Origin of the sequence: Nonomuraea muscovyensis, from assembly GCF_014207745.1 — a bacterium.
GTDB classification, from domain to species: Bacteria; Actinomycetota; Actinomycetes; order Streptosporangiales; family Streptosporangiaceae; genus Nonomuraea; species Nonomuraea muscovyensis.
The window spans coordinates 3,001,892-3,114,651 of the sequence record NZ_JACHJB010000002.1 but is presented as its reverse complement, the minus strand read 5'-3'; the positions used below and the strand labels follow the sequence as shown (position 1 = coordinate 3,114,651).

The window sequence follows — 112,760 nt, the reverse complement described above, 5'->3', positions numbered from 1 at the left end:
CCCGTGGCCGGGCTGATCGCGACCGCCCCCGCCATCGGCGTCCTGTTCGCCCTCGTGCCCTGGGGCGCGCTGGCCGACCAGCGCGGTGAGCGGCTCGTGCTGGGCGTGGGCGTGGGGCTGGCGGCGGTGTTCTTCGCGGGGGTGGCGCTGGTCAGCGAGATCTGGGCGGTGATGGCGTTGCTGGCACTCGCCGGGGCTGCCGGCTCCGCGGCGATAGTGGGTGGCGGGCGGATCGTGCTGCGCTGGTTCGAGCCGCCCGAACGCGGCGTCGCCATGGGCGTGCGGCAGGTCTCCTACACGCTCGGCATGGCCGTGGCCGCTTTCGTGCTGCCGCCGGTCTCGCGCGCGTACGGGCTGCGGGGCGTGCTCGCCGTGTGCGCCGTGGTGAGCCTGCTCGCCGCGCTGCTGGCGGCCCTGTTCCTGGCGGGGCCGCCGCGCCGGGTCGCCCATGGCGGTGCGGTGGCCGCCACCGCCTCGCCGTACCGGCAGCCGGCGCTGTGGCGGGTGCACGCCACCAGCGCGCTGCAGCAGGTCCCGCAGGCCGTGGTCGGCACGTACGGCGTGATGTGCCTGGTCGAGGTGTACGGGTGGGACGGCGTGCGGGCGGGACAGTTGTTCGGCGTGGCCGCGGTCGGCGGCGCGGCGGTGCGCGTCGCGGTGGGCCGCTGGTCCGACCGGAGCGGGCTGCGCATGGCTCCGCTGCGCCGCCTGACCTACTGCGCCCTGGTGGTGCTCGCTCTGCTGGTGGCCGGTGCCGTCACCGGGTCGTGGCTCGGCCCCGCCATGCTGGCGTCGGCGGCGGTCATCACCGTGGCGGGCAACGGCCTGGCCTACCTGGCGGCGGGGGAGCTGGCCGGGCCGGGATGGGCGGGGCGGGTGCTCGGCACGCACAACACGGTGCAGAACGTCGTCGCGCTGGGCGTGGTGCCCCTGGCGGGCCTGTTGATCGCCGAGGTGGGGTACTGGGCCGGGTTCGCCGCCGGGCTGCTGGTCGCGCTGCTGTCGCTGCCGGTCATCCCGGTGCGGGGCGAACGCAGCGCGCACCGGTCCTGAGTGCGGCCGCGGCGCAGGCGGCCACCCTCAGCCAGACGGAGCGAGGCGCCGGGCGCGTGGTGCCGGGGCGCGTGGAGGCGGGGTGCCGGGCTCGCGTGGGGTGCGGGCCCGGCAGGCGAGTGTCAGGCGTGCAGCCAGGCCGCCGTGTCCGGAGGCAGGAGGCGGTCCTCCGGAAGGTGGCCGCTCGCCAGCAGGACCCGGTCGTGCGGCGGCAGCGGCACCGGCTCGGTGCCGCAGTTGAGCACGCACACCACCGGCCCGCGGGCGAAGAACAGCGCGTCGCCGGGCGAGTCCAGCCACGCGATGGTGTGCGGGATCTCCCCCACCAACTCCCGCCGCAAGGCCAGCGCCCGGCGGTAGAACTCCAGCGTCGAACCCGGATCCCCCTCCTGCGCCGCCACGCTCAGCGCCTCGAAGGAGTCCGGCTGCGGCAGCCACGGCAGCACCCCGTCGGGCGAGAAGCCGTACGACGCCCCGCCGGTCGTCCACGGCAGCGGCACCCGGCACCCGTCGCGGCCCGGCATCTCGCCCCCGGTCTGGAAGAAGACGGGGTCCTGGCGCGCCTCCGGGGGAAGATCCTTCACCTCGGGGAGTCCTAGTTCCTCCCCCTGGTAGAGATATGCACTACCGGGCAGGGCCAGCATGGTGAGCATCGCGGCCTTCGCCCGCGCGAGCCCGGTGCCGGGATCGGCCGTCTCGTACCGGGATCGGTGCCGTACGACGTCGTGGTTGGACAGCACCCACGTGGCGAACGGCACGGTCGCCAGCGTGTCGTCGATGACCTTGCGGAACGCCGTGGCCGACCACGGCGCCTGCAGCCAGGCGAAGTTGAAGCTCTGGTGCAGCTCGTCCGGCCGGACGTAGAGCGCGAGGTCCGCCGGGTCGTCGGTCCAGACCTCGCCGACGGCCATCCGCTCGCCCGGATAGGTGTCGAGCAGCGCGCGCCACTCGCGGTAGACCTCGTGCACCTCCGGCTGCCCCCACACCGGAGACCTCGACTGGAACGACTGGTCCTCGACGTCCGGCAGCCCCTCGGCCTTGTACAGGCCCATGGCGACGTCGATGCGGAAGCCGTCGACGCCCCGGTCGAGCCAGAACCGCAGGACGTCGAGGAACTCGGCGTGCACCTCGGGATTGCGCCAGTTGAAGTCGGGCTGGTCGGGGGCGAACAGGTGGAGGTACCACTGCCCGTCGGCCACCCGCGTCCAGGCGGGGCCGCCGAAGGTGGACTGCCAGTTGTTGGGCCGTTCGGGGGAGGAGCGGAAGACGTAGCGGTCACGGTGCTCGCCGCGCAGCGCCTCCTGGAACCACGGATGCTCGGCGGAGCTGTGGTTGGGCACGATGTCGACGACCACCTTCAGCCCGTGCTCGTGGGCGTCGGCGACGAGTGCCTCGAAGTCGCCCAGCGAGCCGAACAGCGGGTCCACCCCGCGGTAGTCGGCCACGTCGTAGCCGCCGTCGGCCATGGGGGAGGAGTAGAAGGGCGTCAGCCAGATGGCGTCGACGCCCAGCCGCCGGAGATACGGCAGGCGTTGCCGGATCCCGGCGAGATCGCCGACGCCGTCCCCGGAGGCGTCGGCGAAGCTGCGTACATAGATCTCGTAGACGACGGCGTCGCGCCACCAAGGGATAGCCATGAGGCGGTCATGCCCGCTACGACGGTGAGTTCACCAGACTGTGGGCGGCGTAGACGAGATAGTCCCACAGCCGCTTCTCCTGGTCCTCGGGCAGGCCGAGCGACTCCACGCCGTCACGCATGTGCTTGAGCCAGGCGTCGCGCTCGGCCTCGCCGATGACGAACGGCACGTGCCGCATGCGCAGCCTGGGGTGGCCACGCTCCTGGCTGTAGGTGTTGGGCCCGCCCCAGTACTGGACGAGGAAGCCCCGCAGCCGGTCCTCCGCGCCCGTGAGGTCCTCCTCGGGGTAGAGGGGACGCAGCAGCGGGTCCTGGGAGACCCCCTCGTAGAAGCGGTGCACGAGGCGCCGGAAGGTCTCCTCGCCCCCGACGGCTTCGTAAAAGGACGTTTCAGTCACCGTCCAAGCCTATGCGGTGGGCACCATGGCGATGCCCGCGGCGTCGAGAGCGGCCTTGACCCGCAGGCGGAGCTCCCGGGAGACGTCCGCCTGCTTGGTGGGCAGCGTCTTGGCGGAGACGCGGAAGACCAGGCTGCTGTCGGAGAGCTGTTCGACGCCGAACACCGTGGGCCGCTCCACGATCGACGTCTCGCGGAACTCGGGGTCGTCCCAGACCTCCTTGGCCACCCGCTCCAGCACGTCGCGTACGGCGGTGACGTCGCTGGCGTAGCCGACGGGGACGTCGACGTAGGAGCGGGACCAGCCCTGCGACTCGTTGCCGACGCGGGTGATGGTGCCGTTGCGCACGTACCAGACCCGGCCGTCCGCGTCGCGCAGCCGGGTGATCCGCAAAGTGACCGCCTCGACCGTGCCCACGGCGGCGCCCGCGTCGATCACGTCGCCCACGCCGTACTGGTCTTCGAGCAGCATGAACATGCCGGCGATGAAGTCCTTGACGAGCTCCTGCGCGCCGAAGCCGATCGCGACGCCGAGGATGCCGACGCTGGTCAGCACGGGGGCGATGGGGATGGTCAGCCGGTCGAGCACGGTCAGGATCGTGGTGCCGAGGATGACGATGGAGGCGATGTGCTTGAGCACCGATCCCATGGTCTCGGCCCGCTGCTTGCGCCGCTCGTGCAGCAGGGCGTCGATGCCCTCAGGAGCGGAGCCGCGCCGGAACCGGGTGGTGATCGCGCCGCCGACGGCCGCTCGGCCGACCACCCGGGTGATCAGGCGGTGCGCGATGTTGCGGATGACGAAGCCCAGGAGCAGGATCAGCGCGATGGTGATGGCGCTGGCGACGAGCGGCGCCCACAGGGCCCCGTCGAAGAAGCCCGCGACCGTGGCGCAGATGAACCCGTCGTCCGCACAGGCGTTGGCGATGTCCGAGCCGACCTTGTCGAGGCTGGGCAGCACCGACTCGGTCGAAGTGGGAGTCGGGGAGGGCGACGGTGCTGGTGCGGCCAGCGTGGACACTGGGCGGATCCCCCTTCGGGAAGCGGTTCGGTCGGCGGTTCCTGGACCGTTTCGATCCAAAAGATACCGCCGACCGAACCGGCCGCCGTCACATCACGCCGGGGAAGACGGGGTCGTCAGGGCCCGAGGCCGCGGAGGGCGGGACCTGACGCTCCGGTGACGTGCGGCTCGGCCGGGACGGGCACCCGGAAGCCGGTCCCGTGCCGTTTCCCGGGAGCTTCCTCCCGGACGCTCTCCGGTGTGACCCGGAGGGCGGCTCTGTGGCGCCGCGGCGCGGCGCTCGACTACGCTCCGTGACGGCGGGGAGCGCGTCGCCGGATGGTGCGGAACCAGCGGGATGGCCAGGGCTCCTGCGTGCAGGGTGACCCTCCGCACCGGCCATCCCGCCGGCTCCGTGAGGCCGCCGTGGGGACGGTGAGCCGCGGTGGCTGCGCTCCACCCGGTTCACCGCCTGTGTCACTTCCCCACGGCGGCGAGCACTCGGGCGACCTTGGTCGCCGCGCCGGCCGGATCGTCGGCGGCGTGCATCGGCTCCCCCCATGACCAGCAGTAATGCCAGTCGGGCAGGTCCGCGACCGTGGACGGCCGGCAGGTGACGTTCTCCGTGAGGCTCGTCGCCTCCGGGTTGATCACCCGGACGAACAGCCGCCCGGTCTGGGTGCGGACCACTCGTGCGAGCAAACCACGAGCGCCGAGCTCGGACACCAGACGCTCCAGGTGCTCGAAGTTGTCGTCCCCCACCTTCGGTCCCTCCCTCGCATCGTTGCTGGTGGGCCAAAGATGACTCAAGTCGGCCCGTTACGCAACGAGGCCCATGTGCTTACGGGGAGTCGCTTCTCCCTCGTGGGTATTAAGAAACAGTCCGCCGGAGGACGATCCTTAACCGTAAGCTTCAAGACGACGTTTTCTTGCTGTCCTCAATGGTCCATAGTGTTTGCTAGGCGGAGTGCGACCTGGAGGCTACGATCCGTAATCATCCGCGGATCGTACGGGACATGTGTGAGAGGGGCCGGGATGTCCGGCAGACAGCACAGGGAAACGGAGATGGCGCGACGGATCCGAGCCAAGGGGCTCGCCGTCGGCCAAACCGCTGCCCAGATCGCTGAAGAGATTCACGAAGCCTGCGCGCCACAGTTCGGCACGACGAAGATCAAGAGCCATCGCCTGTCGTACGGCATCGCGCTGGCCGACGTCATCGAACAGGTGCGCGCCCTGTTCGACCGGGACGCCAAGCCGGCGCCCGGCATCGGCGAGACCCTGCTGTCGGCCTACGAGAGCGGGCTCAAACGACCCGGACCCGAATACCTCCACTATCTGTGCACGGTCTACCGGGTCGAGCCGGTCTCGCTCGGCTACGACGGACCGTGCATCTGCGGCCACGGCCACCGGATGCCGGGCCCGCCCGGTGACGAGCCCGGGGAGCCGGCCGGGACGGCCCGGACGGCCGACCGCTCCCGCGAGGCCCAACCGCCGCCCCGCGAGGAGCCGCGGCCGGACGACCAGGAGGACGAGAACATCCTCCGTCGCACGCTGCTCCACCTCCTCAACGGCAACTCCGCCAAGAAGCTCGACGGGCCGGTGCTCGGTGCCATCGAAGGCATCAGGCGGCGCATGGACGAGACGCTGGTGTCGTCCACCGTCTCCTACGCGATGCTCGACCAGTGGGAAGAGGCCACCGTCGCCTTCGGCCGGCAGTACACGACCACGGCCCCCCTCCGCCTGCTCTGCGACGTCCTGCTGGAGCTCAGCGCCGTGCGCAGCGCCATGTCGCACCGCCAGCCCATCGACCTGCAGGACCGGTTGTGCCGGATGGCCGCCCAGCTCGCCGGGTTGAGCGGCATGATCCTGATCAACCTGGGCGACCACCGCCTGGCCCGCTCGTTCTTCCGCACCGGCCGGGTGGCGGCCGACGAGACCGGCGACCGCGCCCTGCGTGCGTGGGTGATCGCCCGCGAGTCGCTCGTCCCGCTCTACTACGGCGACGCCCGCGAGGCGCTCCACCTGGCCAAGAAGAGCCGCGACCTGGCCGGGCAGACGCCGTGCGCCGCCCAGGCGATGGCGCCGGTCGTCGAGGCCCGCGCGCTGGCCATGCTGTCGAGCGCCGAGAACAAGAAAGAAGTCGTCGACCAGGCCAAACGCGCACTGGCCCGGGCCCGCAACGCCTTCTCGCACATCAAGGGCGACGAGCGCGAGGACATGGCCTTCGGCTACACCGAGCGGCAGCTCTACTTCTACCAGGGCGACGTGCTCACCAAACTGGGCCAGACGGTGGAGGCCGAGGTCGTGCTGGACCAGGCGCTCGACAAGTACCAGGACCACATCCTCGACCAGACGCTGATCAGGCTCGACCTGGCCCAGTGCCGGCTCATCGAGGGCGAGCTGTCCGAGGCGCTCGACATCGCGACCGAGGCGCTGCGGCTGCTCGGCCCCGAATACCTGACCGACTTCATCCTGCGTCCCGCCTTCGCCCTGGAGCAGGCGATCGCCAAGCGAGAGGCCGGCCATCCGGGCCTGGCGGCCTTCCGGGCCCTGCTCAAGCAGCCGATCATGAGCGAAGGGAATGGCGGTGCATGAAGCTCCAGATCCGGCGTTACCGTTGGTCCGACCTCGACACGATCCTGGCCCTGCACCAGATCAGCCTCGCCGGGGTCGGGCTGTTCCCCGGTGACGGGGTCTACTACGACGACGACTTCCCGCGCATCCAGGAGATCTATCTGGCCTGCGGCGGCGACTTCCTCGTCGGCGAGCTCGACGGCCGGGTCGTCGCCATGGGCGGGCTCAAGCCCATCGACTCCGACACGGTCGAGGTGTGCCGGTTGCGGGTCCACCCCGACCACCAGCGTCGCGGCCACGGTGCCACGATGCTCGCCGCCCTGGAGGAGCGGGCGGTGCGGCTCGGGTTCCGCAGCCTGCGCGGCGACACCACTCTGCGGCAGGAGGCCGCCCTGGCGCTGTACGAGCGGCACAGGTGGCGGGAGGTCTCCCGCGTCCAGGTGGGCGATCTCACCGTGATCTACCTCGAGAAGCGGCTGGTGCCCGCCCGGACCGTCTGACGCCTCGCACCCCGCCATCGGTTACACTCCGTAGTGGCGGGGTGAGTGCTGTCATGCCCCGTCCCCGCCCGTCCACCGGTCTCCGTGACGCCCGCGCTCGGCGCGAAACCCCTTGCGGATAAGGAAGTACGGGCCTGCGGGTGAGGCTCTTCACTCCCGGTGGTAGAGGAACCTCACCGACTGCTGGCTGTACATCCACGGCTGCGTTATGTAGTGACATGCTGTTGGGCATGGCAGTCGTGGCCGCTCCCCGCCCCCTTCTGGGAGCCGTGCTTCTGTTGTTCGTCAGCGCCGCTTGGGGGTCGGCGTTCCCGCTGATGAAGGATCTCATCCTCCGGTTACCGGTCGAGGACCTGCTCGCCGAGCGCTACACGCTGGCGGCCCTGACCTTGCTCCTCCTGCGGCCGGGCTGCCTTCGGGGGCTGTCGCGCCGGACCTGGGGACAGGGGGCGCTGCTGGGGGCCATGTTCGGGGTCGGTCAGGCCGGTCAGGCCGTCGCGCTGGCCAGCCTCCCGTCGGCGGTGTCGGGGTTCGCGGTCGGGTGCAGCGTGGTGATCACGCCGATCCTCGCGCTGGTGCTCTTCCGGGCGCGGGTTCCGACGCGGGTGTGGGCGGGCGTCGCGCTCGCCATGGCCGGGATGACCGTCTTCACGCTGTTGCAGGGGGTCGGCGGCGGGCGGGTCTCCCTCCTCGCGCTGGCGGTGACGCTCCTCGCCGCCGCGCTCTACGCCGGGCACACACTGCTGCTGGCCCGGCTGTCGCGCAGCGGCGACGGCTTCCCGGCCTACGCGTTGACCGTCATCCAGCTCGCCACCATCGGCGGCCTGACCGGCGTGCTCGCCGTGAGCGACGGGATCACGCTGCCCGCCACGTTGCCCGACTGGGGGATTCTCGCGCATCTGTCGGTCGTGTCGTGCGCCCTGGGCTTCCTGGCCCGCTCGTACGGCCAGGCCCACGTCGCCGCGGTGCCGAGCGCGGTGCTGATGTCGTCACAGCCCCTCTGGGTCGCGGCCATCGCGGTGATCTGGTTCGCCGAGCCGGTGAGCTGGGGCATGATCGTGGGCGGCGGGCTCATGGCGGCGGCGATGCTGCTGGCCGTGCCCTCGCGCACGCCCCCGGCCAGGCCGCCGGTGGGGCTGGCGCGCACTCGTACGCTGCTGGAGGTCTCGCACCAGGCGTCGAGGCGGCTGGCCGACCTCAAGGTCAAACGCCCCGCCTCTTCCCGGCCCGCCGAAGCCGTGCCGGTCGTCTCCAAGGCCGCGTGCGAGAACCCGGCGACGTGCCGGCTGAACACGCACTCCGCCAAGGGCAGCGGGCAGCCCAGCCTCGACCGGTTGATCGAGCGGGCCACGCTCATCGTTCGCGCCCGCAACCTGCCGGGGCCGGGCTGCTGCCGGTCGGTCACCCTGATGGGGCGTTGTCTCTGCGCCCTGCTGGCCGAAGCGGAAGAGGACGGTGAGACGGCCCGGCCGTCATGGTTTCGGCCTGGTTAGGCCCGGCCGTCGCCGTGAATATCCGACGCTTTTTATGGCCCTCTGTCCCGCTTATTCGACCGAAAACTTGATAAACGTTCCACCGTCGAATAATGCTGTATTCACCGTGTTCGGAGGGGGACACCATGAAGCGCATCGTCGTTCGCAAGCCAGGCACCGCACAACTCACCGGGGCGGCCAGCGTCATCCACAAGGGGTGAGCCGGGGTCGTCGGACGCATCTCCGGGTGCGGGGCGCTCCGCTCGACCCGACGGGGCACGATCCGACGGGGGCCGTACGGCCGCTGATGCCGATGATCGACGGGCACCGGCGACCGCACGGTCCGTACACCGTGGCCTCGGCCGTCCTGCACCGACTCGTGCCGGAGGCTTTGGAACGTTCCCAGGAGCTGGTGGCCGCCCACGACATCGAGATCAGGGCGGCCGCGCCCGGCCTGGGCGACCTGGTGGTGGCCAGACGGCAGACCGTCGACGCCCGTCTGCCCGACGAGGAGCGCATCCTCGTGCCCGCGCTCCGCCGCACGTCGCGCCTGGCCAACGGGATCACGGAGTTCGTCCGGGAGGTGGTGCCGCCCGGCACGACGCTCATGGTGTGCAACGGCGCGCAGGCCGACCCCACCGACGTCGAGCTGCTCGACGTGATGATGCGCAGGATCCCGCCGGAGGCGCTGGCGATCGTCGTCTACTCGGGGGGTCCCGAGCCGCCCGAGGACCGGCGCGGCGCCGAGGAGCTGTGGCAGGCCGTCGACCGGTGCCTGCGGGAGGGGTTCCTGCACGCCGTGGCCGAGCTGGGGGCGCGCGGGCTGGCCCGTACCGAGCCGGGCGGCGAGCTGTGGTGGCGGTTCGCCCAGCGCACCGCGACGGCGCTCGGCGGGCTCGGGCGGGTGGCCGAGGCGCGCCGGGTGTGGCGGCAGGCGCGCAGGTCGAGCCAGGATCCGGCCGTGCACGCGGCCTGCGCGTACGGCATGGCGATGCTCGACGCCCGGCACCACGCCCCCGCCCGGCGTGACCTGGCCATGGCCAGGGAGTGGATCAACACGGCGATCGCCATCTCGACGCTGCTGCCCGACCCGTACGACAGGGCCTTCAAGCTCGGCTTCGACCGCAACGGGCTGGCGCTGGTCGAGCTGCGCGAAGGGCGGCCGAAGGCGGCGCTGGAGCTGGTCGACTCCGCCCTCGAACTGGCCGTCCAGCTGGGGGAGCGGCACCCCGTGCACCGGATGGTGCTGCGGGCCAACCGGGCGCGGCTGCTGGCGGCGCTCGGGCGGACGAAGGAGGCGCTGGACGACTACGGGGCGGCCATCGCGATAGACCCGGGCTTCCCCGACTACTACCTCGACCGGGGCAACCTGCTGGCCAGGCTGGGGAACCAGGAGGAGGCGCTGGCCGACTACGAGAGCGCGATGCGGGCCGGCCCGCCGCTGCCCGAGGCCCACTACAACCGCGCCGAACTGCGGATCGCCGGCGGCGACCTCGACGGCGCCCTGGCCGACCTCGGGCGGGTGATCGACCTCGACCCGTCCTGCCTCGACGCCTACATCAACCGGGCCGGGCTGCTGGCCGGGCTGGAGCGCGACGAGGAGGCATGGCGCGACGTGAGGGCCGGGCTCGCGCTGGCTCCGGGCAACCCCCACCTCCTGGCGGTGCTGGGCCAGCTCGAGACGGCGGCCGGGCGGCTGGCCGAGGCGCGCCGGGCGCTGGACCGTGCCATCGAGGCGGCGCCCGGGCTGGCGTCGGCCTGGGGCAACCGGGGGGTGCTCCGGTTCGAGGCGGGCGATCCGGAGGGGGCGGTCGAGGACCTGTCGCAGGCCATCGGCCTCGAACCCCAGCCCGACCTGTACGCCAACCGGGCCGTCGCGTTACGGACGCTCGGGCGGGACGCCGAGGCGGACGCGGACGAGGAACGGGCCCGCTGACCGGCGCCACGTCGTGACGGCGGGGCGCACCGTCACGACAGGCGGCTCCGGAGGAAGGACTCGAAGCGCAGCAGGGCAGGGTGCTCGGCGCGCAGGGCGTCCAGGTCGGCCCGGTAGCCGCTCTCCCGGAACCACTCGTACATCCGCTCCCCGCCCGTGGGCTGCGGCTCGAAGCGGGTGGGCGTGCCGGTGACCCGCTCGTACGCCGCGGCGATCTCGGCTCCGGTGAGCGCGTCGCCGGCGATCTCCACCTGCCTGCCGATCCACTCCCGCGGGTGGTCGAACGCCTCGGCCGCGAAGTGGCCGATGTCCTCGGCGGCGATGAGCTGCATGCGCTGCCCCGGGGCGAAGGGCAGCGCGATCACGCGTTCGCCGTCGGGCGTGCCCGCGTAGTGGAGGAGGTTGGTCATGAAGAAGACGGGCCGGAGGATCGTCGCGGGCAGGCGGAGGGCGGCGATGTGCCGTTCGACGGCGGCCTTGGACGCGAAGTGGCCGATGCCGGTGTCGCGTTCGGCGCCGCCCACCGAGGAGTAGACCAGGTGGGCCACGTTCAGCTCGCGCGCCAGGTCGGCCAGCGTGACACCCCGCCGCATCTCCGCCGCCAGCTCCTCCTCGGTCCAGGCGAACGGCTGGACGCTGAAGACGCCGTGCACGCCCGTCATGGCGGCGCGTACGGAGGCGGGGTCGTCCAGGTCGCCCCGGTGCGGGGTCGCGCCGAGCTCCGCCAGGGCGCGGGCGGCGGTGGAGCCGGGGTCGCGGACGAGGGCGCGGACGGTCCAGCCGCGGCCGAGCAGCGCGCGGGCGACCGCGCCGCCCTGGTTGCCGGTCGCGCCGGTCACCAGGATCGTCCTGGCGCGGGCGGGCAGCAGCAGCGTCTTGCCGGTGACCGTACGCGACTCGATGGCGGCGTGCGCCTCGGCGGCGGACTCCAGCGGGAACGTGCCGCCGATCGTCGGGCGCAGCCCGCCTGCGGCGGCCAGCGTCAGCGCCTCCCGGGCCAGCTCGCGAGGGTCCGCCTCCGGCCAGCCGACCTGGGTCACCCGCGGGTCCGCCGTGGTCATCGGGCCGCCCGCCATGCCGTACGCGCTGAACCGGCCGCCGTCGCGCAGCAGCGTCTGCGCGGCCGCGCCGATGGCGCCGCCCACCCCGTCGAAGACCACGTCCACCGGGCCGCCGACGGCCGCCCGTACCTCGTCGGGCCAGCGCGGGTCGGTGTAGTCGACGGTCACCTCGGCGCCCAGCAGCTCGGCGTGGCGGCGCTTGGCGGCGCTGCTCGCCGCGCCCACCACCCGCGCCCCGGCGGCGGAGGCGAGTTGCACGAGCAGCCCGCCCACGCCGCCGCCGGCCGCCTCGACCAGCACCCACTCGCCCGGCCGCGGCGCGGCGGCGCGCGCGAGGCCGACCGCGGTGCGCCCGTCGGCCAGCAGCGTCACCGCCTCTTCGAGGGACAACCCGTCGGGGACCGGGATGAGCTGGTCGGCCGCCGCCACCGCGAGCTCGGCGTAGCCGCCGGTTCCGTTGAGCGTGCTCACCACCCGCGTGCCGATCATCGCCTCGTCCACGCCCTCGCCGACGGCCAGCACGGTGCCGCCGACACCGTTGCCGAGCACGGCGGGCAGCTCCACGCGGCGCGGCCCGCGATCGGCCCGCACCTGCGTCTCGACGAACGTGATGCCGGCCACGGCCACCTCGACGAGCGCCTGGCCCGGCCCCGGGGCGGGGTCCGCGACCGTCTCGACGACCAGCGCCTCCGGCCCGCCGTGCTTCCTCAACACCACCGCACGCATGACTCACCTCCGCATATTCGGAGCGATTCGCTCCGATAGCGAGGTTATAGCGGAGCGCTCCGCTCCGCAATATGCTGACCCCATGAGTACGGCGGGCACGGGCAGGCGGGGCAGGCAGGCCGAGGCCGCACGCAACGACGTGAGGCTGCTGGAGGCGGCCCACGAGGTGTTCACCACGCAGGGGTTCGACGCGCCGGTCTCGGCCATCGCCAAGCGGGCCGGAGTCGGCATGGGCAGCCTGTATCGCCGCTACCGTACCAAGGAGGAGCTCCTGCAGCGCCTGTGCGTCGTCGCCATGGAGCGGGTGGTGGCGGCCGCGGAGCAGGCCCTGGTGTCCGCGGATCCGTGGGAGGGGCTGGCGCACTACGTGCGCACGTGCGTGGGCAACCGGTCGGGCGCGCTCGCCCCGGTGGCGGGCACGATCGAGGTCACCGACGAGATGTGGCGCACGTCGCGCCGGGCCACCGAGCTGGCCGGCAGGGTCGTCGCCCGGGCCCACGAGGCCGGGGTGCTGAGGCGCGACGTGACCACGCTCGACGTGTCGCTGCTCATGGAGCAGTTCAGCCGCCCCGCCCCCGGCCCGCCCAGCCCCTACGACCAGCAGGTCAGGCAGCGGCTGCTGGCCGTCGCCCTCGACGGGCTGCGCGCCCCCGGCGCCACCCCGCTGCCCGGCGACCCGCCCACCGCCGAATGGTACGAAGGTCGCTGGGATCCGAGCCCGTAGGGCTACGGTTGGACCCGTGGGTTTCGACGAGCTGTTGAGCGGCCTGCGACCGGGCGCCACCGCCCAGGCCGCCGGCATCGGGCGCGGCTACAGCGGGCCGGCCGCCCGCTCGGTGGCCGTCACCTCCGGCCTGGCCCGGCTGCGCTGCGCCTCGCTGCTCAAACCGCTGTACGCCTGGGCCGCCGCGGACCACGTCGCCGACGCCGGGCGCTGGCGGCGGCACGCCGAGCCGGCCGTCGTGGTCTCGTCCAACACCGACACGCTGGCCCTGTGGCTCGCCGTCGGACCCCGGCTCATCCTCGACGACCTGCACCGGCGCACCGGCGTGCGGTGGGCGCCGCCGAACGGCGACCCCTCGCGGTTCGGCTCCGTCGAGGTGGCGGCGGACGAGGTCGCCGCCGCCTACGCCGTGTTCGCCCAGGCGGCGCTCGCCGGTGACCCGGTGGCGGACGAGATCCTCGGCTGGATGCGCCAGGTGGGCCCGGAGCAGGCGTTCGGCGCGCGGGAGGCGCTGGCCGCCCCCGACGCCGGGGTCAAGTGCGGCTGGTACGGCGGGGCGGACGAGGCGTGCCTGCGCACGCACGCGGTGGCCGTGCTGCCGCGGGGCGGCCGGGTCAGCGTCGTGGTCGGCCTGACCGCCCAGCCGTACACCGACGAGCGTGACCGGGAGGTCTACCGGGTGAGGGTGGCCGAGGGGTTGCCGGTCGAGGACGAGCACGAGAAGGCGGGCGGCGAGCTGTTGCGCGGGCTGATGCGCACCACCCTGACGGAGCTGGGCGACTATCGGGCGCCCGGCCTGCCGGGCTGACCGGCGACGGCGTCGCGCGTCACCGCGTGTCGTCGCGGGGCTCCTCCAGGACCAGGGACAGCAGGCCGGGAAAGCGGCTGTCGAACTCGTCGCGGCGCAGCCGGTTGAGCCGGCGCGAGCCCTCGTCGCGCTGCTCCAGCAGGCCGGCGTCGCGCAGGACCGCGAAGTGATGGCTGAGGGTCGACTTGGCCACCGGCAGGTGGGCGAACGTGCCGCAGGGCCGTGTCCAGTCGGGCGCCTCGGCCAGCTCGCGGACGATGCGGCGGCGGACGGGGTCGCCGAGCGCGACGAGGGCGGCCTGGAGCGAGACCTCGGCCGGGAAGGTGTGGCGGAGGGTGCGGTTTCTGTTCGACTGTGGTCGAACATTCGGATAGTGTTCCATCTCGGTCGAACAGTCTAGTCGGAAGGCGTGGCCGTGGAAATCGGACATGTGGGCGTTTGGCATCCTCTGCTCAACACAGCTCCCGTCGGGGCGGCCCGGTCGGCCGCGGTGGAGATCGAGCGGCTGGGCTACGGGTCGGTCTGGGTGCACGAGGGGCCGGGCAGCGGGGAGCCGCTCGTCAGCGCCGGGCTGCTGCTGGCGGCCACCCACCGCCTCGCCGTGGGCACGGGCATCGCCAACCTGTGGGCCCGCGACGCCATGGCCATGGCGGCGGCGGCCGAGACGCTGGGCGACGCCTTTCCCGGCCGGTTCCTGCTGGGCGTGGGGGTGAGCCACGCGCCGCTGGTGGCCTCCCGCGGCCACGACTACGGCCGGCCGCTGGCCGCGATGCGCTCCTACCTCGACGCCATGGACGAGGCCGCGCCCCTGCTGTCCCGGACGGGGGTGCCCAGGCTCCTCGCCGCACTCCGGCCCCGGATGCTGGAGCTCGCCCGCGACCGGGCCGACGGGGCCCACAGCTATCTCGTGCCGCCCGAGCACACCGCCCGCGCCCGCGAGATCCTCGGGCCCGGCCGGCTGCTCATCCCCGAGCAGGCGGTGGTCGTCGCGACCGACCCGGCGCGCGCCAGGGCCGCGGCCCGCGCCCACATGGCCGTCTACCTGACGCTGCCCAACTACCTCAACAACCTGAGGGAGCTCGGCTTCACCGACGACGACTTCGCCGGCGGTGGCAGCGACCGGCTCACCGACGCGCTCGTGGCCTGGGGCGATCCCGAGACCGTCGCCCGGCGGGTTCGCGACCACCTCGACGCCGGGGCCGACCATGTGGCGATCCAGCCGCTCGGTGCCGGGGGCCCCGACCTCGCCGACGCCCTGACCCAGCTCCGCGCCCTCGCCCCTGCCTTCGACCTCCAGCCCGCCACCACCTGACTCGGGGCCCGGTCAGCGTTTCATGGCGCCGTCGGCGATGGCGTCCGCCGCGTCGCCGATGGCCACGCCGACGATCTCCAGGCGGCGCACCAGCTCACGTTCCTTCATCGCCTCGGCCGTCAGCTCGCCCGAGAAGATGCGCGAGATCTCGTACTGGTACATCCTCCTGATCGCCCCGCCCGTCTTCTTGGCCTCCAGCGCGTCGTGCACCACGGCCGAGGGACGGGAGGCCAGGTCGCGGACGGCGTTCTCCAGCGCGTCGATGCCGCTGATGACCTGGTCCAGCAGCGGCGAGAAGCGGATCTGGTCGGGCACCCGGTACAGATGCGACTCGCGGACGAAGTCGCGCAGCGAGTCGAGCACGTCGTCGATGGAGCGCGAGAGCCTGAAGAGGTCCTCGCGGTCGATCGGCGTGACGAGGGCGCTCCTGAGCTCCTCGACCAGTCGGCGGCGCTCCTCGTCGCCGAGATGCTCGATCGCGCGCATCTGCTCGTGCGCGCCCGTCCGGCCCACCTCGCCGCCGATCATGGCCATGGCCAGCCAGGCCCCCTCCTTGGTGGCCTCCAACTGGCCGAGCAGCGCCTCGGTCAGCGCGCTGTCCATGCGGCCGGTCATCAGGTCGCGGATGCGGCGCAGTCGCTTCATCCCACCCCCTTCGCTCTCATGTCCTCTTCAGGATGAACGCGACGACTCCGGCGAGCAGTGCGCTGGCGGGAAGCGTCAGCAGCCAGGCGACGACGATCTTGACGGCGGCGTACCAGCGGACCCGGCCACCGCCGCCCTGCGCGACGCCCGCGCCGATGAGACCTCCGGCGACGGCCTGCGTCATGCTCACCGGCATACCCACCACGGCGCAGGCGATCACCGCGGTGCCCGAGGCCAGCTCCGCCGCCACGCCGTGCAGCGGCCGGGAGGCGATGATCTCCTGGCCGAGCGTACGGCCCGCCTTCGGCAGGCCGTACAGCGAGCCGATCGCGAACAGCAGCGCCACCAGCGACGTGTACGCCAGGGGGGCGTCCTGGAAGCCGAGCGCGATCATGAAGACGGCGAGCATCTTCTGCCCGTCGTTGGCCGCGTAGGCCACGGTCTGCAGCCCGAACCCCACCCGGTGCCAGCGCCACAGCCCCCGGCTGGTGGTCGTCTGCACCAGCAGCCGCGTCACGCCCCACGCCACGAGCCCGCCGACGAAGGGGGCGGCGAGGCCGAAGGCCAGCACCAGCGCCACCGACCCGGCCGAGACCGGCAGACCCCACCCGAGGCCGGCCCCGGTGAGCCCGCCGACGATGGCCAGCGTGAGGCTCGTCGGGCGGCCTTTGGAGCTCAGTACGATGACCACGACGAGCGCGGACAGCACGGCGATCGTCATCGCGATCCGCGCGCCGGGCCCCTGGAAGGTGGCCAGCCGGTTCACGAACGTCAGCGCCACGGCGTGGGTGGCCAGCGGCACCAGCGCCACCATGACGACGAGCGTGAGGATGCCGGTCGCCGGCCGTACCGTGGGCAGCTTCAGTCCCGTCGCGAGGAGCGCGCCGCCGTCGTTCATGCCCGTCACGATCGCGAACACGCCTGCGACGGCGACCAGCACGACGGCTTCCAACAGCCACCCCTCCCACCCCGCACCTTGTGTTGTCCGGTAAGTACCCATGATCGGGTGGATAATGGAGGTCGGGCGGCTTTTGTGAGGAATGTCGGGTTGTAGTGGGGCGTACCTGGCACTCCTGGCGGCGACGTGCGGGCGAACCCACCCCTGCGGGCGGTAGCCTTCGCAGGTCACCTGCCCTTCCTGACACGTTGGCGAGAGTACGACGATGAGCCCTGCCGAGTACGTCCTGACCCTGTCCTGCCCTGACCGGCCGGGTGTGGTGGCCGCCGTCTCCGGCCTGCTCGCCGGGCACGGCTGCAACATCATCGAGAGCCAGCAGTTCGGCGACCGGGACGAGCAGCGCTTCTTCATGCGCGTCCAGTTCGCCGCGCCGCTCGGCGAGGACGAGCTGCGCGCGGCCTTCGCCGCGCTCGCGCCGGACTTCGGCATGGAGTTCGAGCTGCGCGACACGGCCCGCAAGCCCCGGGTGCTGATCATGGTGAGCAGGTTCGACCACTGCCTGAACGACCTGCTCTACCGGGTGCGCAAGAAGGCCCTGGACATCGAGATCGTCGCCGTGGTCTCCAACCACCCCGACCTGCGACCCCTCACGCAGTCCTACGGCATCGACTACCACCACCTGCCGGTCACCCCCGCGACCAAGGCCAAGCAGGAGGCCGAGGTGCTGACGCTGGTCGAGCACTACCAGGTGGACCTCGTGGTGCTGGCGCGCTACATGCAGGTGCTGTCCGAGGACCTGTGCGCCAAGCTCGCCGGCCGGGCGATCAACATCCACCACTCGTTCCTGCCGTCGTTCAAGGGGGCCAAGCCCTACCACCAGGCGCACAACCGCGGCGTCAAGCTCATCGGCGCGACCGCGCACTACGTGACGTCCGACCTGGACGAGGGGCCGATCATCGAGCAGGAGGTGGCGCGCGTCAACCACAGCCACTCGCCCGAGGACCTCGCCGCCATCGGCCGCGACGTGGAGTGCGTGACCCTGGCCAGGGCGGTCAGGTGGCACGCCGAGCAGCGGGTGCTGCTCGACGGGCACAAGACGGTCGTCTTCCCCCGCTGACCCCTGCGCACCCCGGGGGCGGCCGCCGGCGGCACCGCTCCCGGGGCGTCCACGGCCCCCGGCTACAGCCCGGTGTGCCGGGCCAGGAAGGTCAGCGTGTCGGCCGACAGGTCGACCGTGCGGCTGATCGAGCGGGCGCCGTGGCCCACCTCCGTCTCGTTGCGCAGCAGGATCGGCCGGTCGGCGGACGTCGCGTGCTGCAGCGCCGCGCACATCTTCCACGCGTGCAGTGGGTGCACGCGCGTGTCCGACTGGAAGACCGTGAACAGCGTCGCGGGGTAGGCCACGCCCTCGCGCACCTGGTGGTAGGGCGAGTAGGCCAGCAGCCAGCGGAACTGCTCGGGGTCCTCCGCCGAGCCGTACTCGACGTTCCAGGTGGCGCCCAGCCCGAACTGCTCGTAGCGGACCATGTCGAGCAGCGGCGCCGAGCAGGCCACGGCCGCGTACAGCTCGGGCCGCTGCGTCAGCGCGGCGCCCACGAGCAGTCCGCCGTTGGAGCCGCCGGAGATCGCGAGCCGCTCGGGCGTCGTGACGCCGGTGGCGATGAGGTGCTCGGCCGCGGCGTGGAAGTCGTCGAACACGTTCTGCTTGGCGCCGAGCATGCCCGCCCGGTGCCAGTCCTCGCCCTCCTCGCCGCCGCCGCGCAGGTTGGCGATGGCGTAGACGCCGCCTGCCTCCACCCAGGCGAGGATCGACGCCGAGTAGCCGGGGGTCATCGACAGGCCGAAACCGCCGTAGCCGTACAGGATGGTCGGGCGCGGCCCTTCGGCGTCGACGGGCGCGATGACCAGCATGCGCACCTCGGTGCCGTCCTTGGACCGGTAGATCTCCTGCGACGTGCGGACCGGCGGCACCTGGACCGCGCCCGGCGAGGCGGCCCAGAGCGACGTCTCGCCCGTCCGGGCGTCGTAGCGCTGGATGGTCGGTGGCGTGGTGTTGTCGGTGTAGCCGAACCATGCCTCGTGGCCGCCCTCCGGCCGCTCCGCGATGCCGCCGATCGTGCCCAGGCCGGGCGTCGGCACCTCGCCGACGCGCTCGCCGGTCTCCAGGTCGTGCACGGTGATCGCGCTGATCGCGTGGCGCGTCCACCCGACCAGCATGACCGGGCGCTCCAGGTCGTCGAGGATCGCGAAGTCGGACAGCACCGCCTCGGGGTCCTCGGGGATCAGGTCGCGCCAGCCCTCCACGCCCGGCGTCGCCGGGTCGGTCACGCACACCCGCGCGCGCGGCGCGTCACGGTCGGTGTGGACGTAGAGCCTGCCGTCACGGCCGAACACCAGCCCCGTCTGGGCGTCCACGCCCTCCTGCACGACCCGCAGCGCGGGCCGCTCGGGCGACGACTCGGTCAGGTCGGCCACCCACAGGTCGTTGCGCGGAGCCGTACCCTCGCTGGCCGAGATCTGCAGCCAGCGGCCGTCGCGCGACACCGAGACGCCGTAGTAGTTGGTCATCTTCAGGCCGTCACCGAAGATCATCACGTCGTCCTCGGTGGACGTGCCGACGCGGTGCAGGTAGACGCGGCGGTGGAACTGCCTCTCGTTCTCCGGCACCTCGGTGCTCGGCAGCCTGCGCACGTAGTAGAACGCCTCGCCGCCCGGCAGCCACGCGATGGGGGAGTAGCGGCAGCGGTCGATCGGCCCCTCGACGCGCGCGCCGGTCGCGACGTCCAGGATGTAGAGGACCGACTCCTCGTCGCCGCCCACCGAGATCTGGTAGGCCAGCAGCCGGCCTTCCTTGTCGGGCTGCACCGCGTCGAGCGTGGTCAGCCCCGACGGGTCGATCGCGATCGGGTCGATCAGGGCCCGCTCGGTGCCGTCGGGCTCGACGACGTAGTAGACCGCGTGCTCCTGCTCCGGCGTGCGCCGGCTGAAGAAGTGGCGTCCGCCCCGCCACGCCGGGGTGCCCACCGAACCCGACTTGAGCAGCTCGCCGATGCGCTCCTTGAACCGCTGCGGCTTGCTCTCCCGCTTGAACAGCTCGGCCTGCGCCAGCAGCCACCCTTGCGTCTCCGGGCTGTCGGGGTCCTCAAGCCAGCGGTACGGGTCGGGCACGGACGTCTGGTGCAGGTGATCGGCGGTGTCCTCGCGTCGCGCGGTGGGGTACGGCTCTGGGGTCATGCCCCGAACCCTACTGCCCAGCAGGGCGCGTAAAGTCCTGGTGATACGGGCATAAAACGTACCGTGCGTCCCTCTCGTCATTCCGGCTGCGAGTTATGGGGTGGCGGAGACCACGCTCGAAACGCCAGACTTGGTGACAGGACGGTACCGTGGTGACCATCCGCTGGGCCGTCCGGCGGAGGTCCACGTGACGGAAGCATCGATGCCCCAGGAGGGGCCGACAGCCGGGACATGCCGCGGCATGTCCCCTTTGATACGTGCGCAGCGGGGTGAAGCCCAGTGATGCGCCAGGTCCTGCTGCTCAATGCCACCTACGAGCCACTCACCACCCTCTCGCTGCACCGTGCCATCGTGCTGGTGCTGCGGGAGAAGGCCGACGTCGTGCACCGCGACGGCCGGGGCGCGGTCCTGCGCTCCGCCAGCCGCACGCTCGACGTGCCCTCGGTGATCAGACTCCGACGATACGTCCGCATCCCGTACCGGTCGCGCATCCCGCTGACCAGGGCGGCTCTCATGCGGCGCGACGACTACCGCTGCGCCTACTGCGGCCAGCGGGCCGAGACCATCGACCACGTCGTCCCCCGCTCCAGGGGCGGGGGACACACGTGGGAGAACTGCGTGGCCTCGTGCACCACCTGCAACCACCGCAAGGCCGACAAGTACCTGGAGGAGCTGGGGTGGACGCTGCGCGTCGCCCCGGCGGTGCCACGGGGCGCCCACTGGAGGCTGATCGGCGCATCGCTCGTCGGCGACCCCCAATGGGCGCCCTACCTCGAAGAGGCCGCCTGACCATCGGGCCCGGTCCCCCGCGGGGGCCGGGCCCGAAATCTCTTTGGTGGCGACGGCGTCCGGGCTGGAACCATTCCGCCCCCGCCGCGGCCGCTCGTCCTCGGCGTCATGCCGGTCGAGGCGGCCGCGCCGCTCGCCGGGGCCCTGCCCGGCCCGGTCCGTGATGTCGTGGGCCGGCGTGAGCGGGTCGAGGGTCGTGCAGGACCTGGGCACGCCCGGCACCGTGCGCCTCTACCGGGTGGCCGGGCTCGCCGTCCCCGTGGTGCCCGGCCGAGGGCGCCTCGTCACGGCCGCCGACCACGCCGTGCTGGTCGAGTGGCACGCGGCGTTCGCCGCCGAGGTGGCACTCGACGACGGAGACCCCCACGAGGTGATCAACCGGCACCTGGCCGGCCGGGAACTGTTCGTGGGGAGGCGGCCGGCGCCCCGGCGTCGTTCGCGGGCCTGTCGCCCGCGTCCGGCGGGGCGTGCCGCATCGGCCCCGTCTACACGCCGCCGGCCGCCCGCGGACGCGGCTGCGGGGCGGCGGTCACGGCGTACGCGAGCCAGGTGGCGCCGGCGGAGCGCCGCCGCGAGGTCGTCCTCTTCACCGACCCGGCCTACCCGACGAGCGACGCCGTCTACCGGACTATCGGGTTCCGGCCGGTGGGTGACCACGCGCTGGTGATGTTCGCCGGCTGACCTATCCTGGGGTCATGCCGCGTTACGACTTTCGCTGCCGCGCCTGCGGCTCCACGTTCGAGGTGTCTCGTCCCATGTCGGGCTCGAACGATCCGGCGCCCTGCCCGGAGGGCCACGACGACACGGTCAAGCTCCTGTCGACCGTCGCCATGACGGGCTCCGCCGCCACACCCCGCCAGTCCGGCGGCGGTGGCGGTGGCTGCTGCGGCGGTGGCTGCTGCGCCACCTGACCCCGGTCCGCCACCCCGCGCAGTCTCGCGGTCACGTCCGGCGGGTCGGGCCGTGACGTGTCGGTCCCACCTCGGCACTCCGGCGACCCCGGCCACCGGTGCCCCGGCCATCGGCGGGCACTGTCACGTGCGGCGCCGAGGCCGCCACGCGCCAGTCCGACGGCCCTGCGGGGTGGACCCCGCAGGGCCACTCGCAGGGGCGACCTCATCGTCGCCACGCGAAGGCAGCGGCTGCTCCCGACGGTGGCCGGCCTCGGGCGGTGCTGCTCCCCACGGTGGATGGCTCGCAGCGGCGGCCGGCCCTCGTCGGTGGCCGGTCCTGGGCGTCGGGCAGCCCCGGTGGGCGCAGGACCTCGTCGGTGGCCGGTCTGCCGTGGAATCCGCCCCCGGAACGTCTCGGCTGTCGGGGTCAGGCGGCCTTGGCGCGCTTGCGGCGCTGGAAGGGCAGGAAGCGGTCGGCCAGGTGCGGCCGGCACGGAGTCAGGGTGGGCTCGACGGCCAGGACGCGGTCGAAGCGGAACGCCCTGATCGCCCGGCGCATCCGGCAGACGCCCACGAGATACCAGTGTTCGCGGTGGACGAGGCACGTCACCGGCTCCACGTCGCGGATCGTGACGTGGCCGGCGGCGTCGCAGTAGTGGAGCCGGATCATCAATCGGCTGGTGATGGCGTCGGCGATGAGCCGGGCCCGGGAGGCGATCTCCACGGGAAGCGGGTCGGTGAGCGTCGCGAGCGTGGTGGCGATGACGTCGTCGTCGAGCTCCAGGTGCTCGAACGCGTGCTGCAGGCCGCGCCTGGCGGTGACGGCCTGGGGGCCCGAGCCCAGGTGAGCGAGGGAGAGGGCGAGGGCGGCGATCTCGGCGGTCGTCAGCGGGCGGGTGGTGGGCTTCACGACTGTAGCCATACCCCAAGAGTAGACAAGACCACCGACAATTTTCGAAAGCCTGTGCGCAAGCAAGGGAACCGTCGCCTCCGCGTACAGGTCCGGCCGAGTGGCACCCGAACACCTGCGCCAGCCGACGAATCAGTCGTCGGCCACGGCGGGCCCCTGGTTGGCCCGGGCCCGCCGGGGCGGCCGCGCCTCCCGAAGAAGGCGGCCGACCCGGGCATCACCACATACGTCCAGCCGCCCTTGCCCGGGCTCCTCAGCAGAGTGGCCGCGAACCCCTTGTCCAGCGCCTCCGGCCGGTCGCTCACCTTCCTTTGCGCTCCGCAGACATGATCACGCTCCTGCGTGGGCGGCCCCTTCGTCCATCAGACCACTGGCTGCGGCGAGACTCATCGCCGGCGGGAGGACGACCGCCTCACCCCAGCAGGCCGGAGATCGTCTTCTGCAGGCGGCCGGCGCGGCCGGCGGGGGTCCTGGCCTTCAGCAGCGGCAGGATCAGCCGGTAGCGGCCGGTCCTGCCGAGCGCCTCGAAGCGGGCCGCCGCCCGTGGGTGGGCCGCCAGCGCCTCGGCCAGGTCGGGCGGGACGTCGGCGTCGCGCTGGGCGGCGTAGGCCGCGTCCCACCGGCCGTCCGCCCGGGCGGCGGCGACCTCCGCCAGCCCGGCCGGACGCATGCGCCCGGCGGCGGTCAGCGCCTCCACGCGCTCGACGTTCACCCGCGACCAGGGGCTGCCCTTGCGGCGGCGCGAGTAGCGCTGCAGGAACGAGTGCTCGTCATGGGACCTGCGGTGGCTGTCGATCCAGCCATAGCAGAGCGCGACCTCCAGCGCCTGCTCGATCGTGACCGCGGCGATCGGCGACCCCTTCCTGGCGATCCTGAGCCAGGCCCCGCCCTCGTCCCCGTGGTGACCGGCCAGCCACGACTCCCACTCGGCGGCGTCCGCGAAGTGCATCATCGGCCCAGAACCTCCAGGTAGTGCTGGTTGTACATGATGCCCAGCACGTTGCCGAACGGGTCGACCACGGAGGCGGCGACGAAACCGGGGCCGTACTCGGTGAGTGGCGTGTGCGGAGTGGCCCCCATGGCCAGCAGCCGGTCCAGGACGCCCTGCACGTCGTCGACGTGCCAGTGGGTGACGGCGCCGCCGGGAGCGGTGGCCGCGTTCGGCGGGGCGTACCGGCGGTCGATGAGGCCGAGTTCGGCCTGGTAGTCGCCGATCCGGAACTCGTAGTAGGCGGCCGGCTGACCGTTGCCGGGGCGCTCGAAGTACGGCTCGACGCCCAGCAGCTCGACGTACCAGTTCTTGGCGGCCTCCAGGTCGTCGGCCCAGAAGTTGACGGTGGCGATTCCTCGCAGCATGGGTGGTGTCCCTTTCTCCGGTCGCTGATGAGAACCATCCTTTCGTGGAAAGTGCTCACCGAATGAGCACTTTTTCGGCGAATCTGGAGACATGCGAGCTGACCGTCTCATCGCCGCCCTTCTGCTCATGCAGTCCCGTGGCCGCGTGACCGCCGCCGAACTGGCCGCCGAGCTGGAGGTCTCCGTCGCCACGGCGCGCCGGGACCTGGAGGCGCTGTCCGCGGCGGGCATCCCGGTGTACCCACAGCCCGGACGCGGTGGCGGCTGGTCGCTGCTCGGGGGCGCCCGTACCGACCTCAGCGGCCTGTCGGCGACGGAGGCGCAGGCGCTGTTCCTGCTCGTCGGCCCGGCCGCCGCCATCTCGGAGGAGGCCAAGGCGGCGCTGCGCAAGCTCGTACGGGCGCTGCCGCGGCCGTTCCGGGCCGACGCCGAGGCCGCCGCGAGCGCCACCATGATCGACCCGACCCGCTGGGGCGAGCGCGACCGCCGCCGGCCCGAGATGGTGGACCGGCTGCAGGCCGCCGTGGTCCACCGGCGCAAGGTCCGCCTGACCTACGCCGGCCGCACCCGGGAGCAGACCGAACGGCTGGTGGACCCGTGGGGTCTGGTCGACAAGGACGAGGTCTGGTATCTGCTCGCCGGGACCGAGCGCGGGCAGCGGACGTTCAGGGTCGATCGGATCGTCGAGGCCGAGCCGACCGGCGAGCCCGCCGAGCGGCCCGACGACTTCACCCTCGCCGCCGCGTGGCAGGAGGTCGTCGGCGAGGTGGAGCAGCGGCGGTCACGCACCTGGGCGACCGTGCTCATCGAGACCAGGTTCGTCCCGGTGCTGCGCGACCACTTCGGACGGCACTGCCAGGTCGAGCACGAACGCGACGAGCACGGGCGGGCCAGGGTCCGCGTCGGGGCGCCCACACCGCTGGACATCGCCAGGCAGCTCGCCGGCTGGGGCGCGCTGGTCGAGGTGCTCGAACCTGCTCCGGTCCGGTTGGAGCTGGCCCGCATCGGCACCGAGCTCGCCGCCCGCTACGCCGGCACGCCCTGATGAGGCCGCTCAGCGGGCAACACGAGCCACGCCCGCCGCCCGCCGGACCGACGACCGGCTGCTACGTGCCGCGCGTTTGGGGTGATCGGTCGTTAGGTGTCGCGTGTTTGGGGTGATCGGTCGTTAGGTGTCGCCCGTCCGGGATGATCGGTCGCTACGTGTCGCCCGCCCGGATGACGGCCTGCATGGAAGGAACGGGCCTGCCACCAGAGATGGCGGCAGGCCCGTTCGCGCGGCAAAGCGGACGTCAGCGCGACAGCTGGCTCAGGTCGCGGGAGGCGCCCGTGGAGGCGGACGTGGTCATGGCCGCGTAGGCCTGCAGGGCCGCGCTGACCGGCCGCTCGCGGTCGCGCGGGCGGTAGCCGCCGAGGTCGGCCAGCAGCCGCTCGCGGCGGACCTGCAGCTCGGCCTCCGGAACACGGAGCTCCAGCTTGCGGGCCGGGATGTCGATGTCGATGATGTCACCGTCCTCGACCAGGGCGATCGTGCCGCCCTCGGCGGCCTCCGGAGAGGCGTGGCCGATCGACAGACCGGAGGTGCCGCCGGAGAAGCGGCCGTCGGTGACCAGGGCGCACGCCTTGCCGAGGCCCTTGCCCTTGAGGAACGAGGTCGGGTAGAGCATCTCCTGCATGCCGGGGCCGCCCTTGGGGCCCTCGTAGCGGATGACCACCACGTCGCCCTCGTGCACGCGCCCGTTGAGGATGCCCTCGACCGCCTGCTCCTGCGACTCGAACACGACCGCAGGCCCACTGAACTTCCAGATCGACTCGTCGACCCCGGCCGTCTTGACCACGGCGCCGTCACGGGCGATGTTGCCGTAGAGGACGGCCAGGCCGCCGTCGACGGTGTAGGCGTGCTCGAGATCGCGCACGCAACCCTCGGCCCGGTCGACGTCGAGGTCGTCCCAGCGGTTGTCCTGGGAGTAGGGCTTGACGGTGCGGACGTTGCCCGGCGCGGCGTGCCACAGCTCGATCGCCTCGGGCAGCACGGTCGGCGAGCACGGGTCCCAGGCGGCCAGCATGTCGCCCAGGGTGCCGCCGTTGACCGTGGGCACGTCGCGGTGGAGCAGCCCGGCGCGGTCGAGCTCGCCCAGGATGGCGGGGATGCCGCCGGCCCGGTGGACGTCCTCGATGTGGTACTTGTTCGTCGCCGGGGCGACCTTGCACAGGCACGGCACGCGCAGCGAGATCTCGTTGATCTCCTTGAGGCCGAAGTCGACGCCGGCCTCGCGGGCCGCGGCCAGGATGTGCAGGATCGTGTTGGTCGAGCCGCCCATCGCGACGTCGAGCGTCATCGCGTTCTCGAACGCCTCACGCGTCGCGATGGTGCGCGGCAGGACCGACTCGTCGTCGTCCTCGTAGTAGCGGCGGGTGATCTCCACGAGCCGGCGGCCGGCGTCCTCGAAGAGCTGCTTGCGCGCCCGGTGCGTGGCCAGGATCGTGCCGTTGCCGGGCAACGCCAGGCCGATGGCCTCGGCCAGGCAGTTCATGGAGTTGGCGGTGAACATGCCCGAGCACGACCCGCACGTCGGGCAGGCGGCCTCCTCCATCTCCAGCAACTCGGCGTCGGACACCGACTCGTCGGCGGAGGCGATCATCGGGTCGATGAGGTCGAGCTTGCGCCCGGGCGTCTTGCCGGCCTCCATGGGACCGCCGGAGACGAAGATCGTCGGGATGTTGAGGCGGAACGCGGCCAGCAGCATGCCCGGCGTGATCTTGTCACAGTTGGAGACGCAGATCAGCGCGTCGGCGCAGTGGGCGTTGACCATGTACTCGACCGCGTCGGCGATCAGCTCGCGGGACGGCAGGGAGTAGAGCATGCCGCCGTGGCCCATGGCGATGCCGTCGTCGACCGCGATCGTGTTGAACTCGCGTGGGATCGCCCCCGCCTCCCGGATCGCCGCGGAGACCACGTCGCCGACGTCGCGCAGGTGCACGTGACCGGGGACGAACTGCGTGAAGCTGTTGGCCACGGCGATGATGGGCTTGCCGAAGTCGCTCCCGGCTACGCCGGTCGCGCGGAGCAGGGCGCGAGCGCCGACCATGTTCCTGCCGTGGGTGACCGTGCGTGACCTGAGGGCGGGCATTGTGCTTCTCCCATCGCTTTCCAGTCTCCCCATGGTACGGGGCGTCGCCCGGTGGCTGAGACGGCTGTCCACAGCTCGGACGGGTGGGGCGAGGTCATCCACAGGCCCGAGGCGAATCGGTCCGCGATGCCGGGGCGACAGGCGACAGGCGACAGGCGACGGGTGGCAGGCGACGGGCGACGGGTGGGGGGTGGCGGAGTCAGGCGGGGATACGGACCGCGGCGAGCTGGGTCGCCTGGGCGACGAGCCGGCCCTTGTGGTCCCAGATCTGTGCCGTCTCGTCCATCCGGTCGCCCCCGACATCCGTGGCCTGCAGCCGGACCCGGACGGGGCCCGGCGCCGGCAGCCGCCGGACGTAGGCCGACAGTTGGACGGTGGGCACCCAGCCGGGCAGGCCCAGGTCGTAGGAGGCGGGGGGCACCGGGTCGAGCGCCACGAGGAGGCTGAGGGGATCCCAGTCGCTGCCGTCCGCGAGGCGCTGCCAGGTCGCGATCAGGCCCCGCCGGGCCGGCGCGCCGAACGCGAACGCCAGGTGCTCCGGGTGGATGTGCTGCTCGACCACGTCCATCAGCGGCACGGGGAAGCCGGCGCCCGGCGGGTTCGCGGGCGCGGGGAAGCACTCCTCCCGCGGGGGGATCTCCACCGGTTCGGCGGCGGACCACCAGGGGCCCGTGTCGTCCAGCGCCCCCAGCGTGATCAGCGCCTCCACGAGCGGCCGGTCCCGCTGCGCGAGCGTCGCCCGCACCTGTGCCAAGCTCCGGCCGACGCGCAGCGTCTCGACCCGCACCTCGGCGGCGCCGGGCTCGGGCGGCTCGACGAAGGACGCGCTCACGGCGGTCACGTGCGGATGGCCCGCGCCGCCCGAGCTCAGGCAGGCGGCCCGGCCGAGCACCGCGAGCAGGTAGCCGCCGTGCAGCCGGGTGCCGACGCTCCATTGCGGGTCCAGTTCGGCCCCGTACACGCCGGCGCCGCGGGCCGGCATGGCCGTCAGCGCGGTCGCTTCCTGAAAAGTCCCCATCACGCCCCTTTCGCAGAGGCTCAGATTGACACCGTTAACTTGACGGCGTCAATCTGAGTTCATGCAGAAGCGGGTACGAGCACGGCGCGGCCACGGCCCGCTGCTGCGCGAGGAGATCCTGCGCGCGGCCGCGGCCCTGCTGGCCGAGACCGGCACCGAGGACGCGCTCACCCTGCGCGCGGTGGCCGAGCGGACGGGCGTGTCCACCCCGTCGGTCTACCTTCACTTCGCCGACAAGGAAGCGCTCGTGGAGGCCGTCTGCCTGCGGGTCTGGGACGAGCTGGGCCGGCTGTTCGCCGCGTGCGGCGACGACGACCCCTTGCGCACGCTCGGCAGATGCGGCCGGGCCTACGCGCGCTTCGCGCTGGACCACCCGGTGCAGTATCGGGTCCTCATGATGCGGCCGCCCGCCGGTCGCGCCGGTGTCGCGGGCGTGCCCCGGGCGGCCGCCGCCTGCTTCGGCCACATGGTCGACGCCGTGGCCGCCTGCGTCCGGACGGGCGTCCTGCGCGGCGACCCCGAACTGCTCGCCCTCGGCATGTGGTCGGCCGTGCACGGATGCGTCTCGCTGTTCATCGCGCAGCCGTCGTTCCCCTGGCCGGGGGACAGGGAGGCGCTGGTGGACCACATCGTGCGGGTGGCCGGGTTCGGCACCGCCCTGGCCGCGCGCCTGCCGCGCGAGCTGCCGCCCAGCGCGGAGCTGGCCCGCGAGCTGGACGACCTGGCGACGCGCCTGGCGGCCCGCGAGGAGCCGCCCGGCCCGGCCTGACTAGCCCTCGCCGTAGCGGGCCGGAAGCACCTCGGCCGCGATCGCGTAGAGCCGGTCGATCTCGGCGTCGGTCAGCGCCCGCTCCCGCTTGGTGATCCACTTACGGGCACGGCCGCCGTCGTAGACGTCGACGCCGCGGATGCTCATCACCTTCCACGGCACCGCCGGCCCGTAGATGGCCAGCGACGGCACGACCGAGATCTCACGGCCGTACTCCTTGCTGATCAGCTCGCCGGCCTTGGTCGCCTCCATCTTCGCCTCGGTGAGTCGCTCCTTCTTGTCGAAGGGGCCGTGGTAGAGCTTCTTGCCCATCTGCACCCGCACCGGCAGGCGCTTGTCCCACTTCTCGGAGTCGACCGCGTACACACCGGTCGGACCGACGACCAGGTGGTCGATCTGGGCCTCGGTGCCCGGGATCGCCCTGGCGTGGAGCGTGCGGTAGCCGTTGCGTTCGAGCTTGCGCAGCTGGGCCTCGGTGCGCCGCTCGGCGACGGAGGCGCGTCGCCAGGCAGGCACGGCGGAATGGGACTTGGCCCGGTAGACCGTGTCGAGGATCGCCGCGACGACACCCGCCGTCACGCCCGCCCGCCAGTCGCCCAGCAGGAATCCCGCGACCAGCGCCACGCCCAGTGCCAGCAGCGCCCGCAGGCGCAGATGGTGGAAGCGCGGCTGGCCGAGCAGGCTGCCCACGGACACGCGCTTGACGGGCGCGTACGTGGGAGTGGGCGCCGATTGCTTGGCGGAGGTCTGCTCGCCCTCGTCAGGTCTGTCGCTCACCCAGATCGGTGAGGTGTTGTGACCGTCTTCTCGCTGGTGGTCGGAGTCCACGCGACTCACCGTAGCCCGAGCGTCTGGTCGATTCCTAGTGTTGCCCTGTCCATAGTTTTATGGCCCCAGCCCACCGTGTTCCGCGCCCGATTTCCGGGTATCTATTACGTTCTTCTCTAGAGATCCCTAGTGTGACCAGCGTGCGAGACCTTCACGAGCTAACGGCACTCGATCAGGCGCAGGCCATCCGCGACCGGGTCATCTCGCCGGTCGAGCTCACGCGCCACTACCTCGACCGGATCGAGCGGATCGACCCGCGCGTCGGCGCGTACGTGACCGTGACCGCCGAGAGGGCACTGGAGCAAGCCGCTCGCCTGGAGCAGGACCTGCCGGACGGGCCGCTCGCCGGAGTGCCGATCCCTGTCAAGGATCTTAACCTGGTGAAGGACGTGCCGATCATGTTCGGCTCGGCGACATACCGGGAGTTCGTCGCGCCGGTCGACGACACGGTCGTGGAACGGCTGCGCGAGGCCGGCACGGTCATGCTCGGCAAGACCGCGACACCGGAGTTCGGGCTGCCCTGCTACACCGAGACCGACCTTTCGCCGCCCACCCGCTCGCCCTGGGACGTCGAGCGCTCCGCCGGCGGGTCGAGCGGCGGCGCGGCGGCGGCCGTGGCGGCCGGACTGGCCCCGGCGGCGCAGGGGAGCGACGGTGCCGGCTCCATCCGCATCCCCGCCTCGGTGTGCGGGCTGTTCGGCATCAAGCCGACGCGCGGCCGGATCAGCTTCGCGCCGATCATCCCCGACCTCGCCGGCCTGTCCACCAACGGTCCGATCGCCCGTACGGTCGCCGACGCGGCGGCCCTGCTCGACGTGATGGCGCACAACGTGCCCGGCGACCTCTACGTCGCGCCGCCGGCCGAGGGGACGTTCCTGGCGCACGCCGGGCGGGAGCCGGGACGGCTGCGCATCGCCCGGTACGCCGACCCGGTGGTGCCCGGCGCCGAGGTCGACCCCGAGGTGCTCGCCGCCTACGAGGACGCCAGCGCCACGCTGGCCGGGCTCGGCCACGAGGTCGTGGACATCGACCGGCCCTACGGGCCCGACCTGGTGCCGCAGTTCGTCACGTTGTGGTACGCCTTCGCCTGCATGCACCCCGTCGCCGACGACCAGACCGGCCTGCTGCGGCCGATCACCGCCTGGCTGCGCGAACGCGGCTTCGCCACCCCGGCGCCGGCGTTCCTCCAGGCGCAGGCGGCGCTGCAACTGGCGACCAGGGGCGGCCTCGCGGTGACCGACGGCTACGACGCGGTGCTCACGCCGACCGTGACGCAGCCGCCCCGGCCGGTGGGCTGGTTCGAGGACGTGACCGAGCCCGAGGAGACGTTCGAGCGGATGACCCGGTTCGCCGCCTTCCCGGCCATCTACAACGTCACCGGCCAGCCCGCGGTCAACCTGCCCCTGCACTGGAGCGCCGACGGGCTGCCGATCGGCGTCATGCTCGGGGGCCGCATCGGCGGCGAGGGCACCCTCATCTCGCTGTCGGCCCAGGTGGAGGCGGCCAGAGGCGGCTTCTGGGGCAAGCGCCGGCCGCCGGTCTGGTGACCCACCCCGGCCGAGTCCCCCCGACCGAGTCACCCTGTGTGAGTCACCGGCCTGAGTCACCGGCCTGAGTCACGCCGACGGGGCCGCCTCCAGCAGCGCCACCACGTGGTCGCTCACCCCGGACAGCAGCGTCGCCGGGGCGATGGGCGCGGCGGCCACGGCCGAGAACAGCGCCGGCAGCCCGGGCAGCGGGAAGCCGTCGTCCTTCAGCGCGGCGCCGCCGACCTCGTTCTTGTCGAGCGCGGAACGGCTGCGCTCCCAGGCGTCGAGCACCTCCTCGGGGGAGGGCACGCCGAACCCGTGGCCGACGGGCGCCGCGTGGCGCAGCCGTACCAGCGGGGTGTCGGCGAAGGCCAGCGCGGTGCGGGCGCGCACGCCCAGGTCGGCGCGTTGCTCCGGCTCGATCCAGTGCATCGCCGTGCACGGGTTGCGGCAGGTCGCCACGCACACGGCCAGCGCGCCGGCCACCTGGCTGTGCTGCCGGTCGAAGTACGCCCGCCACCCCTCGGCCGGCTCGCCCGCCACCCGCAGTGTCCTGTTGGTGGCCGATTGCTCGGACTTGGTGTGGTCGCAGTCGCGGTCGCCGATGACGCCGAACCGGCTGCCGGGCGCGCTCAGCCCGTCGGGCCACAGCGCAGGGTCGCCCGCGTGGCCCAGTTGCGGCTCGAACGCGAGCAGCGGAAGGTACTCGCTGGCGATGTGCACCGCGGCGATCATCGGGCTCAGCTCCCGGCGGTTCCAGCGGGCCGCGATGACCTCCAGCAGCAGCCCGTAGCCGGGCCGCAGCGACTCCAGCGCGCCGCGCGGCTGCTCTCGCGGCGTCTGCGGCATGTGGCAGGCGCGGGCCCGCCGCCTCAGCTCCGCCGGGACGGACCGCGCCTCGACCGCGAAGTCCTCGGCGTCCAGCGACATCAGCCGCTGCCCGAACTCGCACACGTCGGCGATCTCCGGAGTCGGGGCCAGCGCTCCGAGGTCGGCGAACGCGTAGCGGCGGGCCAGGGCGATGAGCAGGTCGCGAGTCGAGTGCACCGATCAACTCTCTCATGACGGGACCGGCGGACCGTGCCGCCGGCCGCCGCGGACAGCACCCCACGATGATCGCGTAGAGTCGGGGAGATGCCTGTCTCGCGCCAGGGAGTCGTCCTCGGAGCGGCCGCGTACGTCCTGTGGGGCCTGTCGGCGCTCTACTGGCCGCTCGTCGAGCCGACGGGCCCGGTGGAGATCCTGGCACTGCGGATGGTGTGGTCGCCCGTCGCGATCGGCCTGCTGGTGCTCGCGCTCGGCCGCCGGCGACGGGTGACGGCCATCCTGCGCCGGCCGCGCCAGGTGGCGCTGCTGGCCCTGGGCGGTGTCCTCACCACCGTCAACTGGGCGCTGTTCATCTGGGCCACCATGAACGGCCACGTCGTCGACGCCTCGCTCGGCTACTTCATCACCCCGCTGGTCAGCGTCGCGCTCGGAGTGGTCGTCCTCAGGGAGCGGCTGGGCGCGTGGCAGTGGGCGGGGATCGGCCTGGGCGCAGCCGCCGTCCTGCTCCTGACCATCGGGTACGGCGGGCCGCCCTGGATCGCGCTCGGCCTGGCGGTCACGTTCGGCACCTACGGCCTGATCAAGAAGCGGGTCGGCGTCGGCGCCGTCGAGGGGCTCATGGTGGAGACCGCCGTCCTGTCACCGCCGGCGCTGATCTACACCGTGGTGCTGCAGGCCGGCGGCGGGGCGACCTTCGGTCACGTGTCCGCCGCCAACACGCTGCTGGGCGTCGGCGCGGGCTTCGTGATGACGGTGCCGATGCTGCTGTTCAGCGCGGCGGCCAAGAAGATCCCGTTGAGCCTCACCGGCATGCTGCAGTACATCGAGCCGATCGTGCAGTTCCTCGTCGGGCTCCTCGTCTTCCGCGAGCCCATGCCGGTGGCCCGGTGGGCGGCCTTCGCCCTGCTCTGGCTGGGACTGGCGGTGCTGACCGCCGACGCGGTCAGGCGACGGGGTCCGCGGCCCGCGGCTCAGGCTCGTCGAGATCCACCGCGCTCCGCTCGATCATCTCGAACTGCCGCATCAGCCGTTCGAGATCCGGAGGAGAGACCGTGAACGTGTCGTGGACGGCCTCGCCCGCGGCCGTGTAGCTCAGCTCGTGGCCGCAGGTGCCGTCCCAGATCCCGGAGATCACCCGCATCGGCGGCGGCAGCCGGTCGACGTGCACCCGGCGCACCCTGACCCCGGCCGTCTGCTGCTCACGGGCCAGCGCGTCGAGCTCGCCGGTCCACTCGTGGTAGATGAACACCCGGCGGATCACCACGCCCCGCGCCAGCGCGGTCAGCTGGGCCCGCCAGTACTGCCGGCCCACCGGCTCGTGCCACCAGCCCAGGTCCACGGCGGGGACGCTGGTGACGCACATGCTCTCCTGCGCCTGCTCGATCAGCCGCAGGAACACCGCGTTGTCGCCGTACGGTGCGCGGAAGTGACCGCGCTCCAGGTCGGCGAGGGTCCTGAGGCACTCCTCGAAGGCGGCCCGGCAGGCGTCCTCGGCCGGCGTGCCCTTGTAGTCGCGCTCCACGTGCTTGGCCGCGCGCAGCATCGGCTCCATCACGTCGGGCAGCCACGGGATCTTCTCGATCGTGGAGACCATGTGGCCGACCCGGGTCTCGTGGTCCACGCGGCGCTTCTCCCGCAGGAGGGTCTGGATCTGCAGGGTGATGACGCCGCCGATGAGCCCGGCCACCGTGCCCAGAGCCTGCGCGGTGTCCTCGCGGACGTAGAAGATGACGCCCAGCAGCACGGACAGCCCCGTGCCGATGAGCAGGACGGGATCGACGACGAGAGAGGGCGACTTCTTCTTCTGCCGCTGCAACGGGGCTCCCGGGACGCGTGGGGGACACGGCAATATAACCGATCATGCACGCGGCGGCGGGCGGTCCGGAGTGACCGTCAGGGGCAGGGCGCCCTGACGCACTGGATGTCGCCCGGCTCCGCGGTCACACTGGGCTCCGGCTCGGCCGTCGGCTCCTGCGGGCCGGGGCCGGTGGGCTCCTGGCTGGGCTCGGGCTCCTTGGTGGGGCTCTGCGTCGGCGTCGTGGACGGCTCGGTGGCCGACGGGGTCGGCGTCGGGGTGGCGCTGGCGGACGGGGTGGCCGTCGCCGTGGCGCTCGGCCGCGGGGCGGTCGTGGAGGTGCGCGGCGGCGGGGCCGACTGCTTGATCGCGGTGGTGGGCGGCTCGGCGACCGGGGCGGCCTCGCTCGTCGCCACGGACGGCGTGACGGGCAGGACCGGGTCGGCGGCGCTCTCGGGACGCAACCAGATCGAACCGGCGACGGCCGAGGTGACGGCGACGGCGGCGGCCACCGCCAGCAGCGCGCTGCGCGCGCGACGCCGAGGGGAGACCGGCGCGGTGGCGTGCGGGTCGGGCGCCGGCGGCGGGGTGGGCAGCGTGCCGGGCTCGGCGGCGGACGCGGTCGCCCCCGTGCCGGACGTGGTCTCCCGCGCGAGCGGGGCGCCGGCGGACGCCTGGGCGAGCGGGGTGCCGGGCAGCACGTCGGGCGGCGTGTCCGGCGCGGTCATGGCCTGCCGGGCGGCGGCACCCATCGCGACGGCCGACGGCCAGCGCCTGCCCGGCTCCTTCGCCAGCGCCCTGGCGACCACCTCGCGCGGCCCCGCCGGCACCTCGGCGGGCAGCGGCGGCACGTCGGCGTGCAGGTGCTTGAAGATGATCTGCACGGGGGTCTCGCCCTGGAAGGGCAGGTGCCCGGCCAGGCACTCGAAGGCGACCACGCCGAGGGCGTAGACGTCGGCAGAGGGCGTCACCTCGCTGGCCGTGGCCAGCTCGGGAGCGCAGTAGCCGGCCGAGCAGAGCATCGCGCCGGTGGCGGTGAGCTGGCCCGCCGACGCGGAGTGGGCGATGCCGAAGTCGGTGAGGGCGACCCGGCCGTCGGACCTGATGAGCAGGTTGGCCGGCTTGACGTCGCGGTGCACGATGCCCTGCTCGTGCGCGGCCGACAGCGCGTCGGCCACCTCGGCGACCAGGCGCATGGTGGCGGCCGGGTCGAGCGGCCGGCGGCGCAGCACCCGGTCGAGCGACTCGCCCTCGACGAACTCCATCACCAGGAAGCTCACCCGGCGACCGCCGACCTCGCACGCGCCGTAGTCGTAGACGTCGACCACGCCGGGATGCCGGAGCGTGGCCATGGCCCTGGCCTCGTTCTGGAACCGCTGGGCGAACGTCGGGTCCTCCGCCAGCGCGGGCGTCATGACCTTGACGGCCACGGCGCGACCGAGCACGGTGTCGTCGGCCCGCCACACCTCGCCCATGCCGCCGCCGCCGACGCGGCTGGTCAGCACGTAGCGGTCATTGAGGGTGGCACCGGGGGCGAGCACGTCTTCGAGGCTAACACCGGGGGAGCGATGCGATCGCCGAATCGCAGAGCACGTCGCGCCCGCGCCACGGGACTCTCACCGCAGGTCAGCAAGCCTGGCCGGATCGGCTGCCCGGACGCCGGGACCCCGGCCGCCTGGGGCGGGCCGGGGTCTCGGGTGGTGCGGGCCGGGCGGGACCGCGCGACAGGGCCAGGAGTGGGCTAGGAGGCGTCCTTGGCCCGGTTGCGCAGGGCGCGGCTGACGCCGTCGGCGCCTTCGAGGATCAGCCGGCGCAGCGCCTGCGGCGGCTGCTCCTCCGCGAGGTGGCGCTCGGCCGCCGCCACCGTCTCCGGCTCGATGAGCAGCGACGGGAACAAGCCCACAGCGAACGTGCTGGCCTGGTCGAACGTCCACTCCTTGTAGATCCGCCCGACCTCGGCGAAGTACGTGTCGCGGTACGGCGCCAGCAGCTCGGTGTGGTGCGGGTCCTGGAAGCCCGTGATCGTGGTGCGCGCGATGTGGTTGGCCAGCTTGCCGCTGACGATGCGCTCCCACGCCGCCGCCTTCGCCTCGGCCGTCGGCACGGCCGCACGGCACAGCGCCGCCGACCGCTCACCGGTGGCCGTCGGGTCGCGGCGCAGCTCGGCCTCGATGTCGGCCTCGCCCAGCACCCCGCCCGAGACGAGCGCGTGCGTCAGGGTCCAGCGCAGATCGGCGTCCACGGTCAGCCCCTCGGGCACCGCCGAGCCGTCCAGGATGCCCTGGAGCAGCGCCAGGTCGTCGCCGGAGATGGCCACGGGCGCGAACGCCTGCAGGAACGCGAGCTGGTGGTCGGAACCGGGCTCGGCCGCCGCCAGCCAGGAGCGCAGCTCGGCGGCCAGCAGCGCCAGGCCCTCCGGCCGCCATGCCGGGTCCGCGTACTGCTGCACGGCCTGGCGGGCCTGCCGCAGGACCGCCTGCAGGACCGTGATGTCCTTGACCGTGCCCGCGCCGGAGACGACCAGCCTGACGTAGTCGCGGGTGGGCAGTTCGCCGTCGCGCGTCATGTCCCACGCCGCCGACCAGCACAGGGCGCGCGGCAGCGACTCGGTGAACGCGGCGATGCCGCCGTCGACCAGCGTGCGCAGCGACCGCTCGTCCAGGCGGATCTTGGCGTACGTCAGGTCGTCGTCGTTGACCAGCACCAGGTCCGGCTGCTCGACGCCGACCAGCTCGGGCACGGCCGTCCGGGCGCCCACCACGTCCAGCTCGACCCGCTGGGTGCGGGTCAGCTCGCCGTCGACCAGCGTGTAGAGGCCGATGGCGACCCGGTGCGAGCGCAGCGTCGGGTAGTCGGCCGGAGCCTCCTGCAACACCTCGAAGCTCTCGAATCGGCCGTCGGCCGACACCTCGAACGACGGGCGCAGCGTGTTGACCCAGGCCGTCTCCAGCCACTCCTTCGACCACGAGGACAGGTCGCGGCCCGAGGTGCGCTCCAGCGCGGAGAGCAGGTCCTTCAGCTCGGTGTTGCCCCAGGCGTGCTCGCCGAAGTAGTCGCGCACCCCGGCCAGGAAGTTGTCGAGGCCGACGTAGGCGACGAGCTGCTTGAGCACCGAGGCGCCCTTGGCGTAGGTGATGCCGTCGAAGTTGACCTCGACCGCCTGCATGTCGGGGATGTCGGCGGCGATCGGGTGGGTGGAGGGGAGCTGGTCCTGGCGGTAGGCCCACGCCTTCTCCACGTTCGCGAACGTGGTCCACGCGCCCTTGCCCCAGCGGGTCGCCTCCGCCTGGGCGAGCACCGACATGTAGGTGGCGAACGACTCGTTCAGCCACAGGTCGTCCCACCAGCGCATGGTGACCAGGTCGCCGAACCACATGTGCGCCATCTCGTGCAGGATCGTCTCGGCCCGCCGCTCGACCACGGCGTCCGTGACGCGCGAGCGGAAGACGTAGTCCTCCAGGAAGGTGACGCAGCCCGCGTTCTCCATCGCGCCCGCGTTGAATTCCGGCACGAAGAGCTGATCGTACTTGCCGAACGGGTAGCGGACCCCGAACACCTTGTGGAAGAAGTCGAAGCCCTGCCGGGTGACCTCGAAGATGTTGTCCGCGTCGAGGTGCTCGGCCAGCGAGGCGCGGCAGTAGAGGCCCAGCGGGATGCCGTCGTGCTCCGAGGTCACCTTGTGGTACGGCCCCGCCACCAGCGCCGTGATGTACGTGGACATGACCGGCGTGGCCGGGAACTCCCACCGCCTGGCGGCCTGCGCCGCCCCGTGCCTGCCGCCCTCCTCGGCCAGCTCCGTCACCGCGGCCGGCGCGGCGTTGGAGACGACCTCCCAGTCGGCCGGGGCCAGCACGGTGAGCTGGAAGGTGGCCTTGAGGTCGGGCTGGTCGAAGCAGGCGTACATGCGGTGGGCGTCGGCCGTCTCGAACTGGCTGTGCAGGTAGACCTTCTGGTCCACCGGGTCGACGAAACGGTGCAGGCCCTCGCCGGTGCGCATGTAGGCGCAGTCGGCGTCGATTCGCAGCTCGTTGGACCCGGCCAGCGAGGGCAGGGGGAAGCGGCCCTGCTCGGCGTCGTAGGCCGAGACGTCGAGGTCCTCGCCGTTGAGCGTCACCTTGCGGACCTTGGCGCCGTGCAGGTCGATGAAGGTGGACGCCCCCGGTCGCGTGCTGCTGAACCGGACGGTGGTGAGGCTCTCGAAGCGTTCCTCGCCGTCCGTCAGGTCGAGGGCGACCTCGTACGCCTCGACTCTCAGCAGCCGGGCACGCTCGCGAGCCTCGTCCCGGGTCAGATTGCCTGCCAAGTTGTGCTCCTTTTCACCACTTCGTCGGGGTAGTCGGTATCCTGTCACGCTTGGAATAGGACACGGACCCACCCAGGTTATGACCCCACATGACTGTGAAGACTCCTGTCGATCTGTGGTTCGATCCTTTCTGCCCCTTCGCATGGGCGACGTCACGGTGGCTTCTCGAAGTGGAGAAGGTCCGGCCCATCGAGCCCCGCTGGCGTCTGATGAGCCTCCACATGCTCAACGAGGGCAAGGACGTCCCCGCCGATTACCTGCAGCGGATCGCCCGGGCACAGGAGCTGGTCAGGGTCGTCGCCGCCGCCCAGCAGAAGTACGGTGACCAGGTCACCGGCGCCCTCTACACCGAGCTCGGCACCCGCCTGCACAACGAGCGCAGGGGCAAGCGCCTGGACCTGCTGCGCCAGACCGCCGAGGAGGCCCTGGAGGCCGCCGGCCTCGACCGCAAGCTCGCCGACGCCATGGAGTCCGAGGAGTACGAGGACGCCATCCGCGCCTCCCACGACGAGGGCATGGCCCTGGTCGGCCAGGAGGTCGGCACCCCCGTCATCCGGGTCGGCTCCAACGCCTTCTTCGGCCCCGTCATCACCCGCATCCCCCGCGGCGAGGAGGCCGGCCGCCTGTGGGACGGCGTCCTGCTCGTCACCGCCTTCGAGGACTTCTTCGAGCTCAAGCGCTCCCGTACCCGCGAGGTCCGCTTCGACTGACCCCGGTCCGCCCAACCAATGTGGGCAACTCATCCCCTTACCGGGCGCATGACCGTACAGTGCTGCAAAGTGTGTCGCTGGCGACGGTGGGTCAGCGAAGATGCGGATGTTGACACCGTGAGTCATGCGCCTGGCTCTCGCATTGTCGAGGCGGGCGCGCGAGGATGGGGGCCATGCGCAGGTTGTACATCGGCGGTACGTGGACCGCCTCGGTCTCCGGCGAGGCGATCGACGTCGTCAACCCGGCCACGGAGGAGATCATCGACAGGGTGCCCGCCGGCGCCCCCGACGACGTGGAGGCCGCAGTCCTGGCGGCGCGAAGAGCCTTCCCCTCCTGGTCCGCCACCGATCCGGCCGAACGCGCCAAACTCCTGGCCGCCGCCGCCTCCCTCATCGAGCAGCGCGCCGACGACATCGCCGCCACGATCGCGACCGACATGGGCGCGCCGCTCGGGTTCGCGCGCAAGGTGCAGACGCTGATGCCCGCCGGGGTGCTCGCCTCCTACGCCCGGCTCGCCGAGAGCCACCCGCGTGAGACGCGGATCGGCAACTCCCTCGTCGTCAAGGAGCCCGTCGGCGTCGTTGCGGCGATCACGCCCTGGAACTACCCGCTGCACCAGATCGTCTGCAAGGTGGCCCCGGCGCTGGCCGCCGGCTGCACGGTCGTACTCAAGCCGAGCGAGGTCGCGCCGCTCGCCGCGTACGCGCTGGCCGACATCCTGCACGAGGTCGGCCTGCCGCCCGGCGTCTTCAACCTCGTCAGCGGGCGCGGCCCGGTCGTCGGCGAGGCCATGGCCGCCCACCCGGAGGTCGACATGGTCTCCTTCACCGGCTCCACGGCGGCCGGGCGCCGGGTCGCCTCGCTCGCCGTCGAGACCGTCAAGCGGGTCGCGCTCGAACTCGGCGGCAAGTCGGCCAACATCATCCTGCCCGACGCCGACCTGCCCGCCGCGGTCAAGGCCGGTGTCGCCAACTGCTTCGCCAACGCCGGCCAGACCTGCTCGGCGTGGACCCGCATGCTCGTCCACCGCGACCTGTACGACGAGGCCGTCCGGCTGGCCGTCGAGGCGACCCGCGCCTACACCGTCGGCGACCCGTTCGACGAGACCACGCGTGTCGGCCCGCTCGTCTCCGCCGCCCAGCGCGACCGCGTCGTCCGCTACATCAACCGGGGCCAGGAGGAGGGCGCCCGCCTGGTGGCCGGCGGCACCGAACGCCCTCACGAGCGCGGCTACTACGTCGAGCCCACCGTCTTCGCCGGCGTGGAGCCCGGCATGGCGATCGAGCAGGACGAGATCTTCGGCCCGGTCCTCGTGATCGTCCCCTACACCAGCGAGGACCAGGCGGTCCGCATCGCCGACGGCACCCGCTACGGCCTGTCGGGCGCCGTCTGGGCCGCCACCGACGAACGCGCCCTCGCCGTCGCCCGCCGCCTCCGCACCGGCCAGGTGATGATCAACGGGGGCCGCTTCAACCCGCTGGCGCCCTTCGGCGGCTACAAGCAGTCCGGCGTGGGCCGCGAGCTGGGCGAGCACGGCCTGGAGGAGTATCTGGAGACCAAGTCGCTCCAGCTCTGACCCCCGGCATGGGGCCGGCCCCGGCCGACGCGCGACCGGGGCCGGATCCGCCGGCCGTCAGTCGGCGCAGATGGCGAAGACGCTGATGCCGACGTCGTTGTAGCCGTCCTGGCGGCCGATGCCGATCCAGCCGCGCCCGTCGTCGGTGGGGAACGACCCGACCAGGATCGCCCTGTTGCCACGGGCCTCCGCGCCGCCGCCGAGGACCTTCTTGGTGCCGGGGCAGTAGAGCGTGCGGCGCTGGAAGTTGCCGACGTTCGCGTTGGGCAGGGTGACGAGCTGGTAGCCGGGAGGAAGGGCCGAATGGCGGGCGACCGCCGTGACGGGAGCGGGCCTCTCGCTCGCCGCGGCGGTCGCCGTCAGGCACGCCCCCGCCGCGAGCACGGTCAGGGGGATGGCCAGGAACCTCTTCGACTGCATCGTTCTCCTTCTGTCCTGCCCCCGTGGCGCGCGACACCCGCGCAGCACGCGAATGCGGTGGTGAGGTGAGCGCTGGGGGCAAAGGGGCTGACACGATGAGTATCCGTGCGGTGACGCAGCGTGTCCATGCGTATCTGTGTTCGGACAGGCCCCGGCTCGGGCCGGATCAGAGGATCATGCCGCCGGTGGCGAGGATGTTCTGGCCGGTGATCCAGCGCCCGTCCGGCCCGGCCAGGAACGCGATCACGGACGCGATGTCGTCCGGTCGCCCGATCCGGCCCAGCGCCGTGAAGGCCGGCACCTGCGCCAGCGCCTCCGGCGAGTTGCCGGCGTGCAGCATGTCGGTGTCCGTCGCGCCGGGCGAGACGGTGTTGGCGGTGATGCCGCGCCCGCCCAGCTCCCGCGCCGCCACCTTGACGAACTGCTCGGCCGCGGCCTTGCTGGCCGCGTACAGGCCGACGCCGGGAGCGGCGATCGCGGTGTTGAGGGTGGAGACGTTGATGATCCGGCCGCCGTCGCGCATCACCCCGGCGGCCCAGCGGACGGCCAGGAACATCGCCCGCGCGTTGACCGCGAACACCTGCTCGTAGGTCTCCTCGGACGCCTCGGCGATGAGACCCCTGCCGACCTCCGCCGCGTTCATGACGACGATGTCGATGCCGGGCAGCCGCTTCTCGGCCTCGCCGAACAGCCGCTCCAGGTCCTCCTTGCGCGCCTGGTCGGCCCGTACGGGCAGCGCGCCCGTCTCCTCGGCCACCCGCCCGGCCCGTTCGGCGTCGGCGCGGTAGCTGAACGCCACGTCGGCCCCGTCCGCGACCAGTCGTTCGACGACGGCCCTGCCGATGCCTCGGGAGCCACCCGTGACCAGTGCGCCCTTGCCGGAAAGCACGCTCATGCGATCAATCTACGCCTTGAGCATGATCTTGCGAGCCTCGTTCTTGGGCAGCCGGTCGAGGTAGAGCTTGCCGTCGAGGTGGTCGGTCTCGTGCTGGAAGCAGCGCGCCAGCGAGCCGCGCGCCCTGACCCGCAGGGGTCGGCCGAGCCGGTCGAGGCCCTCGACGGTCACGCCGGCCGCGCGGGCGACGGGCGCGTACTGGGGCCGGCCGGTCTCCCGGTCGGGCACCGACAGGCAGCCCTCCTCGTCCAGGATCTCCTCGGGGTCGTCCACGGTCAGCACCGGATTGACCATGTGCCCCTTGCGCCCGCTGATGTCGTAGACGAACAGCCGCCGCGAGACGCCGATCTGCGGGCCGGCCAGGCCCACGCCGTTCACCGCGTACATGGCCTCGAACATCTCGTCGATGAGGCGGCGCAGTTCCTTGTCGAACCCCTCGACGGGCTCGGCGGGGGTGCGCAGGACCGGGTCGCCGATCGCACGGATCTCTCGCATGGCAGCTTCTACTCCCGTAAGGACTGGCCGTGGTCAGGAGTCCTTACTGTAGCGAGCGCGCGCCCGCCTCCGAACCCTCGGCGCCGGGCTGTGGAAGACTGAGCCACGTGCGTGTCTACATCGGTGCCGACCATGCCGGCCATGAGCTGAAGAACCACCTGGTGTCCTGGCTGAAGGACCACGGCCACGAGGTGACCGACTGCGGTCCCTTCGTCTACGACGCCGAGGACGACTATCCGGCGTTCTGCCTGCGCGCGGCCGAGGGCGTCGCCGGCGACCCCGGCAGCCTGGGCGTGGTCATCGGCGGCTCCGGCAACGGCGAGCAGATCGCCGCCAACAAGGTGCGCGGCATCCGCGCCGCCCTGGCCTGGAGCGAGGAGACCGCCCGGCTCGCCCGCGAGCACAACAACGCCAACGTGGTCAGCGTCGGCGCCCGGATGCACTCCACCGAGGACGCGACGAGGTTCGTCGAGGTCTTCCTGGCCACGGCGTTCTCCGGGGCCGAGCGGCACAGCCGGCGCATCGCCCAGGTCGCGGCCTACGAGACGATCGGCCAGCTCCCCTCGCTGCCCGGATAGGCCCGGTGCCGACCGCCCCGGTCAGGAGGGGCGGCGCCTGGGCTCGCGCCGTGGCATCTCGTCGCGCAGCGGCCGCCTGTCGGCGGCCTCCTGCTGCTCCTTCGACGGCCTCGACACGTCGCGCGCCCGCATCGCGGTGATCGCCGTGATCTGCAAACTCTGCAACGCCATGCCTGAGAGCCTACGTCCGGACGCGCGGGCCCACAGGAGATCCGTGGGCCCGGCCGCCGGAACGCAGGCCCGGCCGGAACGCCGCCCCGGCTGGGACGCCGGCCGGGGCAGAGCGTCAGCCAGGCGAGATGTCAGCCCGGGTGACAACGTCAGCCCGGTTCAGAACGTCAGCCCGGCCCACGGCTTGGGGTCCCAGGCCATGGCCGCGGCCAGCGACCGGACCGTGCCCGGAGTGTGCTCGCGCACCAGCCCCGCGCCGAGCTGGGCCGCCAGCAGGCCGTCGCCCAGGTAGGCCGAGCCGAGGGCGGTGACCGGCAGCGACACGTCGGGCTCGTCGTCCACCGGCTTGCACTCGGCACCCGTCGCGTCGGCGCTGAGCCGCCACCGGCGGGCGTTCCACGGGCACACCGCGTCCTCGACCCCGATCACCACGTCCACGGGCGCCGAGTAGGCGCGGGCGGCCAGCGCCCGGTCCACCTCGACCAGACGGACCCACAGCTCGTCGTACCAGCCGGCGCGCAACTGGCGCGGGTCGGCCAGCAGCGCCACGATCGGGTCGTCCACCGGCCTGCTCACCGCGTGCACCTGTGACACCAGGTCGCGGTCGAGCACGCTGCGCCACAGCAACGCGTACGCGGCGGGATCGACGGCCTCCAGCTCGCGCAGGCTCAGCTCTCCGTCAGGCACCCCGTTGGCGTCCCAGGACGGCTTGATCCGGAACAACGCGTAGCCGCGCACGCCCCCGTCGTCCTCGGCGACGACCGAACGCAGCGCGCCCGCCCCCTGCTGGTCGGCCTCGCCGTCGGCCAGCACGTCGTCCCAGAACGACGCCTTGCGCAGGTAGCGCCCCGGCCGCAGGCCCGCGACGGCGGCGAAGACCTGCTCGTAGTCGCCGCGAGCCTCGGCGGGCTTGACCACGCGCAGCCGCAGCGACGGGTCGTGCGGGGCGCCCGCCACGAACTCCGTGCCCTGGGTCCGCATGCGGAACGACAGGTTCGCCGACGCCCTGCCGTACCCGTACCGGCCGTAGATCACGGCCTCGGAGGCGTACAGGGCGGCGACGCTCTCGCCGCGCTCGCGCACGTCGGCGAGCTGCCTGCGCATCAGCGAGGACAGGATGCCGCGCCTGCGGTGCGACGGCAGCACGCTGACCGCCGTCACGCCCGCGACCGGCAGCGCCCCGCCGGGCACCGTCATGGAGAGGCTGAAGACGGAGGTGACACCCGCGATCGTGTCGCCGTCGAACGCCGCGAGCGTGCGGTCGAACTCCGTGCCCGCCTTCCACCGCGCGTCCTGGGACGGGTGGGGGGTCATGCCGAAGCCCTCTTCGAGCACCCCGGCGAAGGCGGGCCACTCTGCCTCACGGATCGGGCGGATGGGATACGTCATCCGTCCACGGTAGGAGAGGGCAAAGAGGGACGGCCACCGAATATCCGTCCTTAATGATCAAGGCGTTGGTCAAGTGGGATGCCCAAACGCGGGCCAGACCGATACAGTCGGCGCATCATGACTTCCCGTCCGGCGCCGCCGATCCCGCCACGGCTCCGCGCGTTCCTCGTGCGAGTGCCGCTGCTGGTGCCCGCCGTGCGGCTGCTGCGCAGGGGGCTCCTGGCCAGCGACCGCAACCTCACGGTGACACTGATCATAGTCACCCTTCTGGTCGGCGCGCTCGCCGCGCGGGTGTCCACCGAGTGGTTCTCGCCCTCCCTGCTCATCCTCATCACGCTCGTGGGCGGCCTCCAGCTCCGGCTGACCAGCCTGGCCAAGCTGCTCACGGCGGTCGCCGTCGCGCTCGGCTACGTCGCCTTCACCCTGGGGCCCCGGGGCATCGGTGTCGGGCTCATGGTGACGATCGGGTTCACCACCGTGCTGGCGTTCCTCATGGCGCGCACCCGGGGCAAGCTCGGCGTGCAGGGGCTGCGCGGCGACGCCATGCTGCTGGAGCTGCGCGACCGGCTGAAGAACCAGGGCGAGCTGCCCCCGCTGCCCAAGGACTGGGGCGCCAAGGTGGTGCTCAAGCAGGCGGGCGGCTCCTCCTTCGGCGGCGACTTCCTGGTGTCACTGCGCGACGGCGACCGGATGGACGTCGCCCTGGTCGACGTCTCCGGCAAGGGCGTCGACGCCGGCACGAGGGCGTTGCTGCTGTCGGGCACGTTCGGCGGGCTGCTCGGCTCCGTCGACGACTTCCTGCCGGCCTGCAACGCCTACCTGCACCGCCAGCGCGGCGACGAGGGGTTCGTCACCGCCGTGCACGTCCGGCTCGACCTGGCGACCGGCGACTACACGATCACCTCGGCCGGTCACCCGCCCGTGGTGAAGTTCGACGCGGGCACCGGGAGCTGGCAGGTCGCCTCCGCCAAGGGCGTCGTCCTCGGCGTCGTGCCCGACCTGCACTGCGAGCCCGAGCGCGGCACCCTGCGCAAGGGCGACGCGCTGCTCCTCTACACCGACGGGCTGATCGAGCAGCCGGGCCGCGACATCGACGCCGGGCTCGACCGGCTGCTCGGCGAGGCGGAGCGGCTGCTGCCGTCGGGGTTCCGCGACGGGGCGCGGGCCCTGGTCAACGCGATGGCCTCCGGCCACAACGACGACTGCGCGCTGGTGCTCGTCTGGCGCCCCTGACCCGTGTCGTTCGTCACGGGTCAGGGCGTGTGCCGCTCACCCCCGAATGGTGCGCGACGTCACTGGCCCGCCCCTCCGGCCGCTGGGATGCTCATGGTGCTCGCCCATGACCCGAGCCCCGGAAGAGGCGGCGCGGCTCCTTCCGGGGCCCGGCTCGTACGGCTGTCGAGGCCCCGTCCGGCCGGCCAATCACAGCCGGCCAATCACAGCCGGCCAGTCAAAGGCGGCCAGTCAAAGGCGGCCGGTCAAAGGCGGCCGGTCACAGCCAGCCGGAGTCGCTGGCGATGCGGACGGCGTCGATGCGGTTGCGCGCCCCGGTCTTGCACATGATGCGCGACAGGTGGTTGCGCACGGTGCCGACCGACAGGAAGAGCTGGTCGGCGATCTCCGCCGACCGGGCGCCCCCGGCCGCGATGCGCAACACGTCGAGCTCGCGCCGCGTCAGCGGGTTGACCGCCGCCTGCAGGGCGGCGACCGCCAGCTCGGCGTCGACCGCGCGGCGGCCCGCGGCCACCCGGCGCAGGCCGTCGGCGAGCTGCTCCGGCGCCACGTCGAGGCTCATGAAGCCGAGCGCGTGCGCTGCCAGCGCCCGGCGCACCTGCCCGGGGGTGGGCTGCGCCGACAGGATCAGCGCCCGGCAGGCCGGCGCCTGCTCGCGCAGCCGTGACACCGCCGGCACCCCGCCCGCGCCGGGCAGGTCGAGATCGACGACCGCGGTGTCGGCGCCGCAGGTCAGCGCCGCGCTGACGAGGTCGTCGGCATGCCCCACCTCGCCGACGACACGCAGGTCGGGCTCCGCGTCGAGGGAGGCCACGAGGCCCCGCCGGACGAGCGGCAGGTGCTCGGCGACCAGGATCCGGATCAAGGCGTTCCCTTCCCTCATGCCCCAGGGTGATCGTATGATCGCGTACTGTCAACGCAGTCTGTCGATTCCGCAAAGCGGGCGCAAGCCGTTCAGGTGGGGAGAGTTCGACTAGTCTTGAGGGCTGTCGGGACCTTTTCCGCCTACCTGGAGCACGCCTACATGGACTGGCTGTACGTCGCGGGGATCGGCATCTTCTTCATCGGATTGATGGCCTCCATCGCGCTGCACGAGCTGGGTCACCTGGTGCCGGCCAAGCGCTTCGGCATCCGCGTGCCGCAGTACATGGTGGGCTTCGGCCCCACCGCGTGGTCCTTCCGCCGCGGCGAGACCGAATACGGCATCAAGTGGATCCCGCTCGGCGGCTACATCCGCATGATCGGCATGCTGCCGCCACGCCCGGGCGACGACCCGACGAAGCTGCGCGGCTCCTCGACCGGCCCGTTCCAGGGGCTCATCGACTCCGCCCGGCAGGCCGCGCTCGAAGAGGTGCGGCCGGGCGACGAGGACCGCGTTTTCTACCGCAAGAAGTGGTGGCAGAAGGTCATCGTGATGGCCGGTGGCCCGCTGATGAACTTCGTGCTGGCGTTCGTGTTCTTCTCGATCCTGCTGGTCGGCATCGGTCTGCCCGCGAGCGCCCCGATCGTCTCCCCGCAGACCAACACGTGCGTGATCCCGGTCACCGAGAAGCGCGCCGACTGCCGGCCCGGCGACCAGCCGACGCCGGCGGCCAACGCCGGGCTGAAGCCCGGCGACCGGCTCGTCTCGTTCGGCGGCCAGAAGATCGCGACCTGGGACGACGCCACCCGGCTGATCCGTTCCCACGGCGCCGGGCCGGTGCAGATCGGCATCGTCCGCGACGGCAAGCCCATGACGCTGCAGGCCACCCTCATCGCGCAGGACCGGCCGCGGCTCGACGACCCGAAGCGGACCGAGAACGTCGGCTTCCTCGGCGTCATGCCGACGGAGGTCATGCAGAAGCAGAGCATGGGCCAGGTGGTCGGCTACATGGGCGAGCTGACCGGCCGGGTGGCCATGTCGCTGGTCCGGCTGCCGGAGAAGATGGTCGGCGTCTGGAACGCCGCCTTCTCGGGCGCCGACCGCGACCCCGAGGGCCCGGTGGGCGTGGTGGGCGCGGGCCGCATGGGCGGCGAGATCCTCGCCTCCGACCTCTCCGCCGAGAAGAAGATCGCCATCTTCGTCAACCTGCTGGCCGGGTTCAACCTGGCCATCGGCATGTTCAACCTCATCCCGCTGCTGCCGCTCGACGGCGGTCACATCGCCGGCGGCCTCTGGGAGGGCATCAAGCGGGGATACGCCAAGGTCCTGCGTCGTCCCGAGCCCGCCCACGTCGACATCGCCAAGGTGCTGCCGGTGACGTACGCGCTGGCCATCATGATGATCATCATGGCCGGGTTGTTGCTGTACGCCGACCTGTTCAACCCGCTGAGGCTCACCGGCTGACGGGTCGCTCGCGTAGGGTCCTGAACCATGGACGACCCTCTCGACGCGCTGCGCGGGATCTGCCTGGCCCTCCCCGAGACGACCGAACGGCTCAGCCACGGTGAGCCGACCTGGTTCGTCAGGGACAAGAAGGTGTTCGTCATGTTCGCCGACCACCACCACGACGACCGGCTGGCCTTCTGGTGCGCCGCCCCGCCCGGGGTCCAGGCTGAGCTGGTGGCCGAGGACCCGGACCGCTTCTTCCGCCCGCCGTACGTGGGGCATCGCGGCTGGCTCGGCGTCTACCTGGACGTCGAGGTGGACTGGGCTGAGATCACCGAGATCGTCGCGGACGCCTACCGCGTGATCGCCCCCAAGTCCCTGGCCGCCCGCCTGCCCTGACGCCCACCGGGGCGCGACGGCCGGGCGGGCGTGACGGCCGGGGGCGTACCCCCCGCCACCACACGCGGCAGGGCGCCTACCGGCGTGGGAGCAGCGACCGGACCGCGTCCTCGCTCCGGCCGACGACGGCCTGCCCGTCGTCGGCGGTGATGATCGGGCGCTGGATGAGAACCGGATGGGCGGCCAGCGCCCCGATCCAGCGCTCACGGCTCTCGGGAGTGCGGGGCCAGCCGGAAAGGCCCAGGTCGCCGGCGACGGGCTCACCCGTACGGGTGATGTCCCACGGCTCGAGCCCCAGCCTGGCCAGCACGTCGCGGAGCTCCTGCTCACCGGGCGGATCGTCGAGGTAGCGGCGGACCGTGTAGTCGGCGCTCTCCGCGTCCAGGACGGACAGCGCCGAACGGCACTTGGAGCAGTCGGGGTTGATCCAGATCTCCATGCGGCCTTCCTTCGGAGCCTCGGCGGCGACGGTTTCCGGGAAGAGCACGATACGGGATCCCGCGCGGGGAGCGGGCTGACGCGGGCGTCGACGGACACCCTCCAGCGCCACCCCTCTCACGCAGAACACCCCCTCGCGTCAGGCACGAGAGGGTGTCCGGCAACAGGACGTGGTGGCGGAGAGTCCTTCAGGGTGTGTGAATGGCGCCGCACCATCACATGGAGGCGATGGCGAGCAGCAGCGGGGCGGTCGACACCCCGACCAGCACTGTGGGTATCACGGTTCCCTTGACGTCTTTGGCCCGTAGGTGCGTGATCACCGCGCCGACGAAGTAGAGCACGACGCCGGCCGCGGCCGCGATGCCGAGAGGACGGTAGAAGATCCCGGCCAGCAGCCCGAGCGCGCCGGCGATCTTCAAGACGGCCAGGAGCGGGAACCAGCTCAGCGGCACCCCGAGTTCGGTCATGGTTGTCGTCACCCCCTTCTCCTTGGCCAGCAGAAGACTCCCGGAAGCCAGCAGGAGCAGTGCCATCAGGGCGGCGACGACGACGTAGGCGATGAACATGGATCTCTCCGGGAGAAGTGTGGAGGGGAGGGAGGAGACTGGGAGCCATCGCGATCTGTACATCTCCGGGATGGCGTGGTGGAGTTGCTGCCGCAAGCGTGGCCTGCGGGGCGGGTCACCCGGACTGAGCGCCCGGGATCAGGCGATCACCTCCCCGACCCGGCAAGTGACGCTCCGGTCCCCACCGCGCGGACGGGCGCTCCCGGCGATGACGGCGGTGGGGATCGCGGAGCTCGTCGTCTCAGAAGTCATGTCCACAACTCTGGCCAGACGGACGAGGCCCAGGAAGGCCGGGCTGAGGATGGCACCGGCAGGGCCACGCTGAGCCTGACCCGGCTCGAACAGGGCCGCGACCGCCAGCCCACCACGCAAGTGCTCGCCGTCCTCGCCGACGCGCTGCGCCTGTCCGCCGACGAACGGCTGCACCTGGGCCTGCTCACCAGGGCGACCGGCGGCGCGCTGTCGTTCCTCTGCCCGAGCACACAGCCCGCCCGCGTGTCTACCGATCCCCGAGCCCGATTGCGTTCCTGGACTGGGATCAGGCCGCCGATCAGCAGATCGCCATGCTCAAGCTGGAGTCCTCCCGTGCGCCGGCCCGCTCATCGCCGAGTTCGCCCGCGAGCCGGCCGTCACCGGCGGGGCGCTGTTCACGGACCGGATGCGGGCCCAGCCCGGCCTGCCCGGCGCACCGGAGTCGAGCGGTGGAACCATCCCGCGGCAGGCGAGCTGCGGCTGGCCTTCGAGACGCTGGAGCTCCCCGACGCCGACGAGCAGCGCCTGCTGGTCCATCTCCCCGCCGACGAAGCCGCGTCTGCCGCACTCGACCAGCTCACCGGCCGCCACCCCGGCGCGCTACGCGAGGTCGCCGGCTGACATCTCAAGCTCCGCAGGGCGGCGAGTGGACCATTCAGTGGCGGAGAGTCTTTCCAGAGGGTGGATGGCAGCCATCAGGATCGGGCTCGGTCCGGCTGCACCCACCGGGCGGCATGTTGTCAGGGACCGAAGCTCCACACGTTGCCGACCGGGCGCCCGCCGCGTCGCAGGACGGTGCCGAGAAGCTCGGTGAGTTCCTCGTCCACGTGCGTGAGGAGCTCCTGGCCGAAGACGCACAAGGAGGCTTCCCACCAGTTGCCGAACGTCCCCATCCGGAGGTCTTCGGTGACTTGGATGACGTGTTCATCGACGAGGTAGGCGTAACTGGTCCAGCGTGGCTGCCCTGGTCCGCCGACGCGGGTCGGGTCTATGCGAGAGCCACTGACGTACCACTTGAGGCGGTAGAGCCGGTCGCCGGGCCGCGCGCTGGCGCGTAGTCCGCGCTCGATGATCGTCTCCACCTCGGCCAGCAGCGGATCGTCCGGATGTTCGACGGCGTCGAGATGCCAGGTAGCGGAAGCTGGAGGTTCGGTGATCCCCCGAGCGGCGGTCTCGTAGGTCACCTCGAACCGGGTCTCGAACCGCTTCCAGATCTTGTCGTGCTCGGGGTCTGACAGGAGCTGCTTTGCGGGACGGTCCCGTGCCGGCTCACCGGCGGGCGCCCAGCGGTAGGTGCTCACCTGGGCGATCGCATGGAAGCCCGTCGCAGCGTAGGCAGGGACCAGCGAGCCAGGTGCCTCCGCGACGAGATGTCGCGGCGTACGGTGTCGGAACACCTGCCGGACACCGCGCCATTCCGCCCAGGCGGCCGCGGCTTGGAGCAGTTCGCGGCGGGGGCCGGTGATTCCGCCAATGGCTGCGAAGTCGGTGCCGCCCACGCGTTCGATCCAGACGGCGTCCAGGATTCGCCCGTCATACTCCAGCAGCAGGATCTCCATCTCCGATCCTGTCCCGCGGGGCTGTCCCGTCGGCCTCCAACTCCGAGAGCGGCCGTCGCTGCTCGGGCACGACCGCGGCCCTACGGCGCAGCCGCTCACGTTCCCCGGGGAGATGGGGCCGTATGCGCATGCCCGGCGGGAGGTCTTCGGGTGACGGGACCTTCGCGATGTCGGCCATCAGAAGAGTGCGCTCCGGCCCCGGGACGAAGCCTGCGGCTCGCAGCGATTCGCCGAGCAGTGGGGCGTCGTGAGAGTAGACCTTCCACTCGACCGGCTCACAGCGTGCCGCGAAGAGCTCCTGCTGCCGTCGGATCAATCCCGCCAGGTCGTCGCGGAGAGCGGCATGGTGGACGGTTGCGTGGGTGCCGTAGTGGGTTCGTACCAGTGGTCCATCCCGCTCGACGACAGCTCCCCACGGTAACTCCAGCGGCACCAGAGCCCGCAATTGGCTCTCGTAAGCATCAAGCAGCGTCTCAGCCACTCTCGTCACGTCGTCCATCCTCATCAGCTCTCGACCAGGGCAGATGCTGAGCTTCGATGATTCCATCCGACTGTCGGAGAATGCGACGTCGGTCCTGCCGGCGACATGACGTCCGGCTGCGGCGCAGACAGCCTCGAACTCTTCGCGCCCGATCTGCGCGGCTTGGTCTGCGTTCTGCCGGCCTTCGAGGCTGCCCTCTGCCAGGACACCATGGCGGCGTTCGTGGGACTGGAGGGCAGCAAGGTGGGAAGTGGCAGGCGGACGGCCGCGCATCAACGCGCAGGACGACCTCATGACCAGCTCAAACGCCTTCGTCAAGGCAGCGAATAGCTCATCGGATGCTATTCGCCCCTTCAGTACATCGAGATGTGCACGTGGTCGAAGTGGTTCTCGGTGATGCTGCCCCGATTGGCCATGGGGCTCCAGCCCGAGCCGTGGTTGATGCGCTGCTTCCAGATCACGTACTTGACCCCGAGCTTCGCCTTGTTCTCCACGGCCCACGCGGCGACGCGGTCGCCCAGCGCCTGGTTGCCGGCCGACGGCATGCTGCCGCCCGTGCTCATCATGAAGTCGCAGGCCCGGCCCAGCGGATGCTCGCCGCTCGAACCCGAGCGGAAACAGCCGACCGTGAACGGCAACGCGAAGTTCCGCTTGATCAGCTCACGCATCGCCCGCGTGCGGGCCGTGATGTTGTCGGAGCCGGACGGCAGCTGCGGTGCCCAGGTCCCGTTCGAGCGGCGGCCGGTGCTGACGGGGATGAGGTCCTCGAGCTTGTCCTCGATGTCGACGATGACGTCCTCGGCCTCTTCGCGCTGCCCGGCCACGGTCGTCGTGTCGGTGCGGATCTTGGCGGCGAGGGCGGCGGCCTCCTCGGCGGCCTTCTTCTTCTCGTCGCGGACGGCGGCGAAACCGTCGACCACCGCCTGCTGCTCGGCCAAGAGCTGCTCCAGCACCGCGGCGCCCGCACCGGTGACCGGGAGCAGGAACGTCGGCAACGACTGGTCGCCGCTCTGGTAGCGCAACTGCGCGATCTCGACGACCTTCTTCTCGGCCTCCGCCAGGGCCTTCTCGGCGGTGGTGAGCCGCTTCTGGGCGACCTTGGCGGCCTGCTGGGCCTTGGCCAGCTCGACCCGCTTGAGGTTGTACTTCTTGATGAGGCCGTCGACCTTGGAGTTGAGTTGCTTCAGTTCCGAGCGGAGCTTGGTCTCGTCTGGCTTGGGCTTGGCCAGCGCGGGGGCCGCCGGGCTGGAGGCCACGACAGCGGCGATGGTGAGACCGATGGCAAGACGCGCGGGGGACGCAGCCGCCACGTAGGTTTTCCTCTCCCTCTTGCCGACCGGGTTAGCTGACGGGTTCGGGAGGGAGTAGCTTCCCTACCACAGGCGTGGATTCACCCCAGGTGCTTGGGTCCCCGGCTCGCGGGCGACGCGCCCGAGATTAGGCTTTGGTGCACCGGCCGTTCCGGCCGGTGCGAAAGGGACATTAACAGTAAATCGATGGTCACGCGAGCCCAAGTAGCAACCAATTAGTGATCTACCTGTGATCGAAGCATGCGTGCCGCCTCCTCCGGCAGCACGTCGTTGACGAACGCGCCCATCGCCGACTCCGAGCCGGCCAGATACTTGAGCTTGCCGGGCGCGCGCCTGATGCTGAACAGCTCCAGGTGAAGATAGCCCAGGTCACGCTGCTCGCGCACCGGTGCCTGGTGCCAGGCCGCGATGTACGGCATGACGACGCCGAACAGGCCGTCGAACGCCCGCAGCACCGAGGTGTAGAGCGGGGCGAACGCGGCCCGTTCGGCCTCCGACAGCGCCGCGAGGTCGGGCACCTGCCGGTGCGGGTAGAGATGCACCTCGAACGGCCAGCGCGCCGCTGCGGGCACGAAGGCCGTCCACAGCTCGTTGGCCGCCACCACCCGCGCCCCCGCACGCTCGGCCGCCAGCACGTCGGCGAACAGGTTGCGGCCGTCGTGCGCGGCGGCGTAGCGGGCGGCGGCGCCCAGCTGGAGTTTGGTCCGCGGCGTCACGTAGGGGTAGGCGTAGATCTGCCCGTGCGGGTGGGTCAGCGTGATGCCGATCTCCTCGCCGCGGTTCTCGAAGCAGAAGACCTGCTCCACGCCGTCGATCGCGGACAGCTCCGCCGTACGGTCGGCCCAGGCCTCCATGACCAGCTCGACCTGGTCGTCGCTCAGGCGCGAGAACGACGAGGAGTGGTCGGAGGTGAAGCACACCACCTCGCACCGCCCCACGCCCGGACGCACCTCGCTCAGCCCGCCCGCCTCGGCGTAGGTCCCGAGGTTGCCGGAGAAGGAGGGGAAGCGGTTCTCGAACACCACCACGTCGTACTCGTGCGCGGGGATCTCCGACAGACGCGTGTCGGTCGACGGGCACAGCGGGCACTCGTCGGCCGGCGGCATGAACGTGCGCGTCTGCCGGTGCCCGGCGATCGCGATCCACTCCTCGGTCAGCGGGTCGTAGCGCAGCTCCGAGGCCACCGGCCGGGGATCGAGCGGCCGGCGGTCGATCGCGCCGCGGTCGGCGTCGTCCCGGCGGTCGAAGTAGATGAGCTCCCGGCCGTCGGCCAGATGGGTGATGGTGCGCTTCACGGCGACCCTTCCGCGATGATCAGTTCGCCGGCCCGTTCGGCCAGCTCCAAACGTGCGTCCTCGGGCAGTCCCGCGTCGCTCACGACCACGTCCGCCTCGGTGAGTTCGGCGATCGTGCTGATGCCGACGGTGTTCCATTTCGTGTGGTCGGCCGGGACCACCAACCGCCGCGCCGCGCCAACCAGTTCCCGGTCGGTCTCCGACTCCAGCAGGTTGGGCGTGGTGAACCCGGCCCGCACGCTCATCCCGTGCACCCCGAGGAACAGGGTGTCCACGTGCAGGCGCCGGATCGCGGCGACCGCGACGGGGCCCACGAGCGCGTCGGACGGGGTGCGCACGCCACCGGTGAGCACCACCGTGCGGTCGGCCCGCGGGTTGCGGTGGAAGACATCGGCGACGGGCACCGAATTGGTGATCACCGTCAGCTCGGGCACGCCGACCAGGTGGTGGGCGAGCGCCCAGGTGGTGGTGCCGGCCGACAGCGCCACAGCGGTGCCGGGCTCGACGAGCCGCGCGGCGCGCCGCGCGATGGCCTCCTTCTCGGGCTGCTGGCGGGCCGACTTGGCGGTGAAGCCCGGCTCCTCCGTGGACCCGGGGCCGAGGGCCGTGGCGCCGCCGTGCACCTTGGCGAGCAGGCCCCGCTCTGCGAGGACCTCGAGATCGCGGCGGATCGTCATGTCGGAGACCCCGAGCTCCCGCACGAGGTCGGCCACCCGCACGCCGCCGTTGCTGCGGACGCGCTCGAGGATCGCCTGCTGCCGCTGCTGTGCCAGCACGTCCCCGCTCCTCCCAACAGATTCCACCAAATTATGACATGCAAATGTTGGGGAATGTTAGATACGGGGTGTCGCTTGTGTCACGACCGGAGACGAGAGACCTTGGGGAGGCATGTGGAACCCGACCGGTGAGGGAGATGCCATGGCAAAGCGCGCGCGCAAAGGCAAGGCCCGCAAGAAGAAGAAGGCCAACCACGGCAAGCGCCCCACGGCGCGCTGACCGCGCGGGCGCCCGCGGCGGCCTCCTCCCGCCCACCACGGGTGTCCATCTGGGACTGCCCACCACGGGCGTCCACGACGGGCGTCCACGACGGGCCGTCCGCCACGGGCGCTGTCGCGCTCGCCGGCGTCAGCCGGGCAGGGTCGTCAGGGCCTCGTCGATGCGCTCCTGCGGCAGCGCGAAGTCCTCCATCGCGCCCGACAGATAGCGGTCGTAGGCGGCCAGGTCGAAGTGGCCGTGGCCGCACAGCGCGGTCAGGATCACCTTCGGCTCGCCCGTCTCCTTGCAGCGCAGTGCCTCGGCGATGGTCTCGGCCAGCGCGTGCGTCGGCTCGGGTGCGGGCAGGATGCCCTCGGTACGGGCGAACCGCACCCCCGCCTCGAAGCACTCCGACTGCGACTTGCTGACCGCCTCGAACATGCCCAGCTCGTACATGTGTGACAGCAGCGGCGACATGCCGTGGTAGCGCAGGCCGCCCGCGTGGATCGGGTCGGGCACGAAGTCGTGGCCGAGTGTGTGCATCTTCAGCAGCGGCGTCAGCCCGGCGGTGTCGCCGAAGTCGTAGGCGTAGACGCCCCTGGTGAACGTCGGGCACGCCGCGGGCTCGACCGCGCGGATCACCGGGTCGATCCGCCCCGCCAGCTTCTCCCGCAGGAACGGGAAGACGAGGCCGCCGAAGTTGGACCCGCCCCCGGTGCACCCGATGATCACGTCGGGCACCTCCGTCAACTGCCGGAGCGCCTCCTCGCCGATCACCGTCTGGTGCAGCAGCACGTGGTTGAGCACCGAGCCGAGCGCGTATCGCACGTCGGAGCCGGCGGCGGCCATCTCGACCGCCTCGCTGATGGCGATGCCGAGGCTGCCGGTGGAGCCGGGATCGTCGGCGAGCACCTTGCTGCCCGCGGCCGTCACCGGTGACGGGCTGGCGTGCACGGTCGCGCCGTAGACCCGCATGAGCGAGCGGCGGTAGGGCTTCTGGTCATAGGAGGCCCGGACCATCCAGATCTCGCAGTCCAGGCCGAACTGCGCGCACGCGAAGGCCAGCGCGCTGCCCCACTGCCCGGCGCCGGTCTCGGTGGTCAGCTTGCGCACGCCGTCGCGTGCGTTGTAGAACGCCTGCGGGACGGCGGTGTTGGGCTTGTGCGACCCGGCGGGGGAGCCGCCCTCGTACTTGTAGTAGATCCTGGCGGGGGTGCCGAGCGCCCGCTCCAGCCGGCGGGCGCGCAGCAGCGGCGTCGGCCGCCACATCCGATAGACGTCGAGCACCTCCTGCGGGATCGCGACGAACCGCTCGGTGCTCACCTCCTGCCCGATCAGCTCCATCGGGAAGAGCGGCGCCAGGTCCTCGGGCCCCACGGGCTGCCGCGTGCCGGGGTGGAGTGGCGGCGGAGGCGGGACGGGCAGATCGGGGACGATGTTGTACCAGTGGCTGGGAAGCGTCATTGCACCAGTCTGCGCGCGTGATTGGCGCGTTCCAAGCCCGCCGCCGTCAACCGCTCACCTGGAGCGCCGGGTGTCCTGGGCGGTCGGCGCGCACGACGACGTCGGCGCTCTGTCCCGGCCGCGCCTCGCGCTCGTAGCGCGCGTACGCGGGCAACCGCCACCGCTCCTCCTCGCCGGTCCCGCGCGCCAGCGCCGCCTCCGACAGCCACAGGTGGACGCTCATGTCGAACGGCAGGCCCCTGCCCAGCAGCAGCGTCCCGTCCAGCAGCAGCACCCCGCCCTCGGGCAGCGACCGGTACGGCAGGCGGTAGGCCCGGTCGGCCACACTGTCCCACAGCGCCGGCAGCACCCGGCCCGAGCCGCCGGGTCCCAGGGGGTCGAGGACTTCCCTGCGCAGGCCGCCGACATCGAGCCAGTCGTAGAACGCCTCGGGATCCGTCCGGCCGTACTCCAGCCGCAGCGAGGCCGGCCGCAGGAAGTCGGCGGCGGACACCCGCACGACGGGGCGGCCGCGCAGCTTCAACGGCCCCACCAACTCGTCGGCCAGCCACCCGGGCCGGCTGGGCGGCGCGCCGTCCACAGCCACCCGCACCCGTCCCGTACGCGGCCGGGCGTCGATCCGCTCGGCCAGCTCCCGCACCAGGGCCTCGGGCGAGATCGGTCGTACACGCATCGCCCCCGAGCCTACTGCCCGCCCGATCCCGGGCGTTCGCACGATGACCGAAGGCGCACCCGGCTCGACGCAGCGCGGTGACGGCGGGCGACCACCGCTTCCCGGGGCCGAGGCCGTCGCCTTGGGGACGACCGGGGCCCGCCACGCCACGAGGCAGGCCGCCCCCCGCAGCGGCCTGCCGACACGATGCCTGCGTCACCCTTGCTACGGCGAGGCGTCCATCCCGCGGAGCCTGCGCCGAGAACGATCGAGCCCCAGCGGACACGAAGATCGGACGACTCGGGCGAAGATCACGAAGGCCAGGTCACCCATACGGGTTGACCTGGCCTTTCGCTGTGAGAGCGGACGACGGGAATCGAACCCGCGTAGCTAGTTTGGAAGACTAGGGCTCTACCATTGAGCTACGTCCGCACGAACCGGTCGAAGACTGGTCTAGACTTCATCCGTCGTCAGGGCGTAAGCGTACCGGAGTTGCGGAGCGCGTGCGCACCCGGCGAGACGGGGCGTGGCGCAGCTTGGCAGCGCGCTTGCTTTGGGAGCAAGAAGTCGCAGGTTCAAATCCTGTCGCCCCGACTGTGTGATGTCTCAGGACATCGGAAACCCTCGAACCTCCGGGTCCGGGGGTTTCGCCTTCCCGCCGCTGCCCACGCGCCGCGAACCCGACCTGGACATCCCCGCGATCGTCCATGACCGTGAGGGCATGACCAGTCTGTACGCGCACGCAGGCGGCGACGAGGCGTTACACCGGCTCGAGGAGATCCTCTACACGAAGGTCCTCGAGGATCCCCTGCTCGGCCAGTTGTTCACGGAGCGTCGCGCCACCCACGTCGATCACCTGACCTGGTTCACGGCCGAGTCCTTCGGCGGCCCCGACCGTTTCACCCGCGAGGTGGGTTTCGACCACGTCATCCGGGTGCACCGCCATCTCGACATCACCGACGAGCAGCGCGAGCGTTTCGTCGAGCTGTACATGGAGTCCCTCGACGAGGCGGGGCTGCCCGGCGACGAGCCGTTTCGCGAGGCGGTGCGCGAGCACCTGGAGTTCGGCTCGCGGGTGGCCCAGCAGAACTCCCGCGCCGCCACCGACGGGGAGCTGCACCCGCTGCGCGACGTCCCGATGTGGACGTGGAAGGGGGGCGACGAGATGGACTAACTCCCACGCCTGTGGCGGCATGACAGAGGACGTGACAGAGGAGAGGCCTTGGACCTGTCCGTGGGCGTGCCGTGCCCCGCGGTCACGGTCCGGCGTGGAAGAGGGCCCAGACGGCCTTGCCGCCGCTGTCCAGCGGGTCCCAGCCCCAGCGCTGGCTGTACGTCTCGACGATGTACAGGCCGCGCCCGTTCTCGGAGACGAAGTCGGGCTCCTTGGGGGTCGGCATCTCGTCGCTCGGGTCGGCCACGGCCAGCAGCACGTGCGGGGCCACCCGCATCAGCAGCAGCTTGATGCCCCGTCGGCCGCCGGCGTACATCGCGTACCGGACCGCGTTCGTCACCAGCTCGGAGACCACCAGGGCCGCGTCGTCGCCCAGCTCCGTCAGGCCCCAGTCGGCCAGCGTCGAGCGGGTGACGTCCCGTGCCGTCTTGACCGAGTCGGCCTGGAAGGGCAGGGGATAGGAGGTGGTGTACGGCTTGTCGGCCGTCAGCAGGTGGTCGAAGCCCACCTCGCGGGTGATCTGCAGGCAGTCGGCAGTGGCCAAGGGGTCCTCCACCATCCCGCCGATACCTCCTGCAGCCGTCGATTTGGTGCATGTATGGCCAAAATGCACTAGACCATCATGGGACACGACTCCGTGCTGCTGCAAGACCCAAATGCACGTGCACCTGCAATGTGCACCCACAGGATTGGTACCGGCCGGGCTATCCGTTTCGGACACGTGGTTGAGACCTTGTCATACACGTCGGTCTGGTGTCACTGTGTGTGCGGACCGCGATAGGAGGAAGAGTGACGCAGAACCAGCCGGGTTCCGGCCCTACGGCGCTGCGCATTCTCCTGGGCTCCCAACTGCGCCGGCTCAGGGAGGCGAAGGGCGTCACCCGCGAGGAGGCGGGCCACCTCATCAGGGGGTCGGAGTCCAAGATCAGCCGTATGGAGCTCGGCCGCGTCGGCTTCAAGGAGCGCGACGTCTCCGACCTGCTGACGCTCTACGGAGTCGTCGACGAACAGGCGCGCGAGGCCGTCATCGCCCTGGTGGGCAAGGCCAACGAGCCCGGCTGGTGGCATCGGTTCAACGACGTCCTGCCGACGTGGTTCCAGGCGTACGTGGGCCTGGAGGAGGCCGCGGCGCGCATCAGGACGTACGAGGTGCAGTTCGTGCCCGGACTGCTGCAGACCAAGGAGTACGCCCGCGCGGTCGTCACCGCCGGGTCGGCCGGCATCTCCTCCGACGAGATCGCCCGCAGGGTCGACCTGCGCCTGGAGCGCCAGCGGGTCCTCGACCGGCCCGACGGCCCCTTCTTCTGGGCCGTCATCGACGAGGCGGCGCTGCGGCGTCCCATCGGCGGCGCCGAGGTGATGCGCGCCCAACTGGAGCATCTCGCCGACCTGATGCGCCAGCCGAACATCACGATCCAGATCATGCCGTTCAGCTTCGGCGGCCACAGCGCCGAGGGCGGCGCCTTCAGCATCCTGCGTTTCCCCGACCGCGAGCTGCCGGACGTGGTGTACGTCGAGCAGCTTGCCAGTGCCCTTTACCTGGACAAACGTGAGGACGTGGACAAATACACCGTGGTGATGGAACGGCTGTGCGCCGTGAGCACCACCCCGGACGAGACGGTCGAGTTGCTGCGCGCCATCGCCGACGAGTTCTGAGCGTCGTGGCGTCGCTGTCGGGTATGCATCTGCCCTAGACTGGCCATCGGCGCTCGGATCCCGCCGCGGCGGAGCATGCCCCAGCGCCGCTCATGTGGGCGCGGCGCGTGAGCCGTACCGAATGGACGCGCCCGCGATCACTCGAAGCATGATCAAGGAGACCACCCCGTGAAGACCGCTGTCGAGGAGCTCAGCCCGACTCGGGTGAAGCTCACTGTCGAGGTGCCGTTCGACGAGCTGCGCCCGAGCATGGATGCGGCGTACAAGAAGGTCGCGCAGCAGGTGCGCGTCCCCGGGTTCCGCCCTGGCAAGGTCCCGGCCCGCATCATCGAGCAGCGCTTCGGCCGGGCTGTGGTGCTGGAGGAGACCCTCAACGACGCGGTGCCCAAGCTCTACGGCCAGGCCGTCGACGAGGTCGACGTGTTCCCGGTCAGCCAGCCCGACATCGAGGTCACCAAGATCGACGACGGTGAGCAGATCGAGTTCACCGCCGAGGTCGACATCAGGCCCAACTTCGACGTTCCCGACTACCAGGGCGCCGAGATCACGGTCGACTCCGCCGAGGTGTCCGACGCCGACGTCGACAAGCAGCTCGACGCGCTGCGCCAGCGCTTCGCCACGCTGACGGGCGTGGAGCGCCCGGCCGCCGACGGCGACTTCGTCGTCATGGACCTGCGTGCCGAGATCGACGGCAAGAACATCGAGGAGCAGCAGGCCAACGAGGTCTCCTACGAGGTCGGCGCCGGCTCCGTGCTCCAGGGCCTCGACGACGCCCTGCGCGGCATGTCCGCGGGCGAGGAGAAGAGCTTCCGGACCGAGCTCGTCGGTGGTGAGAACGCCGGCGAGGAGGCCGACGTGGTCATCAACGTCAAGTCGGTCAAGGAGAAGGTCCTGCCCGAGCTCGACGACGAGTTCGCGCAGCTCGCCAGCGAGTTCGACACGCTGGAGGAGCTCCAGGCCAGCATCCGCGAGCAGTCCCGCCGCAACAAGCTGATCGACCAGGTCGTCCAGGCCCGCGACAAGGCCCTCGACACGCTGCTCGAGAAGATCGACATTCCGCTCCCCGAGAGCGCGCTCAACACCGAGATCGACGCGCGCAAGCACAACCTGGAGCACCAGATCGCCGAGAGCGGCCTGAGCCGCGACGCCTTCTTCCGTCTCTACCAGACGACGGAGGAGGAGCGCTTCGCCGAGTTCGAGACCAGCGCCGCCAAGGCCATCAAGGTCGGCTTCGTCCTCGACAAGATCGTCAAGGCCGAGGAGCTCGGCGTCGACGAGCAGGAGCTGACCAACTTCGTCGTCCGCCGCGCCATGGAGATGGGCGTCCAGCCCAACCAGCTGGCCCAGCACCTGGCCGACAACGACCAGCTCACGCTCGCCATGGTCGAGATCGTGCGTGACAAGGCCAAGTCCGTGCTCGGCGACGCCGCCAAGGTCGTCGACAGCGAGGGCAACGAGGTCGACCTCAAGGCCATCTACGCCGAGCTCAACGGCGAGGAGGTCGTCGAGGAGCCGGCCGAGGAGTCCGGCGACAAGCCCGCCGGCGACAAGCCCGAGGCCTGACCGTTTTTCTTTTTCTTTACGAAACCCCCGATCCATTGCGGATCGGGGGTTTCGTTCCTTTCTGGGCGTGAGGCGGCCATGGCGGACCACCTCTTCATCGTCATCATGTCCGGGGGTCTGGTCCTCGCGGTCTCGAGCCTGCTCGCGCGGCATCCGCACGTGCGGGCGCCGAGCCGCTCGTGCCGTTCGGCGCCGCGCCGAGCTTCATGCCGACGACGGACCAGATCAACCTGCCGTCCGACGTGGTGCTCGGCGTCTTCCTGCCGCCGCTGCTCCGCCACGCCGCCTTCCTGAGCGCTCCGCGCGAGAGCCGCCAGGACGCCGGCCCGATCCTCGCCCTCGCAGTCGGGCTCACCTGGGTGACCGCCGTGAGCGTCATGGCCACGCTGAGCCTCGCCGTACCCGGACTCCCGTGGGCGGCGGCCCTGGCACTCGGCGTGGCCGTGGCACGTCCTACCGACGCCGTCTCCGCCACGTCGGTGCCCCAGCGTGTAGGCGACCCCCGGCGCCTCGTCACCATCCTGGAAGGCGAGAGCCTGGTCAACGACGGCGCGGCGCTCACCCTCGTCGCCGTCGCCGTCGCGGTCGTCGCCGGCGAGATGCCAGTCGCCGACGGCGTCGTGGACCTGCTGCGCATCGTCTGCTGCGGCATCCTGCACGGCCTGGTGGTGGCCTGGCCGCGATCGTGACCGGGTTCGTGCTCGCCATCCGCTTCCGCGGCGTGCTCCAGCCCGCATCCAGGCTGCCCGGCCAGGTGTTCCGGGTTGCCGGGGTCGATCCTGTTCGTGGTGCTCGGCCTGCAGATCCCCGGCGTCGTCCGCGAGGTGTGCGACCGGCTGTGGCCGCCGCCGGCGCCGGCGGCCGTGGTGATCGGTCTGTGGCTCGCCCGGACGACCCTGGTGCTCCCGCTCCCGCTCGCGCTGCGCGCCCGGCCGAGGGCGTCCTGCGGGCACGATCGGGGCCGACACGATGCGCAGGTTGGACCTTGAGCTCGGCGTGGAGGAGCGCCGCTGGGTCGCCGGGGGCGCCTGACCCTCACCTGCGCCGAAAGCGAACAGTCTGCGGACCGGGCATGACCTGTGGGCGGCGCGCGTTAAGGTCACAAGCAAAGCCAATCGATTACGACGCATCGGAAGGTGACGCTGTGACCAGCCCGCCGACCTTCTATCAGCCTGAGTCGCGAGGCCGTGAGAACGGCTCGTCCTTCCGGCTTGAGGACCAGCTCTACCAGCGCCTGCTGCGTGAGCGCATCATCGTGCTCGGGCAGGAGGTCAACGACGAGATCGCCAACCGCATCTGCGCGGAGTTGTTGCTCCTTGCGGCCGACGACCCCGACCGCGACATCACGCTCTACATCAACTCGCCGGGTGGCTCGGTGAGCGCCGGCATGGCGATCTACGACATGATGGAATACGTCCCCAACGACGTGTCCACGGTCGTGATGGGCATGGCGGCCTCGATGGGGCAGTTCCTGCTCACCGCGGGCACCAAGGGCAAGCGTTACGGCCTGCCGCACGCGCGGGTCATGATGCACCAGCCCTCGGGCGGCATCGGCGGCACCGCCGCCGACATCGCCATCCAGGCCGAGCAGATGCTTTACGTGAAGAAGACCTTGGCCGAGCGGATCGCCTTCCACACGGGGCAGCCGCTCGAGCAGATCGAGGCGGATTCCGACCGCGACCGCTGGTTCACGGCCGACGAGGCCAAGGACTACGGCTTCATCGACCACGTCGTGCGCAGCGCGCGGCAGGTGCCCTCGCAGGGCCCCGTCTCCTAGGGGGAGCTGAAGTGAACATCGAAAGCCGCTACGTTCTCCCCTCCTTCGTCGAGCGCACGTCCTATGGCGTGAAGGAGATGAACCCGTACAACAAGCTCTTCGAGGACCGCATCATCTTCCTCGGAGTGCAGATCGACGACGCGTCGGCCAACGACGTCATGGCCCAGTTGCTGACGCTGGAGTCGCTCGACCCCGACCGTGACATCAGCATCTACATCAACTCGCCGGGTGGCTCCTTCACGGCCATGACGGCGATCTACGACACGATGCAGTTCGTCCGGCCGGAGATCCAGACCGTCTGCCTTGGCCAGGCCGCCTCCGCCGCGGCCGTGCTGCTGGCCGGCGGCACCCCGGGCAAGCGGTTCGCGCTGCCCAACGCCCGGGTCCTGATCCACCAGCCCTCCACCGAGGGCGGCGGCCAGGGAAGCGACATCGAGATCCAGGCCCGCGAGATTCTTCGCATGCGCGATCTCCTCGAGGAGATCGTGGCGAAGCACTCCGGCAAGGCCGCCGCTGAGGTCCGCAAGGACATCGAACGCGACAAAATTCTCAACGCGGACGAGGCGAAGGCGTATGGTCTGATCGACGACATCATCCCGTCGCGGAAGAAGCGTGCTCAGGCGGTTGCTTCCTGACGAGATGTGACGCACCGGAGCGCTGCCCAAGAGGGCACGTTCCGGTGCGACTCGCCGCCAGGGGGCTCACTGAGGGCCCAGAAGACGGTAACGTCGAAACCTGAGCGGTTCGGACCGGGTCCGAAGGACACGGATCGCGGCAGCAGGGCGGTCCCACGCAAAGGAGTATCTGGGGTGGCACGCATCGGCGACGGGGGAGACCTGCTGAAGTGCTCTTTCTGCGGGAAGAGCCAGAAGCAAGTCAAGAAGCTCATTGCCGGTCCAGGCGTCTACATCTGCGATGAGTGCATCGATCTCTGCAACGAGATCATCGAGGAGGAGCTCTCCGAGTCCTCCGAGCTCAAGTGGGACAACCTGCCCAAGCCGAGGGAGATCTACGAGTTCCTCGACGCCTACGTCATCGGTCAGGACAAGGCGAAGAAGGCGCTCTCGGTGGCGGTCTACAACCACTACAAGCGGGTGCAGTCCGGCGACCGGGGCAGAGACGACGGCCTTGAGCTGGCCAAGAGCAACATCCTGCTGCTGGGCCCCACGGGCTCCGGCAAGACGCTGCTCGCGCAGACGCTGGCGAAGATGCTCAACGTGCCCTTCGCCATCGCCGACGCCACCGCCCTCACCGAGGCGGGCTACGTCGGCGAGGACGTCGAGAACATCCTGCTCAAGCTGATCCAGGCCGCCGACTACGACGTCAAGAAGGCCGAGACCGGCATCATCTACATCGACGAGGTCGACAAGATCGCCCGCAAGAGCGAGAATCCGTCGATCACCCGCGACGTCTCCGGTGAGGGCGTCCAGCAGGCGCTGCTGAAGATCCTGGAGGGCACGACCGCGAGCGTCCCGCCGCAGGGCGGCCGCAAGCACCCGCACCAGGAGTTCATCCAGATCGACACCACCAACGTGCTCTTCATCTGCGGCGGTGCGTTCGCCGGCCTCGAGAAGATCATCGAGTCCCGGGTCGGCAAGAAGGGCATCGGCTTCAACGCCATCATCCGGTCCAAGGAGGAGGTCGACACCGTCGACATCTTCTCCGACGTGATGCCCGAGGACCTGCTCAAGTTCGGCATGATCCCCGAGTTCGTCGGCCGGCTGCCGGTCATCACCTCGGTGCACAACCTCGACCGCGAGGCGCTCGTCCAGATCCTCACCGAGCCGCGCAACGCGCTGGTCAAGCAGTACCGCAAGCTCCTGGAGCTCGACGGCGTGGAGCTGGAGTTCACCGACGACGCGCTCGAGGCCATCGCCGACCAGGCGATCCTGCGCGGCACCGGCGCCCGCGGCCTGCGCGCGATCCTGGAGGAGGTGCTCCAGTCCGTGATGTACGAGGTGCCCTCCCGCAAGGACGTGGCCAGGGTCGTCATCACCCGCGAATCGGTGCTGGAACACGCGATCCCGACGCTCGTGCCGCGCGACCAGCTCGCCGTCAAGCAGCAGCGCACGCCGCGCGAGAAGTCGGCCTGACCCCGCGCGGTCCCGCGCCGGCAGGGTCCTGAGCCCGCAGAGCAGACGCCCCACGGTGACAATCGTGGGGCGTTCCGCTTTCGGGCGTCCCTAGAATTGGTCACTGTGACAACGCCTGAGCTGCCTACCCAGTACACCCCGGCCGACGTCGAGACCCGGAGCTACGAGCGCTGGGAATCCGCGGGCTACCTCCACGCCGACGCCGGCAGCTCGCGCGCGCCGTTCAGCATCGTCCTCCCGCCGCCGAACGTGACAGGCGTCCTGCACATCGGCCATGCGCTCGACCACTCCATCCAGGACGCGCTGACCCGCCGCGCCCGCATGCAGGGCCGCGAGGCACTCTGGCTGCCCGGCATGGACCATGCCGGCATCGCCACCCAGAACGTCGTGGAGCGAGAGCTCGCCAAGCAGGGCCTGTCCCGCCACGACCTGGGCCGCGAGGCGTTCGTGCAGCGCGTGTGGGAGTGGAAGGAGGAGTCGGGCGGCAAGATCCTCGGCCAGATGCGCAAGCTCGGCGACAGCGTCGACTGGCAGCGCGAGCGCTTCACCATGGACGAGGGGCTGTCCCGGGCGGTCCACACCATCTTCAAGCGGCTCTTCGACGACGGTCTCATCTACCGCGCCGAACGCATCATCAACTGGTGCCCCCGTTGCCTGACCGCGCTGTCCGACATCGAGGTCGAGCACAGCGAGGACGAGGGCGAGCTCGTCTCGATCCGCTACTCCGACGAGATCGTGGTGGCGACCACCCGCGCCGAGACGATGCTCGGCGACACGGCCGTGGCCGTCCACCCCTCCGACGAGCGCTACGCCCACCTGGTCGGCACCCTCGTCGAGGTGCCGCTCACCGGCCGCATGATCCCTGTGGTCGCCGACGAGCACGTCGATCCCACGTTCGGCACCGGCGCCGTCAAGGTCACCCCGGCTCACGACCCCAACGACTTCGAGATCGGCCGGCGCCACTCGCTGCCGTCGCTGACGGTCATGGACGAGCGTGGCGTCATCACCGCGCACGGGCCGTTCCAGGGGCTCGACCGCCTCGAGGCGCGGCCGGCTGTGGTGGCCGCGCTGCGCGCCGATGGCCGCATCGTGGCCGAGAAGCGCCCCTACCTTCATTCGGTCGGTCACTGCTCGCGATGCAAGACCGTGGTGGAGCCGCGGTTGTCGCTGCAGTGGTTCGTCAACGTGACGCCGCTGGCCAAGGCGGCGGGCGACGCCGTGCGCGACGGGCGCACCCGCATCCACCCGCCGGAGCTGGCCAAGCGCTACTTCGACTGGGTCGACGACATGCACGACTGGTGCATCTCGCGCCAGCTGTGGTGGGGCCACCGCATCCCGGTCTGGTATGGGCCTGACGGCGAGGTCGTCTGCGTGGGTCCCGACGAGGCGCCGCCGGCGGGCTACACGCAGGACCCCGACGTGCTCGACACCTGGTTCTCCTCGGGGTTGTGGCCCTTCTCCACGCTGGGCTGGCCCGAGGCCACGCCGGAGCTGGCGCGGTTCTACCCGACGTCGGTGCTGGTGACCGGCTACGACATCCTGTTCTTCTGGGTGGCCCGGATGATGATGTTCGGGCTGTACGCGATGGACGGCGAGCCGCCGTTCCGCGTGGTCGCGCTGCACGGCATGGTCCGCGACCAGTACGGCAAGAAGATGTCCAAGTCATTCGGCAACGTGGTCGACCCGCTCGACTGGATCGACCGTTACGGCGCCGACGCGACCCGCTTCACGCTGCTGCGGGGCGCCAACCCCGGTGCCGACGTGGCGGTCAGCGAGGAGTGGGCCGCCGGCTCGCGCAATTTCTGCAACAAGATCTGGAACGCCACCCGCTTCGCGCTGATGAACGGCGCCACGGTCGGTTCCCTCGACGGGCTGCCGCTGACCGCCGCTGACCGGTGGATCCTGTCCCGGCTGCAGAGCGTGATCTCGGCGGCCGACACGGCTCTGGAGGAGTTCGAGTTCGCCAAGGCGTCCGACCTGCTCTACCACTTCGCGTGGGACGAGGTGTGCGACTGGTACCTCGAGCTGGCCAAGATCCAGCTGGGGGAGGGACTGGAGCACACCCGGCTCGTGCTCGGGCACGTGCTCGACGCCTTGCTGCGGCTGCTGCATCCGCTCGTGCCGTTCGTCACCGAAGAGCTGTGGCGGGCCGTGACAGGCCGCGAGTCCGTCGTCGTGGCACCCTGGCCGGTGCCTGACGCGCGCTACGTCGACCACGACGCGGAGGCGGAGATCGCGGCGCTGCAGGAGTTGGTGACCGAGGTGCGCAGGTTCCGGTCGGACCAGGGGCTCAAGCCCGGTCAGAAGGTGACCGCGCGGCTCGCCCTGGCCGGCACCACGCTGGCGCGACACGAGGGGGCGGTGCGCTCCCTCCTGCGCCTGACGGAGCCGTCGGAGACGTTCTCCGCGACGGCGCGGCTGGTCGTGGGCGGAGTGGCCGTCGAGATCGACACCGCCGGAGCCATCGACGTGGCCGCCGAGCGCAAGCGGCTGGAGAAGGACCTGGCCGCCGCGCGCAAGGAGGCCGCCCAGGTGGCCGCCAAGCTGGGCAACGAGCAGTTCATGTCCAAGGCGCCCGAGGACGTGGTGACCAAGGTCAGGGGGCGGGCCGACCAGGCCGCCGCCGACATCGAGCGGCTCGAGGCGCAACTCGCCGCTCTCGGTGTTTGAGCCTCCCCTCGCGGGGAATGCTCATTCGTTACCGAAGACGGACTCTGGACCCCGCAGGGGCTGCTACAGTTTTCCACGCGGGGCCGGTCGGCCCTCAACTTCCACCGATGGACCCCGATCTTCGGGCCGCGTCTACCTGCAAAAGTGGACAAGCGCCGGATGTTCGGGTAAGTTGGGGGAGTTGCCCCAAAGCGGGGTAGGTCCGGAAGATGCCGGATCGGGCGGTTTGACAAGAATCGCCCGGACCTGCTAAGATGGACGAGATGAAATGTGCGCCTCTCTGAGGTTCTGGGGAGTACGCGTCCGTTTCTTGAGAACTCAACAGTGTGTTAAAAGCCAGTGCATGATGCACAACCCCGTCATTTCGGTGACGGATTCCTTTTATAGCTAGATCAGACCTTTTTTGGAGAGTTTGATCCTGGCTCAGGACGAACGCTGGCGGCGTGCTTAACACATGCAAGTCGAGCGGAAAGGCCCTTCGGGGTACTCGAGCGGCGAACGGGTGAGTAACACGTGAGTAACCTGCCCCTGACTCTGGGATAAGCCCGGGAAACTGGGTCTAATACCGGATACGACCGGCTCTCGCATGAGATGCTGGTGGAAAGTCTTTTCGGTTGGGGATGGACTCGCGGCCTATCAGCTTGTTGGTGGGGTAGTGGCCTACCAAGGCGACGACGGGTAGCCGGCCTGAGAGGGCGACCGGCCACACTGGGACTGAGACACGGCCCAGACTCCTACGGGAGGCAGCAGTGGGGAATATTGCGCAATGGGCGAAAGCCTGACGCAGCGACGCCGCGTGGGGGATGACGGCCTTCGGGTTGTAAACCTCTTTCAGCAGGGACGAAGTTGACGTGTACCTGCAGAAGAAGCGCCGGCTAACTACGTGCCAGCAGCCGCGGTAATACGTAGGGCGCAAGCGTTGTCCGGAATTATTGGGCGTAAAGAGCTCGTAGGTGGCTGGTCGCGTCTGCCGTGAAAGCCCGCAGCTTAACTGCGGGTCTGCGGTGGATACGGGCCGGCTAGAGGTAGGTAGGGGCAAGTGGAATTCCTGGTGTAGCGGTGAAATGCGCAGATATCAGGAGGAACACCGGTGGCGAAGGCGGCTTGCTGGGCCTTACCTGACGCTGAGGAGCGAAAGCGTGGGGAGCGAACAGGATTAGATACCCTGGTAGTCCACGCTGTAAACGTTGGGCGCTAGGTGTGGGGATCTTCCACGATCTCCGTGCCGGAGCTAACGCATTAAGCGCCCCGCCTGGGGAGTACGGCCGCAAGGCTAAAACTCAAAGGAATTGACGGGGGCCCGCACAAGCGGCGGAGCATGTTGCTTAATTCGACGCAACGCGAAGAACCTTACCAAGGTTTGACATCACCCGGAAAGCTTCAGAGATGGAGCCCTCTTCGGACTGGGTGACAGGTGGTGCATGGCTGTCGTCAGCTCGTGTCGTGAGATGTTGGGTTAAGTCCCGCAACGAGCGCAACCCTTGTTCCATGTTGCCAGCGGCGCCTTCGGGCGGCCGGGGACTCATGGGAGACTGCCGGGGTCAACTCGGAGGAAGGTGGGGATGACGTCAAGTCATCATGCCCCTTATGTCTTGGGCTGCAAACATGCTACAATGGCCGGTACAGAGGGCTGCTAAGCCGTGAGGCGGAGCGAATCCCTAAAAGCCGGTCTCAGTTCGGATTGGGGTCTGCAACTCGACCCCATGAAGTCGGAGTCGCTAGTAATCGCAGATCAGCAACGCTGCGGTGAATACGTTCCCGGGCCTTGTACACACCGCCCGTCACGTCACGAAAGTCGGCAACACCCGAAGCCCGTGGCCCAACCAGCTTGCTGGGGGGAGCGGTCGAAGGTGGGGCTGGCGATTGGGACGAAGTCGTAACAAGGTAGCCGTACCGGAAGGTGCGGCTGGATCACCTCCTTTCTAAGGAGCATCGATCAGGGTTCATCTCCTGGTCTACGTCGAGGTCGTGAGCGAACGTCTCACGCTCGGCAGCTCATTAGTGGAGCACTGGCTAGTCAACCAGGCTGGATCGCCTGCGGGTTGGTACCGCCTCTTTCGGGAGGAGTGGGAAGGCGCGTTGTGGGGGTTCTGGTTGGTTGAACACACTGTTGGGTCCTGAGGGAACGGACATGCGACGGGCCTGCTTCGGCGGGCTCGTGGTTTGTTGGTCCTCAGTCAGGGCCGGCCTCCTGTCATACCGTGTGCATCCTGTTGGGGTGTGCAGCTGGTGGTGGGGTGGGTTGGTCGCTGGTTGTTGTTTGAGATTTGCATAGTGGACGCGAGCATCTTTGTGGCCAAGTTTTTTAGGGCACACGGTGGATGCCTTGGCATCAGGAGCCGATGAAGGACGTGGGAGGCTGCGTTAAGCCTCGGGGAGTCGCCAACCAGACGTTGATCCGGGGATGTCCGAATGGGGAAACCTAGCACCAGTCATGTGGTGTTGCCTCCGCCTGAATGTATAGGGCGGTTGGTGGTAACGCGGGGAAGTGAAACATCTCAGTACCCGTAGGAAGAGAAAACAATAGTGATTCCGTGAGTAGTGGTGAGCGAAAGCGGATGAGGCTAAACCGGGCGTGTGTGATAGCCGGCAGGCGTTGCATGTTCGGGGTTGTGGGACCTCCTTTCAGTCTCTGCCGGGACTGTGAAGAGTGATAAATCTGTCTGATAGTTGAAGCCTCTGGGAAGGGGCGCCGTAGACCGTGAGAGCCGGGTAGGCGAAATCGGATGGACTCTTTGGGGTGTTCCCGAGTAGCACGGGGCTCGAGGAATCCTGTGTGAATCTGCCAGGACCACCTGGTAAGCCTAAATACTCCCTGATGACCGATAGTGCACGAGTACCGTGAGGGAAAGGTGAAAAGTGCCCCGGTGAGGGGTCGTGAAATAGTACCTGAAACCGTGTGCCTACAAGCCGTAGGAGCGTAGTCGTTCTTCGGAGCGGCTGTGATGTGACTGCGTGCCTTTTGAAGAATGAGCCTGCGAGTTATGGTGTGTGGCGAGGTTAACCCGTGTGGGGGAGCCGTAGCGAAAGCGAGTCTGAATAGGGCGTTTGAGTCGCATGCTGTAGACCCGAAGCGGAGTGATCTACGCATGGGCAGGTTGAAGCTCAGGTAAGACTGGGTGGAGGACCGAACCCACCAGGGTTGAAAACCTGGGGGATGACCTGTGTGTAGGGGTGAAAGGCCAATCAAACTCCGTGATAGCTGGTTCTCCCCGAAATGCATTTAGGTGCAGCGTTGCGTGTTTCTTGCCGGAGGTAGAGCACTGGATGGCCGATGGGCCCGACAAGGTTACTGACGTCAGCCAAACTCCGAATGCCGGTAAGTGAGAGCGTGGCAGTGAGACTGCGGGGGATAAGCTTCGTAGTCGAGAGGGAAACAGCCCAGATCACCGACTAAGGCCCCTAAGCGTGTGCTAAGTGGGAAAGGATGTGGAGTCGCAGAGACAACCAGGAGGTTGGCTTAGAAGCAGCCACCCTTGAAAGAGTGCGTAATAGCTCACTGGTCAAGTGATTCCGCGCCGACAATGTAGCGGGGCTCAAGTACACCGCCGAAGTCGTGGCACTCATCACCTTGTGTGGTGGGTGGGTAGGGGAGCGTCGTGCATCCGGTGAAGCCGCCGAGTGATCGAGTGGTGGAGGGTGTGCGAGTGAGAATGCAGGCATGAGTAGCGAATCGAGGGTGAGAAACCCTCGCGCCGGATGACCAAGGGTTCCTGGGGCAGGCTAATCCGCCCAGGGTAAGTCGGGACCTAAGGCGAGGCCGACAGGCGTAGTCGATGGACAACGGGTTGATATTCCCGTACCCGCTTCAACGCGCCCATATTGAACCTCGTGATGCTAAGAGTCCTTAAGCCAGCTGCTTCTTCGGAAGCGGTGTTAGGCTGAACGCTCGATCCGATCGGGTAGTAGGTAAGCGATGGGGTGACGCAGGAAGGTAGTCCAGCCCAGGCGATGGTTGTCCTGGGGTAAGCATGTAGCCCGTGTTGTAGGCAAATCCGCAACACTTGTGGGTGAGATGTGATGCCGAGCCGATTGTGGCGAAGTGGATGATCCTATGCTGCCGAGAAAAGCCTCTAGCGAGTGTTGTGGCGGCCCGTACCCTAAACCGACTCAGGTGGTCAGGTAGAGAATACTAAGGCGATCGGGTGAACTGTGGTTAAGGAACTCGGCAAATTGCCCCCGTAACTTCGGGAGAAGGGGGACCTCTGCTGGTGATAGGCCTTGCGCTTGGAGCTGGTGGGGGTCGCAGTGGCCAGGGGGAAGCGACTGTTTACTAAAAACACAGGTCCGTGCGAAGTCGTAAGACGATGTATACGGACTGACGCCTGCCCGGTGCCGGAACGTTAAGGGGACCGCTTAGCTGACTTCGGTTGGCGAAGGTGAGAACTTAAGCGCCGGTAAACGGCGGTGGTAACTATAACCATCCTAAGGTAGCGAAATTCCTTGTCGGGTAAGTTCCGACCTGCACGAATGGCGTAACGACTTCCCCGCTGTCTCAACCGCAGACCCGGCGAAATTGCATTACGAGTAAAGATGCTCGTTACGCGCAGCAGGACGGAAAGACCCCGGGACCTTCACTACAGCTTGACATTGGCGTTTGGAGCGTCTTGTGTAGGATAGGTGGGAGACTGGGAAGCTCGGACGCTAGTTCGGGTGGAGTCATTGGTGAAATACCACTCTGGTCGTTTTGAACGTCTAACTCTGGTCCGTGATCCGGATCGGGGACAGTGTCTGGTGGGTAGTTTAACTGGGGCGGTTGCCTCCTAAAGGGTAACGGAGGCGCCCAAAGGTTCCCTCAGCCTGGTTGGTAATCAGGTGTTGAGTGTAAGTGCACAAGGGAGCTTGACTGTGAGACTGACGGGTCGAGCAGGAGCGAAAGCTGGGACTAGTGATCCGGCATCGGCGTGTGGAAGCGGTGTCGCTCAACGGCTAAAAGGTACCCCGGGGATAACAGGCTGATCTTCCCCAAGAGTCCATATCGACGGGATGGTTTGGCACCTCGATGTCGGCTCGTCGCATCCTGGGGCTGGAGTAGGTCCCAAGGGTTGGGCTGTTCGCCCATTAAAGCGGTACGCGAGCTGGGTTTAGAACGTCGCGAGACAGTTCGGTCCCTATCCGCTGCGCGCGCAGGAGACTTGAAAGGGGCTGTCCCTAGTACGAGAGGACCGGGACGGACGAACCTCTGGTGTGCCAGTTGTACCGCCAGGTGCACGGCTGGTTGGCTACGTTCGGAAGGGATAACCGCTGAAAGCATCTAAGCGGGAAGCTCGCCTTGAGATGAGGTCTCCCACCACGTGAGTGGGTAAGGCTCCCGGTAGACGACCGGGTTGATAGGCCGGAGGTGGAAGCACGGTAACGTGTGGAGCTGACCGGTACTAATAGGCCGAGGACTTGACCACAAAGCATTGTTCGTGTCTGTGTGTGTGCTGCGCTCTGTTACTCTTCGCCGGGTCCGGAGCAGCGCTGCAGGCAGACCGTTCTTGCTCGCGTCCACTACGCAATTCTGAGACAGCAAACAGTTGTGTTTGTGTGGTCTCGTGGGGTTACGGCGGTTATGGCGGGAAGGAAACACCCGGTTACATTCCGAACCCGGAAGTTAAGCTTCTCAGCGCCGATGGTACTGCACTCGGGAGGGTGTGGGAGAGTAGGTCACCGCCGGACAATTTTTTGATTAGGGGGTCTCACCTTCGGGTGGGGCCCCTTTTTCTGTTTCTGCGCGATGCCCTGGGGCGGGACCGGACCGGTCCGGACGGTCAGTAGGGTTGAGGTGTGGACTATCGTGCGGTTGAACGCGCGATCATGGAGCGTGGCGTCGAGTGGGACTTCGAGCCGACGCTCGACAGGATCGCGGCTCTCATGGATCTGCTCGGCTCGCCGCAGCGGGCGTATCCGGTCATTCACATAGCCGGCACCAACGGCAAGACGAGCACGGCGCGGCTCACCGAGGCGCTGCTGAAGGAGCGCAACCTCCGGGTGGGGCGCTTCACCAGCCCTCATCTGGTCTCGATGCGCGAGCGCATCACCGTGGACGGTGAGCCGCTGAGCGAGGAACGGTTCGCGCAGGTCTACGAGGAGATCATCCCGTACGTCGAGCTGGCCGACACGCAGGGCCGCCGTATCCAGTTCTTCGAGCTGCTCACGGCCATGGCGTTCGCGGCGTTCGCCGACACCCCGATCGACGTCGCCGTCGTCGAGGCCGGTATGGGCGGGTCCTGGGACGCGACGAACGTCGCCGACGGCACCGTGTCCGTCATCACGCCCATCTCGCTCGACCACACCGACCGGCTCGGGCCCGACATCCCGAGCATCGCGGGGGAGAAGGCCGGCATCATCAAGCCGGGCGCCACCACCGTGCTCGCCCAGCAGGAGCTGGAGGCGGCCGAGGTGCTGATGCGCCGCGCCGCCGACGTCGGAGCCGTCGTCGCCCGTGAGGGGCTGGAGTTCGGCGTGCTCGCCCGCGAGGTCGCCATGGGCGGCCAGTTGCTGACGCTGCGCGGGCTCAAGGGCGTCTATGAGGACGTCTACGTCCCCCTCTACGGCGCTCACCAGGCGAGCAACGCCGTCACGGCGCTGGCCGCCGTCGAGGCGCTGACGGGCGGCGACGATCCGCTCGACGTCGACCTGGTGCGCCAGGCTTTCGCGCAGGCTTCATCGCCGGGACGCCTGGAGGTGGTGCGGCGCAACCCCACGGTGGTCGTCGACGCAGCGCACAATCCCGGTGGCATGCAGGCCACGATCGAGGCGCTGCACGAGGCGTTCGACTTCGCCAAGGTGATCGGCGTCGTCGCCGCGATGCGCGACAAGGACGTCGAAGGGCTGCTGGAGCTCCTGGAGCCCGTTCTCGAAGAGGTGATCGTCACCCGCAACTCCTCCCCGCGGTCGATGACCGCCGAGGAGCTCGCGGAGCTGGCCGGGCCGATCTTCGGGGAGGATCGCGTGCACGCCGTCGAACGGCTGGACGACGCCATCGACAGGGGCATCGCGGCCGCCGACGCCGAAGGGGAGTTCAGCGGCACGGGGGTGTTCATCACCGGCTCGGTGGTGACCGCGGGCGACGCCCGTCACCTGCTCAAGGCCGAGGGGGATTGATGAACTTCCAGGTCACGCCCGGCATGCGCAGGCTCGGCGCCAGCGTGCTCGGCATGGAGGCCGTCGTCGCCGCGCTGACCATCCCCGTCGCGATCGTCGTGGGCGGGGTGCAGCCGGCGCTGGCCGTGAGCGCCGGCGCCGGGCTCGCGGTGCTGTGCGTGGTCTCAGCCGGGCTGCTGAAGAAGCCCGTCGGCTACGTTCTCGGCAGTCTCGCGCAGGTGCTGGCGATCGTCACGGGGTTCCTGGTGCCCGCCATGTTCTTCCTGGGGGCGGTCTTCGCCGCACTGTGGATCACGGCGATATTCGTCGCTCGCCGTGTCGAGGGCGTGACTTCCCGCTAAAGTCGGCACACATGGCCGTCCCCCCGATTCAGCGGTCCCCGAACCAGACAGTCACGGGACCCGCCGAGAGCGCCAGGTTCCCCTGGCTGCTCGACACCGTGCTCGCGCTGCTCGTCGTTGCGGCGCTGCCCCTGGCGATCGTCTCGATCCCCAACACCGTCTCCGTCGTCGGAGACCTGCTGCCCGACGGGTTCGACCGGCTCGGCCTCATGCGCGCGCACGGTCTCGCCCTGCCGGCGATGATGCTGACCGTGCCGCTGGCGGCCGTGGCGCTGGGCCGGGCGAAGGCGCCCCACCTCGTGATCGCGGGTCTGCTGCTGCTCGCGCTGGCCGACGCCTCGGGCGGTTACGCCGGTTCGACGTTCCTCGTCGGCGTCATGCGCGTGCTCCACGGCATCGGCGCGGGCCTGCTCGTGCCCGCCACGCTGGTGGCCGTCTGGGAGCGCCCCCCGCTGCTGCGCGCCCTGTGGGCGGGGGTGCTGGCCCTCAGCCTCCTGGGCGCCCAGGCGCTGGCGCTGTGGCCGCTCGACGGTGTGAACGACTGGAAGGTCACGCTGCAGCCGTACCCGATGGTGAGCGGCATCGCGCTGGCCCTCGCCGCCGCGTACCTGGTCGTCTGGATGCTGCGCGACCGGCAGCCGGCCCCGCAGCCGCAGCCGAAGGAGCGCAGCCGCCTGCTGCTCGCGGCCGTGCCCGCCGCGGGCATCGCGGTCGTGGCCGTCAGCACCGCGAGCCAGGACTGGCAGGCCAACCTGGTGATCCTGGTGGCGGCGCTCGCCGTGGTGGCGCTGCTCGCGCTCGCGTCCGTCGGCACCGCCGAAGGGCGCACGCTCGCCTACGTCATGGTCGCCGTGGGCGTCGTGCTGCTGCCCAGCATCGCCCAGGTGACGTACGTCGAGATGGGCGGGCTCGGAGGGCCCGGCCTGAAGGGGTTGTGGCTCCCGTTCGGTGTCGCAGGGCTGCTGGCCGTGGCCGCCGCCGTGCTGGTGTGCCTGTTCGCACGAGACGGCGGCAGGTGGCTCACGTCGGTGGGCCTGCTGGCGATGGTGGTGGGGCTGTGTTCCGTGCGCGTCGTCGTGCCCGACCCCGACGGGCTGGTGCTGGTGGTGCCCTTCACGCTGCTCGCGGTGGGGGTAGCCGTCGCGCTCACGGCGGCGTTGCGCGCGGCCGGGTTCGGGGCGGCGCTGTTCGGCGTGACGCTGTGCTTCCCCGGGGTGCTCGCGGGCTACCTGCTGGGCACCGGGGTGCAGATGGCCTTGTTGCGAGGGGTCAGGTCGCCGCAGGAACTGGTGGACAGGTTCGTGGGTGCGTTGCACCTGTGGGCGTTGATCGGCGGGTTCGTCGTGGTGGCGGTCATCGTGCTCGCGGCGCTGATGGCCCGGCGTGGGTCCGCGATTGAGGGGCCCGTCCCGGGTCCGGGCGACGAGCCGGTGGCGCGGGTGGACCCGGCTGGAGGGGACAGGTCGGCCTCGGCGGCTGTGAGCAGCGGGGACGCGGCTGACGAGGACGACGCGGACGCGCCTGCCGTGACCGATGCGCCCAGCGTGCCTCGCGTGGTGTCGGTGGCCGGGGATCAGGAGATGCAGCGGGAGGAGTCCGGGCAGCGTGCGAAGGAGGAGCCGGCGAGGGCGGACGGTGCCGGACCGTCGGTGGACGACACCGGGCCCGTGCCGCGGGTTCCGTCAGGGCCGCCGCCCGCCCCGTCCGCGCCTCCGGCGCCGCCCGGGCTTCCCGCCGTGCCTCCGGCCGCGCCTCCGGCCGCGCCTCCGGCTTCGCCCGTGCCCCCGGGGCCGGCCGTACCACCGGTTCCGCCGCAGGCGGCCTCTCCTGAGGACACGGGCGCGGCGTAGCGGCGTCTCGCCCGCGGGGTGGTGGTGGACGGGCGGGGGCGCTCCAGAAGCGCCTGAGACGGCGCAAGCGGCCCGGCGGCCGGGGGGCGGTAAGCTGAGCCGCAGCTACGACGATCGAGGCGCTCCGAGCCGCAGAGCCGTTCGCGGCCGTCCGAGACGGAGACCCCCGGCGCGCGTAGCCGCATCCGCGACCCCCAGACCCGTTCAAAGGAGAACCTCACGTGTCCGAGCGCACTCTTGTCCTGATCAAGCCCGACGGGGTGAAGCGCGGCCTCATCGGTGACGTGATCGCCCGCGTGGAGCGCAAGGGCCTCAAGGTCGTGGCGATGGACCTGCGCACCCTCGACGGCGACACGGCCAAGGCCCACTACGCCGAGCACTCCGAGCGGCCGTTCTTCGGCGAGCTCGTCGAGTTCATCACCTCAGGTCCGCTCGTCGCCCTGGTGCTCGAGGGGCCGCGCGCCGTGGAGGCGTTCCGCGCGCTGGCCGGGCTCACCGACCCGGTGAAGTCGGCGCCGGGCACCATCCGCGGCGACCACGCCCTGGAGATCGGCGAGAACGTCGTCCACGGCTCCGACTCGCCCGAGTCCGCCGCCCGGGAGATCAAGATCTTCTTCCCGGACCGCTTCTAGTCTCCGGTCCGGTGCGCGGGTTCGCCCGCCGCGCCGCTTCCTGATGCCCGTCTGGCCCTACGTGCCGGGCGGGCATCATGCTTTAGTCCGCATTTCGGGCAAAAGAGCTTGGCGCAGAGGCGGCAGGATTTTTGAGGGGCGCGTGGGCTCATTGCGGGTCCTGGTGGGTACGTCACGTTACGATTCGAATTCGGTCCGTAGTCAAGGCGTACGACACGGAAGGCTCCGTTCCCCATGGGCAGCAAGCTCGCGTTTCTCGGCCGTGACATGGCCGTTGACCTCGGCACCGCCAACACGTTGGTGTACGTGCGGGGCCGCGGCATCGTGCTCAACGAGCCCTCCGTTGTCGCCATCAACACCTCCACCGGCAAGATCGTGGCGGTCGGCATCGAGGCCAAGCGGATGATCGGCCGGACGCCGGGCAACATCGTGGCCGTCCGGCCGCTCAAGGACGGTGTGATCGCCGACTTCGACGTGACCGAGCGGATGCTGCGCTACTTCATCCAGCGCGTCCACCGGCGGCGCCACTTCGCCAAACCGCGCGTGATCATCGCCGTGCCGAGTGGCATCACCAGTGTCGAGCAGCGGGCGGTGAAGGAGGCGGGCTACCAGGCGGGCGCCCGCAAGGTCTACATCGTCGAGGAGCCGATGGCAGCGGCGATCGGCGCGGGCCTGCCGGTGCACGAGCCCACCGGCAACATGGTGGTCGACATCGGCGGTGGCACCACCGAGGTGGCGATCATCTCGATGGGCGGGGTGGTGACGAGCCAGTCGATCAGGGTCGGCGGTGACGAGCTCGACCAGGCGGTGATCACGTTCGCCAAGAAGGAGTTCTCGCTCATGCTGGGTGAGCGCACCGCCGAGGAGATCAAGATGGCGATCGGTTCGGCCTGGTCCACCGGCGAGGAGGCGCACGCCGAGATCCGCGGCCGCGACCTGGTGACGGGCCTGCCCAAGACGGTCGTGGTGTCGGGGGCGGAGATCCGCAGGGCCACCGAGGAGCCGGTCAACACCATCGTCGACGCCGTCAAGGCCACGCTCGACCGGTGCCCGCCCGAGCTGTCGGGTGACCTGATGGACCGGGGCATCGCGCTGACGGGCGGCGGCGCGCTGCTCAAGGGCATGGAGGAACGGATCAAGGCCGAGACCGGCATGCCCGTGCACCTGGTCGAGAACGCCCTCGACTCGGTGGCGCTGGGATCCGGCAGATGCGTGGAGGAGTTCGAGGCGCTGCAGCAGGTCCTGGTGCCGGAGTCGCGGCACTGATGAGAGACTCCCGCAACGCCAGGCTGACCCTCGGCATCCTGCTGACGGCCGCTCTGGTGATCCTGACCGTCGACCATCGGCTGGGCGCCGCCTCGCCGTTCGGCCCGCTGCGTACGGCCGGCACCTGGATCTTCGGCGCGGTGGAGCGGACCGCCGGGTCGGTGACGCGTCCGTTCGGGGAGTTCCTGCGCGCCGTCGCGAACGCTCCGGCGGCCCATGACGACATCGAACGCCTGGAGATGGAGAACGCCCAACTGCGGACCGCCCTCATCGCCCAGGAACTCGACAGTGCCCGGTCGCAGCAGCTCAAGCGGATGCTCGGGCTGGCCGGAAGGGGCGGCTACAAGGTCGTGACCGCCAACGTGATCGCCCGGCGCGGCAGTCCCGGCTTCGAGGAGGCCATCCAGATCGACGCCGGCACCGCCGACGGCGTCCTCCCCGAGATGACCGTGCTGAACGGTGACGGGCTGATCGGCCGGGTCATCAGCGCGACGGCCGACACCGCGACAGCCGTGCTCATCAGCGACCGGGGCTCGGCCACGGGCGCGAGGCTGGAGGGCGGCCAGGAGATCGGCGTGGTCCACGGGGTGGGCGAGAACGGGCGGCTCCTGCAGTTCAAGCTGCTCGACGCCACGGCGCCGCTCGCGCCAGGAGGGAGGATCGTCAGCTTCGGCTCGCAGAACGGGCGGCCGTACGTGCCGGGGGTGCCGATCGGGGTGATCGAGCGGGTGGAGGCGACGCCCGGCGAGCTGACGAGGGTGGCCTTCGCCCGCCCGTACGCCGATCTGACCGCGCTGGACGTGGTGGGTGTGGTGGTGCGGGCGCCCGCGCGCGATCCCCGCGACGCGGTGCTGCCGCCCAAGCCGGACCCGAAGAAGCAGTTGACGGAGACCGTGCGTCCGCCCAAGCGGGGCGTGGTCCCGCCGGAGCGGGACGCGAGGGACGCCGCGCTGCGGCCGGCCCGCGGCCGGCGGTCCGGCGTGGCGCCGTTGGTTCCACCCTCAGCGCCGCCTTCCGTTCCACCGTCCGAGCCTTCCGCGCCGCCCGTCGGTGACTCCGGGAACAGGGCTCCCGGCGCGGACGACGCGAACGACGCGGACGGTGCGGACGGCGTGGGCGAGACGTCCGGGCGGGAGGACGGCTCCGGGCGCGAGCCGGTGGGCGCGGGGGTGGCGCCGGGCCGGGATTCGGCGAGAGCGGTCCGGCCGCCCGGCGCGGGCGCTCAGGCCGCCCGGCCGCCGACCCGGCCCACCGCCCGCCCGTCCGCCAGGTCCTCGGCCCGGCCCGCCGCCCGGCCGTCCGCCCGGCCCGCCGCGCGCGCATCTGCGCGGCCGGCCGCCCGACTTGCCGAACGGCCGGCGGCGCGACTTGCGACGTGGTCTGGAGCGGGTGCTCCGGGGACCGCAGGACGGACGCAAGCGGATGACTCCACGGCGCGTGACGGTGATGGCGCGCGGTCGCTTGTGCGGGATCCGGGGGTGCGACCTGTGGCGCGTGGCGGTGGTGCCGTGCGGGAGGACACCGTCAGGCTCGCGGCGCACGGCGGGAGGGCGTCGCGCGAGGGGGGAGGGCGATGACAGGGGTGCTGATCGTGCTGGCCACGGTGCTGGTGCAGGTGATGCTGGTCAACCGGGCGCCGTTGCCGGGCGGCGTGACGCCGGACCTGGTGGTGCTGGCCGTGATCGGGGTGGCCATGGTGCGCGGGCCGGCGGCCGGAGCGATGATCGGGTTCGGCGCGGGGCTGCTGGCGGACGTGATGCCGCCCACGGCGCATCTGCTGGGACAGTACGCGTTCGTGCTGGCGGTCGTCGGCTACCTGGCCGGGCGCGGACTGGGCGGCAGCGCGGTCACCACCGTGATGGCGTGTGTGATCCTCGCGCCGCTGCTGGCGGCGGGGCTGGGCGGGCTGATCTCCGACCCGCGGGTGACGGTCGCGACGCTGACCGACCAGGTGCCGCTCACGATCGCCTACACGCTGCTGCTGTCGCCGATCGTGATGTGGCTGTCGAGCCGGACGATGCGGCCGGGGTACGCGACATGATCAGGATCAGGACCCGGCTGTTCGTCCTGCACGTGCTGGTCCTGACGCTGCTCGTGGTGCTGGCCGTGCGGCTGTGGCAGGTGCAGGTGGTGCGCGGGCAGGAGTTGGTGGAGAGGGCGGCCGAGACGCGGACGCGCACGGTGATCGTCCCGGCGGTGCGGGGGCAGATCCTCGACTCCTCCGGGCGCCCGCTGGTGCGCAACCAGACCTCGCTGGTCGTGTCGGTCGACAGGACGGCGCTGCTGCGCACCCGCGACGGCGGCACGAGGGTGCTGCGCAAGCTGGGCTCCGTGCTGGGCAAGCCGCTCAAGGAGCTGCAGCAACGGATCAGGCCGTGCGGGCCCACGGTGTCGCAGCCGTGCTGGACCGGCTCGCCGTACCAGGCGGTGCCGATCGAGGAGAAGGCCGGCACCCGCGAGGCGCTGCAGATCCTGGAACGCCAGGAGGAGTTCCCCGGCATCACCGCCGAGATCCAGTCGGTCAGGCAGTATCCCCTCGGCCGGGCCGGCGCGCAGATGCTCGGCTACCTGCAGCCGGTCACCGAGGCCGAGCTGGAAAGGCGCGAAGGGCTGAAGGCCGCCTACTCCGGCGTCGACCTGGCCGGGCGCGACGGCCTCGAACAGGTCTACGACGAGGCGCTGCGTGGCAAGTCCGGGAAGCGTCAGGTGCAGGTCGACAGGATGGGCAAGCCGATCGGGCTCGAGCAGGAGGTACGCCCGGTCAGCGGCGACCATCTGATCACCAGCATCGACGCGGGTTTGCAGGAGGTGACCGAGCAGGCGCTGCAGCGGGCCATGAAGGGCGCGCCGAGGGCCGACGGCGGCGCCGCCGTGGTGCTCGACGCGCGGACCGGGCGGGTGCTGGCGCTGGCCAGCGCGCCCGGCTACGACCCGGAGATCTGGGCCGGCGGCATCACCGCCGGCGCCTACCAGCGCCTGATGTCGGAGAAGTCCGGCAAGCCGCTGGTGTCGCGGGCCATCAACGGGCAGTTCGCGCCGGGGTCGACGTTCAAGGTGTCGTCGGTGGCGGCGATGCTGCGGGCCGGCTACCCGATCGACGGCACGTACGGCTGCCCCGGCTCCTACATGGTGGGCGACCGGGCGTTCAACAACTTCCGCGGCATCGGGCTCGGCACGCTCACCCTGCACACGGCGCTGGTCAGGTCGTGCGACACGATCTTCTACCGGGCGGCGTACGAGCAGTACCTGCGTGACGGCGGGCGCAACCCGAAGAAGACGGCCAAGGAGGTGTTCGCCAACACGGCCAGGGGCTTCGGGTTCGGCAGACCCACCGGCATCGACCTGCCCGGCGAGTCGGCCGGACGCATCCCCGACCGGGCGTGGAAGAAGGAGATGTGGACGCTGACCAGCGCCACCAACTGCAAGCGGGCGCAGACCGGCTACCCCGAGGTGGCCGACCGGGCGCGCGCGGAGTTCCTCAAGCGCCTGGCCCACGAGAACTGCACCGAGGGGTTCGTGCTGCGGCCGGGCGACTCGGCCAACTTCTCCATCGGCCAGGGTGACGTGCTGGTGACGCCGTTGCAGCTCGCCCGCGCGTACGCGGCGCTGGTGAGCGACGGCAAGCTGCGCAGCCCGCGCATCGGGTGGGCGCGGGTGCGGCCCGACGGCACGGTCGTGGAGACGTACGACGTCCCGGTCGTCGGGAAGCTGCCGATCAGCGAGAAGGAGCGCGTCTACATCAAGAACGCGCTCAGCGAGGTGGCCTCCGACGGCACCGCGGCCGGGGCGTTCAGCGGGTTCCCGATGGACAAGGTCCGCATCGGCGGCAAGACCGGCACCGCCGAGGTGTGGGGGAAGGCCGACACGTCCTGGTTCGCGTCGTTCGCGCCGACGCAGAACCCGCGCTTCGTGGTGGTCGCCATGATCTCCCAGGGCGGGATGGGGTCCCAGGCGGCGGCGCCGGCCGTACGGGAGATCTACGAGGGGATCTACGGCATCAAGCGGCCCGCCGCGCTGCCCGGTGGCAGACCGGTCAGCGGGCTGCCGACGTTCAGGCCCGACGGGACGGTGGCGCGCGGATGATCCAGGGCGCGGCGGTGCGGGGGCGGCGGTCGTTCGCCCGGCGGGCGGTCGGCGCGCAGTCGCCGCTGTGGCGGCTCGACGGGGTGCTGCTGGTCGCGGTCGCCGCGCTGTGCGTCATCGGCACGCTGCTGGTGTGGTCGTCCACCCGGACGTGGGCGCCCGGTGCCACGGGGCTGGTCAAGAAGCACGTACTCAACCTGCTCATCGGTACGGGGCTGTTCGTGGTGACGACCTCGATCGACCACCGGGCGATGCGGGCCTACGCGCCGCTGGTGTACCTGCTCAGCGTCATCGGGCTGATCCTGGTGATCACGCCGCTGGGCGCGACGATCAACGGGTCGCACTCGTGGATCCTGCTCGGCGGCGGCTTCGCGGTGCAGCCGTCGGAGTTCGCCAAGCTGGGACTGACCCTGATGCTGGCCATGCTGCTCGCCCAGCCGGCGGACACCGGTGAGCGGCCGCGCAACCTCGACGTGGTCATCGCCCTGGTGCTCGCGACGGTGACGATGGGGCTGGTGATGGCGCAGCCCGACCTCGGCACGGCCCTGGTCCTGGCGGTCATCACGGCCAGCGGTCTGGTGATCAGCGGGGTGCGCAAGCGGTGGATCGCGCTGCTCGGGCTCGTCGCGGGCGCCGGGGTGTTCGCGGTGTTCGCCTTCGAGATGCTGGAGCCGTACCAGGTGGCGCGGTTCACGGCGTTCGTGGACCCGGGGGTGGACCCGCGCGGGGTGGGCTACAACAGCACGCAGTCGCTGATCGCGATCGGCTCCGGGCAACTGTTCGGCAAGGGGCTGTTCGAGGGCGGGCAGACCACCGGCAGGTTCGTGCCGGAGCAGCACACCGACTTCATCTTCACGGTGGCGGGGGAGGAGTTCGGCTTCCTCGGCTCGGTGACGATCGTGCTGCTGCTCGGGGTGGTGCTGCTGCGCGGGCTGAAAATCGCGCGCAGGTGCGACGACCGGTTCGGCACGCTGGCGGCCGGGACGATCGTGTGCTGGTTCGCCTTCCAGACGTTCATCAACATCGGGATGACGATCGGGATCATGCCGATCACCGGGCTGCCGCTGCCGTTCGTGTCGTACGGGGGCACGGCGACCTTCGCCAACCTCATCGCGGTCGGCCTGCTGCAGTCGATCAGGATCCGCGAGCAGTCGTTCACCTGACGTGTCGCTCGCGTCACGGCCACCGCGGGTGCGCCGCTACGCTTGACGTATGCCTGTCGAGTCGATTTTCCACCGCCTGGAAGCGCTGCTGCCCAAGGTGCAGAAGCCGATCCAGTACGTGGGGGGTGAGCTCAACTCGACCGTGAAGGACTGGGACTCCGCCGACGTGCGCTGGGCGCTGATGTATCCCGACGCCTACGAGGTCGGCCTGCCCAACCAGGGCGTCGCGATCCTCTACGAGATCCTCAACGAGCTGCCCGCGACCCTCGCCGAGCGCACCTACGCCGTCTGGCCCGACCTGGAGGCGCTCATGCGCGCCGAGGGCGTGCCGCAGTTCACCGTCGACGCCCACCGGCCGGTGCGCGCCTTCGACGTGCTCGGCCTGTCGTTCTCCACCGAGCTCGGCTACACCAACATGCTGACCGCGCTCGACCTGGCCGGCATCCCGCTGCGGGCCGTCGACCGCGGCGACGACGACCCGATCGTGCTGGCGGGCGGGCACGCCGCGTTCAACCCCGAGCCGATCGCCGACTTCCTCGACGCGGCCGTGCTCGGCGACGGCGAGCAGATCGCGATCGCCGTCAGCGAGGTGGTCCGCGAGTGGAAGGCCGAGGGCCGGCCGGGCGGGCGCGACGAGCTGCTCATGCGGCTGGCGGAGTCGGGCGGCGTCTACGTGCCGAAGTTCTACGACGTCGACTACCACCCCGACGGGCGGATCAAGCGGGTCGCCCCCAACCGGCCGGGCGTGCCGTGGCGGGTCCACAAGCACACCGTCATGGACCTCGACGAGTGGCCCTACCCGAAGAAGCCGCTGGTGCCGCTGGCGGAGACCGTGCACGAGCGGTTCAGCGTGGAGATCTTCCGCGGCTGCACGCGCGGCTGCCGGTTCTGCCAGGCCGGCATGATCACCAGGCCGGTGCGCGAGCGGTCCATCACCACGATCGGCGCCATGGTCGAGAACGGCATCAAGGAGTCCGGTTTCACCGAGGTCGGCCTGCTGTCGCTGTCGTCGGCCGACCACTCGGAGATCGGCGAGGTGGCCAAGGGGCTGGCCGACCGCTACGAGGGCACCAACACCTCGCTGTCGTTGCCGTCCACCCGCGTCGACGCGTTCAACATCGACCTGGCCAACGAGTTCTCCCGCAACGGACGGCGCTCCGGCCTGACGCTCGCGCCCGAGGGCGGCTCGGAGCGGATGCGCAAGGTGATCAACAAGATGGTCACCGAGGAAGACCTCATCCGCACCGTCACCACCGCCTACTCCCAGGGGTGGCGGCAGGTGAAGCTCTACTTCATGTGCGGGCTGCCCACCGAGACCGACGAGGACGTGCTCGGCATCGCCGACCTGGCCAAGAAGGTCATCAAGGCGGGCCGCGAGGTGACCGGCTCCCGCGACATCCGCTGCACCGTGTCCATCGGCGGTTTCGTGCCCAAGCCGCACACGCCGTTCCAGTGGGCCGGGCAGGCCGACCACGAGACCGTCGACCGGCGGCTCAAGGCGCTGCGCGACTCGCTGCGCGGCGACAAGGAATACGGCCGGGCCATCGGCTACCGCTACCACGACGGCAAGCCGTCCATCGTGGAGGGCCTGCTGTCGAGGGGCGACCGCCGGGTGGGGGCCGTCATCCGCGCCGTCTGGGAGGACGGCGGGCGCTTCGACGGCTGGAGCGAGCACTTCTCCTACGAGCGGTGGATGTCCGCCGCCGAGCAGGCCGGCGTCGACGTCGACTGGTACACCGTGCGCGAGCGCGAGGAGAACGAAGTGCTCCCGTGGGACCATCTCGACGCCGGGCTCGACCGCGAGTGGCTGTGGCAGGACTGGCAGGACGCCGTGTCCGGGGCCGAGGTCGAGGACTGCCGGTGGACGCCCTGCTACGACTGCGGCGTCTGCCCGACGATGGGCACCGAGATCCAGATCGGTCCCACCGGCCGCAAGCTCCTTCCCCTGACGGTCGTCTAGCCGCGTTCGGCGGCCGTGGCCGTGTCTCGTCGTACACAGTCGTACACAGGGGGAGGCGACCAGACGGCGGGGCGGCATATTCTGAATCGAAGACACTCTGACACGGGAAGGACGACGAAGCTCTGAAACCTGTTCCCGATGGGCCTCCGCCCGCGCCGACGGTGCAGCGCCTGCGTGTGCGCTACGCCAAGCGCGGACGCCTGCGCTTCACCAGTCACCGCGACATCTCGCGGGCCGTCGAGAGGGCGGTCCGCCGTGCCGGCATTCCGGTGGCCTACAGCGCGGGTTTCTCGCCCCACCCGAAGATCTCCTACGCGGGCGCCGCGCCGACCGGCGTGGCCAGCGAAGCCGAATACCTCGAACTCGGCGTCACGACGCCGTGCGACCCGGAACGTGTCCGGGCCGACCTCGACGGCTCGCTGCCACCCGGCATCGACGTGCTCGACGTCGTCGAGGCGGGCTCCGGGGGGCTGGCCGACCGCCTGGAGGCCTCCGAGTGGGAGGTGCGCCTGGCCGGTGTCGATCCCGAGCACGCCGGCGTGGCGGTGGAGAAGTTCCTCGCCGCCGGTGCGGTGGAGGTCGAGCGCCTCACCAAGAAGGGTCCGCGTCGCTTCGACGCGCGGGAGGCCGTGCTGACGCTGGCGGTGGTGCGGACGGTACCCGAGGGGACAGACAGAACCGCAGCTCAGGTGCCCGGACAGTCGTGTGTCATACTGCGCATGGTTGTTCGGCACATGACGCCTGCCGTTCGACCCGACGATGTGCTCACAGGGCTGCGCCTTGTGGCCGACTTCGCGCCGCCGGTCCCTCCTGAGGTGACCAGGCTGGCGCAGGGGCCGCTCGACGCCAGCACCGGTGCGCTTGCCGACCCGTTCGGCCTTGACCGCGAGACTACGCGCGGCGGCGAGCCGGGACAGGCGAGTGAGCAGGTCGTCGGATAGGGAGCGCCTTGCGAGAGCGAGGCGCGACCGCTGACAGGACTTGGCGCCCATGCTCCTTGACGGGGGCGGGGGCGGACAACGAAACACGAGAGCTCCTGCGCGGCGCGGCGACGCGCCCGGGAGCTGACGGGAGAGCGCCCGCATGCTCGAGAACGAGCCCAACGCCGGGGCCACTGGCCCTGACGGCGAAACAACAGAACAGTCGACGACGGCTCCGCGCCGCAGGGCCAGCAGGCCGGCGGGGCCGCCACCCGAGGTGCCCGACGCGCCCGCCCCGGTGACCGTGGCGGCCGCCGCGGGCACGGGCGGCCAGGTGATCACCAGCACGGGGGAGCAGGCGGGTGCGTCCGCTCCGGCGGGTTCCGCGCGCCGCCGGGCGTCCCGGCCCGCCGGGTCGCCCCCGCCGGTGGTGGAGTCCGCCGCGCCTGCCGGGAGCCCGGTCGAGGCGGCCGTGTCCGAAGCGGTGGCCGACGCCGTGTCCGAGGCGGTGGCGCAGGTGACCGCCGCGGCGGGTGTCGCGGACGCCGTGGCGGCGGGTGCCGCCGAGGGCACCGCTGAGCCGGCTGCCGAGACCAAGCCCAAGAGGGCCACCCGCACCAGGTCGACGGCGACCACGCCACGCCGGCGCACCGGCAAGAAGGCCGCAGAGGCCGCGGAGGAGCCCGCCGGCGGCGGGGAGCAGGCGGCGACCGGCGCGGCCGTCCAGGACTCGGGGCAGGCCGTACAGGCCGCCGGAGGCACCGCCACGCCCGACGCCCCCGCCCAGGCCGTCGTCGCACAGGACACCGCCGCGCAGGTCGGTCAGGCCGGCAGTCTTGAAAGCGAGCAGGCCGCCGAGGAGAGCGCCGCGCCGAAGCGGCGCCGCACGCGCAAGAAGGCCGAGCCGGAGCCCGTCGAGGAGCAGCCCGTCGCCGCCGCCGAGGACGACGACGTCATCGACGTGCTGCCCGAGGACGAGCCGCTCGACGACGAGCCCGCGGGTGAGGACCTCGACGAGGACCTCGACCGGCCGAGCCTGCTGGCAGACCCGTTCGGTCTGTCGGCGACGCGCAGGCATGACGAGCCCGGCGCCGCGGTCCAGCGGCCCGCCGCCATCTTCGCGCCGCTGTTCCAGGCGCCCGACCCGAGCCAGGCCACGCCCGTGGCCAAGCCCGTCGCCAAGCCCGCGCGCGTCGAGCCGGAGCCCGTGGCCGAGGCCGAGGAACCCGCCGACGAGACCGTGGTCGAGGACGAGGACGACACCGCCGACGAGCAGGACGAGGACGAGAGCGGCAGCCGTCGCCGGCGCCGCCGCCGCGGCGGCAGGGGGCGCGGCAAGCAGCGCGAGCGTGACGAGGCCGACGACTCCGACGATCAGGACGACGACGGCGACGAGGACCAGGCGGAGGAGACCCAGGAAGAGGAGGTCTCCAGCTCGCGCCGGCGCCGCCGTCGCCGGCGCCGCGGCTCCGACGACGGGGCAGAGCCGGTCGCCGACGACCCGCCCAACACGGTCGTCCGCATCCGCGCGCCCCGCTCGGGCCGCGCCACCGCGCTCGACACCTCCGCCGACGGCGTGCAGAGCGTGCGCGGCTCCACCCGCCTGGAGGCCAAGAAGCAGCGCCGCCGCGAGGGCCGTGAGCTGGGCCGCAGGCGTCCGCCGATCATCACCGAGTCGGAGTTCCTGGCCCGGCGCGAGTCGGTCGACCGCATGATGGTGGTGCGCCGCCAGGGTGACCGCACGCAGATCGCGGTGCTGGAGGACGGGGTGCTCGTCGAGCACTACGTCAACCGCGAGGCCAGCCAGTCCTACGTGGGCAACGTCTACCTCGGCAAGGTGCAGAACGTGCTGCCGTCGATGGAGGCGGCGTTCGTCGACATCGGCAAGGGCCGCAACGCCGTCCTGTACGCCGGTGAGGTCAACTTCGACACCGCCGGCATGGAGGGCCAGCCCAAGCGCATCGAGTCGGCGCTGAAGTCCGGCCAGTCGGTGCTGGTGCAGGTCACCAAGGACCCGATCGGCCACAAGGGCGCCCGCCTGACCTCGCAGATCAGCCTGCCCGGCCGCTACCTGGTCTACGTGCCCGACGGCTCGATGACCGGCATCAGCCGCAAGCTGCCCGACAAGGAGCGCACGCGGCTCAAGAGCATCCTCAAGAAGGTCATGCCCGAGAACGCCGGCGTCATCGTGCGCACGGCCGCCGAGGGCGCCTCGGAGGACGAGCTGGCCCGCGACGTCGCGCGCCTGTCGGCCCAGTGGGAGAACATCCAGCGGAAGGCCAAGTCGGCCAGCCCGCCCGAGCTGCTCTCGGCCGAGCCCGACCTGACCGTCCGGGTGGTGCGCGACGTCTTCAACGAGGACTTCAGCTCTCTCGTGGTGCAGGGCGAGGGCGCCTGGGAGACGGTCGACGAGTACGTCAAGTACGTCGCGCCGCACCTGACCGACCGCCTGTCCAAGTGGGACGGCGAGCAGGGCGACGTGTTCGAGTCGTACCGGATCGACGAGCAGCTCGGCAAGGCGATGGAGCGCAAGGTGTGGCTGCCCAGCGGCGGCTCGCTGGTGATCGACCGCACCGAGGCGATGACCGTCGTCGACGTCAACACCGGAAAGTTCACCGGCCAGGGCGGCAACCTCGAGGAGACCGTCACCCGCAACAACCTGGAGGCGGCCGAGGAGATCGTCCGCCAGCTCAGGTTGCGCGACATCGGCGGCATCATCGTCATCGACTTCATCGACATGGTGCTGGAGTCCAACCGCGACCTGGTGCTGCGCCGGATGCTGGAGTGCCTGGCACGCGACAGGACCAAGCACCAGGTGGCCGAGGTCACCTCGCTGGGCCTGGTGCAGATGACGCGCAAGCGGGTCGGCCAGGGGCTGCTGGAGGCGTTCTCCACGCCGTGCGAGTGCTGCAACGGCCGCGGGCTCATCGTCTCCACCGAGCCGGTGGAGTCCAAGTCCGAGTCGCGGGGCACGCAGGGCAAGATGGCGGTCGAGAAGGCGGTCGCCGAGAAGACCGGCGACAAGGCCGACAAGGTTTCCGCGGCGAAGGACTCCGCCGGTCGTGATACCGTGACCGGTGCGCTTGATGACGTCCCCGCAGAGGACGACCAGGCCGGTCAGACTTCCGGCAGGGGGCGGCGACGCTCCCGCCGAGCCAAGTCCTCCGAGTAGCACCACTGAGTGGTCTTGGGGGGCGGTCCGACGATCCGTCCGGTTCGCCTAGGACACCGTTAATCCGGTAACCTAGTGGATCGGTGCGTCAGGTGACGTGCCCTGTTGGCGCGCCCACTCGGTTCGTTGGTTCCAGACAGGATGCGGGTGCGGGCGCAGCACTCGGCAGTCAACGGTCCTCCCGTCCGGGAGGACCGAAGATCGCAGCAGTAGACAGTAGAAGGGTTCCGCGGTGTACGCGATCGTTCGTTGCGGCGGCAGGCAGCAGAAGGTCTCCGTCGGTGACGTCCTCGAGGTGGACAAGGTCGCCGGCGAGGTCGGCTCTTCGATTTCGCTGCCGACGGTGCTCGTCGTCAACGACGGCGATGTGACCACGGAGGCGGGCAAGTTCATGGTGAGCGCCGAGATCCTCGGCGAGACCAAGGGCCCGAAGATCCGGATCCTCAAGTACAAGAACAAGACCGGTTACAAGAAGCGCCAGGGTCACCGTCAGCGGTACACCCAGGTGAAGATCACCGGTATCGACCAGGCCTGATCGGGAGTTTGAGAGATGGCACACAAGAAGGGCGCGTCGTCCACCCGGAACGGCCGTGACTCCAACGCTCAGCGCCTGGGCGTCAAGCGCTTCGGCGGCCAGCTGGTCAACGCGGGCGAGATCATCGTCCGCCAGCGTGGCACCCACTTCCACCCCGGCGACAACGTCGGCCGTGGTGGCGACGACACGCTGTTCGCACTGACCGCGGGTCACGTGCAGTTCGGCCTCAAGCGCGGCCGCAAGGCCGTGAGCATCGTCCCGGTCGCGGAGTAATCCGCCGCCGGTAAGCGTTAGCACAGGGGTGGATCGGTGGCGATCCACCCCTTTGTGTGTTCTCGGGGGGTTTCCGCTCAGGGGGAGGCCGGCGCTCATGCCGGGCCGGTCGCCGGGGGAAGCGCCGCCGCCGGGTGTTCCCTGCTGTGGGGTTCCTCCGGCGGGTGTCATGGACGCGGATCGCGGCTCTGCCGTCGGCGGCGCCGGTCGCGGAGCGGCCTGCCTGTGGGCGCGGCGGTCCGGGATGGCGGAGCGCGGCTCCGAGGGCCGTGACGGGACGGGGACGCCCCGTCCGTGGAGTAGGAAAGAGCCCCAGCGGGGGCGTAAAGGAGAGGCCAGCATGCCGGACTTCGTGGACCAGGTCATCCTGCACGTCAGGGCCGGTGACGGGGGGAACGGCTGCGCCTCTGTCCACCGGGAGAAGTTCAAGCCGCTCGGCGGCCCCGACGGCGGCAACGGCGGGCGCGGCGGCGACGTGATCCTGGAGGTGGACCCCAACACCGCCACCCTGCTCGACTACCACCGCCGCCCCCACCGCAAGGCCGAGAACGGCAAGCAGGGGCAGGGCTCCAACCGTGACGGCGCGAACGGCGGGGACGTCGTGCTGCCGGTGCCCAACGGCACCGTCGTCAAGGACGCCGACACCGGAGAGGTGCTGGTCGACCTCGTCGGCGCGGGCACCCGCTACGTGATCGCCAAGGGCGGCCACGGCGGGCTGGGCAACGCCGCGCTGGCCAGCGCCAAGCGCAAGGCGCCGGGGTTCGCGCTGCTCGGCGAGCCGGGCGACGGCCTCGACGTCATGCTGGAGCTCAAGAGCGTCGCCGACGTGGCCCTCGTCGGGTTCCCCAGCGCAGGGAAGTCGTCGCTGATCGCCGCGCTGAGCGCCGCCCGGCCCAAGATCGCCGACTATCCGTTCACGACGCTGATCCCCAACCTCGGCGTGGTCACGGCGGGCGAGACGGTGTTCACCGTCGCCGACGTGCCGGGCCTGATCCCGGGCGCCTCCCAGGGCAAGGGCCTCGGGCACGAGTTCCTGCGCCACGTCGAGCGCTGCGACATGCTGGTGCACGTCATCGACTGCGCCACCATGGAGCCGGGTCGTGACCCCGTCACCGACTACGAGGTGATCGAGGCGGAGCTCCAGGCGTACGGCAAGCTGGAGGGCCGTCCCCGGATGGTGGTGCTGAACAAGGCGGACGTGCCCGACGCCGCCGAGCTGGCCGAGTTGGTCAGGTCCGAGTTCGAGGAGCGGGGGCTCCAGGTTTTCACGATCTCCGCCGCCACGCGCGCCGGGCTGCGCGAGCTGACGTACGCGATGGGCGAGTGGGTGGCCGCCGCGCGGGCGGCCAAGCCGGTCGAGGAGCCGACGCGCCTGGTCATCAGGCCCAGGCAGCTCGGCGAGGCCGGGTTCAGCGTGCGGAAGGTCAACGACAACCAGTTCCAGGTCACCGGCGAGAAGCCCGAGCGCTGGATCAGGCAGACCGACTTCACCAACGACGAGGCCGTCGGCTACCTCGCCGACCGGCTGGAACGGCTCGGCGTCGAGGAGGAGCTGGTCAAGGCCGGCGCCACCGCGGGCGCCGAGGTCATCATCGGGTCCATGGAGGGCGGCTACGTCTTCGACTGGCAGCCCACGCTGAGCGCCGAGTCCGTGCACCAGGGGCCGCGCGGCACCGACAGCCGGCTCGGGTAGGAAGAGGGATAGGGTTTCGGTCGTGCGGGAACGGATCAGCGCAGCGTCGAAGGTCGTCGTCAAGGTCGGCTCGTCGTCGCTCACCACACCCCAGGGCATGATCGACGTCGACCGGGTGGACGCGCTGGCCGACGTCCTGGCCGCGCGCCGCCTGAGCGGCACGCAGATCGTGCTCGTCTCCTCCGGAGCGATCGCCGCGGGCCTCGGCCCGCTCGGGCTGAGCACGCGACCGCGCGATCTCGCCACCCAGCAGGCCGCCGCGTCCGTCGGTCAGGGCGTGCTCGTCGCCCGCTACACCTCCTCCTTCGCCCGCTACGGCCTGCGCGTCGGCCAGGTGCTGCTGACCGCCGACGACATGATGCGCCGTGCCCACCACGCCAACGCCCAGCGGACCCTCAACCGGCTGCTGGAGCTCGGCATCATGCCGATCGTCAACGAGAACGACACCGTCGCCACCGACGAGATCCGCTTCGGCGACAACGACCGGCTCGCGGCGCTGGTCGCCCACCTCATCCACGCCGACGCGCTGGTGCTGCTGTCCGACGTCGACGCCCTCTACGACGGGCCGCCGAGCCGCAGCGGCTCGCGGCGGCTGGCCGAGGTCCGCGGCCCCGAGGACCTCGCGGGCGTCGAGCTGGGCCGCAACGGCGCTGCGGTCGGCACGGGCGGCATGGTCACCAAGGTCCAGGCGGCGCGCATCGCCACCGGGGCCGGCGTGCCCGTCGTGCTGACCGCCGCCGCGCACGCCGCGCAGGCGCTCGCCGGGGCCGACGTGGGCACCTACTTCCACCCGGGCGGCCGTCACCCCGGCACCCGGCTGCTGTGGCTGGCGCACGCCACGACGGGGCGCGGGCGGCTGCACCTGGACGCCGGGGCGGTCGAGGCGATCGTGGACCGCCGCAAGTCGCTGCTGCCCGCCGGGGTCACCTCGGTGGAGGGCGAGTTCGCCGCGGGCGACCCGGTCGACCTGTGCGCGCCGCGTGGGGCGGTCGTGGCCCGCGGGCTGGTCAACTTCGACGCGGGGGAGATCCCCGGGCTGCTGGGACGGTCCACGCGGGAGCTGGCCAGCGAGCTCGGTCCGGAATATGAACGTGAGCTGATCCACCGCGACGACATCGTCATACTGGAAGCCCACAGCTGACCTGGCGGCGCCGGGGTGCGACCGGTCACGGCGGCAGGCGTCGCCCGAGCCGGTCCGCCTGGAGGGGCTGTCGTCCGGCAGGCGGCAGGTCGTCGTGCCGTCGTCCCAGGCGGCGGTCGGGGCTGTCGCGGCCGGGGCTGTCGCGGCCGGCGGGTGCGGGTGCGGCCGGTGTTGCCGGGCGCTCGGTTCGCCGCCGGTGCACGGGGTGCTCCGGCGGCGGTCCGGTGGCCGGGTCGGTGAGTGGGTGGGGCGGCGACGGACGGCGTCCCACGAGCGGTACGACAACGAGGAGCGTGTGATGTCCGAGGAGTTCCTGAAGGTCGCCCGCGCGGCACGGGAGGCCGCCGCCGAGCTGGCCCCGCTGCCGCGGGCGCCCAAGGACCGGGCGTTGCGCGCCATCGCCGACGCCCTGGTGGCGAACGCCGCCGCGATCGTCGAGGCCAATGCCAAGGACGTCGAGCAGGCCCGCGCGCAGGGCACCGCCGAGGCGATGATCGATCGGCTGCGGCTCGACGAGGGCCGGATCGCGGCCATCGCCGAGGCCGTGCGGCAGGTGGCCGACCTGCCCGATCCGGTCGGCGAGGTCGTGCGCGGCGGCACGCTGCCCAACGGGCTGGAGCTGCGCCAGCTCCGGGTGCCGCTAGGCGTGATCGGCATCATCTACGAGGGCCGTCCCAACGTCACCGTGGATGCCGCCGCGCTCTGCCTCAAGAGCGGCAACGCGGTGCTGCTGCGCGGCTCCTCCAGCGCCTACTCCTCCAACACGGCCCTCGTACGGGTCATGCAGGAGGCGCTGGAGGCGACCGAGGTGCCGGCGGGCGCCGTGCAGCTCGTGCCGGGGCTCACCCGCGACTCGGTCAAGGAGCTGATGCGGGCGCGGGGGCTGGTCGACGTGCTGATCCCGCGTGGCGGCGCCTCGCTGATCAACTCGGTGGTCGAGGAGTCGACCGTGCCGGTCATCGAGACCGGGGTGGGCAACTGCCACGTGTACGTGGACGCCGAGGCCGACGTGGACCTGGCCGTGGAGATCCTGGTCAACGCCAAGGCGCAGCGGCCGTCGGTGTGCAACGCGGCCGAGACGTTCCTGGTGCACGCCGGCGTGGCCGACCGGTTCGTGCCCAAGGCGCTGGCGGCGCTCAGGGAGGCGGGCGTGACCGTGCACGGCGACGAGCGGATCGCCGGTCACGGCGACGGCGTCGTGCCCGTCACCGAGGACGACTTCCTCGCCGAGTACCTCTCGCTCGACATCGCCGCCGCCGTGGTCGACTCGCTGGAGGACGCCGTGGCGCACATCAGGAAGTACGGCTCGGGCCACACCGACGCCATCGTCACCCGGTCGCAGCAGGCGGCCCGCAGGTTCGTGTCGCTGGTCGACTCGGCGGCCGTGGCGGTCAACGCCTCGACCAGGTTCACCGACGGGGGCGAGTTCGGGTTCGGCGCGGAGATCGGCATCTCCACGCAGAAGCTGCACGCCCGCGGGCCGATGGGGCTGCCGGAGCTGACCTCGACCAAGTGGGTCTACACCGGCGAGGGTCACCTGCGCACCGCCGAGGGCACGGTCATCGCCGGGTCGGCCGGCTGACCCGATTACGGCAGGCGTCGGCGTGTCGGCGTGGCCGGGCCGCCGGGTTCGGCTTGGCTGTGGGCATGGAGATCGTCATCGCGCTGGCCTTCTCGGCGGCCGTCCTGTTCGGCGCCGACCGTCTGCTGCTCTGGCTGGAGCGCCGCGGCCACGTCCACTGGCGCAGGACGGGCCGCCGCCGGGACCTGTCGCAGGAGCCCACGGCCCGCCTGGACACCATGCTGTCCGAACACGCCCGCCGATAAAGCTTCGGCGCGCCTCGGACACGACGGGCCTCCCTCCCGCTAGGGTTGTGCCCCTTATGGGCACGCCGAGCAGGGAGGGACGGTGAGCAAGCTCGGCAAGGTCGGGCCGTACGCCTTGCTCGAGCGGCTCGGCCGGGGCGGCATGGGCGAGGTCTACCTCGCCAGCTCCCGGCGCGGCGAACGAGTCGCACTCAAGGTCCTGCACGAGCTCACCGAAGATGATTCGTCCCGTATTCGGCTTGAGCGCGAAGTTCGCGCCCTCCGGCGGGTCGAGAGCCCGTACGTCGCGAGGGTACTCGACGCCGACCTCGGCTGCGCCCGCCCCTACCTGGTGATGGAGAACATCGAGGGCGTCACGCTGCTCGACCGGGTCCGCCAGGACGGGCCGCTCGACCTGCCGCAGCTCGTGCAGCTCGCGCAGGGCATCGCCGCCGCGCTGGCCATCATCCACGCGGCCGGTGTCGTCCACCGCGACCTGAAGCCGGCCAACATCATCATGGGCGCCGACGGGCCCGTGCTCATCGACTTCGGCATCGCACAGGTGCACGACGCGACCCGGCTCACCATGACGGGCACCTTCCTCGGCACGCCCGGCTACACCGCGCCGGAGATCTTCGCCGACGAGCAGGTCGACTCGCCGGCCGACATCCACGCCTGGGCGGCGACGGTGGCGTTCGCCGCGACCGGGCGGCCCGCGTTCGGGCGGGGCACGGCCGAGGCGCAGATGTACGCGGTGCTGAACGGACGGGCCGACCTCAAGGGCGTGCCGGTGGCGCTGCTGCCGCTGGTGCGGGCCGCGCTCAACCGGGAGCCGGCCAAGCGGCCCACGGCGGCGCTGCTGGCCGACCGCCTGTCGCGGCTGGCCAAGGCGACCGGGGTGCCCGACGCCTCGGGTGCGCCCGCCGGTCTGCTGGCGGCGCCGGTCGCGGAGGAGACGCGGGAGCGGCCGGGCGAGGCGCGGGGGCGTGCCGAGGGACGCGGCCGTCCCGGGGAGCCGCGCGGACGTGCCGGTGAGGAGGCCAAGCCGCCCGCGCCGCGCAAGGCGCCGGGCGAGGACGGCCGGGGCTCCGGGCCGCGGCCCAGGCCGGGTGGTGACGTGCCGGCCCGCGGGCGGGCCGACGCGGCCGCCCGAGCCCGGGCGGGAGGGGACACCGATCCCCGTGGCCGCACGGCGGACGCGGCGGCACGCGGGCGGACCACCGGCGGCGGCACGGCAGCCGCTGACGGTGCTGCTCGTGGGCGGGTCTCCGGCGGGGGAGGGGCCGACGTCCCCGCGCGCGGCAGGGGTGCGGGTGTGAGCGGTGCCGAGGGCGCCGCGCGCGGGCGGGGCGCGGGGGCGGGTGGCGCCGACGTTCCGGCGCGCGGGCGTTCGGCCGGCACGGACGGAGGTGCCCGGCGTGAGGGCGAGGTGCCCGCGCCGCGGGGCCGGGCCGCTGCGGACACGACGCGCGGGCGGGCCACCGGCGAGAGCGCGCGCAGCCGGGCGAGCGCCGAGAGCGCCAGGAGCCGGGCCGCGGCCGAGTCCGGGCGCGGCCGTGCCACCGGGGAGGGGGTGCGGACCCGGACCGCCGTGGACGGCGCCGCGGTGCCCGCGCCGCGCGGCCGTACGGACGCCAGGGCGCGCGCCCGCGCGGTCGAAGGAGCCGCGCGCGCCCGGGCCAGGGCCGCCATCGGGACGGCGCGAGGGCGCGGCGGACGGGCCGCGAGCGGTGAGGAGCCGGGCGGCACCGGGCTGCCGGCCGGGAGCGCGGCGCTGATGCTGCTCGCCGTGCTGGCCGTGCCGTGTGTGGTGGCGTCGGTGATGTGGCCGATCGCCTCCATCGGCATCACGGCGGTGTTCGTGGTGCTGACGCGGACCGTCTGGACGAGTCACTGGCTGGTCAGGAAGCGCCCGTCGCGGCGGTGGCGGATCGCGCTGCGGGTGCTGCTCTTCCCGATCGCGCTGGCCGGGTCGGCCGTGACCGCGGTGGTCTGGCCGGGTGTGCCCGTCGCGGTGGCGGCGGGCGGGGCGCTCTGGCTCACGGGGGGCGGCGAGATCCACTCCGACTGGTGGCAGCAGGCCGCGCCGGTGACCGCCGCCGGCGTGGTGTTCGGGATGCTGTGCGGTGGGATCACCGGCCGCGAGATCGAGCGGGTCGGCGCCCGGCTTCCGGAGCTGCGCAGGGAGGGGCTGCGCGCACTGGCCGTGCTGGGCGGGTTCGTCGCCCTGTGCGCGGCCGCCGTGCGCGCGATCGCCCTGCTGCTCTGACGGGGGGCACGCCGCCCGCCGGCCGGCGGGTCAGCCCTGGCCGCCGTCGCGGCGGGAGAAGCGGTTGAAGATGCGCTCGCCTGCGTTGACGGCGCCCTCGGCCACGTCGCGCAGCACGCCGATGAACGGGTCCTGCGACTGCGACCAGGACGCGCGGTAGGACTCGGCCGCCGCCTTGACCTCGTCGGTGACCCTGGCGCCGGCGTCGTCCTCGCGGCGCGGGTAGTCGCCGGCCAGGATGCGGTCGTACTCGCCGCTGCGCTGCCACTTGTCGAGCTCGGCCACGCGCACCACGGCGAACGGGTGGGTGGTGCCGAGCAGGTTGAGGACCTTGAGGAATCCGTCGCGGAGGTCTCCTGCGGTGTCGTACTCGTTGTACTGCTCGAGGAAGGCCTCGATGTTCATCTCGTGGGTGTAGTCGCCGCCGGCGAGCTTCATCAGCGCGCGCTTGGCCGCCTCCGGGTCCTGGCCGGTGAGCAGGCCGCCGCGGTCGGACGACAGCTCCGACTTGCGGTACCACTCCTCCAGGCCCGCGACGATCGCCCGCAGGCCGATGTAGCCGAGGGGGATCCAGGCGACGCGGGTGGCCAGCCGGGTGAGGATGTCGAGCATCGTCCGGTAGACCGCGTGCCCCGACAGGATGTGGGAGGTCTCGTGGCCGATGACGAAGCGCTGCTCCTCCTGGTTCATCAGGTTGAGCAGACCGGTGGTCACGACGATGAACGGGTCGTCGAAGCCGATGGCCTTGGCCTGCACCTGCGGGTCCTGCTGGACGTAGATCTCGGGGATGCGGTGCAGGTCCAGCGTGTAGGCGGCGTCGCGGCCCATGTCGTGGAGTGAGCGGAACTGGGTCTCGCTCACTCGCACGGCCGACGCGAGATACATCAGGCGCAGCCGCCGCTCACTGATGAGGCCGGACATCTGCTTTAGAACCGTGTCGAACCCACTCAACTTACGCAGAGCGACCAGGGCGGACCGGTCTGCGGGGTGTTCGTAGGCACGGGACGAGATGCCGGGCAGTTGGACGCGGTTGCGGTCCGGGGTGGTCGTCATGCCCGGCATGCTACGTCCGCATCGGGGGCGACGCGCGGGCATCGCGAAGGGGGGTGCCGTCGGGCGGGACACCCCCTCCGCGTAGGGTCCGATTCATGATGAATGCCCCCAGTGTCGATGGGAAACGGCGTGTAGGTGTCATGGGAGGCACGTTCGACCCCATCCATCACGGTCACCTGGTGGCCGCCAGCGAGGTGGCCCACCACTTCCAGCTGGACGAGGTCGTCTTCGTGCCGACCGGGCGGCCGTACCAGAAGTCGGAGCGCGAGGTGTCGGCGCCCGAGGACCGTTACCTGATGACGGTGATCGCGACCGCGTCCAACCCGCGCTTCTCGGTGAGCCGGGTCGACATCGACCGGCCCGGGCCGACGTTCACCATCGACACCCTGCGCGACATCGCGCAGATCCACGGGCCCGACACGGAGCTGTACTTCATCACCGGCGCGGACGCCCTCGGCGCCATCCTCACCTGGCAGAACGCCGACCTGTTGTTCGAGCTGGCCCACTTCGTCGGCTGCACCAGGCCGGGGCACACGCTGCACGACCCCGGCCTGCCCGGGGGCAAGGTGACGCTGCTGGAGATCCCGGCGCTGGCCATCTCCTCGTCGGAGTGCCGGCAGCGCGTCGCGATGGGCGAGCCGATCTGGTATCTGGTGCCCGACGGCATCGTCCAGTACATCAACAAGCGCGGCCTGTACCGCGAGCCGGAGGAGTGACGTCGGAAAGGGTAGGCTCAAGGTAGGGCATACTGCCGACACAGGAGGACAGACCCGCATCGTGACCGCTTCTGAGAGAGCCGTCCAGCTCGTCCGGATCGCCGCCGAGGCCGCGGCCGACAAGCTGGCCGATGACATCCTCGCCTACGACGTGAGCGAGCAGCTCGTCATCACCGACGCCTTCCTGCTCTGCTCCGCCACCAACGACCGCCAGGTCCGGGCCATCGTCGACGAGATCGAGGACCGGCTGCGCACCGAGGCCGACGCCAAGCCGGTGCGCCGCGAGGGCGAGCGGGAGGGCCGCTGGGTGCTCCTCGACTATCTCGACATCGTCGTGCACGTCCAGCATGAGGAGGACCGCACCTTCTACGCCCTGGAGCGGCTGTGGAAGGACTGTCCGCCGATCGGCCTGCCGGAGAGCGTGCTGCAGGCCAACATCCAGCGAGCGCGCACTTGAGCAAGCGGATCGTCTGCCTCCGGCACGGGCAGACGTTGTGGAACGTCGAGCACCGCTTCCAGGGCCACTCCGACATCCCCCTGGACGAGACCGGCGTGGCCCAGGCGGCCAGGGCGGCCTCGCTGCTGGCGTCCCTGCGCCCGACTCTCATCGTCTCCTCCGACCTGCAGCGCGCCAACGACACCGCGCTCGCGCTCGGCCGGGTCGTCGGCCTCGACGTGGCCGTCGACAAGGCCTTCCGCGAGCGGGGCGGCGGGCAGTGGGAGGGGTTGACCCGCGACGAGATCGCCGCCCGCTGGCCCGAGGAGTACGTGGCGTGGGAGGCGCCGGACGGCGAGCCCGTCGGCGACGTCGCCGCGCGGGTCGCCGCCGCCATGCGCCGCTGGGCCGCCGAGGTCGACGACGACGGCCTGCTCGTCGTCGTCTCGCACGGCGCCGCGCTGCGGCTCGGGATCTGCGAGCTGCTCGGCCTGCCCGAGGAGCTCTGGCCCGCCCTGGGCGGGCTCGGCAACTGTTCGTGGTCCGTGCTGCAGGAGGGGCGCAAGGGCTGGCGCCTGCTGGAGCACAACGCGGGCACGCTGCCGGAGCCGATCAGCAGCGACGACCGTCCCGAGACCCAGGTCTGACGAACCCGTACGGCCGCGGCCGTACGGGTTCGCGCCCGTTCGCCGATTAGGCGAATCGTACGGATGGCTATATGCTTCCCGAGCGCCGTCTTCGAGCGGACTTCGAGCAGTCTCGGAGCGGTGACCAGGGGCTATAGCGCAGTTGGTAGCGCGCCTCCATGGCATGGAGGAGGTCTGGGGTTCGAATCCCCATAGCTCCACCCCGCGCAAGAAGGCCACCCCTCCGCCGAGGGGTGGCCTTCTTCATGCGGTCACTTGGGCTGGACGATGGGCGGGCCCTCGCTGGCCTGCACCAGGACGAACCCCTGTCCCTGGAAGGCGAGCTGCATGGCCTCGCCGCTGCCGCGGCCGATCAGCGCGCCGGCCTTGAACGTGCGGTTGACGCCCACGTGCAGGCCGGCGCTCCAGCACACGGCCGACTGGCCGTCGGCGTAGGTCGGCGCCTGCGAGGCGTCGAGCAGCACGGGCGTGCCGTGCGCGGTGACCGCGACCCAGCCGGTGCCCTTGATCGTCGTGTTGAACAGGCCGCCCGCGGCGACGCCCGCCCCCTGCACCCGCTGGATGTCCCAGGTGAGGTGGGCGTCCAGGGCCAGCAGGTTGCGGCCGTTGACGGTCAACGCCTCGTTCTCCAGGTAGAACAGGTGGATGTCGTCGGCGTTGTCGGCGAGGAACAACCTGCCCTGCCCCGTGACGCGCATGAGCGGCGCGCCCTCGCCCGTCACCATCTTCTTGAACATCTTGCCGACGCCGCCGCCCTCGTAACCGAAGTCCATCTGGCCCTGGAAGGCCACCATGGAGCCCTGGCGGGCGAGCACCTCGGGGGGAAGGTGGACGACGAGCATCTTGGAGTTCTGCAGGGCGAAGGTACCGGGCACCTGCTGGGAGTCCAGGTTCCCGAAGAGCGCGCTGCGCATGGGGCCCCATTTCGCTGGATTGTGGTCGACAAGGTGAGGACGTACGGGCCGGGGTCCCGGGTTCCCCACCGAGGCCGTCAGGCACTCTGTCATCGGCGCCCTGCGCGCCCGATGGGCTACGAGGGGTTCGTGCCGCTGGTGGGTTCGACGATGTCATCGCCGAAGACGGCAGCGAGCGCCCTTGCGATCAGGTCGGGCAGCTCGGTTCGTCCGTCGTCCTCGGCCCAGCGCACCAATGCCGTGTGCAGGGCGGCCAGGCAGGCGCTGGCCGCCGCCTGGGCGTGGAACGCCGCGTCGAGATCGGTGGCGTCGTCCCCGAGGGCGTCGACGATCGCCCGCTGAAGGGCGTAGTGGTTGTCCAGGTGCTTGGCCCGCAAGGCCGGCGTCGAGATCATGAGCCGGAGGCGGGCGAGCAGGAACTGCTTGTCCGCCGTCAGGTCGTCTTCGTGGCCGCCGGTCAACGTCGCGGCCGAGTCGATGAGCGCGCTGCCGATGCGGCGGACCAGGGGCTGCTCGGCGGACGACGCGGCGATCCGCTCGGCGACGAGCTGACCGTGCTGGTCGACGAGCACGAGGTCCTCCTTGGTGGGGAAGTGCCGGTACACGGTCATGGGCGACACACCCGCGGCTTCGGCGACGTCGGTCACGGTTGTGACGTCGTATCCGCGCTCGGTGAACAGCCGTACCGCGTGCGCCTGGATCACGCGCTGTGTCTGGGTTCGCCGTCGCGCTCGCAATGTGGAGTGCTGGTTGGGCATGTGATAGACACTACCGCAGTGGTAGCAACTACCACTTTGGTGGTAGCTAACAGATTGGGTGTGGGCATGAGTGATCTGACCGGCAGAACGGCTCTCGTGACCGGCGCGTCGCGGGGCATCGGACAGGCGATCGCGGCCCGGCTGGCGGCCAAGGGGGCGATGGTCATCGTGCATTTCGGCACGGACGAGGACGGCGCGATGGCCACGGTCGACGAGATCGAACGTGGCGGTGGAACCGCGCTCGCCGTCGGGGCAGAGCTGGGCGTGGACGACGACGTCGAGACGCTCTTCGCGGGAGTCGAGGCCGGCCTGGCCGGGCGGCCCCTCGACATCCTGGTCAACAACGCGGCGGCCGCGCCCGCCGGCCCGCTCGGAGTCACGACGCGGACGGAGTTCGACCACCTCTTCGCGGTGAACGTGCGAGCGCCGTACTTCATCATCCAGCGGGCATTGCCACTGCTCCGCGACGGTGGCCGCATCGTCACGATCTCGTCCGTGGCGACCCGGATGGCCAACCCCGCCCAGACGTCCTTCGCCATGACCAAGGGCGCGGTCGAGACGATGAGCATGACCTTGGCCAACGAGCTCGGAGGCCGGGGAATCACGGTGAACGCGGTCGCTCCCGGCGCCACCCGGACGGCGACCAACGGATCGGCCTTCGAAACGCCGGGCCTGGCCGAGCTCATCGCCGGATCGACGGCGCTCGATCGCCTGGGCGGGCCCGACGACGTCGCCGACGTGGTCGCGTTCCTCGCCTCCGACGCCGCGCGCTGGATCACCGGTCAGGTCATCGACGCCAGTGGTGGCCTGTTCCTGGGGCCGCGCGCTTGATCGCAGGGTTCACCGACGCTCGATCCCTGCCTGCCGTCGCCGCGGCTGTCGCGGCACCGTCCTGACGCCCGGCTGGGCTCACGCGGACGTGACGAGCCGGCCGCGCTGTCGGCGCCGGTGGCGGCGGCCAGCTGCCAGGCCCGGCGGGCGGCGTGCTCGGGTGAGCCGAGGGCGGCGGCGAGCACGCGGTGGACGGCGAGGCGTTGCCCGAGCGGCGCCCGCTGGTAGACGGCGGCGCGGATCAGGGGATGGCGAAAGCGGATGGTGGTGCCGTCGGCGTCGCGCGGAGCACCAGGCCGGCCCGCTCAGCGGAGGACAGGTGGTCGGAGACCTCCGCCCATGGGCCTTCGAGCTGCGCTGGCAGCCGGGGAGGCCGCCGGATTGGGTGGCGATGAGCACGGCCAGCGCGATTCTGGCGAACAGGATGAGCACGATGCCCGTCCAGCAGGCTGCCCGTAGCCGGGACAGGGGCGCCCGCCGCTCCCCGCGCGCCAGCAGGAGGGCGACGACCACGACCGCCTGGCACACGAGCGACATCCAGGGAGCGAGCTGCGGGCCGCAGGGGGTCGTGTAGGGGATGACGAGCGTGGGCGCGTTGATCGCCAGCGACACCGCCGCGGTGATCGCGCCGAGCACCGGGAACCGTCGTGGCGCCCAGATGGCGAGCAACGCCAGCGCGGCCGGCAGCACGGGGACGGTCCATAAGGCGGAGTCCCAGATCGCCGCGCGCAGCGGGGTCGGCTCAGGCCATGTGGCCGGAGCCCAGCCGCAGAACGTTCCGGGGTGCAGGGAGAGCAGGAAACTCGGCGCGGCGGCGGCCAGGATGGCGAGGAGGCGGAACATCGACTAGGACCGATCGAGCAGGCGAGTCCGGGAGGCGGCCGAGACCCAGTAGTAGAGGCCGTGGGCGGTGTCGAGGTGGTAGAAGGCCAGCGCCCAGGTCCCCTTCGTGTCCGCGTAGCAGCCGACGTCGCTGGTGGGGGTGTTCCTGGCCAGGGTCTGGACGAGCGCGAGCAGCACGACCGCGCTCCAGATGACCGCCCGAGGCCATGGCACCCGCTGCTCCGGGCGGGTCCGCAGGAATGCGGCGACGGCGATCGCCTGGCAGGCCAGTATGGAGCCGAACTGCGGGCCGAAGCTGCGGAGCATCAGGACGGATAAGAAGGTCGGCGCGGTGGCCGCCAGGATGGCCAAGAGACGGAACATCGGCAGCCTCTCGCGCGAAGTTGATCAGCGGCGAGCGTACCGAACCGCCACGACAAGATGATCTCGAAGTGCACGGTCTGGAGGTGCTCCGGGTCGCCGTCGCGGGCGTCGAACACAGGCTCGGTCAGCGAGCTCCAGAACTCCTCCGCCCCTCCACACGGGTGTAGGTATGCAGGTAGAGCGGGCGGTAACCGGCCACGCCTCGGGATGGACGCCGAGCCGCAGGCCGCGCTCGTCACGCGTCCCCTGCGTGGTGCGGGTTGCGGAGACGCGGCGAGCTGGTCAGCGCACACTACAGGCGAGAAAGGAGTGGTGACGGCGGATCAGCGCGAGGGTGTCTGCGCGGCCGGCGCCGTACGTGTCCACGCCCGCGCCCGTCGCGACGCCCGGAACACGCTCACTCGGTGACGGTCTTGGGGGGCGGGCATCTTGATCGACACCTTGGCGCCCAAGCCGGTGTAGCGGGTGTCGGCGACGGCGGTGCTGCCCTCGAATTCTTCAGTAGCACTCCGAGACGCCTTTGGCCGTGTACGAGCTCCACAGCATGCTGAACAGGCCGGCCGAGTTGGGCGTCAGCTTGTAGGAGACTGTGTGTCCGAGGCCCAGGAGCGAGGTTGGAGAGGGAGAACACGGCGGACACCTTGCGCAGGTCCTTGAAGGTGCCGGTGACCGTGTTCTCGCTCTTGCTGCCCTTCTTGAGCAGCGCCGACAGCGTGGTGGGCTCGACCTGGTCGTACGCGCTGGGCATGCCACCGCCGGGCACACTCAGGGCCTTCGCCCGTACGGGACCCGCCGCGCCGCCGGTGCGCCCGATCGAGGCGCTCACCGGCCGGGAGGATGAGACACCGCGTCGAGATCGCCAAGTGGGCCTACGACCAACCGGGTCAGGAGCTGAACCGGGCCGGCCGTCTCCTGATGACCCATTCGGCCACGGCCATGTTGATCACCCAGCCGGCGCCCGGGAGCAGCGCCCTGGCGAGCTCGCCGGGGGTGCCGACGATCAGGTACCAGGGCAGCTGGGTCAGCGCCTGCGTACCCGCGCCCAGGCCGATCGCGTAACCGCGGATCATCCAGGCGCGGTGCCGCCCGAGGTCCCGCCGCCGGACCGCGACGAGGCCGAGCACGACGGACGCCGCCATGGCCGTGCCGAACACCAGCCTGAAGGCGGCGAGAAGCGGGCCGTCATGATCCGGGAGGGCGGAGAAGAACGTCATCCACAGCCCGGTGAGCGCCGCGACGAGCCCGCACGGGACCAGCAGCCGCCCGGCGACGCGGTGCCAGCCGGGGCTTCCACGGCGCAGCCGGGGGACGAACTGGAAGGCGCCCAGAACGGTGTACACGCTCACGCCGATGATGTGCAGCACGATGGGGACGGGGGCGGCGAAGAACCGCGCGCTGTCCGGCGTGGCCGCCGCGCCGCCGGTCAGCTCGGCCAGGCGTAGGCCGCCGGCGAGCACCGGCACGACGCCGAGCCCGACGAGCGCGGCCACCAGCCATCCCGCTCTTCCCCGGCGCACGCTCATGTCCGTCATGCCCCCGATCGTGCCGCAGGAGGCGACGGCGGTTCATCGGCTGAACGGTCCGTTCCGCCCTGGCTGATCGTCCGCCCATCAGGCGTACTTTCGGCCGATGACCCCGTTATCAAGGGTTTCCGCTTCTCGGTGGTTTCCGAATTCCCCGGGAGGCGTCCTCGCCGCCCGGCTGAAGGCGATCGGCCTGCCGGTGTGGGTGCCCGAGCCGGTGGCGTGGGAATGGGCGAGCATATCGCCGAGGACTGGCAGGCCCTGTTCGGCACCGAGGGCCCGGCGTGTCGGCGGCTTGGCGACGCGGAACTGGTGACGTGAGCCCGACGCCGGCGATTGCTACCAGGACCCCTTGAGGGAAGGGAGGAAGCATGATCGAACCTGGTCCTAGGGGCCGGTTCACCGTCTTGTGCGGCTCCTGCTCTTTGCGAGGAGGTCCATGACCCGTGGTCGACAAGTGGCGCCGGTTCTCACGGACATTCGCTCGGGAACGTCGGGCCGAGCGGCTCCCAAACTACACAACCCCGCCCGAAGGGAGGATGCGGCTGATCTCGGCCGGGCGCGGGCGGCGGGCGAGCGCAAGTTCCACGTCATCGGATCAGCCTTTCCCGCCGCTGGGCGGCGCGTCTCGACTCGAACTGGGGCGTAGTCGCTGCAGCGCCGATGTCATCGCCGTTGGAGTGCCTGCACGGTCTGTTCTGAAGTCTCGAGGACAATCGTGTGATAGCTGTCGATCCGGGAGACGATCGCCTCGCGGGGACCGAGCCGCCAGGCGTCACTGCCGTAGAACCTTTCCTCCTGCTCGTGGTGCGCCTCAAGGGACGCGAACGCGCGGATCAGATAGGCCTCCTCATGCCCGCCCTCTGCTACCAAAGACGCTCCGCAGTCCACCACCCAGATACCGGACTCCTCCAGTAGCGGCACGGACTCTTCCCGCATGACGCGAACGAACTCGTCGCCGGTGCCTGACTTCAACCGATACGTGCGGATCTCAAGAATCACGGGCAGCCCTTCTACGGCATCCAGTGCGTCAGACGGTGTTGGCCGGCGCAGAACACCTCGACGCTAGCCGGGCATCACTGACATGTTGTGTCAGGGATTTCGGCCCCCGGACCGCGGACCAGCCGCATGTCCCCGGCCGCCGCGGCGGCGTGGTCGAGCAACGCCGTCTTGCCGATGCCGGGCTCGCCACGCAGCACCAGCGACGAGCTGGTGCCCGCCCGCGGTCCCGCCGGCAGTTCAGCGATCGCGTCCGCCTCGCGCTTTCTCCCGTGCGGCTCGCTCGCACCCATGACCCCCACTGGCATCCGTCGGGGAGTGCCCCGTACCGGCCGGTCAGCGCCTGGTCGAGGGCGTCCAAGCGGGGGATCGGCGGCTCGATCTCCCCGAGATCGAGCCCGTGGCGGACTGGTTGAGGAGCTCGTAAGCGGCATGATCTGAAACTCAGCGTCCACCCGCTCATATCGAGGTTTCCGGAGGCATCTCATGTCCAGCGCGTTGCTCGCCGTTTCTGTCGACTGCGGCTCCCCGGGTCGGCTGGCCGACTTCTGGGCGCAAGCCCTCGGCTACCAGGCCCGGCGTGAGCTGCCGAGCGGCACCCATCTCATCGCCAGGGACGAGCAGACGATGCCCTGGCTGGCCTTCATCCATGTCCCCGACGCCAAGCACGCCAAGAACCGCCTGCACCTCGACCTCCAACCCGACGACCAGCAGGCCGAGGTCGAACGCCTCATCGCCCTCGGTGCCACCCGCATCGACGTCGGTCAACCCGCCGACGCCCCGTGGGTCGTCCTCGCCGACCCGGAAGGCAACGAATTCTGCGTGCTCCCACCCCGGCGCCCCTAGCGCCGTCCTCGCCGACCTCAGGCGGGGACGTGGTGCCGCAGCCGCAGCTCCTCCGGGTACGGGGCGAGGAAGGTCTGGTCGCGGACGTAGGCGGCGGCCGGTCCCTCGCCCTCGGCGTCGTGGCGCAGCAGGGTCGCCGGCACGCTCAGCGGCACCAGCCCGGCCCGGTAGGCCTCGATGACTCCCAGCAGGTGGTCTCGGCGGGACGGGTCGAGCGCGACCATGCCCACGAGGTGGTGCAGCGCGTTGACGTTCCGGCCGGCTCCTGCCTTCCTCGACAGGGCCGTACGGAACGCCTCGGCGTATCGGGCGGCCACTTCGGCACGCGGCAGCACCCCCGCCCGCCCCACCAGGGCGCCCGCGGCGCGGTAGCCGGCCGGGTCGTGGGCGAGGAGCTGCATCTTGTGCCGGGCGTGGAAGCCGATCAGGTCGCGCGGCCGCCAGTCGCCGGACAGCAGATCGCGCAGCTGGGCATGGGCGAAGACCCGCTCCACGAACGCCTCCCGCAGCACGGCGTCGTTCAGCCGGCCCTCGTCCTCCACGGGCAGCAGCGGGTGCGCGTCGATGACCCCCGCGGCGAACACGCCCCGGTTGCGCCGGTCCACCGGCGGCCCGTCCGCGCCCGGGTAGAGGGGGATGCCGTGGACGCCGCAGGTGGGGCTGCGCGACTTGAAGACGTAACCGTCCACGTCGAGCGAGGCGGCGCGGGCCGCGGCCAGGGCGGTCATCCGTTCGGTGAGGTCGGCGCGGGTCGTGCGGGTCATCAGGCGCGGGCGCGAGGCGGAACGCTCCAGTCGCAGCGTCTCGCGCGGCGTGCCCAGTCCCGCCTCCATCTCCGGGCAGATCGGCACCCAGTCGACGTACGGGTCGAGCGGGCCGGACAGGAACCGGTCACGGCTGTGACCGCCGTTGAAGCGGACGGGCTCGCCGATCAGGCAGCTCGACACCGCCACCCTGGGTCTGGTCATGCCGCCTCCATCAGGGCGGACAGGCGGTGCAGGCCACGGGCGGTCCTGGCCTTGACCGTGCCCAGCGGCACGCGCAGCCGTTCGGAGATCTCCCGCTGGGTGAGCTGGCCGTAGTAGGCCAGTTCGATGGCCTGGCGCTGGGTTTCGGGCAGCTCGGACAGCGCCCGGCGGACCAGGTCGCGCCGGGCCAGGCCGTCGCTGACGGTCCGGCCGTCGTCCCCGGCGGGCTCGCCGACGGCCTCCAGCGGGACCGTGGCGGGGCGGCGGGCGCGCAGGTGGTCGACGGCGCGGTTGCGCGCGATGCCCAGCAGCCAGGCCTCCAGGCTCCGCGCCGGGTCGTAGCGGTGCCGGGACTGCCAGACCTCCAGGAAGACCACCTGGGTCATGTCGTCGATGTCCGCGGGCGGGACGAGGCGCCTCAGATACGAGCGGACCAGCGCTGCGTGGGTGCGATAGCAATCGGCGAGCAGTTCCATCGTCCTCTTCTTCCGCAGATAACCTCTTCAAAACTTATTCAACGCCCTCCGCGGGGGATCGGGCAACCAAGGGCGGGGAGATTCAGTCGAGTGCCGCGGCGATCAGGGCGACGGCGCCGGGCAGGGAGTCTGCCCTGACGACCTTGCGCGGCAGGCCGGGCCCCCAGCCGGGGCCGCCGGCGACGATCCGGGCGGGCGGCCGCAGCGCGGGCAGCGCGGCGAGCGGAGCGGGGTCGCCGGTGGCCGTCCGATGTGACCAGACGAAGACGACCGCCGGGCCGAGGCGGCGCATCGCGTCCGCCAGCGCCGGGTACGGGGTGCGGGCGCCCAGCACGTGGGTCTCCACGTCGCGTTCGCCGGCCAGCGCCGCGGCGAGCGCGTGGACCGGCAGGCTGTGCTGCTCGTCCTCGGCGCAGGCCAGCAGGACGGGGCGGTGGTTCACCGGGTGGTCCGGGCGGGCCGCCAGGGGGAGCAGGGCCGCCAGGAGGCGGTCGGAGAACAGGTGCTCGACGTCGATGCCGGCACCGGTCTCGTCCTGCCTGCGGCAGATCGTCGCGAAGGTCGGGCGGACCAGGCGTTCCCAGGTGCCCACGACGCCGAGCCGGGCCAGGGCGCCGGCGAGGCCGTCGGCGACCGTGCGGCCGTCGAGGGCGTGCGCGGCGCGGGCCAGCATGGCCGCGGACGGGACGTGGGGCCCCGGCCGGCCCAGCCCGGCCGGCCGGTCGTCGGTGGGGGCGCCCTCTGGCGGGACGTTCGGGGCGCGCAGCCGCAGCGCCTGACGGGCCGCGTCGGCGGGCGGGACGCCCGCGTGGATGAGCCGGTTCATCTCCTCCAGGCGGGCCAGATCGACCCGGTCGTAGCGGCGGTGCCCGCCGGGGCTGCGGCGGCTCGGGCCGATGCCGTAGCGGAGGTTCCAGGTGCGCAGCGTGGGTGCGGGCACGCCGAGCCGCCGGGACACGGCGCCGATGCCGTATCCCGGCTCGTCTCCGGTGGTCACCGGGCCGGTCTCCTCCACGCAGGGTCCCCGATCGCGATCGTCCTGGTCATTCTTCCGGACGAGGCCGCTCGGCGGTTGCATCCGGCCCGTCCTCGGCCGGCCAGATGATCACGGACCGGTAACGCCGGGTTGGGTCAGCGATGATCTTTCTGGAAGGGTTGTCCCATGGACCCGCACGCACGCCTCCAGGAGGACCTCACCGTCCGCGGGTTCGCCTCGGGTGACGAGGCGTCCCTGGTCGAAGGCTGGAACCGCAGCATGCCGGCCGACCCCACCACCCGCGCCTGGCTGCGCGACTGCGTGCTGCTCGACCCGAACTTCGACCCCGAGGGCCTGCGGGTGGCCGTCCGGGACGGGCGGGTGGCCGGGTGCGCGTACGCGGTCCGCCGGCTGGTCCCGATCGCGCCCCGCGCGGGGCTGGAGCCCGAGACCGGCTGGATCCCGTTCTTCTTCGTCGTGCCGGAGCACCGGGGGAGCGGGCTGGGCCGGCGGCTGCTCGACGAGGCGCTGGCGTTCCTGGCGGCGCAGGGCAGGACGAGGGTGGACTTCGCCTCCTACACGCCCCACTACGTGCTGCCGGGCGTCGATCCCCAGCTCTATCCGGACGGGCTCCGGCTGCTGCGCCGGGCGGGGTTCGAGGTGCTCTACTCGCCCGTCGCGATGGATCGCACGCTCGTCGGCTACATGGCGCCGGACGACGTGCACGAGCTGCGGGCCAGGCGGGAGAGCGAGGGGTACGCCTTCCGCGCCCCGCTGGACGGCGAACTGCCGGAGCTGATCAGGTTCGCGGCGAGCGCGTTCAGCCCGGACTGGGGCGAGGCGATCAGGCGGCACCCTGACCCGGACCGGCTGCTCATCGCGACAAAGGACCGCATCGTCGGGTTCTCCGCCTACGGGGCCTATCGCGGGATTCCTGAGCGGTTCGGGCCGTTCGGGGTCGAGCAGGCCGAACGCGGCACCGGGCTCGGCAAGATCCTGCTCCACCTGACCATGGCGATGATGCGTGCCGAGGGGCTGCACTCGTCGTGGTTCCTGTGGACGGGGGAGACCAGCTCCGCCGGTCACCTGTACGCGCGCGCGGGCTACGGCATCACCCGGCGCTTCCACGTCATGCGCCGGCAGGCCGGATAGCGTCACGGTGGTAGCGCCGGGCCAGCGCGGCGGCCGTCGCCGCGACCGCGCGCCGCAGCTCGTCCGGCGCGACCACCTCGGCCTCGTCGCCCAGTCGCAGGAACTCGCCCGTGGCGTGGCCGACCGACTCGATGGGGACGGTCACCCGGGTCCAGCCCTCCGCGTCCGGCGGCTCGGCGCTGGCCCGGGCCGCGGCCACCACACCGGGCGTCATGAGGTTGCCGAGCAGCTCCAGCCCCCGCGGCGACAGCCGGACCACGGCCTCGCCCCGGCGCAGCCGCTCCTCGAAGTCGGCCAGGTACGCCTGCCAGTACGCCGCCAGGTCGAACCCGCCGGGCCGGGCGAAGTGCTCCGGCAGCGGGTGCAGGGCGAGGATCTGGGAGACCCGGTAGGTGCGCACCCGGTCACCGGACCGTGCCACCAGGTACCAGCGCCCGGCCTTGACGACCAGCCCGTACGGCTCCAGCCTCCGGTCCACCTCCTGCGGCGCCTTCCAGCGGCGGTATCGGACCTGGATCACCCGCTCGTTCCACACGGCGTCGGCCACGGCGGGCAGGTGCGTGGCCGGCTCCTGGTCGCGGTACCAGGTCGGGGCGTCCAGGTGGAAGCGCTCCTGGATGCGGCC

The 112,760-nt window shown here is 71.1% G+C and carries 105 protein-coding genes, 3 tRNA genes, 3 rRNA genes, 1 pseudogene and 1 riboswitch (2 of these 113 running past the window's edge); of the genes and pseudogenes, 63 read left to right on the top strand and 49 right to left on the bottom strand.

The features are described from left to right. A protein-coding gene (locus FHU36_RS31120) for an MFS transporter (protein WP_185087307.1) crosses the window boundary here: on the top strand, positions 1 to 1,053 show its 3' portion. 117 nt of this gene lie to the left of the window's left edge; only the last 1,053 of its 1,170 coding nucleotides appear in the window; its start codon lies off the left edge, out of view; it ends in the stop codon at positions 1,051 to 1,053. A gap of 122 nt (positions 1,054 to 1,175) precedes the next feature. On the opposite strand, the gene FHU36_RS31115 is transcribed toward FHU36_RS31120, so the two are convergent. The 4 genes from FHU36_RS31115 to FHU36_RS31100 form a co-directional block, all read right to left on the bottom strand. Continuing rightward, positions 1,176 to 2,690 (bottom strand): glycoside hydrolase family 13 protein, encoded by a 1,515-nt coding sequence (locus FHU36_RS31115; RefSeq protein ID WP_185087306.1) that lies wholly within the window; start codon positions 2,688 to 2,690, stop codon positions 1,176 to 1,178. Between the two features lie 16 nt (positions 2,691 to 2,706). Beyond that, positions 2,707 to 3,087, bottom strand: a complete 381-nt coding sequence (locus tag FHU36_RS31110) for a globin (protein ID WP_185087305.1) — start codon at positions 3,085 to 3,087, stop codon at positions 2,707 to 2,709. Positions 3,088 to 3,096: 9 nt separating this feature from the next. Beyond that, a complete protein-coding gene (locus FHU36_RS31105) occupies positions 3,097 to 4,104 on the bottom strand; it encodes a mechanosensitive ion channel family protein (protein WP_312891933.1) in 1,008 nt (335 codons plus the stop codon). Positions 4,105 to 4,560: 456 nt separating this feature from the next. Continuing rightward, positions 4,561 to 4,845 carry a hypothetical protein gene (locus tag FHU36_RS31100; RefSeq protein WP_185087304.1) on the bottom strand — a complete coding sequence of 95 codons (285 nt, stop codon included), beginning with the start codon at positions 4,843 to 4,845 and terminating at the stop codon, positions 4,561 to 4,563. Between the two features lie 273 nt (positions 4,846 to 5,118). Between FHU36_RS31100 and FHU36_RS31095 the strand changes: the two genes are divergently transcribed. From FHU36_RS31095 to FHU36_RS31080, 4 genes are all read left to right on the top strand, one after another. Continuing rightward, positions 5,119 to 6,678 (top strand): NsdA family TPR-like regulatory protein, encoded by a 1,560-nt coding sequence (locus tag FHU36_RS31095; RefSeq protein ID WP_185087303.1) that lies wholly within the window; start codon positions 5,119 to 5,121, stop codon positions 6,676 to 6,678. After that, positions 6,675 to 7,157, top strand: a complete 483-nt coding sequence (locus tag FHU36_RS31090; protein ID WP_185087302.1) for a GNAT family N-acetyltransferase — start codon at positions 6,675 to 6,677, stop codon at positions 7,155 to 7,157. The genes FHU36_RS31095 and FHU36_RS31090 overlap by 4 nt, the downstream gene beginning before the upstream one ends. A gap of 230 nt (positions 7,158 to 7,387) precedes the next feature. Continuing rightward, positions 7,388 to 8,650, top strand: coding sequence for a DMT family transporter (locus FHU36_RS31085; protein ID WP_185087301.1), 1,263 nt, complete (start codon positions 7,388 to 7,390; stop codon positions 8,648 to 8,650). Between the two features lie 226 nt (positions 8,651 to 8,876). Beyond that, positions 8,877 to 10,565 (top strand): tetratricopeptide repeat protein, encoded by a 1,689-nt coding sequence (locus FHU36_RS31080; protein ID WP_312891932.1) that lies wholly within the window; start codon positions 8,877 to 8,879, stop codon positions 10,563 to 10,565. Positions 10,566 to 10,597: 32 nt separating this feature from the next. On the opposite strand, the gene FHU36_RS46590 is transcribed toward FHU36_RS31080, so the two are convergent. Then, a complete protein-coding gene (locus tag FHU36_RS46590; RefSeq protein ID WP_185087300.1) occupies positions 10,598 to 12,352 on the bottom strand; it encodes an NmrA family NAD(P)-binding protein in 1,755 nt (584 codons plus the stop codon). Between the two features lie 82 nt (positions 12,353 to 12,434). On the opposite strand from FHU36_RS46590, the gene FHU36_RS31070 reads away from it, so the two are divergent. Both FHU36_RS31070 and FHU36_RS31065 read left to right on the top strand, forming a co-directional pair. Next, positions 12,435 to 13,076, top strand: a complete 642-nt coding sequence (locus FHU36_RS31070) for a TetR/AcrR family transcriptional regulator (protein ID WP_185087299.1) — start codon at positions 12,435 to 12,437, stop codon at positions 13,074 to 13,076. Positions 13,077 to 13,092: 16 nt separating this feature from the next. After that, positions 13,093 to 13,884 (top strand): hypothetical protein, encoded by a 792-nt coding sequence (locus FHU36_RS31065; protein WP_185087298.1) that lies wholly within the window; start codon positions 13,093 to 13,095, stop codon positions 13,882 to 13,884. Positions 13,885 to 13,903: 19 nt separating this feature from the next. On the opposite strand, the gene FHU36_RS31060 is transcribed toward FHU36_RS31065, so the two are convergent. Next, positions 13,904 to 14,266 carry an ArsR/SmtB family transcription factor gene (locus FHU36_RS31060; RefSeq protein ID WP_185087297.1) on the bottom strand — a complete coding sequence of 121 codons (363 nt, stop codon included), beginning with the start codon at positions 14,264 to 14,266 and terminating at the stop codon, positions 13,904 to 13,906. Positions 14,267 to 14,299: 33 nt separating this feature from the next. Between FHU36_RS31060 and FHU36_RS31055 the strand changes: the two genes are divergently transcribed. After that, positions 14,300 to 15,196, top strand: coding sequence for a TIGR03620 family F420-dependent LLM class oxidoreductase (locus tag FHU36_RS31055; RefSeq protein WP_185087296.1), 897 nt, complete (start codon positions 14,300 to 14,302; stop codon positions 15,194 to 15,196). Positions 15,197 to 15,208: 12 nt separating this feature from the next. On the opposite strand, the gene FHU36_RS31050 is transcribed toward FHU36_RS31055, so the two are convergent. Both FHU36_RS31050 and FHU36_RS31045 read right to left on the bottom strand, forming a co-directional pair. Next, complete coding sequence (locus FHU36_RS31050) at positions 15,209 to 15,841, bottom strand: DUF47 domain-containing protein (protein WP_185087295.1); 633 nt, start codon at positions 15,839 to 15,841, stop codon at positions 15,209 to 15,211. A 16-nt stretch (positions 15,842 to 15,857) separates the two neighbouring features. Next, positions 15,858 to 16,793 (bottom strand): inorganic phosphate transporter, encoded by a 936-nt coding sequence (locus tag FHU36_RS31045; protein ID WP_185087294.1) that lies wholly within the window; start codon positions 16,791 to 16,793, stop codon positions 15,858 to 15,860. A 211-nt stretch (positions 16,794 to 17,004) separates the two neighbouring features. Here FHU36_RS31045 and purU point away from each other — a divergent pair, with 211 nt between their 5' ends. Beyond that, entirely contained in the window at positions 17,005 to 17,856 is an 852-nt protein-coding gene (purU, locus tag FHU36_RS31040; RefSeq protein WP_185087293.1) for a formyltetrahydrofolate deformylase, read from the top strand. A gap of 62 nt (positions 17,857 to 17,918) precedes the next feature. Here the strand turns inward: purU and FHU36_RS31035 are convergent, their stop codons facing one another. Next, on the bottom strand, positions 17,919 to 19,973 hold the full coding sequence (locus tag FHU36_RS31035) for a prolyl oligopeptidase family serine peptidase (protein ID WP_185087292.1): 2,055 nt from the start codon (positions 19,971 to 19,973) through the stop codon (positions 17,919 to 17,921). A 282-nt stretch (positions 19,974 to 20,255) separates the two neighbouring features. Between FHU36_RS31035 and FHU36_RS31030 the strand changes: the two genes are divergently transcribed. The 3 genes from FHU36_RS31030 (at position 20,256) to FHU36_RS31025 (ending at position 21,673) form a co-directional block, all read left to right on the top strand. Next, positions 20,256 to 20,762 carry an HNH endonuclease gene (locus tag FHU36_RS31030; RefSeq protein WP_185087752.1) on the top strand — a complete coding sequence of 169 codons (507 nt, stop codon included), beginning with the start codon at positions 20,256 to 20,258 and terminating at the stop codon, positions 20,760 to 20,762. A 108-nt stretch (positions 20,763 to 20,870) separates the two neighbouring features. Next, positions 20,871 to 21,443 carry a GNAT family N-acetyltransferase gene (locus FHU36_RS46950; protein WP_376774165.1) on the top strand — a complete coding sequence of 191 codons (573 nt, stop codon included), beginning with the start codon at positions 20,871 to 20,873 and terminating at the stop codon, positions 21,441 to 21,443. Positions 21,444 to 21,457: 14 nt separating this feature from the next. Beyond that, positions 21,458 to 21,673 carry an FmdB family zinc ribbon protein gene (locus tag FHU36_RS31025; protein WP_185087291.1) on the top strand — a complete coding sequence of 72 codons (216 nt, stop codon included), beginning with the start codon at positions 21,458 to 21,460 and terminating at the stop codon, positions 21,671 to 21,673. 409 nt (positions 21,674 to 22,082) lie between these two features. Here FHU36_RS31025 and FHU36_RS31020 read toward each other — a convergent pair whose 3' ends face one another. The 3 genes from FHU36_RS31020 to FHU36_RS31010 all read right to left on the bottom strand — a co-directional run bounded on the left by FHU36_RS31020 (position 22,083) and on the right by FHU36_RS31010 (position 23,921). Then, entirely contained in the window at positions 22,083 to 22,577 is a 495-nt protein-coding gene (locus FHU36_RS31020; protein WP_185087290.1) for a helix-turn-helix transcriptional regulator, read from the bottom strand. Between the two features lie 400 nt (positions 22,578 to 22,977). Further along, positions 22,978 to 23,517 (bottom strand): YdeI/OmpD-associated family protein, encoded by a 540-nt coding sequence (locus FHU36_RS31015; protein ID WP_185087289.1) that lies wholly within the window; start codon positions 23,515 to 23,517, stop codon positions 22,978 to 22,980. Then, on the bottom strand, positions 23,514 to 23,921 hold the full coding sequence (locus FHU36_RS31010) for a VOC family protein (RefSeq protein ID WP_185087288.1): 408 nt from the start codon (positions 23,919 to 23,921) through the stop codon (positions 23,514 to 23,516). The genes FHU36_RS31015 and FHU36_RS31010 overlap by 4 nt, the downstream gene beginning before the upstream one ends. 91 nt (positions 23,922 to 24,012) lie before the next feature. Here FHU36_RS31010 and FHU36_RS31005 point away from each other — a divergent pair, with 91 nt between their 5' ends. Beyond that, positions 24,013 to 24,966, top strand: coding sequence for a helix-turn-helix transcriptional regulator (locus FHU36_RS31005; protein WP_185087287.1), 954 nt, complete (start codon positions 24,013 to 24,015; stop codon positions 24,964 to 24,966). Between the two features lie 247 nt (positions 24,967 to 25,213). Here FHU36_RS31005 and ilvD read toward each other — a convergent pair whose 3' ends face one another. Both ilvD and FHU36_RS30995 read right to left on the bottom strand, forming a co-directional pair. Continuing rightward, the gene (ilvD, locus tag FHU36_RS31000) at positions 25,214 to 27,052 is read right to left on the bottom strand and encodes a dihydroxy-acid dehydratase (RefSeq protein ID WP_185087286.1); all 1,839 of its coding nucleotides are present in this window, start codon (positions 27,050 to 27,052) and stop codon (positions 25,214 to 25,216) included. Positions 27,053 to 27,251: 199 nt separating this feature from the next. Further along, positions 27,252 to 28,070 (bottom strand): thioesterase family protein, encoded by an 819-nt coding sequence (locus FHU36_RS30995; protein ID WP_185087285.1) that lies wholly within the window; start codon positions 28,068 to 28,070, stop codon positions 27,252 to 27,254. A gap of 61 nt (positions 28,071 to 28,131) precedes the next feature. Between FHU36_RS30995 and FHU36_RS30990 the strand changes: the two genes are divergently transcribed. Further along, positions 28,132 to 28,839, top strand: coding sequence for a TetR/AcrR family transcriptional regulator (locus FHU36_RS30990; protein WP_185087284.1), 708 nt, complete (start codon positions 28,132 to 28,134; stop codon positions 28,837 to 28,839). Here the strand turns inward: FHU36_RS30990 and FHU36_RS30985 are convergent, their stop codons facing one another. Next, positions 28,840 to 29,667 carry a nuclease-related domain-containing protein gene (locus tag FHU36_RS30985; protein WP_185087283.1) on the bottom strand — a complete coding sequence of 276 codons (828 nt, stop codon included), beginning with the start codon at positions 29,665 to 29,667 and terminating at the stop codon, positions 28,840 to 28,842. Between the two features lie 140 nt (positions 29,668 to 29,807). On the opposite strand from FHU36_RS30985, the gene FHU36_RS30980 reads away from it, so the two are divergent. Further along, entirely contained in the window at positions 29,808 to 31,214 is a 1,407-nt protein-coding gene (locus FHU36_RS30980; protein ID WP_185087282.1) for an amidase, read from the top strand. A 69-nt stretch (positions 31,215 to 31,283) separates the two neighbouring features. Here the strand turns inward: FHU36_RS30980 and FHU36_RS30975 are convergent, their stop codons facing one another. After that, positions 31,284 to 32,243 carry a hypothetical protein gene (locus FHU36_RS30975; protein ID WP_185087281.1) on the bottom strand — a complete coding sequence of 320 codons (960 nt, stop codon included), beginning with the start codon at positions 32,241 to 32,243 and terminating at the stop codon, positions 31,284 to 31,286. A gap of 87 nt (positions 32,244 to 32,330) precedes the next feature. Between FHU36_RS30975 and rarD the strand changes: the two genes are divergently transcribed. Beyond that, positions 32,331 to 33,299 (top strand): EamA family transporter RarD, encoded by a 969-nt coding sequence (gene rarD / locus FHU36_RS30970; RefSeq protein WP_185087280.1) that lies wholly within the window; start codon positions 32,331 to 32,333, stop codon positions 33,297 to 33,299. Here rarD and FHU36_RS30965 read toward each other — a convergent pair. From FHU36_RS30965 to pepN, 3 genes are all read right to left on the bottom strand, one after another. Then, a complete protein-coding gene (locus FHU36_RS30965; RefSeq protein WP_185087279.1) occupies positions 33,187 to 34,059 on the bottom strand; it encodes a hypothetical protein in 873 nt (290 codons plus the stop codon). The genes rarD and FHU36_RS30965 overlap by 113 nt on opposite strands. A gap of 77 nt (positions 34,060 to 34,136) precedes the next feature. Continuing rightward, the gene (locus tag FHU36_RS30960; RefSeq protein ID WP_185087278.1) at positions 34,137 to 35,579 is read right to left on the bottom strand and encodes a serine/threonine-protein kinase; all 1,443 of its coding nucleotides are present in this window, start codon (positions 35,577 to 35,579) and stop codon (positions 34,137 to 34,139) included. 200 nt (positions 35,580 to 35,779) lie between these two features. Further along, the gene (pepN, locus tag FHU36_RS30955; protein WP_185087277.1) at positions 35,780 to 38,341 is read right to left on the bottom strand and encodes an aminopeptidase N; all 2,562 of its coding nucleotides are present in this window, start codon (positions 38,339 to 38,341) and stop codon (positions 35,780 to 35,782) included. Between the two features lie 89 nt (positions 38,342 to 38,430). On the opposite strand from pepN, the gene FHU36_RS30950 reads away from it, so the two are divergent. Then, the gene (locus tag FHU36_RS30950) at positions 38,431 to 39,051 is read left to right on the top strand and encodes a mycothiol-dependent nitroreductase Rv2466c family protein (protein ID WP_185087276.1); all 621 of its coding nucleotides are present in this window, start codon (positions 38,431 to 38,433) and stop codon (positions 39,049 to 39,051) included. A gap of 173 nt (positions 39,052 to 39,224) precedes the next feature. Further along, entirely contained in the window at positions 39,225 to 40,628 is a 1,404-nt protein-coding gene (locus FHU36_RS30945) for an aldehyde dehydrogenase family protein (protein WP_185087275.1), read from the top strand. Positions 40,629 to 40,685: 57 nt separating this feature from the next. On the opposite strand, the gene FHU36_RS30940 is transcribed toward FHU36_RS30945, so the two are convergent. The 3 genes from FHU36_RS30940 to def form a co-directional block, all read right to left on the bottom strand. Continuing rightward, positions 40,686 to 41,048 (bottom strand): hypothetical protein, encoded by a 363-nt coding sequence (locus FHU36_RS30940; protein WP_185087274.1) that lies wholly within the window; start codon positions 41,046 to 41,048, stop codon positions 40,686 to 40,688. A gap of 166 nt (positions 41,049 to 41,214) precedes the next feature. After that, a complete protein-coding gene (locus tag FHU36_RS30935; protein ID WP_185087273.1) occupies positions 41,215 to 41,943 on the bottom strand; it encodes an SDR family oxidoreductase in 729 nt (242 codons plus the stop codon). 9 nt (positions 41,944 to 41,952) lie between these two features. Continuing rightward, positions 41,953 to 42,438: a peptide deformylase gene (gene def / locus FHU36_RS30930; RefSeq protein ID WP_185087272.1), complete on the bottom strand. Its 486-nt coding sequence runs from the start codon at positions 42,436 to 42,438 to the stop codon at positions 41,953 to 41,955. Positions 42,439 to 42,545: 107 nt separating this feature from the next. Here def and FHU36_RS30925 point away from each other — a divergent pair, with 107 nt between their 5' ends. Further along, positions 42,546 to 43,016, top strand: a complete 471-nt coding sequence (locus tag FHU36_RS30925; protein ID WP_185087271.1) for a ribose-5-phosphate isomerase — start codon at positions 42,546 to 42,548, stop codon at positions 43,014 to 43,016. A gap of 21 nt (positions 43,017 to 43,037) precedes the next feature. Here FHU36_RS30925 and FHU36_RS30920 read toward each other — a convergent pair whose 3' ends face one another. Together FHU36_RS30920 and FHU36_RS30915 are read right to left on the bottom strand one after the other, a co-directional pair. Continuing rightward, a complete protein-coding gene (locus tag FHU36_RS30920; protein ID WP_185087270.1) occupies positions 43,038 to 43,187 on the bottom strand; it encodes a hypothetical protein in 150 nt (49 codons plus the stop codon). A gap of 159 nt (positions 43,188 to 43,346) precedes the next feature. Next, positions 43,347 to 44,576 carry a GNAT family N-acetyltransferase gene (locus FHU36_RS30915; protein ID WP_185087269.1) on the bottom strand — a complete coding sequence of 410 codons (1,230 nt, stop codon included), beginning with the start codon at positions 44,574 to 44,576 and terminating at the stop codon, positions 43,347 to 43,349. 117 nt (positions 44,577 to 44,693) lie between these two features. Between FHU36_RS30915 and FHU36_RS30910 the strand changes: the two genes are divergently transcribed. Continuing rightward, positions 44,694 to 45,809 carry a PP2C family protein-serine/threonine phosphatase gene (locus FHU36_RS30910; RefSeq protein ID WP_185087268.1) on the top strand — a complete coding sequence of 372 codons (1,116 nt, stop codon included), beginning with the start codon at positions 44,694 to 44,696 and terminating at the stop codon, positions 45,807 to 45,809. 259 nt (positions 45,810 to 46,068) lie between these two features. On the opposite strand, the gene FHU36_RS30905 is transcribed toward FHU36_RS30910, so the two are convergent. Further along, positions 46,069 to 46,692: a response regulator transcription factor gene (locus tag FHU36_RS30905; protein WP_246502613.1), complete on the bottom strand. Its 624-nt coding sequence runs from the start codon at positions 46,690 to 46,692 to the stop codon at positions 46,069 to 46,071. Positions 46,693 to 46,788: 96 nt separating this feature from the next. Between FHU36_RS30905 and FHU36_RS30900 the strand changes: the two genes are divergently transcribed. Both FHU36_RS30900 and FHU36_RS30895 read left to right on the top strand, forming a co-directional pair. Beyond that, on the top strand, positions 46,789 to 48,135 hold the full coding sequence (locus tag FHU36_RS30900; protein WP_312891929.1) for a M50 family metallopeptidase: 1,347 nt from the start codon (positions 46,789 to 46,791) through the stop codon (positions 48,133 to 48,135). Positions 48,136 to 48,162: 27 nt separating this feature from the next. Then, complete coding sequence (locus FHU36_RS30895; protein ID WP_185087266.1) at positions 48,163 to 48,516, top strand: MmcQ/YjbR family DNA-binding protein; 354 nt, start codon at positions 48,163 to 48,165, stop codon at positions 48,514 to 48,516. A 76-nt stretch (positions 48,517 to 48,592) separates the two neighbouring features. Here the strand turns inward: FHU36_RS30895 and FHU36_RS30890 are convergent, their stop codons facing one another. The 3 genes from FHU36_RS30890 to FHU36_RS30880 all read right to left on the bottom strand — a co-directional run bounded on the left by FHU36_RS30890 (position 48,593) and on the right by FHU36_RS30880 (position 49,946). Then, positions 48,593 to 48,955 (bottom strand): arsenate reductase family protein, encoded by a 363-nt coding sequence (locus tag FHU36_RS30890; protein WP_185087265.1) that lies wholly within the window; start codon positions 48,953 to 48,955, stop codon positions 48,593 to 48,595. Positions 48,956 to 49,169: 214 nt separating this feature from the next. Continuing rightward, entirely contained in the window at positions 49,170 to 49,520 is a 351-nt protein-coding gene (locus tag FHU36_RS30885; RefSeq protein ID WP_185087264.1) for a DoxX family protein, read from the bottom strand. 138 nt (positions 49,521 to 49,658) lie between these two features. Further along, positions 49,659 to 49,946 (bottom strand): hypothetical protein, encoded by a 288-nt coding sequence (locus FHU36_RS30880; RefSeq protein WP_185087773.1) that lies wholly within the window; start codon positions 49,944 to 49,946, stop codon positions 49,659 to 49,661. Between FHU36_RS30880 and FHU36_RS45035 the strand changes: the two genes are divergently transcribed. Beyond that, positions 49,893 to 50,393: an MmyB family transcriptional regulator gene (locus FHU36_RS45035; protein ID WP_185087263.1), complete on the top strand. Its 501-nt coding sequence runs from the start codon at positions 49,893 to 49,895 to the stop codon at positions 50,391 to 50,393. The genes FHU36_RS30880 and FHU36_RS45035 overlap by 54 nt on opposite strands. Positions 50,394 to 50,512: 119 nt before the next feature. Here the strand turns inward: FHU36_RS45035 and FHU36_RS30870 are convergent, their stop codons facing one another. From FHU36_RS30870 to FHU36_RS30850, 5 genes are all read right to left on the bottom strand, one after another. Continuing rightward, positions 50,513 to 51,331, bottom strand: a complete 819-nt coding sequence (locus FHU36_RS30870) for a DUF2716 domain-containing protein (RefSeq protein ID WP_185087262.1) — start codon at positions 51,329 to 51,331, stop codon at positions 50,513 to 50,515. Beyond that, the gene (locus FHU36_RS30865) at positions 51,306 to 51,830 is read right to left on the bottom strand and encodes a hypothetical protein (RefSeq protein ID WP_185087261.1); all 525 of its coding nucleotides are present in this window, start codon (positions 51,828 to 51,830) and stop codon (positions 51,306 to 51,308) included. Before FHU36_RS30865 ends, FHU36_RS30870 begins: the two co-directional genes overlap by 26 nt. A gap of 335 nt (positions 51,831 to 52,165) precedes the next feature. After that, positions 52,166 to 53,122 carry a coiled-coil domain-containing protein gene (locus FHU36_RS30860; protein ID WP_185087260.1) on the bottom strand — a complete coding sequence of 319 codons (957 nt, stop codon included), beginning with the start codon at positions 53,120 to 53,122 and terminating at the stop codon, positions 52,166 to 52,168. A 5-nt stretch (positions 53,123 to 53,127) separates the two neighbouring features. After that, positions 53,128 to 53,266, bottom strand: a riboswitch (cyclic di-AMP (ydaO/yuaA leader). A 71-nt stretch (positions 53,267 to 53,337) separates the two neighbouring features. After that, entirely contained in the window at positions 53,338 to 54,417 is a 1,080-nt protein-coding gene (galT, locus tag FHU36_RS30855; protein WP_185087259.1) for a galactose-1-phosphate uridylyltransferase, read from the bottom strand. Continuing rightward, on the bottom strand, positions 54,414 to 55,193 hold the full coding sequence (locus FHU36_RS30850) for a DeoR/GlpR family DNA-binding transcription regulator (RefSeq protein ID WP_185087258.1): 780 nt from the start codon (positions 55,191 to 55,193) through the stop codon (positions 54,414 to 54,416). The genes galT and FHU36_RS30850 overlap by 4 nt, the downstream gene beginning before the upstream one ends. 142 nt (positions 55,194 to 55,335) lie before the next feature. On the opposite strand from FHU36_RS30850, the gene FHU36_RS46945 reads away from it, so the two are divergent. Continuing rightward, on the top strand, positions 55,336 to 55,413 hold the full coding sequence (locus tag FHU36_RS46945) for a 50S ribosomal protein bL37 (protein WP_371825749.1): 78 nt from the start codon (positions 55,336 to 55,338) through the stop codon (positions 55,411 to 55,413). A gap of 129 nt (positions 55,414 to 55,542) precedes the next feature. On the opposite strand, the pseudogene FHU36_RS30845 reads toward FHU36_RS46945, so the two are convergent. The 3 genes and pseudogenes from FHU36_RS30845 to FHU36_RS30835 form a co-directional block, all read right to left on the bottom strand. Beyond that, a pseudogene (locus tag FHU36_RS30845) lies at positions 55,543 to 56,862 on the bottom strand (TrpB-like pyridoxal phosphate-dependent enzyme); the annotation flags it as partial. Positions 56,863 to 56,902: 40 nt separating this feature from the next. Further along, positions 56,903 to 57,529: a nucleoside/nucleotide kinase family protein gene (locus tag FHU36_RS30840; protein WP_185087256.1), complete on the bottom strand. Its 627-nt coding sequence runs from the start codon at positions 57,527 to 57,529 to the stop codon at positions 56,903 to 56,905. Between the two features lie 340 nt (positions 57,530 to 57,869). Beyond that, positions 57,870 to 57,940 (bottom strand) — tRNA-Gly (locus FHU36_RS30835). A gap of 88 nt (positions 57,941 to 58,028) precedes the next feature. Here FHU36_RS30835 and FHU36_RS30830 point away from each other — a divergent pair. Together FHU36_RS30830 and FHU36_RS30825 are read left to right on the top strand one after the other, a co-directional pair. Beyond that, positions 58,029 to 58,102: transfer RNA gene (locus tag FHU36_RS30830), tRNA-Pro, on the top strand. A gap of 127 nt (positions 58,103 to 58,229) precedes the next feature. Beyond that, entirely contained in the window at positions 58,230 to 58,682 is a 453-nt protein-coding gene (locus FHU36_RS30825; protein WP_185087255.1) for a group II truncated hemoglobin, read from the top strand. An 82-nt stretch (positions 58,683 to 58,764) separates the two neighbouring features. Here the strand turns inward: FHU36_RS30825 and FHU36_RS30820 are convergent, their stop codons facing one another. Continuing rightward, the gene (locus FHU36_RS30820; RefSeq protein ID WP_246502612.1) at positions 58,765 to 59,226 is read right to left on the bottom strand and encodes an ATP-binding protein; all 462 of its coding nucleotides are present in this window, start codon (positions 59,224 to 59,226) and stop codon (positions 58,765 to 58,767) included. Positions 59,227 to 59,471: 245 nt separating this feature from the next. Between FHU36_RS30820 and FHU36_RS30815 the strand changes: the two genes are divergently transcribed. From FHU36_RS30815 to FHU36_RS30670, 30 genes are all read left to right on the top strand, one after another. Next, positions 59,472 to 60,338 (top strand): Sco1979 family transcriptional regulator, encoded by an 867-nt coding sequence (locus FHU36_RS30815; protein ID WP_185087253.1) that lies wholly within the window; start codon positions 59,472 to 59,474, stop codon positions 60,336 to 60,338. A 168-nt stretch (positions 60,339 to 60,506) separates the two neighbouring features. Further along, positions 60,507 to 61,901 (top strand): trigger factor, encoded by a 1,395-nt coding sequence (gene tig / locus FHU36_RS30810; protein WP_185087252.1) that lies wholly within the window; start codon positions 60,507 to 60,509, stop codon positions 61,899 to 61,901. Between the two features lie 179 nt (positions 61,902 to 62,080). Next, positions 62,081 to 62,590, top strand: coding sequence for a cation:proton antiporter domain-containing protein (locus FHU36_RS30805; protein WP_185087251.1), 510 nt, complete (start codon positions 62,081 to 62,083; stop codon positions 62,588 to 62,590). Positions 62,591 to 62,665: 75 nt separating this feature from the next. Then, on the top strand, positions 62,666 to 62,890 hold the full coding sequence (locus FHU36_RS30800) for a hypothetical protein (protein WP_185087250.1): 225 nt from the start codon (positions 62,666 to 62,668) through the stop codon (positions 62,888 to 62,890). A 155-nt stretch (positions 62,891 to 63,045) separates the two neighbouring features. After that, on the top strand, positions 63,046 to 63,678 hold the full coding sequence (locus tag FHU36_RS30795; protein WP_101787333.1) for a ClpP family protease: 633 nt from the start codon (positions 63,046 to 63,048) through the stop codon (positions 63,676 to 63,678). Between the two features lie 11 nt (positions 63,679 to 63,689). Continuing rightward, positions 63,690 to 64,313, top strand: a complete 624-nt coding sequence (locus tag FHU36_RS30790; protein WP_185087249.1) for an ATP-dependent Clp protease proteolytic subunit — start codon at positions 63,690 to 63,692, stop codon at positions 64,311 to 64,313. A 174-nt stretch (positions 64,314 to 64,487) separates the two neighbouring features. Then, on the top strand, positions 64,488 to 65,771 hold the full coding sequence (clpX, locus tag FHU36_RS30785; protein ID WP_185087248.1) for an ATP-dependent Clp protease ATP-binding subunit ClpX: 1,284 nt from the start codon (positions 64,488 to 64,490) through the stop codon (positions 65,769 to 65,771). A gap of 96 nt (positions 65,772 to 65,867) precedes the next feature. Next, on the top strand, positions 65,868 to 68,441 hold the full coding sequence (locus FHU36_RS30780) for a valine--tRNA ligase (protein WP_185087247.1): 2,574 nt from the start codon (positions 65,868 to 65,870) through the stop codon (positions 68,439 to 68,441). A 400-nt stretch (positions 68,442 to 68,841) separates the two neighbouring features. Further along, a 16S ribosomal RNA gene (locus tag FHU36_RS30775) occupies positions 68,842 to 70,363 on the top strand. Positions 70,364 to 70,735: 372 nt separating this feature from the next. Then, positions 70,736 to 73,840 (top strand): 23S ribosomal RNA (locus tag FHU36_RS30770). Positions 73,841 to 73,985: 145 nt separating this feature from the next. Further along, positions 73,986 to 74,102: ribosomal RNA gene (rrf, locus tag FHU36_RS30765) — 5S ribosomal RNA — on the top strand. The 16S, 23S and 5S rRNA genes sit together here, the layout of an rRNA operon. Before the next feature lie 138 nt (positions 74,103 to 74,240). Further along, positions 74,241 to 75,530, top strand: coding sequence for a bifunctional folylpolyglutamate synthase/dihydrofolate synthase (locus FHU36_RS30760; RefSeq protein ID WP_185087750.1), 1,290 nt, complete (start codon positions 74,241 to 74,243; stop codon positions 75,528 to 75,530). Further along, positions 75,530 to 75,871, top strand: a complete 342-nt coding sequence (locus FHU36_RS30755; protein WP_221496631.1) for a DUF4233 domain-containing protein — start codon at positions 75,530 to 75,532, stop codon at positions 75,869 to 75,871. Before FHU36_RS30760 ends, FHU36_RS30755 begins: the two co-directional genes overlap by 1 nt. Positions 75,872 to 75,882: 11 nt before the next feature. Continuing rightward, the gene (locus FHU36_RS30750) at positions 75,883 to 77,721 is read left to right on the top strand and encodes a hypothetical protein (RefSeq protein WP_185087246.1); all 1,839 of its coding nucleotides are present in this window, start codon (positions 75,883 to 75,885) and stop codon (positions 77,719 to 77,721) included. A 221-nt stretch (positions 77,722 to 77,942) separates the two neighbouring features. Beyond that, positions 77,943 to 78,353: a nucleoside-diphosphate kinase gene (gene ndk, locus FHU36_RS30745; RefSeq protein ID WP_185087245.1), complete on the top strand. Its 411-nt coding sequence runs from the start codon at positions 77,943 to 77,945 to the stop codon at positions 78,351 to 78,353. 234 nt (positions 78,354 to 78,587) lie between these two features. Then, the gene (locus FHU36_RS30740) at positions 78,588 to 79,619 is read left to right on the top strand and encodes a rod shape-determining protein (protein ID WP_185087244.1); all 1,032 of its coding nucleotides are present in this window, start codon (positions 78,588 to 78,590) and stop codon (positions 79,617 to 79,619) included. Then, on the top strand, positions 79,619 to 81,196 hold the full coding sequence (mreC, locus tag FHU36_RS45030) for a rod shape-determining protein MreC (protein ID WP_185087243.1): 1,578 nt from the start codon (positions 79,619 to 79,621) through the stop codon (positions 81,194 to 81,196). Before FHU36_RS30740 ends, mreC begins: the two co-directional genes overlap by 1 nt. Further along, positions 81,193 to 81,660 (top strand): rod shape-determining protein MreD, encoded by a 468-nt coding sequence (gene mreD / locus FHU36_RS30730; RefSeq protein WP_185087242.1) that lies wholly within the window; start codon positions 81,193 to 81,195, stop codon positions 81,658 to 81,660. Before mreC ends, mreD begins: the two co-directional genes overlap by 4 nt. After that, positions 81,657 to 83,702, top strand: coding sequence for a penicillin-binding protein 2 (gene mrdA, locus FHU36_RS30725; protein WP_185087241.1), 2,046 nt, complete (start codon positions 81,657 to 81,659; stop codon positions 83,700 to 83,702). The genes mreD and mrdA overlap by 4 nt, the downstream gene beginning before the upstream one ends. Continuing rightward, complete coding sequence (rodA, locus tag FHU36_RS30720) at positions 83,699 to 84,865, top strand: rod shape-determining protein RodA (RefSeq protein ID WP_185087240.1); 1,167 nt, start codon at positions 83,699 to 83,701, stop codon at positions 84,863 to 84,865. The genes mrdA and rodA overlap by 4 nt, the downstream gene beginning before the upstream one ends. Positions 84,866 to 84,914: 49 nt before the next feature. Further along, entirely contained in the window at positions 84,915 to 86,825 is a 1,911-nt protein-coding gene (locus tag FHU36_RS30715) for a TIGR03960 family B12-binding radical SAM protein (protein ID WP_185087239.1), read from the top strand. 161 nt (positions 86,826 to 86,986) lie between these two features. Next, positions 86,987 to 87,766, top strand: coding sequence for a TIGR03936 family radical SAM-associated protein (locus tag FHU36_RS30710; RefSeq protein ID WP_185087238.1), 780 nt, complete (start codon positions 86,987 to 86,989; stop codon positions 87,764 to 87,766). 142 nt (positions 87,767 to 87,908) lie between these two features. Further along, the gene (locus FHU36_RS30705; protein WP_246502611.1) at positions 87,909 to 90,917 is read left to right on the top strand and encodes a ribonuclease E/G; all 3,009 of its coding nucleotides are present in this window, start codon (positions 87,909 to 87,911) and stop codon (positions 90,915 to 90,917) included. Between the two features lie 232 nt (positions 90,918 to 91,149). Continuing rightward, positions 91,150 to 91,452 (top strand): 50S ribosomal protein L21, encoded by a 303-nt coding sequence (gene rplU, locus FHU36_RS30700; protein WP_175588001.1) that lies wholly within the window; start codon positions 91,150 to 91,152, stop codon positions 91,450 to 91,452. A gap of 15 nt (positions 91,453 to 91,467) precedes the next feature. Then, the gene (gene rpmA, locus FHU36_RS30695; RefSeq protein ID WP_185087237.1) at positions 91,468 to 91,725 is read left to right on the top strand and encodes a 50S ribosomal protein L27; all 258 of its coding nucleotides are present in this window, start codon (positions 91,468 to 91,470) and stop codon (positions 91,723 to 91,725) included. A gap of 340 nt (positions 91,726 to 92,065) precedes the next feature. Further along, on the top strand, positions 92,066 to 93,418 hold the full coding sequence (gene obgE, locus FHU36_RS30690) for a GTPase ObgE (protein WP_185087236.1): 1,353 nt from the start codon (positions 92,066 to 92,068) through the stop codon (positions 93,416 to 93,418). Positions 93,419 to 93,440: 22 nt separating this feature from the next. After that, positions 93,441 to 94,559, top strand: a complete 1,119-nt coding sequence (gene proB / locus FHU36_RS30685) for a glutamate 5-kinase (protein ID WP_312891927.1) — start codon at positions 93,441 to 93,443, stop codon at positions 94,557 to 94,559. Between the two features lie 298 nt (positions 94,560 to 94,857). Continuing rightward, the gene (locus tag FHU36_RS30680; RefSeq protein ID WP_185087235.1) at positions 94,858 to 96,141 is read left to right on the top strand and encodes a glutamate-5-semialdehyde dehydrogenase; all 1,284 of its coding nucleotides are present in this window, start codon (positions 94,858 to 94,860) and stop codon (positions 96,139 to 96,141) included. A 65-nt stretch (positions 96,142 to 96,206) separates the two neighbouring features. Beyond that, positions 96,207 to 96,386, top strand: a complete 180-nt coding sequence (locus FHU36_RS30675; RefSeq protein ID WP_185087234.1) for a hypothetical protein — start codon at positions 96,207 to 96,209, stop codon at positions 96,384 to 96,386. 82 nt (positions 96,387 to 96,468) lie between these two features. Continuing rightward, complete coding sequence (locus tag FHU36_RS30670; protein ID WP_185087233.1) at positions 96,469 to 98,634, top strand: serine/threonine-protein kinase; 2,166 nt, start codon at positions 96,469 to 96,471, stop codon at positions 98,632 to 98,634. 30 nt (positions 98,635 to 98,664) lie between these two features. Here FHU36_RS30670 and FHU36_RS30665 read toward each other — a convergent pair whose 3' ends face one another. Beyond that, positions 98,665 to 99,696, bottom strand: a complete 1,032-nt coding sequence (locus FHU36_RS30665; RefSeq protein ID WP_185087232.1) for a M48 family metallopeptidase — start codon at positions 99,694 to 99,696, stop codon at positions 98,665 to 98,667. Between the two features lie 86 nt (positions 99,697 to 99,782). Here FHU36_RS30665 and nadD point away from each other — a divergent pair, with 86 nt between their 5' ends. The 4 genes from nadD (at position 99,783) to FHU36_RS30645 (ending at position 101,686) form a co-directional block, all read left to right on the top strand. Next, on the top strand, positions 99,783 to 100,403 hold the full coding sequence (gene nadD, locus FHU36_RS30660) for a nicotinate-nucleotide adenylyltransferase (protein ID WP_185087231.1): 621 nt from the start codon (positions 99,783 to 99,785) through the stop codon (positions 100,401 to 100,403). A 61-nt stretch (positions 100,404 to 100,464) separates the two neighbouring features. Beyond that, positions 100,465 to 100,860 carry a ribosome silencing factor gene (gene rsfS / locus FHU36_RS30655; RefSeq protein ID WP_185087230.1) on the top strand — a complete coding sequence of 132 codons (396 nt, stop codon included), beginning with the start codon at positions 100,465 to 100,467 and terminating at the stop codon, positions 100,858 to 100,860. Then, positions 100,857 to 101,486, top strand: coding sequence for a histidine phosphatase family protein (locus FHU36_RS30650; RefSeq protein WP_185087229.1), 630 nt, complete (start codon positions 100,857 to 100,859; stop codon positions 101,484 to 101,486). Before rsfS ends, FHU36_RS30650 begins: the two co-directional genes overlap by 4 nt. Before the next feature lie 127 nt (positions 101,487 to 101,613). Then, a tRNA-Ala gene (locus FHU36_RS30645) sits at positions 101,614 to 101,686 on the top strand. Between the two features lie 51 nt (positions 101,687 to 101,737). Here FHU36_RS30645 and FHU36_RS30640 read toward each other — a convergent pair. Together FHU36_RS30640 and FHU36_RS30635 are read right to left on the bottom strand one after the other, a co-directional pair. Continuing rightward, positions 101,738 to 102,400, bottom strand: a complete 663-nt coding sequence (locus tag FHU36_RS30640; RefSeq protein ID WP_185087228.1) for an AIM24 family protein — start codon at positions 102,398 to 102,400, stop codon at positions 101,738 to 101,740. Between the two features lie 116 nt (positions 102,401 to 102,516). Continuing rightward, the gene (locus FHU36_RS30635) at positions 102,517 to 103,104 is read right to left on the bottom strand and encodes a TetR/AcrR family transcriptional regulator (RefSeq protein WP_312891926.1); all 588 of its coding nucleotides are present in this window, start codon (positions 103,102 to 103,104) and stop codon (positions 102,517 to 102,519) included. 120 nt (positions 103,105 to 103,224) lie between these two features. Between FHU36_RS30635 and FHU36_RS30630 the strand changes: the two genes are divergently transcribed. Continuing rightward, entirely contained in the window at positions 103,225 to 103,989 is a 765-nt protein-coding gene (locus FHU36_RS30630) for an SDR family oxidoreductase (protein WP_185087226.1), read from the top strand. Positions 103,990 to 104,067: 78 nt separating this feature from the next. Here FHU36_RS30630 and FHU36_RS30625 read toward each other — a convergent pair whose 3' ends face one another. The 5 genes from FHU36_RS30625 to FHU36_RS30605 form a co-directional block, all read right to left on the bottom strand. Beyond that, positions 104,068 to 104,832, bottom strand: coding sequence for a hypothetical protein (locus tag FHU36_RS30625; RefSeq protein ID WP_185087225.1), 765 nt, complete (start codon positions 104,830 to 104,832; stop codon positions 104,068 to 104,070). 3 nt (positions 104,833 to 104,835) lie between these two features. Continuing rightward, positions 104,836 to 105,195, bottom strand: a complete 360-nt coding sequence (locus FHU36_RS30620) for a hypothetical protein (protein ID WP_185087224.1) — start codon at positions 105,193 to 105,195, stop codon at positions 104,836 to 104,838. 884 nt (positions 105,196 to 106,079) lie between these two features. After that, positions 106,080 to 106,727 (bottom strand): DUF2306 domain-containing protein, encoded by a 648-nt coding sequence (locus tag FHU36_RS30615; protein WP_221496630.1) that lies wholly within the window; start codon positions 106,725 to 106,727, stop codon positions 106,080 to 106,082. Positions 106,728 to 107,384: 657 nt separating this feature from the next. Then, positions 107,385 to 107,720 (bottom strand): NIPSNAP family protein, encoded by a 336-nt coding sequence (locus FHU36_RS30610; RefSeq protein WP_185087223.1) that lies wholly within the window; start codon positions 107,718 to 107,720, stop codon positions 107,385 to 107,387. A 74-nt stretch (positions 107,721 to 107,794) separates the two neighbouring features. Further along, entirely contained in the window at positions 107,795 to 108,010 is a 216-nt protein-coding gene (locus tag FHU36_RS30605) for an ATP-binding protein (RefSeq protein ID WP_185087222.1), read from the bottom strand. Between the two features lie 193 nt (positions 108,011 to 108,203). Here FHU36_RS30605 and FHU36_RS30600 point away from each other — a divergent pair, with 193 nt between their 5' ends. Beyond that, positions 108,204 to 108,563, top strand: coding sequence for a VOC family protein (locus FHU36_RS30600; protein WP_185087221.1), 360 nt, complete (start codon positions 108,204 to 108,206; stop codon positions 108,561 to 108,563). A gap of 17 nt (positions 108,564 to 108,580) precedes the next feature. Here the strand turns inward: FHU36_RS30600 and FHU36_RS30595 are convergent, their stop codons facing one another. The 3 genes from FHU36_RS30595 to FHU36_RS30585 all read right to left on the bottom strand — a co-directional run bounded on the left by FHU36_RS30595 (position 108,581) and on the right by FHU36_RS30585 (position 111,004). Continuing rightward, entirely contained in the window at positions 108,581 to 109,531 is a 951-nt protein-coding gene (locus tag FHU36_RS30595) for a YbgA family protein (protein ID WP_185087220.1), read from the bottom strand. After that, positions 109,528 to 110,007, bottom strand: coding sequence for an RNA polymerase sigma factor (locus FHU36_RS30590; RefSeq protein WP_185087219.1), 480 nt, complete (start codon positions 110,005 to 110,007; stop codon positions 109,528 to 109,530). The genes FHU36_RS30595 and FHU36_RS30590 overlap by 4 nt, the downstream gene beginning before the upstream one ends. 82 nt (positions 110,008 to 110,089) lie before the next feature. Further along, a complete protein-coding gene (locus FHU36_RS30585) occupies positions 110,090 to 111,004 on the bottom strand; it encodes a MerR family transcriptional regulator (RefSeq protein ID WP_312891923.1) in 915 nt (304 codons plus the stop codon). 165 nt (positions 111,005 to 111,169) lie between these two features. On the opposite strand from FHU36_RS30585, the gene FHU36_RS30580 reads away from it, so the two are divergent. After that, the gene (locus FHU36_RS30580; RefSeq protein ID WP_185087217.1) at positions 111,170 to 112,135 is read left to right on the top strand and encodes a GNAT family N-acetyltransferase; all 966 of its coding nucleotides are present in this window, start codon (positions 111,170 to 111,172) and stop codon (positions 112,133 to 112,135) included. On the opposite strand, the gene FHU36_RS30575 is transcribed toward FHU36_RS30580, so the two are convergent. Further along, on the bottom strand, positions 112,113 to 112,760 hold the 3' portion of the coding sequence (locus FHU36_RS30575; protein WP_185087216.1) for a helix-turn-helix transcriptional regulator. Its footprint extends 351 nt past the window's final position; only the last 648 of its 999 coding nucleotides appear in the window; its start codon lies beyond the right edge, outside the window; it ends in the stop codon at positions 112,113 to 112,115. The two genes, FHU36_RS30580 and FHU36_RS30575, sit on opposite strands and share 23 nt — an antisense overlap.

Bases quoted from the DNA above. Each gene is read 5' to 3' on its own strand.
- FHU36_RS31115 (WP_185087306.1), bottom strand. From the start codon at position 2,690: ATGGCTATCCCTTGGTGGCGCGACGCCGTCGTCTACGAGATCTATGTA.
- FHU36_RS31095 (WP_185087303.1), top strand. From the start codon at position 5,119: ATGTCCGGCAGACAGCACAGGGAAACGGAGATGGCGCGACGGATCCGA.
- FHU36_RS31090 (WP_185087302.1), top strand. From the start codon at position 6,675: ATGAAGCTCCAGATCCGGCGTTACCGTTGGTCCGACCTCGACACGATC.
- FHU36_RS31085 (WP_185087301.1), top strand. From the start codon at position 7,388: ATGGCAGTCGTGGCCGCTCCCCGCCCCCTTCTGGGAGCCGTGCTTCTG.
- FHU36_RS46590 (WP_185087300.1), bottom strand. From the start codon at position 12,352: ATGCGTGCGGTGGTGTTGAGGAAGCACGGCGGGCCGGAGGCGCTGGTC.
- FHU36_RS31070 (WP_185087299.1), top strand. From the start codon at position 12,435: ATGAGTACGGCGGGCACGGGCAGGCGGGGCAGGCAGGCCGAGGCCGCA.
- FHU36_RS31060 (WP_185087297.1), bottom strand. From the start codon at position 14,266: ATGGAACACTATCCGAATGTTCGACCACAGTCGAACAGAAACCGCACC.
- FHU36_RS31050 (WP_185087295.1), bottom strand. From the start codon at position 15,841: ATGAAGCGACTGCGCCGCATCCGCGACCTGATGACCGGCCGCATGGAC.
- purU (WP_185087293.1), top strand. From the start codon at position 17,005: ATGAGCCCTGCCGAGTACGTCCTGACCCTGTCCTGCCCTGACCGGCCG.
- FHU36_RS31035 (WP_185087292.1), bottom strand. From the start codon at position 19,973: ATGACCCCAGAGCCGTACCCCACCGCGCGACGCGAGGACACCGCCGAT.
- FHU36_RS31030 (WP_185087752.1), top strand. From the start codon at position 20,256: ATGCGCCAGGTCCTGCTGCTCAATGCCACCTACGAGCCACTCACCACC.
- FHU36_RS46950 (WP_376774165.1), top strand. From the start codon at position 20,871: ATGCCGGTCGAGGCGGCCGCGCCGCTCGCCGGGGCCCTGCCCGGCCCG.
- FHU36_RS31025 (WP_185087291.1), top strand. From the start codon at position 21,458: ATGCCGCGTTACGACTTTCGCTGCCGCGCCTGCGGCTCCACGTTCGAG.
- FHU36_RS31020 (WP_185087290.1), bottom strand. From the start codon at position 22,577: ATGGCTACAGTCGTGAAGCCCACCACCCGCCCGCTGACGACCGCCGAG.
- FHU36_RS31015 (WP_185087289.1), bottom strand. From the start codon at position 23,517: ATGATGCACTTCGCGGACGCCGCCGAGTGGGAGTCGTGGCTGGCCGGT.
- FHU36_RS31010 (WP_185087288.1), bottom strand. From the start codon at position 23,921: ATGCTGCGAGGAATCGCCACCGTCAACTTCTGGGCCGACGACCTGGAG.
- FHU36_RS31005 (WP_185087287.1), top strand. From the start codon at position 24,013: ATGCGAGCTGACCGTCTCATCGCCGCCCTTCTGCTCATGCAGTCCCGT.
- ilvD (WP_185087286.1), bottom strand. From the start codon at position 27,052: ATGCCCGCCCTCAGGTCACGCACGGTCACCCACGGCAGGAACATGGTC.
- FHU36_RS30995 (WP_185087285.1), bottom strand. From the start codon at position 28,070: ATGGGGACTTTTCAGGAAGCGACCGCGCTGACGGCCATGCCGGCCCGC.
- FHU36_RS30990 (WP_185087284.1), top strand. From the start codon at position 28,132: ATGCAGAAGCGGGTACGAGCACGGCGCGGCCACGGCCCGCTGCTGCGC.
- rarD (WP_185087280.1), top strand. From the start codon at position 32,331: ATGCCTGTCTCGCGCCAGGGAGTCGTCCTCGGAGCGGCCGCGTACGTC.
- FHU36_RS30950 (WP_185087276.1), top strand. From the start codon at position 38,431: ATGACTGTGAAGACTCCTGTCGATCTGTGGTTCGATCCTTTCTGCCCC.
- FHU36_RS30945 (WP_185087275.1), top strand. From the start codon at position 39,225: ATGCGCAGGTTGTACATCGGCGGTACGTGGACCGCCTCGGTCTCCGGC.
- FHU36_RS30940 (WP_185087274.1), bottom strand. From the start codon at position 41,048: ATGCAGTCGAAGAGGTTCCTGGCCATCCCCCTGACCGTGCTCGCGGCG.
- FHU36_RS30935 (WP_185087273.1), bottom strand. From the start codon at position 41,943: ATGAGCGTGCTTTCCGGCAAGGGCGCACTGGTCACGGGTGGCTCCCGA.
- def (WP_185087272.1), bottom strand. From the start codon at position 42,438: ATGCGAGAGATCCGTGCGATCGGCGACCCGGTCCTGCGCACCCCCGCC.
- FHU36_RS30920 (WP_185087270.1), bottom strand. From the start codon at position 43,187: ATGGCGTTGCAGAGTTTGCAGATCACGGCGATCACCGCGATGCGGGCG.
- FHU36_RS30915 (WP_185087269.1), bottom strand. From the start codon at position 44,576: ATGACGTATCCCATCCGCCCGATCCGTGAGGCAGAGTGGCCCGCCTTC.
- FHU36_RS30910 (WP_185087268.1), top strand. From the start codon at position 44,694: ATGACTTCCCGTCCGGCGCCGCCGATCCCGCCACGGCTCCGCGCGTTC.
- FHU36_RS30905 (WP_246502613.1), bottom strand. From the start codon at position 46,692: ATGAGGGAAGGGAACGCCTTGATCCGGATCCTGGTCGCCGAGCACCTG.
- FHU36_RS30895 (WP_185087266.1), top strand. From the start codon at position 48,163: ATGGACGACCCTCTCGACGCGCTGCGCGGGATCTGCCTGGCCCTCCCC.
- FHU36_RS30890 (WP_185087265.1), bottom strand. From the start codon at position 48,955: ATGGAGATCTGGATCAACCCCGACTGCTCCAAGTGCCGTTCGGCGCTG.
- FHU36_RS30885 (WP_185087264.1), bottom strand. From the start codon at position 49,520: ATGTTCATCGCCTACGTCGTCGTCGCCGCCCTGATGGCACTGCTCCTG.
- FHU36_RS30870 (WP_185087262.1), bottom strand. From the start codon at position 51,331: ATGGAGATCCTGCTGCTGGAGTATGACGGGCGAATCCTGGACGCCGTC.
- FHU36_RS30865 (WP_185087261.1), bottom strand. From the start codon at position 51,830: ATGGACGACGTGACGAGAGTGGCTGAGACGCTGCTTGATGCTTACGAG.
- FHU36_RS46945 (WP_371825749.1), top strand. From the start codon at position 55,336: ATGGCAAAGCGCGCGCGCAAAGGCAAGGCCCGCAAGAAGAAGAAGGCC.
- FHU36_RS30840 (WP_185087256.1), bottom strand. From the start codon at position 57,529: ATGCGTGTACGACCGATCTCGCCCGAGGCCCTGGTGCGGGAGCTGGCC.
- FHU36_RS30825 (WP_185087255.1), top strand. From the start codon at position 58,230: ATGACCAGTCTGTACGCGCACGCAGGCGGCGACGAGGCGTTACACCGG.
- FHU36_RS30760 (WP_185087750.1), top strand. From the start codon at position 74,241: ATGGAGCGTGGCGTCGAGTGGGACTTCGAGCCGACGCTCGACAGGATC.
- FHU36_RS30755 (WP_221496631.1), top strand. From the start codon at position 75,530: ATGAACTTCCAGGTCACGCCCGGCATGCGCAGGCTCGGCGCCAGCGTG.
- FHU36_RS30750 (WP_185087246.1), top strand. From the start codon at position 75,883: ATGGCCGTCCCCCCGATTCAGCGGTCCCCGAACCAGACAGTCACGGGA.
- FHU36_RS30740 (WP_185087244.1), top strand. From the start codon at position 78,588: ATGGGCAGCAAGCTCGCGTTTCTCGGCCGTGACATGGCCGTTGACCTC.
- mreC (WP_185087243.1), top strand. From the start codon at position 79,619: ATGAGAGACTCCCGCAACGCCAGGCTGACCCTCGGCATCCTGCTGACG.
- mreD (WP_185087242.1), top strand. From the start codon at position 81,193: ATGACAGGGGTGCTGATCGTGCTGGCCACGGTGCTGGTGCAGGTGATG.
- mrdA (WP_185087241.1), top strand. From the start codon at position 81,657: ATGATCAGGATCAGGACCCGGCTGTTCGTCCTGCACGTGCTGGTCCTG.
- rodA (WP_185087240.1), top strand. From the start codon at position 83,699: ATGATCCAGGGCGCGGCGGTGCGGGGGCGGCGGTCGTTCGCCCGGCGG.
- FHU36_RS30715 (WP_185087239.1), top strand. From the start codon at position 84,915: ATGCCTGTCGAGTCGATTTTCCACCGCCTGGAAGCGCTGCTGCCCAAG.
- FHU36_RS30705 (WP_246502611.1), top strand. From the start codon at position 87,909: ATGCTCGAGAACGAGCCCAACGCCGGGGCCACTGGCCCTGACGGCGAA.
- rpmA (WP_185087237.1), top strand. From the start codon at position 91,468: ATGGCACACAAGAAGGGCGCGTCGTCCACCCGGAACGGCCGTGACTCC.
- obgE (WP_185087236.1), top strand. From the start codon at position 92,066: ATGCCGGACTTCGTGGACCAGGTCATCCTGCACGTCAGGGCCGGTGAC.
- FHU36_RS30680 (WP_185087235.1), top strand. From the start codon at position 94,858: ATGTCCGAGGAGTTCCTGAAGGTCGCCCGCGCGGCACGGGAGGCCGCC.
- FHU36_RS30675 (WP_185087234.1), top strand. From the start codon at position 96,207: ATGGAGATCGTCATCGCGCTGGCCTTCTCGGCGGCCGTCCTGTTCGGC.
- FHU36_RS30665 (WP_185087232.1), bottom strand. From the start codon at position 99,696: ATGCCGGGCATGACGACCACCCCGGACCGCAACCGCGTCCAACTGCCC.
- nadD (WP_185087231.1), top strand. From the start codon at position 99,783: ATGATGAATGCCCCCAGTGTCGATGGGAAACGGCGTGTAGGTGTCATG.
- FHU36_RS30640 (WP_185087228.1), bottom strand. From the start codon at position 102,400: ATGCGCAGCGCGCTCTTCGGGAACCTGGACTCCCAGCAGGTGCCCGGT.
- FHU36_RS30630 (WP_185087226.1), top strand. From the start codon at position 103,225: ATGAGTGATCTGACCGGCAGAACGGCTCTCGTGACCGGCGCGTCGCGG.
- FHU36_RS30625 (WP_185087225.1), bottom strand. From the start codon at position 104,832: ATGTTCCGCCTCCTCGCCATCCTGGCCGCCGCCGCGCCGAGTTTCCTG.
- FHU36_RS30620 (WP_185087224.1), bottom strand. From the start codon at position 105,195: ATGTTCCGTCTCTTGGCCATCCTGGCGGCCACCGCGCCGACCTTCTTA.
- FHU36_RS30615 (WP_221496630.1), bottom strand. From the start codon at position 106,727: ATGACGGACATGAGCGTGCGCCGGGGAAGAGCGGGATGGCTGGTGGCC.
- FHU36_RS30605 (WP_185087222.1), bottom strand. From the start codon at position 108,010: ATGGGTGCGAGCGAGCCGCACGGGAGAAAGCGCGAGGCGGACGCGATC.
- FHU36_RS30600 (WP_185087221.1), top strand. From the start codon at position 108,204: ATGTCCAGCGCGTTGCTCGCCGTTTCTGTCGACTGCGGCTCCCCGGGT.
- FHU36_RS30595 (WP_185087220.1), bottom strand. From the start codon at position 109,531: ATGACCAGACCCAGGGTGGCGGTGTCGAGCTGCCTGATCGGCGAGCCC.
- FHU36_RS30590 (WP_185087219.1), bottom strand. From the start codon at position 110,007: ATGGAACTGCTCGCCGATTGCTATCGCACCCACGCAGCGCTGGTCCGC.
- FHU36_RS30580 (WP_185087217.1), top strand. From the start codon at position 111,170: ATGGACCCGCACGCACGCCTCCAGGAGGACCTCACCGTCCGCGGGTTC.